The 115,343-nt window shown below is 36.9% G+C and carries 119 protein-coding genes, 2 pseudogenes and 4 other annotated features (1 of these 125 only partly in view); of the genes and pseudogenes, 97 read left to right on the forward strand and 24 right to left on the reverse strand.

Features of this window, described 5'->3' with window-relative positions:
- Both exsA and ACFVQC_RS02440 read left to right on the forward strand, forming a co-directional pair.
- Positions 1–677: pseudogene (gene exsA, locus ACFVQC_RS02435) on the forward strand (spore coat assembly protein ExsA); the annotation flags it as partial.
- A 181-nt stretch (positions 678–858) separates the two neighbouring features.
- Entirely contained in the window at positions 859–1,503 is a 645-nt protein-coding gene (locus ACFVQC_RS02440) for a YhcN/YlaJ family sporulation lipoprotein (protein WP_377897363.1), read from the forward strand.
- A gap of 32 nt (positions 1,504–1,535) precedes the next feature.
- Here the strand turns inward: ACFVQC_RS02440 and ACFVQC_RS02445 are convergent, their stop codons facing one another.
- Positions 1,536–1,970: a branched-chain amino acid ABC transporter substrate-binding protein gene (locus ACFVQC_RS02445; RefSeq protein ID WP_377897364.1), complete on the reverse strand. Its 435-nt coding sequence runs from the start codon at positions 1,968–1,970 to the stop codon at positions 1,536–1,538.
- 441 nt (positions 1,971–2,411) lie between these two features.
- On the opposite strand from ACFVQC_RS02445, the gene ACFVQC_RS02450 reads away from it, so the two are divergent.
- Positions 2,412–2,927 (forward strand): BofC C-terminal domain-containing protein, encoded by a 516-nt coding sequence (locus tag ACFVQC_RS02450; RefSeq protein ID WP_377897366.1) that lies wholly within the window; start codon positions 2,412–2,414, stop codon positions 2,925–2,927.
- Positions 2,928–2,940: 13 nt separating this feature from the next.
- Here the strand turns inward: ACFVQC_RS02450 and ACFVQC_RS02455 are convergent, their stop codons facing one another.
- Positions 2,941–3,885 carry an iron-hydroxamate ABC transporter substrate-binding protein gene (locus ACFVQC_RS02455; protein WP_377897369.1) on the reverse strand — a complete coding sequence of 315 codons (945 nt, stop codon included), beginning with the start codon at positions 3,883–3,885 and terminating at the stop codon, positions 2,941–2,943.
- 188 nt (positions 3,886–4,073) lie between these two features.
- Here ACFVQC_RS02455 and ruvA point away from each other — a divergent pair, with 188 nt between their 5' ends.
- The 6 genes from ruvA to yajC are packed head-to-tail and all read left to right on the forward strand — an operon-like array spanning position 4,074 to position 8,407.
- A complete protein-coding gene (gene ruvA, locus ACFVQC_RS02460; RefSeq protein ID WP_002122732.1) occupies positions 4,074–4,691 on the forward strand; it encodes a Holliday junction DNA helicase RuvA in 618 nt (205 codons plus the stop codon).
- 5 nt (positions 4,692–4,696) lie between these two features.
- Positions 4,697–5,698: a Holliday junction branch migration DNA helicase RuvB gene (gene ruvB, locus ACFVQC_RS02465; protein ID WP_000344470.1), complete on the forward strand. Its 1,002-nt coding sequence runs from the start codon at positions 4,697–4,699 to the stop codon at positions 5,696–5,698.
- Entirely contained in the window at positions 5,695–5,895 is a 201-nt protein-coding gene (locus ACFVQC_RS02470; protein ID WP_377889434.1) for a DUF2905 domain-containing protein, read from the forward strand. Before ruvB ends, ACFVQC_RS02470 begins: the two co-directional genes overlap by 4 nt.
- A gap of 19 nt (positions 5,896–5,914) precedes the next feature.
- Entirely contained in the window at positions 5,915–6,967 is a 1,053-nt protein-coding gene (queA, locus tag ACFVQC_RS02475; RefSeq protein WP_377889432.1) for a tRNA preQ1(34) S-adenosylmethionine ribosyltransferase-isomerase QueA, read from the forward strand.
- 12 nt (positions 6,968–6,979) lie between these two features.
- Positions 6,980–8,119, forward strand: coding sequence for a tRNA guanosine(34) transglycosylase Tgt (gene tgt, locus ACFVQC_RS02480; RefSeq protein WP_000125359.1), 1,140 nt, complete (start codon positions 6,980–6,982; stop codon positions 8,117–8,119).
- A 27-nt stretch (positions 8,120–8,146) separates the two neighbouring features.
- The gene (yajC, locus tag ACFVQC_RS02485) at positions 8,147–8,407 is read left to right on the forward strand and encodes a preprotein translocase subunit YajC (protein ID WP_087982119.1); all 261 of its coding nucleotides are present in this window, start codon (positions 8,147–8,149) and stop codon (positions 8,405–8,407) included.
- Positions 8,408–8,444: 37 nt separating this feature from the next.
- Here yajC and ACFVQC_RS02490 read toward each other — a convergent pair whose 3' ends face one another.
- A complete protein-coding gene (locus tag ACFVQC_RS02490; protein WP_377897371.1) occupies positions 8,445–8,828 on the reverse strand; it encodes a TIGR04086 family membrane protein in 384 nt (127 codons plus the stop codon).
- A 103-nt stretch (positions 8,829–8,931) separates the two neighbouring features.
- On the opposite strand from ACFVQC_RS02490, the gene ACFVQC_RS02495 reads away from it, so the two are divergent.
- Complete coding sequence (locus ACFVQC_RS02495) at positions 8,932–9,588, forward strand: DUF421 domain-containing protein (RefSeq protein ID WP_002145618.1); 657 nt, start codon at positions 8,932–8,934, stop codon at positions 9,586–9,588.
- 29 nt (positions 9,589–9,617) lie between these two features.
- Here ACFVQC_RS02495 and spoVB read toward each other — a convergent pair whose 3' ends face one another.
- Positions 9,618–11,177, reverse strand: coding sequence for a stage V sporulation protein B (gene spoVB, locus ACFVQC_RS02500; RefSeq protein WP_377889428.1), 1,560 nt, complete (start codon positions 11,175–11,177; stop codon positions 9,618–9,620).
- A 187-nt stretch (positions 11,178–11,364) separates the two neighbouring features.
- Between spoVB and ACFVQC_RS02505 the strand changes: the two genes are divergently transcribed.
- The 13 genes from ACFVQC_RS02505 to ACFVQC_RS02565 all read left to right on the forward strand — a co-directional run bounded on the left by ACFVQC_RS02505 (position 11,365) and on the right by ACFVQC_RS02565 (position 26,616).
- Positions 11,365–11,649 carry a post-transcriptional regulator gene (locus tag ACFVQC_RS02505; RefSeq protein WP_002015311.1) on the forward strand — a complete coding sequence of 95 codons (285 nt, stop codon included), beginning with the start codon at positions 11,365–11,367 and terminating at the stop codon, positions 11,647–11,649.
- Between the two features lie 281 nt (positions 11,650–11,930).
- Complete coding sequence (gene secDF / locus ACFVQC_RS02510) at positions 11,931–14,195, forward strand: protein translocase subunit SecDF (protein WP_377897372.1); 2,265 nt, start codon at positions 11,931–11,933, stop codon at positions 14,193–14,195.
- A 166-nt stretch (positions 14,196–14,361) separates the two neighbouring features.
- On the forward strand, positions 14,362–15,255 hold the full coding sequence (locus tag ACFVQC_RS02515) for a cation diffusion facilitator family transporter (protein WP_377889424.1): 894 nt from the start codon (positions 14,362–14,364) through the stop codon (positions 15,253–15,255).
- 101 nt (positions 15,256–15,356) lie between these two features.
- Entirely contained in the window at positions 15,357–17,678 is a 2,322-nt protein-coding gene (recJ, locus tag ACFVQC_RS02520; RefSeq protein WP_377897374.1) for a single-stranded-DNA-specific exonuclease RecJ, read from the forward strand.
- Between the two features lie 65 nt (positions 17,679–17,743).
- Positions 17,744–18,256, forward strand: coding sequence for an adenine phosphoribosyltransferase (locus ACFVQC_RS02525; protein ID WP_002015305.1), 513 nt, complete (start codon positions 17,744–17,746; stop codon positions 18,254–18,256).
- A 211-nt stretch (positions 18,257–18,467) separates the two neighbouring features.
- Positions 18,468–20,651 (forward strand): GTP diphosphokinase, encoded by a 2,184-nt coding sequence (gene relA, locus ACFVQC_RS02530; protein WP_377889421.1) that lies wholly within the window; start codon positions 18,468–18,470, stop codon positions 20,649–20,651.
- A 17-nt stretch (positions 20,652–20,668) separates the two neighbouring features.
- The gene (locus ACFVQC_RS02535; RefSeq protein ID WP_046197788.1) at positions 20,669–21,109 is read left to right on the forward strand and encodes a D-tyrosyl-tRNA(Tyr) deacylase; all 441 of its coding nucleotides are present in this window, start codon (positions 20,669–20,671) and stop codon (positions 21,107–21,109) included.
- Positions 21,110–21,223: 114 nt separating this feature from the next.
- On the forward strand, positions 21,224–21,556 hold the full coding sequence (locus tag ACFVQC_RS02540; RefSeq protein WP_377889417.1) for a YrdB family protein: 333 nt from the start codon (positions 21,224–21,226) through the stop codon (positions 21,554–21,556).
- 79 nt (positions 21,557–21,635) lie between these two features.
- Positions 21,636–21,827 carry a damage-inducible protein DinB gene (locus ACFVQC_RS02545; RefSeq protein WP_219920372.1) on the forward strand — a complete coding sequence of 64 codons (192 nt, stop codon included), beginning with the start codon at positions 21,636–21,638 and terminating at the stop codon, positions 21,825–21,827.
- Between the two features lie 84 nt (positions 21,828–21,911).
- Positions 21,912–22,088 (forward strand): hypothetical protein, encoded by a 177-nt coding sequence (locus ACFVQC_RS02550; protein ID WP_001242605.1) that lies wholly within the window; start codon positions 21,912–21,914, stop codon positions 22,086–22,088.
- A 54-nt stretch (positions 22,089–22,142) separates the two neighbouring features.
- Positions 22,143–22,373 (forward strand) — a binding site (T-box leader).
- A gap of 69 nt (positions 22,374–22,442) precedes the next feature.
- Positions 22,443–23,714 carry a histidine--tRNA ligase gene (gene hisS, locus ACFVQC_RS02555; protein WP_002145627.1) on the forward strand — a complete coding sequence of 424 codons (1,272 nt, stop codon included), beginning with the start codon at positions 22,443–22,445 and terminating at the stop codon, positions 23,712–23,714.
- A 12-nt stretch (positions 23,715–23,726) separates the two neighbouring features.
- Complete coding sequence (gene aspS / locus ACFVQC_RS02560; protein ID WP_377889414.1) at positions 23,727–25,502, forward strand: aspartate--tRNA ligase; 1,776 nt, start codon at positions 23,727–23,729, stop codon at positions 25,500–25,502.
- Positions 25,503–25,848: 346 nt separating this feature from the next.
- Entirely contained in the window at positions 25,849–26,616 is a 768-nt protein-coding gene (locus ACFVQC_RS02565) for a tRNA threonylcarbamoyladenosine dehydratase (protein WP_000903181.1), read from the forward strand.
- Positions 26,617–26,774: 158 nt separating this feature from the next.
- On the opposite strand, the gene ACFVQC_RS02570 is transcribed toward ACFVQC_RS02565, so the two are convergent.
- Together ACFVQC_RS02570 and ACFVQC_RS02575 are read right to left on the reverse strand one after the other, a co-directional pair.
- Positions 26,775–27,416: an RsfA family transcriptional regulator gene (locus ACFVQC_RS02570; RefSeq protein WP_016106217.1), complete on the reverse strand. Its 642-nt coding sequence runs from the start codon at positions 27,414–27,416 to the stop codon at positions 26,775–26,777.
- A gap of 37 nt (positions 27,417–27,453) precedes the next feature.
- A complete protein-coding gene (locus ACFVQC_RS02575) occupies positions 27,454–28,740 on the reverse strand; it encodes a replication-associated recombination protein A (protein WP_002111985.1) in 1,287 nt (428 codons plus the stop codon).
- A gap of 395 nt (positions 28,741–29,135) precedes the next feature.
- On the opposite strand from ACFVQC_RS02575, the gene cymR reads away from it, so the two are divergent.
- From cymR to ACFVQC_RS02610, 7 genes are all read left to right on the forward strand, one after another.
- Positions 29,136–29,552, forward strand: a complete 417-nt coding sequence (gene cymR / locus ACFVQC_RS02580; protein WP_000704117.1) for a cysteine metabolism transcriptional regulator CymR — start codon at positions 29,136–29,138, stop codon at positions 29,550–29,552.
- 35 nt (positions 29,553–29,587) lie between these two features.
- On the forward strand, positions 29,588–30,733 hold the full coding sequence (locus tag ACFVQC_RS02585; protein WP_377897376.1) for a cysteine desulfurase family protein: 1,146 nt from the start codon (positions 29,588–29,590) through the stop codon (positions 30,731–30,733).
- Between the two features lie 16 nt (positions 30,734–30,749).
- The gene (gene mnmA / locus ACFVQC_RS02590) at positions 30,750–31,865 is read left to right on the forward strand and encodes a tRNA 2-thiouridine(34) synthase MnmA (protein WP_002160392.1); all 1,116 of its coding nucleotides are present in this window, start codon (positions 30,750–30,752) and stop codon (positions 31,863–31,865) included.
- A 110-nt stretch (positions 31,866–31,975) separates the two neighbouring features.
- The gene (locus ACFVQC_RS02595; RefSeq protein WP_002160393.1) at positions 31,976–32,635 is read left to right on the forward strand and encodes a tetratricopeptide repeat protein; all 660 of its coding nucleotides are present in this window, start codon (positions 31,976–31,978) and stop codon (positions 32,633–32,635) included.
- Between the two features lie 107 nt (positions 32,636–32,742).
- A complete protein-coding gene (gene recD2 / locus ACFVQC_RS02600; protein WP_002111980.1) occupies positions 32,743–35,079 on the forward strand; it encodes an SF1B family DNA helicase RecD2 in 2,337 nt (778 codons plus the stop codon).
- A 127-nt stretch (positions 35,080–35,206) separates the two neighbouring features.
- Positions 35,207–35,395 carry a hypothetical protein gene (locus tag ACFVQC_RS02605; RefSeq protein ID WP_377889409.1) on the forward strand — a complete coding sequence of 63 codons (189 nt, stop codon included), beginning with the start codon at positions 35,207–35,209 and terminating at the stop codon, positions 35,393–35,395.
- Positions 35,396–35,413: 18 nt separating this feature from the next.
- Positions 35,414–35,542, forward strand: coding sequence for a YrzQ family protein (locus ACFVQC_RS02610; RefSeq protein WP_002015286.1), 129 nt, complete (start codon positions 35,414–35,416; stop codon positions 35,540–35,542).
- A gap of 36 nt (positions 35,543–35,578) precedes the next feature.
- Here ACFVQC_RS02610 and ACFVQC_RS02615 read toward each other — a convergent pair whose 3' ends face one another.
- Entirely contained in the window at positions 35,579–35,791 is a 213-nt protein-coding gene (locus tag ACFVQC_RS02615) for a hypothetical protein (protein WP_002015285.1), read from the reverse strand.
- A 176-nt stretch (positions 35,792–35,967) separates the two neighbouring features.
- Between ACFVQC_RS02615 and ACFVQC_RS02620 the strand changes: the two genes are divergently transcribed.
- Positions 35,968–37,035: an AI-2E family transporter gene (locus ACFVQC_RS02620; RefSeq protein ID WP_002138436.1), complete on the forward strand. Its 1,068-nt coding sequence runs from the start codon at positions 35,968–35,970 to the stop codon at positions 37,033–37,035.
- Between the two features lie 40 nt (positions 37,036–37,075).
- Here the strand turns inward: ACFVQC_RS02620 and ACFVQC_RS02625 are convergent, their stop codons facing one another.
- Positions 37,076–37,420, reverse strand: coding sequence for a PH domain-containing protein (locus ACFVQC_RS02625; RefSeq protein ID WP_377897377.1), 345 nt, complete (start codon positions 37,418–37,420; stop codon positions 37,076–37,078).
- Positions 37,421–37,657: 237 nt separating this feature from the next.
- Positions 37,658–37,876, forward strand: a binding site (T-box leader).
- Between the two features lie 41 nt (positions 37,877–37,917).
- Between ACFVQC_RS02625 and alaS the strand changes: the two genes are divergently transcribed.
- From alaS to ACFVQC_RS02685, 12 genes are all read left to right on the forward strand, one after another.
- A complete protein-coding gene (gene alaS, locus ACFVQC_RS02630; protein WP_002145639.1) occupies positions 37,918–40,560 on the forward strand; it encodes an alanine--tRNA ligase in 2,643 nt (880 codons plus the stop codon).
- Between the two features lie 78 nt (positions 40,561–40,638).
- The gene (locus tag ACFVQC_RS02635) at positions 40,639–40,905 is read left to right on the forward strand and encodes an IreB family regulatory phosphoprotein (RefSeq protein WP_377889404.1); all 267 of its coding nucleotides are present in this window, start codon (positions 40,639–40,641) and stop codon (positions 40,903–40,905) included.
- Positions 40,906–40,908: 3 nt separating this feature from the next.
- Positions 40,909–41,322 carry a Holliday junction resolvase RuvX gene (ruvX, locus tag ACFVQC_RS02640; protein WP_001221205.1) on the forward strand — a complete coding sequence of 138 codons (414 nt, stop codon included), beginning with the start codon at positions 40,909–40,911 and terminating at the stop codon, positions 41,320–41,322.
- 12 nt (positions 41,323–41,334) lie between these two features.
- The gene (locus ACFVQC_RS02645; RefSeq protein ID WP_002111975.1) at positions 41,335–41,613 is read left to right on the forward strand and encodes a DUF1292 domain-containing protein; all 279 of its coding nucleotides are present in this window, start codon (positions 41,335–41,337) and stop codon (positions 41,611–41,613) included.
- Between the two features lie 241 nt (positions 41,614–41,854).
- Entirely contained in the window at positions 41,855–42,925 is a 1,071-nt protein-coding gene (mltG, locus tag ACFVQC_RS02650) for an endolytic transglycosylase MltG (protein ID WP_377897379.1), read from the forward strand.
- 215 nt (positions 42,926–43,140) lie between these two features.
- Positions 43,141–43,782, forward strand: coding sequence for an O-methyltransferase (locus ACFVQC_RS02655; protein ID WP_002122686.1), 642 nt, complete (start codon positions 43,141–43,143; stop codon positions 43,780–43,782).
- A 7-nt stretch (positions 43,783–43,789) separates the two neighbouring features.
- Complete coding sequence (locus ACFVQC_RS02660; RefSeq protein ID WP_377889399.1) at positions 43,790–44,719, forward strand: peptidase U32 family protein; 930 nt, start codon at positions 43,790–43,792, stop codon at positions 44,717–44,719.
- 18 nt (positions 44,720–44,737) lie between these two features.
- Positions 44,738–46,018 carry a peptidase U32 family protein gene (locus tag ACFVQC_RS02665; RefSeq protein ID WP_264539204.1) on the forward strand — a complete coding sequence of 427 codons (1,281 nt, stop codon included), beginning with the start codon at positions 44,738–44,740 and terminating at the stop codon, positions 46,016–46,018.
- A 17-nt stretch (positions 46,019–46,035) separates the two neighbouring features.
- Positions 46,036–46,674: a uridine kinase gene (udk, locus tag ACFVQC_RS02670; protein ID WP_375369585.1), complete on the forward strand. Its 639-nt coding sequence runs from the start codon at positions 46,036–46,038 to the stop codon at positions 46,672–46,674.
- Positions 46,675–46,952: 278 nt separating this feature from the next.
- The gene (gene greA / locus ACFVQC_RS02675; protein WP_131232081.1) at positions 46,953–47,429 is read left to right on the forward strand and encodes a transcription elongation factor GreA; all 477 of its coding nucleotides are present in this window, start codon (positions 46,953–46,955) and stop codon (positions 47,427–47,429) included.
- Positions 47,430–47,520: 91 nt separating this feature from the next.
- Positions 47,521–49,272, forward strand: coding sequence for a peptidoglycan D,D-transpeptidase FtsI family protein (locus ACFVQC_RS02680; RefSeq protein ID WP_377897380.1), 1,752 nt, complete (start codon positions 47,521–47,523; stop codon positions 49,270–49,272).
- Between the two features lie 116 nt (positions 49,273–49,388).
- The gene (locus ACFVQC_RS02685) at positions 49,389–50,036 is read left to right on the forward strand and encodes a YrrS family protein (protein WP_377889394.1); all 648 of its coding nucleotides are present in this window, start codon (positions 49,389–49,391) and stop codon (positions 50,034–50,036) included.
- 34 nt (positions 50,037–50,070) lie between these two features.
- Here ACFVQC_RS02685 and ACFVQC_RS02690 read toward each other — a convergent pair whose 3' ends face one another.
- Entirely contained in the window at positions 50,071–50,286 is a 216-nt protein-coding gene (locus ACFVQC_RS02690; RefSeq protein WP_002145646.1) for a YrzA family protein, read from the reverse strand.
- Between the two features lie 136 nt (positions 50,287–50,422).
- On the opposite strand from ACFVQC_RS02690, the gene ACFVQC_RS02695 reads away from it, so the two are divergent.
- The 13 genes from ACFVQC_RS02695 (at position 50,423) to ACFVQC_RS02755 (ending at position 62,263) form a co-directional block, all read left to right on the forward strand.
- Positions 50,423–51,061, forward strand: coding sequence for a class I SAM-dependent methyltransferase (locus ACFVQC_RS02695; protein WP_002145647.1), 639 nt, complete (start codon positions 50,423–50,425; stop codon positions 51,059–51,061).
- A gap of 14 nt (positions 51,062–51,075) precedes the next feature.
- Positions 51,076–51,771, forward strand: coding sequence for a 5'-methylthioadenosine/S-adenosylhomocysteine nucleosidase (mtnN, locus tag ACFVQC_RS02700; protein WP_002088741.1), 696 nt, complete (start codon positions 51,076–51,078; stop codon positions 51,769–51,771).
- An 82-nt stretch (positions 51,772–51,853) separates the two neighbouring features.
- Positions 51,854–52,777 (forward strand): O-acetylserine dependent cystathionine beta-synthase, encoded by a 924-nt coding sequence (locus ACFVQC_RS02705; RefSeq protein WP_377889386.1) that lies wholly within the window; start codon positions 51,854–51,856, stop codon positions 52,775–52,777.
- A gap of 3 nt (positions 52,778–52,780) precedes the next feature.
- A complete protein-coding gene (locus ACFVQC_RS02710; protein ID WP_377889384.1) occupies positions 52,781–53,914 on the forward strand; it encodes a bifunctional cystathionine gamma-lyase/homocysteine desulfhydrase in 1,134 nt (377 codons plus the stop codon).
- Positions 53,915–54,174: 260 nt separating this feature from the next.
- Positions 54,175–56,778: a bifunctional acetaldehyde-CoA/alcohol dehydrogenase gene (gene adhE, locus ACFVQC_RS02715; protein WP_377889382.1), complete on the forward strand. Its 2,604-nt coding sequence runs from the start codon at positions 54,175–54,177 to the stop codon at positions 56,776–56,778.
- 126 nt (positions 56,779–56,904) lie between these two features.
- A complete protein-coding gene (locus tag ACFVQC_RS02720; RefSeq protein ID WP_002145652.1) occupies positions 56,905–57,141 on the forward strand; it encodes a YrhC family protein in 237 nt (78 codons plus the stop codon).
- A 147-nt stretch (positions 57,142–57,288) separates the two neighbouring features.
- Complete coding sequence (locus ACFVQC_RS02725; RefSeq protein ID WP_377897382.1) at positions 57,289–58,236, forward strand: ABC transporter substrate-binding protein; 948 nt, start codon at positions 57,289–57,291, stop codon at positions 58,234–58,236.
- Positions 58,237–58,241: 5 nt separating this feature from the next.
- Positions 58,242–59,270: a FecCD family ABC transporter permease gene (locus ACFVQC_RS02730; protein ID WP_377889379.1), complete on the forward strand. Its 1,029-nt coding sequence runs from the start codon at positions 58,242–58,244 to the stop codon at positions 59,268–59,270.
- Complete coding sequence (locus ACFVQC_RS02735; RefSeq protein ID WP_377889377.1) at positions 59,257–60,075, forward strand: ABC transporter ATP-binding protein; 819 nt, start codon at positions 59,257–59,259, stop codon at positions 60,073–60,075. Before ACFVQC_RS02730 ends, ACFVQC_RS02735 begins: the two co-directional genes overlap by 14 nt.
- A complete protein-coding gene (locus tag ACFVQC_RS02740; RefSeq protein WP_377897383.1) occupies positions 60,042–60,437 on the forward strand; it encodes an ankyrin repeat domain-containing protein in 396 nt (131 codons plus the stop codon). Before ACFVQC_RS02735 ends, ACFVQC_RS02740 begins: the two co-directional genes overlap by 34 nt.
- Positions 60,438–60,731: 294 nt before the next feature.
- Positions 60,732–61,259: a GNAT family N-acetyltransferase gene (locus ACFVQC_RS02745; protein WP_002015253.1), complete on the forward strand. Its 528-nt coding sequence runs from the start codon at positions 60,732–60,734 to the stop codon at positions 61,257–61,259.
- Between the two features lie 57 nt (positions 61,260–61,316).
- Complete coding sequence (locus ACFVQC_RS02750; RefSeq protein WP_002160411.1) at positions 61,317–61,775, forward strand: GNAT family N-acetyltransferase; 459 nt, start codon at positions 61,317–61,319, stop codon at positions 61,773–61,775.
- A gap of 110 nt (positions 61,776–61,885) precedes the next feature.
- Positions 61,886–62,263 (forward strand): hotdog family protein, encoded by a 378-nt coding sequence (locus ACFVQC_RS02755; RefSeq protein ID WP_002160412.1) that lies wholly within the window; start codon positions 61,886–61,888, stop codon positions 62,261–62,263.
- A 39-nt stretch (positions 62,264–62,302) separates the two neighbouring features.
- Here ACFVQC_RS02755 and ACFVQC_RS02760 read toward each other — a convergent pair whose 3' ends face one another.
- The gene (locus ACFVQC_RS02760) at positions 62,303–62,848 is read right to left on the reverse strand and encodes a helix-turn-helix domain-containing protein (RefSeq protein ID WP_088099534.1); all 546 of its coding nucleotides are present in this window, start codon (positions 62,846–62,848) and stop codon (positions 62,303–62,305) included.
- 156 nt (positions 62,849–63,004) lie between these two features.
- Here ACFVQC_RS02760 and ACFVQC_RS02765 point away from each other — a divergent pair, with 156 nt between their 5' ends.
- Positions 63,005–63,409 (forward strand): DoxX family protein, encoded by a 405-nt coding sequence (locus ACFVQC_RS02765; protein WP_377889372.1) that lies wholly within the window; start codon positions 63,005–63,007, stop codon positions 63,407–63,409.
- 21 nt (positions 63,410–63,430) lie between these two features.
- Positions 63,431–64,288 (forward strand): VOC family protein, encoded by an 858-nt coding sequence (locus ACFVQC_RS02770; protein ID WP_377889370.1) that lies wholly within the window; start codon positions 63,431–63,433, stop codon positions 64,286–64,288.
- A gap of 15 nt (positions 64,289–64,303) precedes the next feature.
- Here ACFVQC_RS02770 and ACFVQC_RS02775 read toward each other — a convergent pair whose 3' ends face one another.
- The 3 genes from ACFVQC_RS02775 to ACFVQC_RS02785 all read right to left on the reverse strand — a co-directional run bounded on the left by ACFVQC_RS02775 (position 64,304) and on the right by ACFVQC_RS02785 (position 69,844).
- Complete coding sequence (locus tag ACFVQC_RS02775) at positions 64,304–64,618, reverse strand: 4a-hydroxytetrahydrobiopterin dehydratase (protein ID WP_002167644.1); 315 nt, start codon at positions 64,616–64,618, stop codon at positions 64,304–64,306.
- Positions 64,599–66,353, reverse strand: a complete 1,755-nt coding sequence (locus ACFVQC_RS02780) for an aromatic amino acid hydroxylase (protein WP_377897385.1) — start codon at positions 66,351–66,353, stop codon at positions 64,599–64,601. The genes ACFVQC_RS02775 and ACFVQC_RS02780 overlap by 20 nt, the downstream gene beginning before the upstream one ends.
- Positions 66,354–66,515: 162 nt before the next feature.
- Positions 66,516–66,744 (reverse strand) — a binding site (T-box leader).
- 52 nt (positions 66,745–66,796) lie between these two features.
- Positions 66,797–67,026, reverse strand: a binding site (T-box leader).
- 70 nt (positions 67,027–67,096) lie between these two features.
- On the reverse strand, positions 67,097–69,844 hold the full coding sequence (locus ACFVQC_RS02785) for a S8 family peptidase (protein WP_377897387.1): 2,748 nt from the start codon (positions 69,842–69,844) through the stop codon (positions 67,097–67,099).
- Between the two features lie 228 nt (positions 69,845–70,072).
- Between ACFVQC_RS02785 and ACFVQC_RS02790 the strand changes: the two genes are divergently transcribed.
- Positions 70,073–71,311 carry a TolB family protein gene (locus tag ACFVQC_RS02790; protein ID WP_377897388.1) on the forward strand — a complete coding sequence of 413 codons (1,239 nt, stop codon included), beginning with the start codon at positions 70,073–70,075 and terminating at the stop codon, positions 71,309–71,311.
- 43 nt (positions 71,312–71,354) lie between these two features.
- On the opposite strand, the gene ACFVQC_RS02795 is transcribed toward ACFVQC_RS02790, so the two are convergent.
- From ACFVQC_RS02795 to ACFVQC_RS02805, 3 genes are all read right to left on the reverse strand, one after another.
- Positions 71,355–71,477: a DUF4023 domain-containing protein gene (locus ACFVQC_RS02795; RefSeq protein WP_000071861.1), complete on the reverse strand. Its 123-nt coding sequence runs from the start codon at positions 71,475–71,477 to the stop codon at positions 71,355–71,357.
- 223 nt (positions 71,478–71,700) lie between these two features.
- Entirely contained in the window at positions 71,701–72,819 is a 1,119-nt protein-coding gene (locus ACFVQC_RS02800; RefSeq protein ID WP_377897389.1) for an RNA-guided endonuclease TnpB family protein, read from the reverse strand.
- Positions 72,820–73,104: 285 nt separating this feature from the next.
- On the reverse strand, positions 73,105–73,443 hold the full coding sequence (locus ACFVQC_RS02805) for a phosphoglycerate mutase (RefSeq protein WP_377889363.1): 339 nt from the start codon (positions 73,441–73,443) through the stop codon (positions 73,105–73,107).
- A 167-nt stretch (positions 73,444–73,610) separates the two neighbouring features.
- Here ACFVQC_RS02805 and ACFVQC_RS02810 point away from each other — a divergent pair, with 167 nt between their 5' ends.
- The 3 genes and pseudogenes from ACFVQC_RS02810 to ACFVQC_RS02820 all read left to right on the forward strand — a co-directional run bounded on the left by ACFVQC_RS02810 (position 73,611) and on the right by ACFVQC_RS02820 (position 75,294).
- Complete coding sequence (locus tag ACFVQC_RS02810) at positions 73,611–74,186, forward strand: histidine phosphatase family protein (RefSeq protein WP_377889361.1); 576 nt, start codon at positions 73,611–73,613, stop codon at positions 74,184–74,186.
- An 8-nt stretch (positions 74,187–74,194) separates the two neighbouring features.
- Positions 74,195–74,529 (forward strand): annotated as a pseudogene (locus ACFVQC_RS02815) (delta-aminolevulinic acid dehydratase); the annotation flags it as partial.
- A 264-nt stretch (positions 74,530–74,793) separates the two neighbouring features.
- Positions 74,794–75,294: a DoxX family protein gene (locus ACFVQC_RS02820; protein WP_002145675.1), complete on the forward strand. Its 501-nt coding sequence runs from the start codon at positions 74,794–74,796 to the stop codon at positions 75,292–75,294.
- A 36-nt stretch (positions 75,295–75,330) separates the two neighbouring features.
- On the opposite strand, the gene ACFVQC_RS02825 is transcribed toward ACFVQC_RS02820, so the two are convergent.
- Together ACFVQC_RS02825 and ACFVQC_RS02830 are read right to left on the reverse strand one after the other, a co-directional pair.
- Positions 75,331–76,215 carry an alpha/beta fold hydrolase gene (locus ACFVQC_RS02825; RefSeq protein ID WP_377889359.1) on the reverse strand — a complete coding sequence of 295 codons (885 nt, stop codon included), beginning with the start codon at positions 76,213–76,215 and terminating at the stop codon, positions 75,331–75,333.
- Between the two features lie 15 nt (positions 76,216–76,230).
- Positions 76,231–77,070, reverse strand: a complete 840-nt coding sequence (locus tag ACFVQC_RS02830; protein WP_016096092.1) for a GNAT family N-acetyltransferase — start codon at positions 77,068–77,070, stop codon at positions 76,231–76,233.
- Positions 77,071–77,339: 269 nt separating this feature from the next.
- On the opposite strand from ACFVQC_RS02830, the gene ACFVQC_RS02835 reads away from it, so the two are divergent.
- Both ACFVQC_RS02835 and ACFVQC_RS02840 read left to right on the forward strand, forming a co-directional pair.
- Positions 77,340–78,725 carry an alkaline phosphatase gene (locus tag ACFVQC_RS02835; RefSeq protein ID WP_377897390.1) on the forward strand — a complete coding sequence of 462 codons (1,386 nt, stop codon included), beginning with the start codon at positions 77,340–77,342 and terminating at the stop codon, positions 78,723–78,725.
- 54 nt (positions 78,726–78,779) lie between these two features.
- The gene (locus ACFVQC_RS02840; RefSeq protein WP_016096093.1) at positions 78,780–79,244 is read left to right on the forward strand and encodes a hypothetical protein; all 465 of its coding nucleotides are present in this window, start codon (positions 78,780–78,782) and stop codon (positions 79,242–79,244) included.
- A 28-nt stretch (positions 79,245–79,272) separates the two neighbouring features.
- On the opposite strand, the gene ACFVQC_RS02845 is transcribed toward ACFVQC_RS02840, so the two are convergent.
- On the reverse strand, positions 79,273–79,923 hold the full coding sequence (locus tag ACFVQC_RS02845; RefSeq protein WP_002067312.1) for a GTP pyrophosphokinase: 651 nt from the start codon (positions 79,921–79,923) through the stop codon (positions 79,273–79,275).
- 304 nt (positions 79,924–80,227) lie between these two features.
- On the opposite strand from ACFVQC_RS02845, the gene ACFVQC_RS02850 reads away from it, so the two are divergent.
- A complete protein-coding gene (locus ACFVQC_RS02850) occupies positions 80,228–81,724 on the forward strand; it encodes a YcdB/YcdC domain-containing protein (RefSeq protein ID WP_377897392.1) in 1,497 nt (498 codons plus the stop codon).
- A gap of 54 nt (positions 81,725–81,778) precedes the next feature.
- Here the strand turns inward: ACFVQC_RS02850 and ACFVQC_RS02855 are convergent, their stop codons facing one another.
- Positions 81,779–82,009, reverse strand: coding sequence for a hypothetical protein (locus ACFVQC_RS02855; protein WP_002111926.1), 231 nt, complete (start codon positions 82,007–82,009; stop codon positions 81,779–81,781).
- Positions 82,010–82,267: 258 nt separating this feature from the next.
- Between ACFVQC_RS02855 and sigK the strand changes: the two genes are divergently transcribed.
- Both sigK and ACFVQC_RS02865 read left to right on the forward strand, forming a co-directional pair.
- Positions 82,268–82,981, forward strand: coding sequence for an RNA polymerase sporulation sigma factor SigK (gene sigK / locus ACFVQC_RS02860; RefSeq protein ID WP_000051382.1), 714 nt, complete (start codon positions 82,268–82,270; stop codon positions 82,979–82,981).
- Positions 82,982–83,272: 291 nt separating this feature from the next.
- Positions 83,273–84,061: a phosphatidylserine decarboxylase gene (locus ACFVQC_RS02865; protein WP_377897394.1), complete on the forward strand. Its 789-nt coding sequence runs from the start codon at positions 83,273–83,275 to the stop codon at positions 84,059–84,061.
- A gap of 152 nt (positions 84,062–84,213) precedes the next feature.
- Here ACFVQC_RS02865 and sda read toward each other — a convergent pair whose 3' ends face one another.
- On the reverse strand, positions 84,214–84,369 hold the full coding sequence (gene sda, locus ACFVQC_RS02870) for a sporulation histidine kinase inhibitor Sda (RefSeq protein ID WP_002015226.1): 156 nt from the start codon (positions 84,367–84,369) through the stop codon (positions 84,214–84,216).
- A 246-nt stretch (positions 84,370–84,615) separates the two neighbouring features.
- Between sda and ACFVQC_RS02875 the strand changes: the two genes are divergently transcribed.
- The 8 genes from ACFVQC_RS02875 to ACFVQC_RS02910 all read left to right on the forward strand — a co-directional run bounded on the left by ACFVQC_RS02875 (position 84,616) and on the right by ACFVQC_RS02910 (position 89,748).
- On the forward strand, positions 84,616–85,128 hold the full coding sequence (locus tag ACFVQC_RS02875; protein ID WP_002145684.1) for a YqeG family HAD IIIA-type phosphatase: 513 nt from the start codon (positions 84,616–84,618) through the stop codon (positions 85,126–85,128).
- A gap of 3 nt (positions 85,129–85,131) precedes the next feature.
- Complete coding sequence (gene yqeH / locus ACFVQC_RS02880; protein ID WP_377897396.1) at positions 85,132–86,238, forward strand: ribosome biogenesis GTPase YqeH; 1,107 nt, start codon at positions 85,132–85,134, stop codon at positions 86,236–86,238.
- 15 nt (positions 86,239–86,253) lie between these two features.
- Complete coding sequence (gene aroE / locus ACFVQC_RS02885; RefSeq protein WP_377897398.1) at positions 86,254–87,087, forward strand: shikimate dehydrogenase; 834 nt, start codon at positions 86,254–86,256, stop codon at positions 87,085–87,087.
- Between the two features lie 4 nt (positions 87,088–87,091).
- Complete coding sequence (gene yhbY / locus ACFVQC_RS02890; protein WP_002145686.1) at positions 87,092–87,385, forward strand: ribosome assembly RNA-binding protein YhbY; 294 nt, start codon at positions 87,092–87,094, stop codon at positions 87,383–87,385.
- Positions 87,386–87,520: 135 nt separating this feature from the next.
- Positions 87,521–88,090: a nicotinate-nucleotide adenylyltransferase gene (locus ACFVQC_RS02895; RefSeq protein WP_002145687.1), complete on the forward strand. Its 570-nt coding sequence runs from the start codon at positions 87,521–87,523 to the stop codon at positions 88,088–88,090.
- Positions 88,080–88,649, forward strand: coding sequence for a bis(5'-nucleosyl)-tetraphosphatase (symmetrical) YqeK (gene yqeK, locus ACFVQC_RS02900; protein ID WP_002145688.1), 570 nt, complete (start codon positions 88,080–88,082; stop codon positions 88,647–88,649). The genes ACFVQC_RS02895 and yqeK overlap by 11 nt, the downstream gene beginning before the upstream one ends.
- Positions 88,646–89,002 carry a ribosome silencing factor gene (gene rsfS / locus ACFVQC_RS02905; RefSeq protein ID WP_000653209.1) on the forward strand — a complete coding sequence of 119 codons (357 nt, stop codon included), beginning with the start codon at positions 88,646–88,648 and terminating at the stop codon, positions 89,000–89,002. Before yqeK ends, rsfS begins: the two co-directional genes overlap by 4 nt.
- Positions 88,999–89,748: a class I SAM-dependent DNA methyltransferase gene (locus ACFVQC_RS02910; protein WP_002111917.1), complete on the forward strand. Its 750-nt coding sequence runs from the start codon at positions 88,999–89,001 to the stop codon at positions 89,746–89,748. Before rsfS ends, ACFVQC_RS02910 begins: the two co-directional genes overlap by 4 nt.
- A gap of 172 nt (positions 89,749–89,920) precedes the next feature.
- On the opposite strand, the gene comER is transcribed toward ACFVQC_RS02910, so the two are convergent.
- The gene (gene comER, locus ACFVQC_RS02915) at positions 89,921–90,748 is read right to left on the reverse strand and encodes a late competence protein ComER (protein WP_002160436.1); all 828 of its coding nucleotides are present in this window, start codon (positions 90,746–90,748) and stop codon (positions 89,921–89,923) included.
- Positions 90,749–90,825: 77 nt separating this feature from the next.
- Between comER and ACFVQC_RS02920 the strand changes: the two genes are divergently transcribed.
- From ACFVQC_RS02920 to ACFVQC_RS02930, 3 genes are all read left to right on the forward strand, one after another.
- Complete coding sequence (locus ACFVQC_RS02920) at positions 90,826–91,425, forward strand: helix-hairpin-helix domain-containing protein (protein ID WP_377889345.1); 600 nt, start codon at positions 90,826–90,828, stop codon at positions 91,423–91,425.
- 63 nt (positions 91,426–91,488) lie between these two features.
- Positions 91,489–92,046, forward strand: coding sequence for a ComE operon protein 2 (locus ACFVQC_RS02925; RefSeq protein WP_002145691.1), 558 nt, complete (start codon positions 91,489–91,491; stop codon positions 92,044–92,046).
- A gap of 14 nt (positions 92,047–92,060) precedes the next feature.
- On the forward strand, positions 92,061–94,382 hold the full coding sequence (locus ACFVQC_RS02930) for a DNA internalization-related competence protein ComEC/Rec2 (RefSeq protein ID WP_377889343.1): 2,322 nt from the start codon (positions 92,061–92,063) through the stop codon (positions 94,380–94,382).
- A 31-nt stretch (positions 94,383–94,413) separates the two neighbouring features.
- Here ACFVQC_RS02930 and ACFVQC_RS02935 read toward each other — a convergent pair whose 3' ends face one another.
- The gene (locus ACFVQC_RS02935; protein ID WP_000997609.1) at positions 94,414–94,548 is read right to left on the reverse strand and encodes a YqzM family protein; all 135 of its coding nucleotides are present in this window, start codon (positions 94,546–94,548) and stop codon (positions 94,414–94,416) included.
- 348 nt (positions 94,549–94,896) lie between these two features.
- Between ACFVQC_RS02935 and holA the strand changes: the two genes are divergently transcribed.
- Complete coding sequence (gene holA, locus ACFVQC_RS02940; protein WP_002034073.1) at positions 94,897–95,907, forward strand: DNA polymerase III subunit delta; 1,011 nt, start codon at positions 94,897–94,899, stop codon at positions 95,905–95,907.
- Positions 95,908–95,991: 84 nt separating this feature from the next.
- On the opposite strand, the gene rpsT is transcribed toward holA, so the two are convergent.
- A complete protein-coding gene (gene rpsT, locus ACFVQC_RS02945; RefSeq protein WP_002088694.1) occupies positions 95,992–96,249 on the reverse strand; it encodes a 30S ribosomal protein S20 in 258 nt (85 codons plus the stop codon).
- A gap of 180 nt (positions 96,250–96,429) precedes the next feature.
- On the opposite strand from rpsT, the gene gpr reads away from it, so the two are divergent.
- From gpr to ACFVQC_RS03035, 18 genes are all read left to right on the forward strand, one after another.
- Positions 96,430–97,533, forward strand: coding sequence for a GPR endopeptidase (gpr, locus tag ACFVQC_RS02950; protein WP_377897399.1), 1,104 nt, complete (start codon positions 96,430–96,432; stop codon positions 97,531–97,533).
- Positions 97,533–97,895 carry a DUF3679 domain-containing protein gene (locus ACFVQC_RS02955; protein ID WP_061689604.1) on the forward strand — a complete coding sequence of 121 codons (363 nt, stop codon included), beginning with the start codon at positions 97,533–97,535 and terminating at the stop codon, positions 97,893–97,895. Before gpr ends, ACFVQC_RS02955 begins: the two co-directional genes overlap by 1 nt.
- Positions 97,896–98,103: 208 nt before the next feature.
- On the forward strand, positions 98,104–99,927 hold the full coding sequence (lepA, locus tag ACFVQC_RS02960) for an elongation factor 4 (protein WP_002067153.1): 1,824 nt from the start codon (positions 98,104–98,106) through the stop codon (positions 99,925–99,927).
- A 189-nt stretch (positions 99,928–100,116) separates the two neighbouring features.
- Positions 100,117–100,491: a winged helix-turn-helix transcriptional regulator gene (locus ACFVQC_RS02965; RefSeq protein ID WP_002015203.1), complete on the forward strand. Its 375-nt coding sequence runs from the start codon at positions 100,117–100,119 to the stop codon at positions 100,489–100,491.
- Positions 100,492–100,542: 51 nt separating this feature from the next.
- Entirely contained in the window at positions 100,543–101,682 is a 1,140-nt protein-coding gene (hemW, locus tag ACFVQC_RS02970) for a radical SAM family heme chaperone HemW (protein ID WP_377897401.1), read from the forward strand.
- A 133-nt stretch (positions 101,683–101,815) separates the two neighbouring features.
- The gene (hrcA, locus tag ACFVQC_RS02975) at positions 101,816–102,832 is read left to right on the forward strand and encodes a heat-inducible transcriptional repressor HrcA (RefSeq protein WP_002067157.1); all 1,017 of its coding nucleotides are present in this window, start codon (positions 101,816–101,818) and stop codon (positions 102,830–102,832) included.
- Positions 102,833–102,946: 114 nt separating this feature from the next.
- Complete coding sequence (grpE, locus tag ACFVQC_RS02980; RefSeq protein ID WP_002138384.1) at positions 102,947–103,513, forward strand: nucleotide exchange factor GrpE; 567 nt, start codon at positions 102,947–102,949, stop codon at positions 103,511–103,513.
- A 26-nt stretch (positions 103,514–103,539) separates the two neighbouring features.
- The gene (gene dnaK / locus ACFVQC_RS02985) at positions 103,540–105,375 is read left to right on the forward strand and encodes a chaperone protein DnaK (RefSeq protein ID WP_377897402.1); all 1,836 of its coding nucleotides are present in this window, start codon (positions 103,540–103,542) and stop codon (positions 105,373–105,375) included.
- A gap of 202 nt (positions 105,376–105,577) precedes the next feature.
- Positions 105,578–106,684, forward strand: a complete 1,107-nt coding sequence (dnaJ, locus tag ACFVQC_RS02990) for a chaperone protein DnaJ (protein ID WP_377897403.1) — start codon at positions 105,578–105,580, stop codon at positions 106,682–106,684.
- 28 nt (positions 106,685–106,712) lie between these two features.
- A complete protein-coding gene (gene prmA, locus ACFVQC_RS02995; RefSeq protein ID WP_002067162.1) occupies positions 106,713–107,651 on the forward strand; it encodes a 50S ribosomal protein L11 methyltransferase in 939 nt (312 codons plus the stop codon).
- Positions 107,652–107,796: 145 nt separating this feature from the next.
- Positions 107,797–108,546, forward strand: coding sequence for a 16S rRNA (uracil(1498)-N(3))-methyltransferase (locus ACFVQC_RS03000; RefSeq protein WP_002015195.1), 750 nt, complete (start codon positions 107,797–107,799; stop codon positions 108,544–108,546).
- A gap of 6 nt (positions 108,547–108,552) precedes the next feature.
- A complete protein-coding gene (mtaB, locus tag ACFVQC_RS03005) occupies positions 108,553–109,905 on the forward strand; it encodes a tRNA (N(6)-L-threonylcarbamoyladenosine(37)-C(2))-methylthiotransferase MtaB (protein ID WP_002067163.1) in 1,353 nt (450 codons plus the stop codon).
- Positions 109,906–110,407: 502 nt separating this feature from the next.
- On the forward strand, positions 110,408–110,581 hold the full coding sequence (gene rpsU, locus ACFVQC_RS03010; RefSeq protein ID WP_002088683.1) for a 30S ribosomal protein S21: 174 nt from the start codon (positions 110,408–110,410) through the stop codon (positions 110,579–110,581).
- Between the two features lie 15 nt (positions 110,582–110,596).
- Positions 110,597–111,040 carry a GatB/YqeY domain-containing protein gene (locus ACFVQC_RS03015; RefSeq protein WP_377889325.1) on the forward strand — a complete coding sequence of 148 codons (444 nt, stop codon included), beginning with the start codon at positions 110,597–110,599 and terminating at the stop codon, positions 111,038–111,040.
- Positions 111,041–111,147: 107 nt separating this feature from the next.
- On the forward strand, positions 111,148–111,441 hold the full coding sequence (gene yqfC / locus ACFVQC_RS03020; RefSeq protein WP_002088680.1) for a sporulation protein YqfC: 294 nt from the start codon (positions 111,148–111,150) through the stop codon (positions 111,439–111,441).
- 243 nt (positions 111,442–111,684) lie between these two features.
- Complete coding sequence (gene yqfD, locus ACFVQC_RS03025; protein WP_002111891.1) at positions 111,685–112,884, forward strand: sporulation protein YqfD; 1,200 nt, start codon at positions 111,685–111,687, stop codon at positions 112,882–112,884.
- A gap of 3 nt (positions 112,885–112,887) precedes the next feature.
- Positions 112,888–113,847 (forward strand): PhoH family protein, encoded by a 960-nt coding sequence (locus tag ACFVQC_RS03030; RefSeq protein ID WP_002015189.1) that lies wholly within the window; start codon positions 112,888–112,890, stop codon positions 113,845–113,847.
- A gap of 197 nt (positions 113,848–114,044) precedes the next feature.
- A protein-coding gene (locus ACFVQC_RS03035) for an HD family phosphohydrolase (protein ID WP_002145706.1) crosses the window boundary here: on the forward strand, positions 114,045–115,343 show its 5' portion. It continues 846 nt past the right edge of the window; only the first 1,299 of its 2,145 coding nucleotides appear in the window; its start codon is at positions 114,045–114,047; its stop codon lies beyond the right edge, outside the window.

Raw genomic sequence — 115,343 nt, forward strand, 5'->3', positions numbered from 1 at the left:
ACAATCAAATGCCGAACATGATGCCGATAATGGATAACAATCAAATGCCGAACATGATGCCGATAATGGATAACAACCAAATGCCGAACATGATGCCGATAACGGATAACAATCAAATGCCGAACATGATGCCGATAACGGATAACAATCAAATGCCGAACATGATGCCGATAATGGATAACAATCAAATGCCGAACATGATGCCGATAATGGATAACAACCAAATGCCGAACATGATGCCAATAATGGATAACAACCAAATGCCGAACATGATGCCAATAATGGATAACAACCAACCACCGAATATGATGCCATATCAAATGCCGTATCAACAGCCAATGATGCCGCCATATCCGCATTATCAGCAACAAAATCCATACAATCAAATGCCGTATCAACAAATGCCGCCACAATATACTTCTATGCCAAATCCAAATATGATGCCAATGGATAATAATATGCCACCACTCGTGCAAGGGGAAGAAGATTGTGGATGCGGAGGAGAGAGTAGGTTATATAGTCCGCAACCAGGTGGACCACAATACGCCAATCCTTTATATTATCAACCGACTCAGCCAGCATATGCACCGCAGCCAGGAACGATGTATTATCAGCCAGACCCACCAAATGTATTTGGAGAACCAGTTTCAGAAGAAGAGGACGAAGAGGAAGTTTAAAAAAAGGTGGGGTTATTCCCACCTTTTTTTGTATTCATGATAGTCAGGAATATGATGAATTTACATTAAGTGCTAGAAAATTCCTAGTGAAATATTAACAGTGTAAAAACCCTCTCTGTTACTCATCATAAGGGGGAGCTTTTCGAAAGAGAAGTTCATTCTAACAAGGGGGGTTTTTGTATTGAATACGAAAGTAAAAGTAATTGCTGCTTCTTTGTTAGTTACCAGTGCATTAGCTGCATGTGGTACACCGAAAGATAATAATGCGATGGATGGACGTAACTATAATTACGAGCGTACATCTTATAATGACACACACCGATATAATGATAATGTAACGCGTAACGATCGTTCTACAGATTATGTAACATATAGAAACGGTCGTAATGACGCAGGATCTAACTATTACCGTGATGTAAATTACAATGGACAAATTGCTAATCCGCACCCAACTCGTAATATTACAATGAACAATTCATACATTAACAATGATGGTAAAACTGCGGAGAAAATTACGAATCGTGTGAAACGTATGAATAACGTAGATCGAGTTTCTACAGTTGTATATGGAAACGATGTAGCGATTGCGGTAAAACCGCGTAATCCAGCGACGAATGAAACAGCGATGGCGAACGAAATTCGTCAAGCTGTTGTAAATGAAGTTGGAAATAGAAACGTATATGTTTCTGTAAGAAATGACATGTTTACTCGTGTCGATGCAATGAGTACACGTCTACGTAATGGTACAGTTACAAATGATTTCAATCGTGACATAACAAATATGTTCCGAGACATTCGTTACGGTCTGACTGGTACAGTACGATAACAAATCAAAGAGGAAGGGATAGCCCTTCCTCTTTATTCGTCTTTATCTGCTAAACGACGTTTTTTAATGAAATAACTAATGGAATAAGAAGCTAGAAAGCATACGAAGAGGACACTACCTGTAAGGATAGCTTCAAACAGCGGTCTCTCTGGACTGAAAATGATATAAATAATAGCCATAATAATTCCGATAACAAGGCAACGTAAGACGATTTTGTAATAAGGAGTTAACTTCATTTCTTTTTCGTTTTCTTCTACATCGATTGAAACGCTTAACTGTAAATAACTAAGTAAAATACTTGTAAGTATAAATAATAACCATAATGGAGATTTTGTAATTTGATCGATTCCTTCAGAAAATCCGATATAGCCTAAAATTCCAATTATACCAATGTATTGAAAAAGAAAGGCAATACGTATGTTTTTTAACGTTTGAAGAATGAGACGTTCATCCTTTATTTTTTTCACAATATCCATCTCCTGTTTATTATGATTTCGCTGTTATACTAATTGTAACATATATGTTACAATTATCAATTTATAATTTACATAAAATTATTTGGATGGAAGAGGAAATGAAATGTTTTTATAAACATGTTGCAGTTATACATTATTAATGTTATATTAGCAAAGCGATGAGCTAATTTACGTAAGTCGAGAGATATGCTTAAGTGCTAAACACGCGAATGTGGTCGCCTGGTCTTTCGCCGTAAACGCATCAAGACGCCTGCTTTGCAGGCGTCTTTCATTTTATATAAAAGTAACTGATAAATGCAGATGAGGATTAACCCTTATCTGCATTTTTTATTTTCCTTAGAAATTTAATGCTATTTTTTATATGGATAAAACCCCCATTTCCGGAAAAGCTACAAATGAAAGTATGATTTTGCCTAAAAGAGGTGAACGGAAATGAAGTGGATACTAATTGCAGTGCAAGCTTTCGTTATGATGTTTTGCTTAGCTTATGGATCCGATGTGAGGGCAGAAACAACAGAAAAACCCCCTGAAGTTACAATTTTATTAGAGCGTATGTATGTTGATGGAGAAGTAAGTGAAGAAATATTTACAGAAAAAGTAGCGGATTTAGAAAAGTTTTTGCAGCAATATAAAGAATGGCAACTTGTTGATCGTGATGATGTGCAAATTGTATTACAAAAGAAAGTTGATGATATTTCTCCCTTACTGAAAACGAGCGGTTATTTTGGTGTTTCAGAGGAAGGGATATTGCAAATTTTCAAAGGGGTACCGAAAAGTGATAACGCGATCCATTCCTTCTTTCAAATTGATATGAAAAAGCTTGAAAGTTATGAGCGTGCGGAATTGAAACGTGGTATTCGCATAAAATCAAAAGAAGGTTTTGTAAAGACAATCGAAAAAATGAAGCAGTACGCAGTGCAAAATAAGAAAAAAAGCAGCTCAGGGTGAGCTGCTTTTTTTCTTATTTATTCTTAGCTAAAATTTCTTTTGCGATTTCATCAATTAGCATATCTTTTCCGATTGGATTGAATGCTTTCGTATTGAAGGATTCATTCGATACTTCATATACGTGATTGTTTTTTACTGCTTTATTATCTTTCCAGACGGCACTGTTTTTATAGTCTTCGTACACTTTATCAGCTTCTCCGCCGAAGTTTACAATAAACATTTGATCAGGCTGGAATGCAACAAGACCTTCTAGTGATACTTGTGCCATCGTTTGTTTTAAATCTGTACCTTTTGTTGCTGGAAGCTTTAAATCGTTAAAGAGTATGTCACCATATCCGAAGCTACCGTATACACGGAAGTTTTGTGGTGTTACTGCAACGAACATAAAGTTCTCATCTTTTGTTTTTTCTTTAATTTTTTTAGATAAAGAGTCGGCTTTTTTATCGTAGTCTGCAATCCATTTGTCAGCTTTCTTCTCTTCATCAAATAGTTTACCTACTTCTTTAAACTTACCGCGCCAGTCTTCTAAATTTGTTTCTAGAACAACTGTCGGTGCTACTTTTTCTAGTTGATCGTAAATTTTCAATTGACGATTGTTTAAAATAATTAAATCTGGTTTTAGAGCAGTAACAGCTTCTAAATCAACTTTAGGTGCCCAGTACCAACCTACTGCTTTTACTTCGTCTAGCTTTTCTGTTAAATGATTTTGGATTTTATCTTTATATGTGTTTGCTGTACCAACAGGTTTATGACCAAGAATTAATAACTCTTCTGTTGATCCAGATAAGTCAACAATTCTCTTTGGATTTACTGGAATTGTAGCTTCCCCTTTAGCATGTTTTACAACTTTTGTTTTCGGTTGTTCTTTTGCTTTTGACTCTTCTTTTTGAGAAGAGCAGCCAACGATTGAAAGAACGACTAGCATGATAGTAAATAAAATAAATAATTTGCGTTTCATCCCTATGTAACCCCTTTAATTAATATTGATAATCATTATCGACTTCTGTATATTAAGGGGCTTTATACTTTCTGTCAATGGAAAATAACAGCAGTTTCAAATAGAGAACATTTGTTGGGGCAGTCTCGCTTTTCTATCATTAAATATGTTAAAATGGAATACATGATTTAAGAGGGAGAGATCGTATTTTGTTTGAATATGTTACAGGTTACGTGGAGTATGTTGGACCGGAATATGTCGTAATTGACCATAATGGAATTGGTTATCAAATTTTCACACCGAATCCGTATGTATTTCAAAGAAGTAAGCAAGAAATTCGTGTCTATACATATCATTATGTGAGAGAAGATATTATGGCACTTTACGGATTTAAAACACGTGAAGAGCGTTTATTATTTACAAAATTGTTAGGTGTATCGGGGATTGGACCAAAAGGTGCTCTTGCAATTCTAGCTTCTGGTCAAACAGGACAGGTCGTGCAAGCGATTGAACATGAAGATGAGAAGTTTTTAGTGAAATTCCCAGGTGTCGGAAAGAAAACAGCGCGCCAAATGATTTTAGATTTAAAAGGAAAACTAGCAGATGTCGTGCCAGATGCGTTTGTTGACCTGTTCTCGGATGTCGAAAGTTTTGATCAGAAGAAAGGTTCATCAACTGAGCTTGATGAGGCACTTGAAGCACTAAGAGCACTTGGTTACGCAGAGAGAGAAGTTTCTCGCGTTGTACCAGAGTTATTAAAAGAATCACTTACAACGGATCAGTATATCAAAAAGGCACTTAGTCTTTTACTAAATGGTAAGAGGTGAGTATAATGGACGAACGTCTCCTTTCAGGGGAATCTGGGTACGAAGATGCGGATTTAGAGTATTCATTACGGCCACAGACGCTCCGTCAGTATATTGGCCAAGATAAAGCGAAACATAATTTAGAAGTTTTTATTGAAGCGGCGAAAATGCGTGAAGAAACGTTAGATCACGTACTTTTATATGGACCACCTGGACTTGGTAAAACGACGCTTGCGAATATTATTGCCAATGAAATGGGTGTTAACATTCGAACAACGTCAGGTCCCGCAATTGAAAGACCAGGAGATTTAGCGGCTGTATTAACAGCACTTCAGCCTGGGGATGTATTATTTATTGATGAAATTCATCGTTTGCATAGATCTATTGAAGAAGTGTTATACCCAGCGATGGAAGACTTTTGCCTTGATATCGTTATTGGGAAAGGACCGTCAGCTCGTTCTGTACGTCTAGACTTACCTCCATTTACGCTAGTTGGGGCAACGACGCGTGCAGGTGCATTATCAGCACCACTTCGTGACCGTTTTGGTGTACTTTCACGATTAGAGTACTATACAGTAGATCAGCTTTCTGCGATTGTAGAACGTACAGCAGAAGTGTTTGAAGTTGAAATAGATTCGTTAGCTGCACTAGAAATTGCAAGACGTGCCCGTGGTACACCTCGTATTGCGAATCGTCTATTACGACGTGTACGTGACTTCGCACAAGTTCGTAGTGACGGAACGATTGCGATGGAAATTACACAAATGGCGTTAGAACTATTGCAAGTAGATAAATTAGGACTTGATCATATCGATCATAAATTACTGCTTGGTATTATTGAAAAGTTCCGCGGTGGTCCAGTTGGATTAGAAACTGTTTCAGCAACGATTGGGGAAGAATCGCATACGATTGAAGATGTGTATGAGCCGTATTTATTACAAATTGGCTTTTTACAAAGAACGCCAAGAGGCCGGATTGTAACACCGCTCGCATATGAGCATTTCGGAATGGAGATGCCAAAAGTATGACGGAGATGCCAAAGCTGCTTATTACAGTTGGTATTTTGCTCATTGTTGTTGGATTAGCTTGGAAGTTCATAGGAAGGCTTCCAGGCGATATTTTTGTGAAAAAAGGTAACGTTACCTTTTATTTTCCTATCAATACATGTATTGTGTTAAGTATTGCATTATCTTTTATTATGTATATAATAAATCGATTCAAATAAGAAATAGGTGGATACAGTTATGGATATTAATCTGTTTGATTTTCATTTACCAGAAGAACTTATTGCACAAGTCCCGCTAGAGGAGCGTGCAACATCAAGATTAATGGTGTTAGACCGTGAAACTGGCGATATTGAGCATAAACATTTTACGGACATTCTTTCTTATTTACATGAGGGGGATTGCTTAGTTTTAAATGAAACGAAAGTTATGCCTGCTCGCTTGCACGGTGTAAAAGAAGATACAGGCGCGCACATTGAAGTGCTTCTTTTGAAACAAGAGGAAGACGATAAGTGGGAAACGCTTGTTAAGCCAGCGAAACGTGTAAAAGAAGGGACTGTAATTTCTTTTGGCGAAGGGAAATTAAAAGCAACTTGCACAGGAACTGCAGATCAAGGTGGACGTCAGCTTGAATTTTCATATGACGGCATCTTCTATGAAATTTTAGATGAACTTGGGGAAATGCCACTTCCTCCATATATTAAAGAGACACTGGAAGATCGCGATCGCTATCAAACAGTATATGCGAAAGAAATCGGTTCAGCAGCAGCGCCGACGGCTGGACTTCACTTTACAGAAGAGTTACTCGAGAAATTGAAGCAAAAAGGCGTCGGGTTAGCGTTCATTACACTTCATGTAGGGCTTGGAACATTTAGACCAGTTTCTGCTGATACGATTGAAGAACACCATATGCACGCAGAATATTACCATATGTCTGAAGAGACAGCGGCACTATTAAACCGCGTGAAAGAGAATGGTGGACGTATTATTACGGTAGGTACGACATCAACTCGTACGTTAGAAACAATTGCGACAGATCATGAAGGCAAGCTTTGTGCTGCTTCTGGCTGGACAGATATTTTTATGTACCCAGGTTATGAATTTAAAGCAATTGATGGTTTAATTACAAACTTCCATTTGCCGAAATCAACATTGATTATGCTTGTAAGTGCATTTTCAAATAGAGATAATGTACTTCATGCTTATAATGAAGCAGTAAAAGAAAAATATCGTTTCTTTAGCTTTGGTGATGCGATGTTCGTTGCATCTCACGCCAAAATGAGAAACAAATAAAAGGAGTAAATTATGACAGCAATTCGTTATGAATTTATTAAAACTTGTAAACAAACGGGTGCGCGTTTAGGCCGAGTACATACGCCGCATGGTTCATTTGATACACCAACATTTATGCCAGTTGGTACACTTGCAACAGTTAAAACGATGTCACCAGAAGAATTAAAGGCAATGGATTCGGGCATTATTTTAAGTAATACGTATCATTTATGGCTACGTCCAGGCCACGAAATTATTCGTGAAGCAGGTGGCCTGCATAAGTTTATGAACTGGGATCGTGCAATCTTAACGGATTCAGGTGGATTCCAAGTATTTAGTTTAAGTGATTTCCGACGCATTGAAGAGGAAGGTGTTCATTTCCGCAATCACTTAAATGGAGATAAATTATTCTTATCTCCAGAAAAAGCGATGGAAATCCAAAATGCATTAGGTTCAGATATCATGATGGCATTTGATGAGTGTCCACCATTCCCTGCTACTTTTGAATACATGAAGAAGTCTGTAGAGCGTACGAGCCGCTGGGCAGAGCGTTGCCTAAAGGCGCATGAGCGTCCACAAGATCAAGGTTTATTCGGTATTGTACAGGGCGGAGAGTTTGAAGAACTTCGTCGTCAAAGTGCGAAAGATCTTGTTTCAATGGACTTCCCTGGCTATGCTATAGGCGGTCTATCTGTTGGTGAACCGAAGGATATTATGAATCGTGTTCTTGAGTTTACAACACCACTTCTTCCAGATAATAAACCACGTTACTTAATGGGAGTAGGTTCTCCTGACTCGTTAATTGATGGTGCAATTCGCGGTGTTGATATGTTTGACTGTGTACTTCCAACTCGTATCGCTCGAAATGGTACATGTATGACAAGTGAAGGCCGTCTAGTTGTAAAAAATGCGAAATTTGCTAGAGACTTCGGTCCGCTTGATCCAAACTGTGATTGTTACACATGTAAAAATTACTCTCGTGCGTACATCCGTCACTTAATGAAATGTGATGAAACGTTCGGAATTCGTTTAACGTCTTATCACAACCTTCATTTTCTGTTAAACTTAATGGAGCAGGTGAGACAAGCTATTCGTGAAGACCGTCTTGGCGATTTCCGCGAAGAGTTCTTTGAACAGTATGGCTTTAATAAACCGAATGCTAAAAACTTCTAATACATAATTTAAAAGGAGGAACACAAGATGAATCCAGGTATGATGAATATCGTTATGATTGTTGCGATGTTTGCGATTTTTTATTTCTTATTAATTCGCCCGCAGCAAAAGCGTCAAAAAGCAGTTGCTCAAATGCAAAATGAAATCAAAAAAGGTGATGCTATCGTAACAATCGGTGGCTTACACGGTACAATCGAATCAGTAGATGAAACTTCAATCGTTGTTAAATCTGGTGGTTCACACTTAACTTTCGATCGCAATGCGATTCGTGAAGTTGTGAAAAACTAATGAGGAAGGCCCTGCATGAAATGTGCAGGGCCTTTTTTTAGTTATTTTGCTTTGACATATTTACACCGAAAATACCACCGAGTGTACTCGCACCCATTAATGCTAATTGGTAGAGTAACTGTGAGTTCGATAAAGTTTGAGAGAAGCCTAAATAGTTAACGAGAAAGACGAGAAGAGCGAATGTAAGGCCTGTTGTGAAACCTACTAGCCAACCTTTTCCTTGTGCCTTTTTACCAGCAATAAATCCAGACATAAGCATAGATAGAAGGGCTATTATAAAAATAGTAATTACTAATGTCCCTTCATTAATATCCGTAAATTTTAATAAAAGAGCCATGATCATACTTGTAATAGATGCGAGGATTAATAGGGTAATAATACCGAAGCCGATTGCGCTCGATAATTTTTTTGTGCCATCCATTATGCATTCCCCCTTTTTAATACAAGCATATTTTCATTTTGTTTAAGTTAGACTAGTTTCTTTTTTGTAGGGGATCCTATAAGTAAAAAAAGGGGATGTAGAAATGGAATGGGTATCAATAATCGGACGAACAATGCTTTTGTATACAATCATTTTAATTATTTTTCGTCTTATGGGTAAACGTGAAATTGGAGAACTAAGTGTATTAGATTTAGTTGTATTCATTATGCTTGGTGAAATGGCTGTAGTGGCAATTGAAAATACAGATAAATCACTTTGGCATCAATTAGTTCCAATGACTTTTCTTATGTGTATACAAATCATTTTGTCGGTCATTTCTTTAAAGTTTCAGCGTTTTCGGCATTTAATAGAAGGGGAGCCTGCGATTCTTGTGAATGCAGGTAAAATTGATGAAAAAAAGATGCGGAAGCAGCGATATAACATAGATGATCTATTGATGCAACTACGTGAGCAAGGAATCGGAGATGTGCGTGATGTAGAATACGCTATTTTAGAACCATCTGGAAAGTTATCTGTCTTTCAAAAACAAAAAAGTAAAAAGAGCAAAAATGATACACCAATTTTTACACTCCCACTAATTATTGATGGAGAAATTCAATACAGTCATTTGCAAATGATCGAGCATACAGATGGGTGGCTCGTTGAGAAATTGAATAACTTAGGTTATAAAGATGTGAAACAGATTGTATATTGTAGTTTTCAAAATGGACAATTTTTTGTTGATTTGAAAGAAAAGTAGAGGCTTACCATTTTGAATGGCAAGCCCGCTTACTTCAAAAATGAAAGTTTCCGAATGATAGGGAGACGACTTAATTCTTCTTTTCGAATGAGTTTGAAAACGAAGAGGAGAACGATATAAACGATTGTTGTTAAAGTGATTTCCCATAATGTTTGTATGCCAAGTGAATGAGAAAAAACGATATACTTATGAAGATAAAAACCGAAGGTACCAGCAATCCCGATAGCAATTCCGCCGAAAATATAGTCTTTTGCATAAATGGTAAATGCAATTTTCTTTAAAACAGTGGCGTAGTGAAGGAATGTTACGGTTACTATATTTGCTGCGATGGCGAGGGCAACCCCCATCATTTGGAACTCTGGGCGTGAAGCGAGTGCAAAGATAACGATTAATTTTACGATAGCGCCAATAAATGTGTTCATCATAGCAGCGCGTGCTAAGTTTAAAGCTTGCAACACAGATGTAAGGGGACTTTGAAAATAATGAAATAAAAAGCAAGGTGCAAGAAGCTGGATAAATGCGGCCGCGTTGTCTGATCCGTACATGAGAGTTAAAACTGGAGAAGCAAATACATATAATATAACGACTGACCATCCGCCGGTTATTAAGGAAATTCGAAGTGCTTGTTGTAATCGGTGTTCTACTAATTTGTGTTGTCTCTTTGCCATTGCCTCGCTAATTGATGGGACGAGTGCTGTAGAAAGAGCATATGTAATAAAGGCTGGCAGTGATAGAAGCGGGAACGCATATCCGTTTAATATACCGTATTGCTGAGTTGCGACAGAAGCAGCAACGCCGGCGATCGCTAAGCTTTGCATAACGACGATAGGTTCAAAGAAATAAGAAACGGAACCAATTAAACGGCTTCCTGTAGTTGGTAAAGCAATGTCCATAAGGGAATAAAATGTATTTTTGCTCTCCTTTACAGTAGTGAAAAATCCAGAGCGTATAGATAAATGTTTTTCGCGTTGGAATAAAGTAAGTAAAAATAATAAAGATGCAACTTCACCAAGAACAGCTGATAGCATGGCACCGGCTGCAGCATATTCTACGCCGTAAGGTAAAAATAACTGAATGCATACAGCGATAATTGTAATGCGGACAACTTGTTCTATGACTTGAGCGTAAGCGCTCGGCTTCATGTTTTGTTTCCCTTGGAAATAACCACGTAAAACGGAAGAAACTGCAATAACAGGGACGACAGGTAAAATAGCCATTAATGGATAGTAAGTTCTTTCATCTGTTAATAATGTTTTTGCTAAAATAGGTGTGAGTAGCATAATCCCAATTGTTAAAATGATACTAATAATGGATGTAACGGCTAGCGAGACAGTTAATATTTTTTTAACTTTTTGTTTATCGTTCACTGCTTCCGCTTCTGCTACAAATTTTGCGATTGCAACAGGAAGACCAATTTGTGTTAATGTAATTGCTAAAATGAAGGTGGGGACAGCCATCATATAAAGGCCAACGCCTTCTTCGCCTAAAATACGTGCCATTACAATGCGGTTAATAAATCCAAGGATTTTTGTAATAAAGCCAGCTATCATTAAAATAAATGCACCTTTTAAAAAGCTTTGTCTCGTCATACTCTTCTCCTACCTTCTCAAAATCAATGGAATGATTTACAATAATTTATATGCACGTATGAGACAAGAATGACAAGCATTTAAGAGAGTGAAGTATGAATGGTACTCTTGAAAGAAGTTATTGCTGTCCATTAGAGCGGGATTAAAAGCGACTTTTCGTGCTGAAATAAGAAGGAGATGTTTATATATGTTGGATAAAGAGGCTTTGGTAGAATCATACCGCGGACAGTTACAAGTCGTTTTAGAAAGTAAAGTAGAAGAGTTTCAGTTGTTCGGTTACGACCGAGTGACAGATAATGATATTTGGAAGTTTCTCAAGGCGAAAAAGTGGAAAAAGATAGACAGTGATGTTAGGTTATATGAATTAGTAAATGATGTATTAAGAGTAAGTACTAATGAATATATGAATTATTTAACTGTTGAAGCATATCAAGCGCCACTTTGGTCGTTTGATGAATATGAAAATAAATAACCGACTGTAATTGGTTTGTTCTTCCTTTTGCAGTATAATGATAGGTATTGATAAAGAGGAATTAATTATGTCTAAGATTATATATAAAGGAGGTAGTGAAGAGGAAAAATAAATAATGAAAGTGTAGGTATTGTGAAAAGCTTACCGACACAGCTAGTGATGAACTAGCGAAAATACATGTATTTTATAGAAAGTAAGTCTACTAACTAGGCGTATGCACACATGCAAAAATGAATCGTAAGAGATTTATTGAAAGTGTTAGTAGCAGAAAGAGGGTACATATGGCAAAGCGTGGTACAAGAATTGCCGCCTTTTTCCTCATCGTTTTATTAATTGGTGGAGTAATTGGTGCGGCAGGAAAAGACATAGCAAAAGGAATTAGTCTAGGACTAGACCTTCGCGGTGGTTTTGAAATTCTGTATGAAGTAAAACCAGCCAAAAAAGGTGATAAAATCGATCGTGATGCACTTGTAAGTACAGTAGGTGCTCTTGAAAATCGTGTCAATGTTCTTGGTGTAAGTGAGCCGAACATTCAAATCGAAGGGGAAGATCGAATTCGTGTACAGCTTGCTGGTGTACAAGATCAGCAAAAAGCACGTGAAATGTTATCAACACAAGCGAAATTAACATTCCGTGATGTGGATGATAATCTTCTTATGGACGGAACGGATTTAAAAGGCGGCGGAGCGAAGCAAACATTTGATGAGCAAGGCCGTGCGAGCGTAGGTCTTACACTAAAAAGCGCTGAAAAATTCCGTGAAGTAACTGAAAAGATTTCAAAAATGCCACCACCAACGAATTTAATGGTAATTTGGCTTGATTTTGAAGAAGGAAAAGATTCGTATAAAGCAGAAGCTGCAAAACCGAATCCGAAGTTTTTATCAGCAGCAACAGTAAGCCAAGTATTTAACCAAGCTGAAGTATCTATCGTAGGTGGAAACTTTACAGTTGAAAGTGCGAAAGAACTCTCATCTTTATTAAATGCAGGTGCACTTCCTGTTGATTTAAAAGAAATGTATTCAACATCTGTTGGAGCGAAATTTGGTCAACAAGCATTAGAGCAAACGATTTTCGCTAGTGCAATTGGTATTGCTATGATCTTCTTATTCATGCTTGTATTCTACCGTCTACCAGGACTTGTAGCGGTTATTATGTTAGGTTTATACATTTTCGTTACACTGCTTGTCTTTAACTGGATGCATGCAGTTCTTACATTACCAGGTATTGCGGCATTAGTGCTCGGGGTTGGTATCGCAGTTGATGCGAATATCATTACGTACGAGAGATTGAAGGAAGAGCTTAAAATTGGTAAGTCGATGATGTCAGCATTCCGTGCTGGTAACCATCGCTCGTTAGCGACAATTTTAGATGCGAACGTTACAACAATTGCAGCAGCTGGTGTATTATTCGCTTACGGTAATAGCTCTGTAAAAGGATTCGCAACAAGTTTAATCGTAAGTATTTTAGTTGGTTTCATTACGAATGTATTCGGTACTCGTTTCTTACTAGGTTTACTTGTAAAGAGCCGTTACTTTGATAAGAAACTATCTTACTTTGGTGTTAAGGAAAAGGATATTATTCCATTAACAAAAGGTGTAGTACATCCACCGACGAGATTTGATCGTATTAACTTTGTAAATATTGGTCATAAATTTTTCTTATTCTCAATTGTAGTTGTAATTGCTGGGGCAATTATATTACCGATTTTCAAAATGAATCTTGGTATTGACTTTGCAAGTGGTACACGTATCGACTTGCAATCAAAACAAGCAACTACTGTTTCTAATGTTCATAAAGATTTGAAAGAATTGAACATCGATGTGAAGGAAGAAGATATTGTACCGACCGGAGATGACAATAAAGGTTTCGCAGTTCGTACATTAGGTGTTCTATCAAAAGATGAAATTGCGAAAACAAAAACATTCTTCCATGATAAATATGGTACGGAGCCAAACGTAAGTACAGTTTCGCCGACAATCGGTAAAGAGATTGCACGAAATGCATTTATCGCAGTATTAATTGCTTCTGCAGTAATCGTTTTATACGTAAGTATTCGTTTCCGTCTTACGTACGCAGTATCTGCAGTAATCGCATTATTACATGATGCGTTCGTTATGATGGTTGTGTTTAGTCTTTTCCAGATAGAGGTAGATTTAACATTTATCGCTGCGGTATTAACGATTATTGGTTACTCTATCAATGACTCAATCGTTACGTTTGATAGAAACCGTGAGTTATACAAACAGAAAAAACGAGTTCGCGACATAAAAGACCTAGAAGAAATCGTAAACTCAAGTATTCGTCAAACAATTGGTCGTTCAATTAATACAGTGTTAACAGTGTTATTCCCAGTAATCGCACTACTTATTTTTGGTAGTGAATCACTGCGTAACTTCTCACTTGCACTATTAATTGGATTAGTTGTAGGTACGTACTCTTCTATTTTCGTTGCTTCTCAAATTTGGTTAATGCTTGAAAACCGTCGTTTGAAAAGGGGAAAAAACAAGAAGAAGGTTGAGAAAGAAGTATCTGAACCGCAAGTATAAAAAGGTGATGTCTCTTTACGAGGCATCTCTTTTTTCGTTTGTGGATAGAATAAAGTAGCAAGTTTTATGAATAATGAATTGTAGAGGAGCTGGAAGGAAGTGGTGATTCTATCGTTGTTTTTTGTTAAAATAAAAGGATAGGTTAAGAAAAGAAGGGATTTTAATTATGGAAAAAGATGAACGTTTTAAACAGGCCGAGTTTGGTGCTATTGTCGGAATCGTTGGTAATATTATATTAGCGATTGTAAAAGCGGTAATTGGTTATATTGGAAACAGTAAGGCACTTTTAGCGGATGCGGTGCATTCTGGATCAGATGTAATTGGCTCGTTAGCTGTACTTTTTGGATTACGAGCGGCAAAGCAACCGCCTGATGAAGATCACCCATATGGTCATGGTAAAGCGGAATCGATTTCAGCGATTATTGTTGCGGTATTATTATTTATTGTTGGACTAGAGATAGCGATTTCGTCTATAAAAGCTTTTTCACAAGATTTAGAACCACCAAAAGGAATTACGATTTTTGCAGTTATTCTTTCGATTGTAGTGAAAGAAGGGATGTTTCAGTATAAATATCGATTAGGGAAGAGGATAAATAGTGATGCAATTATTGCAAATGCATATGAACATCGTTCGGATGTGTTTTCTTCAATTGCAGCTTTAATCGGCATTTGTGCAGCTATTATCGGCGGTAAGTTAGGCATAGATTGGCTTGTATATGCCGATCCAATTGCGGGATTATTTGTTTCAATTCTCGTTGCTAAGATGGCGTGGAGTATTGGAGCAGAAGCTATTCATGCAACGCTCGATCATGTTCTGCATGAAGAAGATGCTGTTCCGCTTAGGGAGGCAGTTTTTCAAGTGGAAGGTGTGAAGAAAATCGGCTCTTTATATGCAAGGGAACATGGCCACTATGTTATTGTTGATATTAAAGTATCTGTAGATCCATATATCACTGTAGAAGAAGGTCACCGCATCGGAAAACATGTAAAAGAAAAACTTATGAAACAAGATAACGTACAAAATGTTTTTGTACATATTAATCCGTATTCTCCAAATTAAACATAACGGATATTTAATTATATAGATATCGAATCGTAGTTTGCATTATATTGTCACCCCTTAATCTGTCTTGTATAATGGATAGGTTAAGGGGTGATTTCGTGTTACAACCGAAGACGCGTTGGAAAGAAAAAGAATATAATGAGGAACTAGTGAGTGAATTAGCAAATAAATTGCAACTATCACCTCTTGTGACTTCATTATTTCTCGGCAGAGGCTTAAATACAGAAGATAAGATTGTAGACTTTTTAAATACAGCAGATCAAGAATTTCATGATCCATTTTTACTTGAAGGAATGGATCGGGCTGTAGAACGTGTGAAAAAAGCCATTGAAAATGGAGAAAAAATATTAATATTTGGTGATTATGATGCGGACGGAGTAAGTAGTACGACTGTATTATATCTTGCTCTCAAAGAATTAGGTGCAGAAGTAGAGTTTTATATTCCAAATCGTTTTACTGAAGGCTATGGGCCAAATGAAGAAGCGTTTCGTTGGGCGCACAGTGCAGGGTTCTCACTAATTATTACTGTCGATACTGGTATCGCAGCGGTACATGAAGCGAAGGTAGCGAAGGAACTTGGGATAGATCTTATTATTACAGATCATCATGAGCCGCCACCAGAGTTACCAGAGGCACTTGCGATTATTCATCCGAAATTAGAAGGCGGTGTTTATCCGTTTCATTATTTAGCGGGTGTTGGTGTTGCATTTAAAGTTGCACATGCACTTTTGGGCCGTGTACCAGAGCATTTATTAGAAATTGCAGTAATCGGTACGGTAGCCGATTTAGTATCGCTTCACGGTGAAAATAGATTGTTAGTACAGCGTGGACTGAAGCATATGCGAATGACTCGAAATATCGGTTTAAAGGCGTTATTTAAAGTTGCTAACGTTTCGCAAAGCGAAATTACAGAAGAAAGCATCGGATTCTCACTCGCACCTCGTATTAATGCAGTTGGTCGTTTGGAAGATGCAACACCTGCTGTACACCTTTTATTATCAGAAGATCCAGAGGAAGCGAAAGAGCTAGCTGAAGAAATTGATGAGCTGAACACACTTCGAAAAGATATTGTAAAGCAAATTACAGAAGAAGCTATCGCTGAAGTCGAAAATAATTTCCCGCCAGAAGAAAATAAAGTATTAGTCCTTGCAAAAGAAGGTTGGAATCCAGGGGTAATTGGGATTGTCGCTTCTAAGTTAGTTGAACGTTTTTATCGTCCGACGATTGTATTAAGCATTGATCCTCATAAAGAAACAGCAAAGGGATCGGCTCGTAGTATTGCAGGATTTGATTTGTTTGCAAACCTTTCAGATTGCCGTGAATTGTTACCGCATTTCGGAGGTCATCCGATGGCGGCGGGAATGACGCTTAATATGAATGATGTGGATGAATTAAGACGCAGGTTAAATGAGCAAGCAGATGTAATTTTAACAGAAGAAGATTTTATTCCGATTACAGCAGTGGATGCATTTTGTAAAGTAGAGGATGTAACGCTTGCCGCGATTGAGGAGATGCAAAAGTTAGCGCCATTTGGCGTAGGAAATCCGAAACCGCGTATTGCGGTGAAAGATGCTGACTTAGAAAGTATCCGTGCAATTGGATCTGATGGATCTCATTTGAAAATGGCTCTTCGTGAGGGACAAGCAACACTGGATACAATTGGATTTGGATTTGGTGCTTATGCGAAAGAAATCTCTCCAGTTGCGAAGGTTTCTGTAGTAGGAGAAGCGTCCATTAATGAATGGAATAACTTTAAAAAGCCGCAATTAATGGTACAAGATATTGCTGTAGAGGCATGGCAATTATTTGACTGGCGTAGTATGCGTAATGTAGAAGCAAATTTAGCAGAACTTCCGAAAGAAAAAATAACCATGGTGTATTTTTCTGAAGAAGTATTGAATAAGTTTTCTTTAGAAGGCTATAAAGAACAGCTCGTGCATGCATCAGAGGTAACACATTTAGATGATCGATACATTGTGTTACTCGATTTGCCGAAAGGAACAGATGAATTGCGTGATTTATTTAAAGTAGGATTTCCATCTCGAATTTACACGCTATTTTATCAAGAAAACAATCATTTATTTAGTACAGTCCCAACGAGGGAACACTTTAAATGGTACTATTCTTTCTTGAACCAAAAAACACCATTTTCTTTAAAGCAATATGGGGAACAACTGTGTCGTCATAAAGGTTGGTCAAAAGATACAGTAAATTTCATGACACAGGTGTTTTTTGAGTTAGAATTTGTTACAATAAAAGACGGTGTCATTTTTATGGCAGACAAAAAACAAAAGCGTGATTTAATTGAATCGAACACATATCGTGAGAAAATGAACCACTTACAATTAGAGAAAGAATTGGTTTATAGCACATATCAGCAACTATATACATGGTTTGAAACGATTCGTAATCATAAATAAGTAGAACAGTTAGGGTAAAGGATTTGTATTTACAAACCTTTTATATCTGAGGAGGATTCAGAAATATGGATTTCAAGCAACATATCGCAATTGTACCAGACTATCCGAAAGAAGGTATTGTGTTTAAAGACATTACACCTTTAATGAACGACGGAAAAGCGTATAAAGCAGCAACAGATGCAATCGTTGAGTATGCAAATAAAAGAGACATTGATGTTGTAGTAGGACCAGAAGCGCGTGGTTTTATTATCGGTTGCCCAGTTTCTTATGCATTAGAAGTAGGTTTCGCACCAGTTCGTAAATTAGGGAAATTACCACGTGAAGTAATTACAGTTGACTACGGTAAAGAGTATGGAACGGATGTTTTAACAATCCATAAAGATGCAATTAAGCCAGGTCAACGTGTATTAATTACAGATGACCTATTAGCTACAGGTGGAACAATCGAAGCGACAATTAAACTAGTTGAAGAACTTGGTGGAGTTGTAGCAGGAATTGCATTCTTAGTAGAGCTTACTTACTTAGATGGTCGTAAAATGTTAGATGGTTACGATGTATTAGTATTAGAAAAATACTAATCATTATATAGGTGAAACTACGGTGATAAAAAAGTACCCGTGAATCTCTTGGAGAGGAGCGGGTACTTTTGTATAATTGCACAAAAAAACATGGTGAAATGTCAGTAAAATCTTTTCCTTTTCACAATTCACAATCATTGGGTTATAATGATAGAATATAAATTATTCTATTCAATAAAGATAAAGTCAATTTTCAATAAAAGGTGATTCGATGGCAAATGAGCAAGTACTAACAGCTGAACAGGTACTCGAGAAAGCAAGTCAATATTTAGCGGATGAAGATATTGAGCTAGTGGCACGTGCCTATGAATATGCGCGTGATGCACATAGCGAACAATATAGAAAATCGGGTGAACCATATATTATTCACCCAATTCAAGTTGCAGGTATTTTAGTTGATTTACACATGGATCCGGCTACAGTATCGGCAGGTTTCTTGCATGATGTAGTGGAAGATACAGAAATTACATTAGAAGATATTGAACGAGAATTTAATAAAGAAATCGCTATGCTTGTTGATGGTGTTACAAAGCTTGGAAAGATTAAATATAAATCCCATGAGCAGCAACAAGCAGAAAACCATCGCAAAATGTTTATCGCAATGGCTCAAGATATTCGAGTTATTTTAATTAAACTAGCTGATCGTCTTCATAACATGCGTACATTGAAACATTTGCCTCAAGAGAAGCAGCGTCGCATTGCGAATGAAACGTTAGAAATTTTTGCACCTTTAGCACATAGACTCGGAATTAGTACTATTAAATGGGAGTTAGAGGATACGTCACTTCGCTATTTAAACCCGCAGCAATATTATCGTATTGTAAATTTAATGAAGCGTAAACGTGCAGAGCGTGAAGAATATTTAGATGAAGTAATGACTGGTATTCGTGAGAAATTAAAAGAGGTTTCAATTCAACCTGAGATTTCTGGAAGACCAAAACATATTTACAGTATTTATCGTAAAATGGCATTGCAAAATAAACAGTTCAATGAAATTTACGATTTATTAGCTGTACGTGTCGTTGTAAATAGTATTAAAGATTGTTACGCGGTGCTTGGAATTATTCATACGTGCTGGAAGCCAATGCCAGGTCGTTTTAAAGATTATATTGCAATGCCGAAAGCAAATCTATATCAATCTCTTCATACAACTGTAATTGGACCGAAAGGTGATCCGCTAGAAGTGCAAATTCGTACGAAAGAAATGCACGAAATTGCAGAATTCGGTATCGCGGCACACTGGGCGTATAAAGAAGGGAAAACAGCAGAAACAACTGGTACATTAGAGAAGAAACTAACTTGGTTCCGTCAAATATTAGAATGGCAAAATGAAGCTTCTAATGCAGAAGAGTTTATGGAATCATTAAAAATTGATTTGTTCTCTGACATGGTATTCGTCTTCACACCGAAAGGCGATGTAATGGAATTACCACTTGGATCTGTTCCAATTGACTTTTCGTATCGTGTCCATTCAGAGATCGGGAATAAAACAATTGGTGCAAAAGTAAATGGGAAAATGGTGACCCTTGATTATAAATTAAAAACGGGTGACATCATTGAAATTTTAACATCGAAACATTCGTATGGCCCGAGTCAAGATTGGGTAAAACTTGCTCAAACATCTCATGCGAAAAATAAAATACGTCAATTCTTTAAGAAGCAACGTAGAGATGAAAATATTGAAAAAGGCCGTGAGCTTGTTGAAAAAGAAGTGCGTGGCTTAGAGTATGAGATGAAAGAAGTATTAGCGCTTGATAATTTAAAACGTGTTGCTGAGAAATTTAACTTTGCAAATGAAGAAGATATGTTTGCAGCAGTTGGATACAACGGAATTACAGCTGCACAAATTGTTACGCGACTAACGGACAAGTTCCGTAAACAACGTGAAGAAGAAGAAATCGTTGAAGTTAAAGAAGTTCGTAAACCGATGAAAATTCGAAAATGGGATTCTGGTGTAAAGGTAAGTGGTGCAGATAATTTGTTAATTCGTTTATCAAAATGCTGTAACCCAGTTCCGGGTGATGATATTGTTGGGTATATTACGAAAGGCCGAGGTGTATCGATTCACCGCCGTGATTGTGTAAATGTTCATACAGAAGAAGCGGTAGAGCGTTTACTAGAAGTAGATTGGGAAGGTAGCCCTGAAAAAGAAATTGAATACAATGTTGATATTGAAATTTCAGGCTATGATCGTCGTGGTTTATTGAATGAAGTATTACAAGCTGTTACAGAAACGAAGACGTATATCTCAGCTGTTTCTGGTAGAAGTGACCGTAATAAGATGGCGACGATTAATATGTCGATTTCTATTCGAAACTTACAACACTTGAAAAAAGTAGTGGAGCGCATTAAACGTGTTCCAGAAATTTATGCTGTACGACGCATGATGCATTAATAGGGAGTGTAGAAAAGATGAGAGTTGTTTTGCAACGATCAAAGGAAGCGTCTGTCACAGTAGATGGTGAGATTGTAGGACAAATTCCATTCGGTTTAACATTACTAGTTGGCATTACGCATGAAGATACAGAAAAAGATGCAACTTATATTGCAGAAAAAATTGCAAACCTACGTATTTTTGAAGATGAGAGCGGAAAGATGAACCACTCTGTACTTGATGTAGAAGGACAAGTTCTATCTATTTCGCAATTTACATTATACGGAGATTGCCGCAAGGGAAGACGGCCAAACTTTATGGATGCTGCGAAACCTGATTATGCAGAGCGTTTATACGATTTCTTTAATGAAGAAGTTCGTAAACAAGGACTGCACGTAGAGACAGGGAAGTTTGGAGCAATGATGGAAGTTTCTTTAATCAATGATGGTCCGGTGACCTTAATTGTAGAAAGTAAATAGTGTTGCCGGGGAAGAGAGGATTATATGATCCTCTCTTTTTTATACTTTGTTGTATGTTTTGTTCATTTATCATAGGATTAATTTGAAGGTAATAAAAGGAAAAGAAGGTGTAGCATGCTTCAAGAATTCAATATAGCTTTACGTTTTATGCTAGAGTTATGTGTTCTTGGGATTGTTGGGTACTGGGGATTTCGAGTAGGAACAATAACGGCTATAAAAATTACACTTGCGATTATTCTTCCGATTATTGTTGCTGTCATATGGGCGTTATTTGGAGCACCACATGCAGAATGGGAAGTACAAGGTATATTGCATGCACTGTTAGAAATTATCGTGTTTGGAATAGGTGTTGCAGCGTTGTATCATTTGAAGCATCCTATGCTGGCGAGCGGACTGGCTATTATTATTGTTGTAAATCGAATATTAATGTTTATTTGGAATCAATAGCTCGGGTCATTAAGTATATAGTATAATTTAAAAAATGGTAAAAGCATTTGAATGTATGTGTGGAAAGGGGAGAGAGTATATGAATTGGTCAATCTTTAAAGATTTGAAGTTTTCATTGCGATTGAGCTTAGCTATTCTTTTACATGCATTAGGAGTTACTTTCGCAGTGTTAAGTTACAGTACTTGGGTAGTATTTGTAATTGCAGCAATGGTTGTAACATTATTTATGATTCAAAGAGCGGATTACTTATATAAGAGTAGTATGGAATAACGTTATTTGTTTGTACGTATAACTAACTCATCAATATGGAACAATAAAAAGTAAAACATCCATATTGAATGTGAGGGATATAGTATGCGTATGAATGAAAAAGGGCATTCTGTTACAAATGGTGCAAATCAACTGTTTAACGTGAATTTTCATGATTTTATTTCAAAAGAGCAAAACAATACTTCAATGGAACTTGCTTCTGAGTTCGGAATTTCTCTTCAAGATGTAAAGCGTCTAAAGAAGCAGATTGAACGCTCTTAGAGCACTTGACAATCCTACTCAACAAACGTATAGTAATTTTATATTTACATATGAATATAACCGTTGATAGAGAAGAGTAAATGAGACACACATGTAAAGAGAAGAAATGTCTTAGGCTGAAAACATTTCTACATGATGACTGATTGAATGACACTCTGTAGGTTTCAACTTGAACAGCGTATATGCTTAGTAGAGATGAACGCATATTTAAGCGTTATTAAAAAAGTGGAAGCATACGTGCTTCAATTAGGGTGGCACCACGGGTATAATACTCTCGTCCCTACTGTTTAAACAGTAGAGACGGGAGTTTTTTTATTTTTATTAAGATTAAAACAATTTGAGGAGGAACTGAATATGTCTATTCAAATCCCACGCGGAACGCAAGATATCCTTCCGGGTAGCGTTGAGTTATGGCAGTATATCGAAGGGCAAGCGCGCGACATTTGCCGTCGTTACAATTATAAAGAAATTCGTACACCAATTTTTGAGCACACAGAGCTATTTTTACGTGGTGTTGGTGATACGACAGATATCGTACAAAAAGAAATGTACTCATTCCAAGACCGTGGAGAGCGTAGTTTAACATTACGTCCAGAAGGTACTGCACCTGTTGTACGTTCTTACGTTGAAAACAAAATGTTCGGTGATGCAACGCAACCAACAAAATTATACTATATCGGCCAAATGTTCCGTTATGAAAGACCACAAGCAGGTCGCTATCGTCAATTCGTACAATTCGGTATTGAAGCAATTGGTAGTAACGATCCAGCAATTGATGCAGAAGTAATTGCACTTGCTGTAGAGTTTTACCGCGGTATGGGCTTGAAAAATATTAAAGTTGTATTAAATAGCTTAGGTGATGCAGCGAGCCGTCAAGCACACCGTGATGCGTTAATTGCTCACTTTGAGCCGCGCATCGGAGAATTCTGTTCTGATTGTCAATCTCGCTTAGAAAAAAATCCTCTTCGTATTTTAGACTGTAAGAAGGACCGTAATCATGAATTAATGAGCACGGCACCATCTATTACAGAATACTTAAACGAAGATTCAGCAGTATACTACGATAAAGTACAAGAACTACTAACGATGATGGATGTTCCATTTGAGAAAGATCCGAATTTAGTACGTGGTTTAGACTACTACCAACACACTGTTTTTGAAATTATGAGTGAGGCAGAAGGTTTCGGTGCTATCACAACATTAAGTGGCGGTGGCCGTTATAACGGACTTGTACAAGAAATCGGTGGACCGGAAATGCCAGGTATCGGTTTTGCGATGAGTATTGAGCGTTTAATTATGGCGCTGAAGGCTGAAAATATTGAGTTACCAATTGAACATAGTATTGATTGTTACGTTGTAGCACTTGGTGAAAAAGCGAAAGACCAAGCTGCGAAAATTGCGTTTGATCTTCGTAAAGCTGGACTAGCAGTTGAAAAAGATTATTTAGATCGCAAAATGAAAGCACAATTTAAATCTGCAGATCGTTTAAATGCGAAATACGTAGCTGTATTAGGGGAAGATGAGCTAGATAAAGGCATCATTAACTTAAAAGATATGGCAACAGGCGGACAAGAAGAAGTAGCGTTAGATGTATTTGCTTCATATGTAGCAGAGAAATTAATATAGGGGGAACTTAAAGTGGCTGAAAGAACACATGCATGCGGAAAAGTAACAGTAGAAGCGGTTGGACAAACAGTTCAATTAAAAGGTTGGGTACAAAAACGCCGTGATTTAGGTGGATTAATCTTTATCGACTTACGTGACCGTACAGGCATCGTACAAGTTGTATTTAATCCAGAAACATCAAAAGAAGCGTTAGAAGTAGCAGAAACGATTCGTAGCGAATACGTATTACACGTAGAAGGTACAGTTGTTGAACGTGGTGAAGGCGCAATTAATGATAATATGGCAACTGGTCGTATTGAAGTACAAGCATCGAAAGTAAACGTATTAAACGCAGCGAAAACAACGCCAATCATTATTGCTGATGATACAGATGCATCAGAAGATGTGCGTTTAAAATATCGTTACTTAGACTTACGTCGTCCTGCAATGTTCAACACATTCAAAATGCGTCATGACGTAACGAAAACAATTCGTAACTTCTTAGATACAGAAGAGTTCTTAGAAGTTGAAACACCAATTTTAACGAAGAGCACGCCAGAAGGAGCTCGCGACTATTTAGTACCAAGCCGTGTGCATGATGGTGAATTTTATGCATTACCTCAATCTCCGCAGCTATTTAAACAGCTTCTTATGGTCGGTGGATTTGAGCGTTACTATCAAGTAGCACGTTGTTTCCGTGACGAAGATTTACGTGCGGACCGTCAACCGGAATTCACGCAAATTGATATCGAGGCATCATTCTTAACACAAGATGAAATTTTAGAAATGATGGAGCGTATGATGACGAAAGTCATGAAGGATGCAAAAGGTGTAGAAGTTAGTGCACCATTCCCTCGTATGAAATATGCTGATGCAATGGCTCGCTTTGGTTCTGATAAGCCGGATACACGCTTTGAAATGGAACTAAAAGACCTATCTGAATTTGCAGTAGGTTGTGGATTTAAAGTATTTACAAGTGCTGTAGAAAACGGCGGACAAGTAAAAGCGATTAACGCAAAAGGTGCAGCGAGCAAATACTCTCGTAAAGACATCGATGCATTAACTGAATTCGCAAAAGTATACGGTGCAAAAGGTCTAGCTTGGCTTAAAGTTGAAGAAGACGGCTTAAAAGGACCGATTGCGAAATTCTTCGGTGAAGAAGATGCAAACGTGTTAATGAGTACATTAGAAGCGGATGCTGGTGACTTATTACTATTCGTAGCAGATAAGAAGAGCGTTGTTGCAGATAGTTTAGGTGCACTTCGTTTACGTTTAGGTAAAGAACTTGAGCTAATTGACGAAAGTAAATTTAACTTCCTATGGGTAACTGATTGGCCACTTCTTGAGTACGATGAAGATGCAGATCGTTACTTCGCAGCTCATCATCCATTCACAATGCCATTCCGTGAAGATGTTGAACTATTAGAAACAGCACCAGAAAAAGCACGTGCACAAGCATATGACCTTGTATTAAACGGTTATGAGCTTGGTGGTGGATCACTTCGTATTTACGAGCGTGACGTACAAGAAAAAATGTTCAAAGCACTTGGATTCTCACAAGAAGAAGCACAAGAACAATTCGGATTCTTATTAGAAGCATTCGAATACGGTACACCACCACATGGCGGAATCGCATTAGGTTTAGACCGTCTTGTTATGTTACTTGCAGGTCGTACGAACCTTCGTGATACAATTGCATTCCCGAAAACAGCAAGCGCAAGCTGCTTATTAACAGAAGCTCCAAGCCCAGTTGCAGAAGCACAGCTTGAAGAACTGAACTTGAAGTTGAACGTGAAAGAAGAGAAGTAAGAATAGAGTCTAGATGGTTATACTATAGCCGTCTAGACTTTTTTTATAGAGGAAGTTTTAAAAGTCCGGTTTAGATAACCGTCGCATTTCATCGTTACGTATGCTAGTCCGGTGCTCGAGTAGTATCCCCTACACTGTGCTCCTCCTAGCATAAGTGCTGCTCGGTTCTCTGAATCCTCCTTTTTAAACGTATATTGAAGAGGTTGTTTAAAAAGTCCGGTTTACATTATGTTTTCCTTGTTTGAAATATGTATTTTTAGGAATTCTATAACTTTTTCTATACAAATAGTCGGAAAAACGCTAGAATACATGGTAGACCATTTTTGTAATAGGAGTGTAGAGCTGAATGTTACATCAATTTTCACGTAATGAATTAGCCTTCGGAAAAGAAGGCCTTGAAATATTAAAAAATAGTACAGTCGGTATTTTAGGAATTGGCGGCGTAGGGTCATTTTCGGCAGAAGCGCTAGCACGTTCTGGCGTAGGACGTCTTGTATTAGTTGATAAAGACGTTGTAGATATTACAAACGTAAACCGTCAAATTCACGCGTTAGTATCTACTGTAGGACGTTCAAAAGTAGAATTAATGAAAGAGCGTATTGCGGACATTAATCCGGAATGTGAAGTAATTGGACTAGAGATGTTTTATACAGATGAAACATATGAAGAGTTCTTTAAACACGGTTTAGATTTCGTAGTAGATGCATCTGATACGATTACGTTCAAAATTCATTTAATTAAACAATGTTTACGTCGTAAAATTAAAATTATCTCATGTATGGGTGCGGCAAATAAAATGGACCCAACTCGTTTCCGTATTGCGGACATTTCAAAAACACATACAGATCCAATTGCGAAAGTAATTCGTACGAAGCTTCGTAAAGATGGTATTAAAAAAGGTGTAAAAGTTGTCTTCTCTGACGAAAACCCAATCGTAATTCGTGAGGAAGTACGTAAAGAAATCGTACCAGACGAAAATGCAAAAATTCGTAAAGCGAAATTACCACCTTCTTCAAATGCATTCGTACCATCTGTGGCAGGCTTAATTATGGCAAGTCACGTTGTACGTGAACGTATTAAAAACGTAGAAGTGAAGCGTGTAGGGCAAGAATAAAAAGGAAGCATATATCCGCCTAGGGTATATGCTTTTTGTATGTTTTAAAGAAATATTGATGTCGAATTGTTAATATAATTTCATTTACTGTGGTGCTGTTTCACCAAGGGGAAAATAAACAGGGATGTCACTAAGTTGAAAAAGTGACATCCCTGTTTTTAGTTTTCTGCAGAATATATAATATCTAAATTTCCATTTTGGTCGGTTTTGAAAATCGGAGCAATTTGCTCTTCTTGTTCTTCGACCGAAACAAGTTTTCGAGCACGATCCATAATTCTAACAAGCATTGCATAATCTTCTTCGATTGCTTGTTGTTTTTTTGTGAGAACAGCTAATTTTGCTTCAAGTTCATTATTCGTTTTTTGCAGGGAAGTGAGCTGATCTTGTAATACGTCATTTTCAGTTTGTAACTTTGCGAGTGAAGGGTTATTGTGCTCCAAGTTTTGCAAAAATGAGATGACATTTTGCATTGTAAGATCTTGTTTATTTGGGGCAATATCTTCTGAAAACTCGGCATCGATTACGAGCTGCCGAGTTTGTGTGAACTGCTCTTTTTCTATTTTAGCTTCCGAACGCTTTAATTCTTTACGTTGTTTTTTTGCAATTTGCACCGCATCTTCATAATATGGTCTTACTTCAGCATTCCATCTAAAGCCACAAGCTGCTGAAGTTCGGTTTAATGTATCACCAACTTCATCGAATGCTTTTATTTGTGTACTTCCGCTGCGAATATGTCGTAAAACAGTTTCTGCTAAAAGGAGATCGTCTTCTTTTGTCCATGCATCTTGACGTGTTTTCATAAGCGAAGCCTCCGTAATGGTGACGTTTTCGCTTATATTACCCTTTATTCTTCATTTTATGCGAACTTTGTAATCTTTCATAAACAGTAGAAAGTGCTTGTTCAAATTTCCCTGTCGTTTTCGGTTTGTAATATTGCTTGTTTTTAATTTTATCAGGTAAGTATTGTTGTTGTACCCACCCGTTTGGATGATCGTGTGGATATAAGTATCCGATGCCTCTTCCTAACGATTCGGCTCCTTTATAATGACTATCTTTTAAATGACTTGGAATATCGCCTGTTTGGCCATTACGTAAATCGTGTAGTGCGGCATCGAGTGCTTTATAGGCCGAATTTGATTTCGGTGATAGACAAAGTTCAATAACAGCATTTGCAAGTGGTATGCGTGCCTCTGGGAAGCCGACCCGTTCAGCTGATTCAATCGCTGCAAGTGTACGTTGTCCAGCTTGTGGGCTAGCAAGTCCGATATCTTCATATGCCATAATAAGCAGACGTCTACCGATGCTTTGTAAGTCACCAGCTTCAATAAGACGTGCTAAATAATGAAGTGCGGCGTTCACATCACTTCCGCGTACTGATTTTTGAAAAGCAGATAAAACGTCATAGTGAGCATCGCCACCTTTGTCGTGAACGAAACTCTTTTTCTGTAAGCATTCTTCTGCGATTTCAAGTGTAATTTCCGCGGCTTTGTCGTCAGTTGTAAAGCTAGATAAAACAGCTAGTTCAAGTGCATTATAAGCTGAGCGCATATCTCCGCCTGACGCATTTGCAAAGTGATGTAATGCTTCATCCGTAACAGTTACATCATATTCCCCAAGCCCTTTTTCTTTATCTTCAAGCGCTCGTTTTAAGCCAATTAAAATATCATCTTCTGTTAATGCGTGTAATTCGAAGATTTGACAACGACTTCGAATAGCAGAATTGATAGCATGGAACGGATTGCTTGTCGTTGCACCAATTAAAGTAAGAAGTCCGCTTTCTAAATGGGGTAATAGAAAGTCTTGCTTTGCTTTATCTAGCCTATGAACTTCATCCAAAATTAAAACGAGGTGCCGATGCATCTTCGCTTCTTGTACGACAACTTCCATATCTTTTTTATTATGAGTAACAGCGTTTAAGAGGCGAAACGGGGTTCCAGTGCTTCCTGCAATTGCGCTAGCGATTGATGTTTTTCCTGTGCCTGGAGGACCATATAAAATCATTGATTGAAAATGATTTGCTTGGACCATTCGCCATAAAATCTTGCCTTCACCAACTAAATGCTGTTGTCCGATAATTTCTTGAATATTTGTAGGGCGCATTCGATGTGCGAGTGGTTGTTTCATTTGACCCTCTCCCTTAATGTATAATCTCATTCTATCGTATCATTTTTTTTTTATGAAATTTGAAATAGGATGCTGTTTTGTGGGAAAAATGAATATTAATATTTTCATTTTTCTTTCAATTGTAATAATTTCCGAGTTTTTCAATGTGATTTTATGTTATCATTTTGATACACAAGTTGAAATTTCTTATAATACTATATTATGCTATAATTTCATAGGATTTTAAATTGTGTTTTTTTATAAAGTGAAACTTTAATCAGTGGGGGTTTTGTTCATCCCCCACCTAACTTCTTTGCTCCAGCCGAATTTTGAGGTGGGAGTTTTACTGCCCGCAAATAGCGGGATAAATAAGATATAACCAATAGAAGTGAAAATTTGAAATGAGGTGCAAATAGATGAAGATTTCAACGAAAGGCCGCTACGGCTTAACAATTATGATCGACCTTGCAAAAAAGTTTGGTGAAGGCCCAATTTCATTAAAATCAATTGCGCAGGCACATGACCTATCTGAGCATTATTTAGAGCAATTAATTTCACCACTTCGTAACGCTCGTCTTGTAAAGAGTACGCGCGGGGCATATGGCGGATATGTATTATCTGATCAGCCAGTCAACATTACAGCTGGAGATGTAATCCGTGTACTAGAGGGTCCAATTAGTGTTGTAGAAATGATAGAAGAAGAAGAACCAGCACAACGCCAATTATGGATGCGTGTTCGTGATGCGGTGCAAGAAGTATTAGATAGTACAACTTTAGAAGATTTAGTACGTTATGAGGAAGAAAATCACGGGGGCTATATGTTTTACATTTAATTCCTTGTGAAACGATTTGGAAAGAAGGAGATTTAATGGAACGCATTTACTTAGATCATGCTGCGACATCTCCGACTCACCCAGAAGTGGTCGAAAAGATGATTCCATATATGACAGAAACATTTGGAAACCCGTCTAGTATTCACTTTTATGGGCGTCAAACGCGCCATGCGGTAGATGAGGCGAGACGTGTGTGTGCACGTAGCATTCACGCGAGTCCAAATGAAATTATATTCACGAGCGGTGGTACAGAAGCTGATAATTTAGCACTTATAGGTGTAGCGCGCGCGAATCGTCACAAAGGTAACCACATTATTACAACGCAAATTGAACATCATGCGATTTTACATACGTGTGAATTGTTAGAGCGTGAAGGATTTGAAGTGACGTATTTACCTGTTGATGAAACAGGGCGTGTTCAAGTTTCTGACATGCAAAAGGCACTAACAGAAGAGACGATTCTTGTATCTATTATGTTCGGGAATAATGAAGTAGGGACAATGCAACCAATTGCGGAAATAGGTAAGCTGTTAAAAGAACATCAAGCTTATTTCCACACAGATGCTGTACAAGCCTACGGTTTATTATCGATTGATGTGAAAGAATTTGGAATTGATTTATTATCAATTTCAGCTCACAAAATTAACGGACCAAAAGGTGTCGGGTTCCTATATGCTGGTGCAAATGTGAAGTTTGAACCGTTATTAATAGGCGGAGAGCAAGAAAGAAAACGCCGTGCTGGTACTGAAAATGTACCTAGTATTGCCGGACTTCAGCAAGCAATTTTGCTAGCTGAACAAACTCGTGAGCAAAAAAATGCCCAATATGAAGAGTTTAAAGATATAATGGTATCTGTCTTCAAAAATGAAGACATTACTTTCGAGGTAAACGGAAACTTGGAATATCGCTTACCACATGTGTTGAATGTAAGTTTTACAGGAATGAATATTGAACCATTTCTTGTAAACTTAGACTTAGCTGGCATTGCAGTATCAAGTGGTTCTGCTTGTACAGCTGGTTCGATTGATCCATCACATGTATTAGTGGCGATGTTCGGAAAAGACTCCGATCAAATACGTTCATCCGTACGCTTTAGTTTCGGTCTTGGAAATACGAAAGAGCAAATTGAAAAAGCGGCGTACGAAACAGTGAAAATCGTGAAGCGATTAACACAAAATTAGCATGGGAGGTGACATGATGAACAAACTACCTCACGAAACACGCGTTGTCATCGGGATGTCCGGTGGCGTCGATTCATCTGTAGCAGCTCTTTTATTAAAAGAGCAAGGTTATGATGTAATCGGAATTTTTATGAAAAACTGGGATGATACAGATGCAAATGGTGTCTGCACAGCAACAGAAGATTACAATGATGTAATTGAAGTGTGTAACCAAATCGGCATTCCGTATTATGCAGTAAACTTTGAAAAACAATACTGGGATAAAGTATTTACGTACTTTTTAGATGAGTACCGAGCTGGTCGTACACCAAACCCAGATGTAATGTGTAACAAAGAAATTAAATTTAAAGCATTTTTAGAGCATGCAATTGCACTTGGTGCTGATTATGTAGCAACAGGTCATTATGCACGCGTTGCTTATATGGACGGCGAATATAAAATGCTTCGCGGCGTTGATGACAATAAAGATCAAACATATTTCTTAAATCAATTAAGCCAAGAGCAACTATCAAAAACAATGTTCCCATTAGGTGAATTAAAGAAACCACAAATTCGCGAAATGGCGACAGAAGCTGGTTTAGCGACAGCGGCGAAGAAAGATAGTACTGGTATTTGCTTCATCGGTGAGCGTAACTTTAAAGATTTCTTAAGTAACTATTTACCGGCGCAACCAGGTGTGATGCAAACATTATCTGGTGAAGTGAAAGGGAAACATGATGGTTTAATGTACTATACAATTGGACAACGTCATGGCCTTGGTATTGGTGGTAATGGTGATCCATGGTTTGCTGTTGGGAAAAACTTGAAAGAAAACATTTTATATGTTGACCAAGGATTCCATAACGAACTTCTGTATGGTGATGAAGTTATTGCTACGAATGTAGGCTGGGTAAGTAATAAAGCGAAGGAAAAAGAATTTACGTGTACAGCGAAATTCCGTTATCGTCAAGCAGACAATAAAGTAACGGTTCAAATCGTTGATGAAAATACAGTTCGTATTCTTTGTGATGAGCCAATTCGTGCGATTACGCCAGGCCAAGCAGTTGTTTTCTATGATGGAGATGAGTGCTTAGGCGGCGCTACAATTGATGAAGTATATCACAGTGGTAAGAAATTAGATTATTTAGGATAACACGAGAAGCCTCTGCCGATTAGCGGTTAGAGGTTTCTTTTACATAAAGCGAATTTTTGTTCGCTTGGAAAATACATTCTTTGTTATAATTTGTTGTAGAGGTGAAGGATATGTCAAACAAACTTGAAACAGGTATTAAATATATGCAAGAAGGAAACTGGGAAGAAGCAGCTGAAAATTTCACAGAAGCAATCGAAGAAAATCCGAAAGATGCGCTTGGATACATTAACTTTGCGAATTTATTAGATGTATTAGGTGATAGTGAGCGAGCAATTTTATTTTATAAACGTGCAGTAGAATTAGATGGTAAATCTGCGGCTGCTTATTATGGATTAGGAAATGTATATTACGGTCAAGAGCAATTTGCAGAGGCAAAGGCTGTATTTGAACAAGCGATGCAAGCGGGATTACAATCAGCTGACGTAACATTTATGTTAGGTATCACACATGTACAACTTGGAAATGATCGTCTTGCACTTCCATTTTTACAAAGAGCAACTGAATTAGATGAAAATGATGTAGAAGCTGTTTTCCAATGCGGACTTTGCTTCGCGCGACTAGAACATATTCAAGAGGCAAAACCTTATTTTGAAAAGGTATTAGAAATGGATGAAGAGCATGCAGATGCGTATTATAATTTAGGTGTTGCGTACGTATTCGAAGAAAATAACGAGAAAGCTCTTACTTTATTTAAGAAAGCGACTGAAATTCAAGCAGACCACTTTTTAGCTGGTAATGGTATTCGTTTATTAGAGCAAGAGGCTGAATAAAGTGAAATTATAGTTTAATGCGCAGTTACCCCTCATCTAAAGATTGTGAAAGAGGTGGGGGATGTACTGCTCATTAAAGTGAAAAGAACTCGGAAAGGAGAGGAAATATGGGAAATCAACATGCAATGGATTTGTTTGAGGAAGAGAAAAAATTTATAAAAGCGCAAGTTCTTCATACCATTTTCCACAACGAAGAAAACCTCTATTCCGTTGTCAGTATGAAAGTCATTGAAACGAATGAAACATACGATGAAAAAAAAGTAATGATAAACGGTCATTTTCCCCGTATGCATGAAGATGAAGTGTTTACATTAACAGGTCATTTTAAAGACCACCCAAAGTATGGAAAACAATATTTAGTTGAAACGTTTAAAAAAGAACTGCCACAAACAAAAGCAGGTATGGTGCAATATTTAGCGAGCGATTTATTTAAAGGGATTGGAAAGCGTACAGCCGAAAAAATCGTGGACCATCTCGGTGAGCATGCGATTTCTAAAATTATGGATGATCCTGATGCGCTAAATGGTGTTGTAAACAAGCAAAAAGCGCAGGAAATATATGAGACGATTATTGAGCATCAAGGGCTCGAGAAAGTGATGAGTTTTTTAAATGGTTACGGTTTTGGAACAAAACTTTCTATTAAAATTTATCAGCAATATAAAGAGATGACATTAGAAGTGATTCGTAATAATCCGTATAAACTTATTGAAGAAGTGGACGGAATTGGATTTGGAAGAGCAGATGATATAGGGCGTGCAATCGGAATAACGGGCAATCACGACGACCGTGTACGTGCAGGGTGTTTTTATACGTTAGAGAATATTTCATTACAACTCGGTCACGTGTATATGGAAAAAGGTCAGCTTGTAAGAGAAACGATGTCACTTTTAAATAATCAAGAAGGCAGAGTGACTGAGGAAGATATTGTAGGCTGCGTTGAAATGATGCAAAGCGAAGGGAAAGTCATTATAGAAGAAGAGCGAGTGTATTTAGCTTCTTTATTCTATTCTGAGAAAGGCGTTGTAAAGTCAATTCGTCGTCTTATGAATCAAGAAGAAACCCCTGCATTCCCTGAAGCAGAAGTGTTAAAAACATTAGGAGAAATTGAAGAACAGCTAAAGGTGCAGTATGCGCCGCTTCAGCAAGAAGCAGTTCAAACTGCACTTCATAAGCCGATGATGCTATTAACAGGTGGACCAGGAACGGGGAAAACAACAGTTATTAAAGGGATTGTTGAAATGTATGCATCACTTCACGGAGTATCATTAAATCCGAATGAATATAGTGATGATAATCCATTTCCGATTTTATTAACGGCTCCAACTGGAAGAGCAGCGAAGCGAATGAGTGAATCGACGGGGCTTCCGGCGTGCACAATTCATCGTCTACTCGGTTGGACGCCAGAAGGGTCTTTCCAGCGTAATGAAACCGATCCAGTACAAGGAAAGTTACTCATTATTGATGAGTTTTCAATGGTTGACATTTGGCTTGCAAATCAGCTGTTTAAGTCGCTTCCGACAAATATTCAAGTTATCGTTGTAGGTGATGAAGATCAGTTGCCATCTGTAGGACCTGGACAAGTGCTAAAAGACTTATTGAATGCAGGTGCAGTTCCAACGGTCAAGCTTACAGAAATTTATCGTCAAGCGGAAGGGTCATCTGTTATTCAGCTTGCCCATGCGATAAAAGGTGGTGCGCTTCCGCCAGATTTAGCACAAAATAAAAAGGATCGTTCCTTTATTTCTTGTACAGGCGCTCAAATCGTTGAAGTTGTAAAAAAAGTATGTGAAAATGCCAAGACAAAAGGATTTAGCGCAAGAGATGTACAAGTGTTGGCACCTATGTACCGCGGACCAGCAGGTATTAATGTGTTAAATGAAGCTCTCCAAGAAGTGTTTAATCCGAAAAGGGAAAAAAGTAAAGAAATTGCATACGGTGATGTTGTATACCGCAGAGGAGATAAAGTACTGCAACTCGTCAATCAGCCAGAGAGCCAGGTGTTTAATGGTGATATCGGAGAAATCGTTTCGGTGTTTTATGCGAAAGAAAACGTTGAGCAACAAGATATGATTATCGTTTCATTTGACGGGATTGAAGTAACGTATACAAAGCCAGATTTAAATCAAATTACACATGCATATTGCTGCTCGATTCATAAATCACAAGGTAGTGAATTTCCGATTGTTATTATGCCGATTGTAAAAAGCTATAACCGTATGTTACGTCGTAATTTAATTTACACGGGTATTACAAGGAGTAAGAAATTCCTTATTATTTGCGGGGAGGAAGCAGCTTTTCAATCCGGTGTAAATCGCCTTGATGATGCAATGCGTCAAACGACTTTAGCTGGTCGATTGCAAGAATCACAAGGCGAAGTGCAAATGGTGACGGTTAATGGTGAAGAAATGGATGTGGAAAACATTTCACCGTATGATTTCATGTAACAAGGTGAAATTATATAGTGAAACTTTCAAACGTATAACGTTGAAAGGCTCTAGCAATGTATAAATGAATGCAGTTTGGACATAATGGCGAATAGAATCTGGGAGACTGTAAGGAGATGAAAGCCATATGTTCAGTTGTCCAAATTGCAAAGGGAAAGACATCGGAAAAATAGGTGTCAACCAATTTTATTGCTGGAGTTGTTATATCGAATTATCGGTTTCAAAGGGGAAAATCCATACACATCAAGTAGAGGAAGATGGTTCATTAAGCTCTCTTGATGATTTATTTGATGATAATGAAAGAACGATCGGATAACGAAAAGGGGGATTTACTTTGAATCTACGCAATTCATTAATCGCATTAGGTGTTGGAGCTGCAGCATATCAATATGCTCGCAAACAAGATGTATTCTCAAAACGCAATGTAAAAAAAGCACGTAAGATGATTAAGTCTTATTTATAAGGCGTAAAAAACTCCCTTCATGATAAGGGAGTTTTTTTATGCGCTTGTATGCAAATATAAAAGTCCGATTTCAGAGAAGAGATAAGATAAACCGTAACATCCAACGCCAAGCATTCCATAATGCCATAAGTGCTTCGCTCTTTCTTTTCGCGAGGAACGAATAAAGAAGCCTTTCCAAATACCAAACCCGATACAAATCCATTCAAGAAGCATAAAAAGTGCGGATAATGCAAGCATAAATAAGATCATTATGAGCCCTCCTGATTATATTTTGACATTTTGTATTTTCAGGGGTGGTTGTCCTTATTATGTTAAATATATGTACGTCTTTAAAAAACAGTATGGTCTGTATAAAAAGATTTTAAAACTTTTGCACATAACCTAACCTATTTATTTTCAAAATAAAGGTGGAGGAGGTTTTTCGTGTGAAGAATCTTAAAATCATTTGGATATATCGTTTAGGATTATTGTTACTCGTTTTTCTTTGTTTGCTCGTCTTTTTGAAAATTAAGCCACTATGGGCACCGATTATTTTTGTATTTAAAGTGGCGATCACACCGTTTCTTATTGCTTGTTTTATTGCTTATTTATTACACCCTTTAATTGAAAAAATCCATAAGGAAGGAATGCCACGCACACTTGCTATTTTGCTCATTTATATTCTTTTCTTTGGCGGAATTGGCTATGGGATTTATAAAGGAACGCCAGTTGTTATTAAACAGTTACAAGAAATTAATGAACAATTTCCGCAGTTTACAAAAATGTACGATTCTTGGATGGATGGAGTTACAGAACAAACAGCGAATTTCCCATCATTTATTCATGAAAAGGTAAAGCAAATTTTTGTTGGTGTAGAAATGAAGATACAAACGCTTTTAAATAAAGTTATGAGCACAGCACGTGGTGTACTGGATTCACTGCTCATTATTTTCTTAATTCCGTTCATTGTATTTTACATATTAAAAGATTACGGTGAGTTTTATCATATTTTTTGGAAACTAGTTCCGAGTAAGTGGCGTAGTACGGGTCAAATGCTTGCGAAAGAAATTGATAAGTCACTCGGAAGTTATATTCGAGGACAGTTATTTGTTTGCTTAGTATTAGGGGGAGTATCTGTTCTTTCTTTTTGGTTTATCGGTATGAAATATCCGTTATTACTCGGTATTATTATTGGGGTAACGGATATAATCCCTTACTTTGGTCCTATTTTAGGGGCGATTCCGACGTTGATGATTGCGGCAACGGTATCAACGAGTTTACTCATTAAGGCGGGGATTACGATTGCTATTTTGCAATTTTTGGAAAGTAACATTTTATCGCCTTACATCGTTGGTAAGTCGCTTCGTATGCATCCTGTGATCATTATGTTTGCGTTACTAGTAGGGGGAGAAGTTGCGGGGATTGTAGGATTACTAATATCGGTTCCTATTTTAGCGGTCATTCGGACAGTGGTCGTTCATGTGAGGCCTCTTTGGAAAAGAGAAGATATTTAATATGAAGCCCTCTATTTATGATAGAGGGCTAATAATATGGTTATTTAGGGAGTTGTTCTTTTATTTGCTGAACAATCCCGCTCACATCATTTGTTTGAATATGTTTTATTCTTTTCCATTCCGTATCATACATGAATACAATTTGATTATTGAAAAGGCGTTTTTGTTCTTTGAGATTAGAAATTTTTGCGAAAGAGTACTCTTCAAATATTGGTTTTTTGCTTAAATCTGGCCCGAAAAAGAAGAGCCTTTTATTTGTTAAGATTAGCAGGCCTGGTCTTGCGACGGAACGATATATAAATATATCTAATGAACACGCTGTGTAAAACAATATAGTTTCGTCCGTAGTTAACATGCTTTTAGCTTCGTTCAATAAGGTTGTCATTGTGATCGCTCCTTTATTATTAATAATTTAATTATAACAAAAAATGTAATATTCAGAAACTTGTATAAGGTGTTTTTTATGAGGAGATTCCTATTTGGTAATAAATGCATAATATATGAAAAGGCTGTTAAGAATGAATAGTAGAATAACTATGATTAATAGGCAATTGATACAATATAAATGATTATCTACATTGACAAACTTAAGAGAATTCTATTATATTTAGTCATATAATACATTAAATCAATGACGGAATAAGTATGTTACAGTCCATTTATAGAGAGAAGCTTCCAATGGCTGAAAGAAGCTTTAAATGAAGGGTAACAGAAAGCTAATCCTGAGAGCAGCTAATCACTGCCGTCTTGCCACGTTACGGCACCATGAGGTGATGAATTGATTGTTATAATAATCAATTCATAATTAGGGTGGTATCGCGAGTTAACTCTCGTCCCTTTTATTAGGGGCGGGAGTTTTTTATATTTAAGGAGGAAAATACAATGAAACAACTAACAGGCGCACAAATTCGTCAAATGTTTTTAGACTTTTTCCAAGAAAAAGGACATGCAGTAGAACCAAGTGCATCACTAGTTCCGCACGAGGATCCATCTCTTCTATGGATTAATAGTGGTGTAGCGACATTAAAGAAATATTTTGACGGACGTGTAATCCCGCAAAACCCACGTATTACAAATGCACAAAAATCAATTCGTACAAACGATATTGAAAACGTTGGGAAAACGGCTCGTCACCATACATTCTTTGAAATGTTAGGGAACTTCTCAATCGGTGATTACTTCAAAGAAGAAGCAATTACTTGGGCTTGGGAATTTCTAACGAGTGACAAGTGGATCGGATTCGATAAAGAATTACTATCTGTTACAATTCATCCGGAAGATGAAGAAGCATTCACAATTTGGAATGAGAAAATGGGTGTTCCAAAAGAGCGCATCATCCGTTTAGAAGAAAACTTCTGGGATATCGGTGAAGGACCAAGTGGACCGAATACAGAGATTTTCTATGACCGCGGTGAAGCTTACGGTAATGACTTTAGTGACCCAGAATTATATCCGGGCGGAGAAAACGAGCGTTACTTAGAAGTATGGAACCTTGTATTCTCTCAATTTAACCATAACCCAGACGGTTCATATACGCCGCTTCCTAAGAAAAACATCGATACAGGGATGGGTCTAGAGCGTATGACATCTATCGTTCAAGATGTACCTACGAATTTTGATACAGACCTATTCATGCCGATGATTGGGGCGACAGAATCAATTTCTGGCGAGAAGTATCGTAATGGTGACTTAGAAAAAGATATGGCATTTAAAGTAATTGCTGACCATATTCGCACAGTAACATTTGCGGTTGGTGATGGAGCACTTCCTTCTAACGAAGGCCGTGGTTATGTATTACGTCGTTTATTACGCCGCGCTGTTCGTTACTCGAAAAAATTAAATATCAACCGTCCATTCATGTTTGAATTAGTACCGGTTGTTGGAGAAGTAATGAAAGACTTCTATCCAGAAGTACTTGAAAAGAAAGATTTCATCGCAAAAGTTGTGAAGAATGAAGAAGAGCGTTTCCATGAAACACTTCATGATGGTGAATCAATTTTAGCTGAAGTAATTGCAAAAGCGAAAGAAGAAAAAATAACTGTTATTTCTGGCGTAGATGCTTTCCGTCTATACGACACGTACGGTTTCCCGATTGAATTAACAGAAGAATATGCAGAAGAAGCTGGTATGACAGTTGATCAAGCAGGCTTTGAGAATGAAATGGAGAAACAACGTGAGCGTGCACGTGCTGCTCGTCAAGACGTTGATTCTATGCAAGTTCAAGGCGGTGTACTTGGTGAAGTTAAAGTAGCGAGCGAATTCGTTGGTTACGGTACAGTTGCAACAGAAAGTAACGTTGTTGCACTTGTGAAAAATGGTGAGTACACAGATAGCCTACAAGCAGGTGAAGAAGGACAATTAATGCTTGATGTAACGCCATTCTACGCTGAGAGCGGTGGGCAAATTGCAGACCGTGGTTATCTTCTTGCTGACGGCGTGAAAGTTCTTGTAAAAGACGTACAAAAAGCACCAAATGGTCAAAACTTACACAAAGTTGTTGTTGAAGAAGGTACATTAACGAAAGAAGCGGCTGTAAAAGCTCTTATCGATACGAAAAACCGTAGTAGCGTTGTGAAAAACCATACAGCAACTCACTTACTGCACCAAGCATTAAAAGATGTACTTGGAACGCATGTTAACCAAGCGGGTTCTCTTGTAACATCTGAACGTTTACGTTTTGACTTCTCTCACTTCGGTCAAGTACAAGCTGACGAATTAGAAAAAATTGAGCGTATCGTAAACGAAAAAATTTGGCAAAGTATTGATGTTGCGATTTCTCAAAAAGCAATCGAAGAAGCGAAAGAAATGGGTGCAATGGCATTATTCGGTGAAAAATACGGTGATGTTGTACGCGTTGTACAAGTAGGCGATTACAGCTTAGAGCTTTGCGGTGGTTGTCACGTTGATAACACAGCTTCTATCGGTATTTTCAAAATCGTTGCTGAATCTGGTATCGGTGCAGGAACACGTCGTATTGAGGCGGTAACTGGTAAATCTGCATACGAATTAATGAACGATCAAGTAGGTTTATTAAAAGAAGCAGCAGGAAAAATGAAAACAAATCCGAAAGATATTTTAACAAGAGTTGATGGTTTATTTGCTGAAGTAAAACAACTTCAAAAAGAAAACGAATCTCTTGCTGCGAAATTAAGCAATATCGAAGCTGGAAACTTAACTGATTCAGTAATGACAGTTGATGGTGTGAACGTATTAGCGGCGAAAGTAAATGTTGCAGATATGAACAATTTACGTACAATGATGGATGACCTTAAAAATAAATTAGAGTCTGCAGTTGTTGTATTAGTGTCTGTAAATGACGATAAAGTAAATATTTTAGCTGGCGTAACGAAAGATTTAATTAGTCAAGGTTACCATGCGGGTAAACTTGTGAAAGAAGTAGCTTCTCGTTGTGGAGGCGGTGGTGGTGGCCGTCCTGACATGGCTCAAGCAGGTGGTAAAAACCCAGCGCAAGTTGAGGAAGCTTTAGCATTTGTACAAGAGTACGTTAAATCTGTTTCAAAATAAAGAGATAGTAGTGTACAATGGTAGGGAGAGGAGAAGTTCTTCTCCCTATACTTACTACTTACAAGTGAGGTGCTTGAAATGGACGGTTTTGATAAAACAATGAAGTTTAGCATTCAAGATGAAAAGCAGAGTGTCCATGTAAATGATGTACTTTTAACTGTGTATAATGCACTTCAAGAAAAAGGTTATAATCCGATTAACCAAATCGTCGGTTATTTATTAAGTGGAGATCCAGCATACATACCTCGCCATAAAGATGCACGAAGCGTCATTCGCAAGCTTGAACGTGATGAGTTAATTGAAGAACTTGTGAAGTCTTACTTGAAACATCATCGTGAGGAGTAGTTTATGCGGATATTAGGTTTAGATGTTGGTACTAAAACAGTCGGTGTTGCAATGAGCGATGAAATGGGCTGGACAGCACAAGGACTGGAAACAATCAGGATTAACGAAGAACGAGGCTACTTTGGTTTTGACCGTATTTCTGAGTTGGTAAAACAGTACAATGTGGACAAAATAGTAGTAGGTTTACCTAAAAATATGAATGGTACAATTGGCCCGCGTGGTGAAGCGTGCCAACAATTTGCAGAAAACCTGCGAAATCTGTTACAATTAGAAGTTGTAATGTGGGACGAGCGTTTGTCGACGATGGCAGCGGAACGTCTGCTCATTTCAGCTGATGTGAGCCGTAAGAAGCGAAAGCAAGTAATCGATAAGATGGCTGCAGTCGTAATCTTACAAGGATTTCTAGATAGTAAATAAGAGGTGACCAAAATGGAAGAAAATCAAATTACAATTGTAGACGAAAAAGGAAACGAACATTTATGTGAAATTATTTTCACTTTTGATGCTGAAAAATTCGGCAAAAAATCTTACGTAGTCTTCTCTCCAATCGGTGAAGTAGACGAAGATGGAGACCAAATCTTCGATGCAATGGCATACGAGCAAAGTGAAGAAGAGGGCGGAACATTACTTTCAATTGAATCTGAAGAAGAGTGGGAAATGGTACAAGAAATGTTTAACACTCTTGCTGATGAGCAAGACGAAGAGTAGTAATGTATAAAAAGGCGGACTGTGTACACAGTTCGCCTTTTTTGTATTCATATGCAAAATGACAGATTTTTTGTCGAAACTACTTAATTGTTTATAGTATAATAAGACGGGTTGTATGAAATGAGGCTTTAAATGAGTAGCTGTCACCAATTATTTAGAAATGGTTGGTTTTGCTTTATGTTTGTAGGGCATTGTATAGAGGAAGTGTATATGGTCTACAATTAAATAAGGAGGAAGAATTTTGGTAGAGAATCAAGTGAAGAAGAAGCGTAGACGCATCTTTTTATTTTCGATTATCGCACTGCTTTTAGTTTGTGGATCAGTCTATGCGTATATTTCATCTGCATTAGGACCAGTTGATAGTGGAAATAAAAAAGAGATTGAAGTAGAGATTCCAAAGGGGTCATCTACAAGTAAAATCGGTGAGATTTTAGAAGAAAAAGGTGCTGTGAACAGCGGTACAGTTTTTAGTTTTTATACGAAAGTTAAATCGAAAAGCTTACAAGCAGGTACATATTTATTAAATCCTTCGATGAATGCTAACGATGTCATTGAACAAATGTCATCTGGCAACGTACATCGTCCGGCTCTTTATAAAGTGACGATTAAAGAAGGAGCGCAAGTAACTGAAATTGCTGAAGTGATTGCGACAGAATTAAAGTGGAATAAAGATGATGTTGTACGTCAATTAAACGATAAAGCATTTATTCAAAAAATGCAGCAAAAGTATCCGAAGCTATTAACGGATAAAATTTTTGATAGTAATATTAAATACCCATTAGAAGGTTATTTATATCCTGCGACGTATTCGTTCTATAAGAAAGATACGACATTAGAAGAAATCGTAATTCCGATGCTTGAGAAAACGAATGCAATCATTATTCAAAATGAGGCGAAAATGAAAGCGAAGAACTGGGATGTTCATCAACTTCTCACGTTGTCTTCACTTATTGAAGAAGAGGCCACTGGCTTTACAGATCGCCAGAAAATCTCTAGTGTTTTCTATAATCGTTTAGCGAAAGGTATGCCGCTTCAAACGGATCCGACGGTACTATACGCGCTTGGAAAGCATAAACAACGTGTATTATACGAAGACTTGAAAGTAAACTCACCGTACAATACGTATGTTGTGAAAGGGTTGCCAGTTGGACCGATTGCAAACTCTGGTAAACATTCAGTGGAAGCAGCGTTAGATCCTGCGCAAACAGATTATTATTATTTCTTAGCTGCACCAAGTGGTGAAGTGTATTATGCGAAAACATTAGAAGAACATAATGCATTAAAGCAAAAATACATTACGAAAAAACAATGAAATCGGGAGGGGTAGCGAAAAAGGTCGCACATCCCTCTTTTTTGTGGTAAAATGTATCGGGTTAAAAACTGGCAGAAGAATCGTTTTTAATATCAAAACGGGACGTACAAGCTAAGGGTGAAACTGGCTTGTATTTTTATTGCATTCTATGTGTGAAAAGACAAAGATTGGCGCGTCATAGAGGCACTTCTCCATGTAAATAAGGAGGACCAATTATGGAGGATGCAGTTAACGAGTACCTATTATCATTTATTGATCCAAAAGATAAATTAATTCTTGAAATGGAAGAGTATGCAACTGAAAACCATGTGCCGATTATGGATCGACTTGGAATGGAGTTTATGCTGCAATTTTTACGTTTAATTGGACCGGAAAGTATTTTAGAACTTGGAACAGCAATCGGTTATTCTAGTATTCGTATGATGCAAGCTATTCCGAACTCTCGTATTGTGACAGTAGAGCGCAATCGTGAACGATATGAAAAGGCACTTGAATATATAGAATGTTCCCCAGTAACAGACCGTATTTCTGTTATTTACGGTGATGCTTTAGAAACGGGCGAACAAGTGAAAGAACATGGAACATTTGATGTTATTTTTATTGATGCAGCGAAAGGGCAGTATCGTCGCTTTTTTGACTTATACGAACCGTTATTAAATCCTGGTGGCGTTATTATTTCAGATAACGTTATGTACCATGGTCTTGTGACGACAAAAGAGAAAATTGAAAATAGACGTACGCGTGGTTTGATTCGTCGTATTAAGACGTACAATGAATGGCTTATGAACCATGAAGGATATGATACAACGATTTTCCCAATTGGCGATGGAGTGGCTGTAAGTAAAAAGAGAGGGTGACAAAAGTATGAAGAAACCTGAATTGTTAGTAACGCCTAGAGCGGTGGCAGATATTGAACCTCTTGTGAAAGCAGGGGCAGATGCAGTAATGGTTGGTGAACAAAAGTTTGGTTTACGTTTGGCAGGAGAGTTTTCACGTGAAGATGTGAAACAAGCTGTAAACATTGCACATGAAAATGGTGTGAAAGTATACGTTGCAATGAATGCGATGTTCCACAATGATAAAGTGGAAGAATTAACGGACTACGTTGCCTTTTTAAATGAGGTAAATGTAGATGCGATTGTTTTCGGAGATCCAGCGGTATTAATGGCTGTTCGTGAAGTTGCACCAAACATGCAACTTCACTGGAATACAGAAACGACAGCGACAAACTGGTTTACTTGTAACTATTGGGGGCAAAGAGGCGCGAAACGCGCTGTATTAGCTCGTGAGCTTAGCTTAGATGAAATTGCTGAATTAAAAGAAAATGCTGAAGTGGAACTTGAAGTACAAATTCACGGTATGACTTGTATGTTCCAATCGAAGCGTTCACTAGTAGGAAACTACTTTGAGTATCAAGGGCGTAATCTCGACATCGAAAAGAAAAAGTATGAAGAGAATATGTTCTTATACGACCCAGAACGTAATAACAAATATCCAATTTATGAAGATGAAAACGGTACTCACATTATGAGTCCAAATGATATTTGTTTCATCGATGAGTTAGAGGAACTAATCGATGCTGAAGTCGATAGCTTAAAAATTGATGGTGTCCTAAAAAGTTCTGAATACATTATTGAGGTAACGAAGAAATATCGTAAAGCGATTGATTTATGTGTAGAAGATCGTGATGCGTATTATGACGTGAAAGATGATTTATTGAAAGAGATAGAAGAAATGCAACCAGTAAATCGTCCGTTAGATACAGGATTCTTCTTTAAAGAAACGGTTTACTAAACGAGGAGGGTGTAGGAAATGGCTGTACAAGAAATTTCACGAGTGATCGATGGCAAACGCGTTATTGTGAAAAAACCTGAACTGTTAATCCCCGCGGGTAACTTAGAAAAATTAAAAGTAGCTATCCATTATGGGGCAGATGCTGTATATTTAGGTGGACAAGAATTTGGTCTTCGTTCTAATGCAGGTAACTTTACGCTGGAAGACATGGCAGAAGGCGTTGAATTTGCAAAGAAATATGGAGCAAAAATATACGTAACAACAAATATTTTTGCACATAATGAAAATATGGATGGGCTAGAGGAATATTTAAAAGGGATTGAAAAAGCTGGCGTAACGGGAATTATCGTTGCCGATCCGCTTATTATTGAGACATGTAAACGTGTAGCGCCTTCTGTTGAGGTGCATTTAAGTACACAACAATCACTATCCAACTGGAAAGCAGCACAGTATTGGAAAGAAGAAGGTTTACATCGTCTTGTATTAGCTCGTGAAGCAAGCTATGAAGAAATGAAAGAAATTAAAGAAAAAGTTGATATTGAAATTGAAGCATTCGTCCATGGTGCAATGTGTATCGCGTATTCAGGGAGATGTACATTAAGTAACCATATGACAGCGCGTGACTCTAACCGTGGTGGTTGTTGTCAATCTTGCCGCTGGGATTATGATTTAGTTCAAACGGTATCACAACATAAAGATGCAAAAGAGCTTCCTCTATTCCAAGAAGAAGATGCTCACTTTGCGATGAGCCCAAAAGATTTAAATTTAATCTTATCAATTCCGAAAATGATTGAAATTGGAATTGATAGCTTAAAAGTTGAAGGACGTATGAAATCTATCCATTACGTAGCGACTGTAGCAACTGTATATCGTAAAGTAATTGATGCGTATTGTGCGGATCCGGATAACTTTGAGTTTAAACAAGAATGGTTAGATGAGCTTGATAAATGTGCAAATCGTGATACAGCTCCTGCATTCTTTGAAGGGGTTCCAGGACATCAAGAGCAAATGTTTGGAAATCATAGTAAGAAAACAACGTATGATTTTGCTGGTTTAGTGTTAGATTATAATGAAGAAACGGGCATTGTAACGCTTGAGCAACGTAATCACTTCAAACCAGGACATGAAGTGGAGTTCTTTGGACCAGAAATAGAAAACTTTACGCAAACGGTGGAGAAAATTTGGGATGAGGATGGAAACGAATTAGATGCAGCGAGACATCCGTTGCAAATCGTGAAATTCAAAGTGGATCAACCAGTGTATGTGAATAATATGATGCGCAAAAACATACTTCAATAAGAAAGAGTGGTAGTCGAATGGGGACGAATAAGCCTGTTGTAATTGGAATCGCTGGTGGTTCAGGATCAGGAAAAACAAGTGTAACGAAAGCGATTTTTGACCATTTTAAAGGTCATTCCATTTTAATCTTGGAGCAAGATTATTATTACAAAGATCAAAGCCATTTACCAATGGAAGAACGTTTAAAAACGAATTACGATCATCCGTTAGCGTTTGATAATGATTTGTTAATTGAACATTTGCATCAGTTACTTGCATATGAGCAAGTGGAAAAGCCTATATATGACTATACATTGCATACGCGCTCAGAAAAAATTATTCCAGTTGAGCCGAAAGATGTAATCATTTTAGAAGGAATTCTTATTTTAGAAGACCCGCGTCTTTGTGAGTTAATGGATATTAAGTTGTTTGTTGATACAGATGCAGACCTTCGTATTTTACGCCGCATGCAGCGCGATATTGAAGAGCGCGGTCGTACAATGGATTCAGTTATTGACCAATACGTAAACGTTGTACGTCCAATGCATAATCAATTTATTGAGCCTTCTAAGAAATTCGCGGATATTATTATCCCTGAAGGTGGACAAAATCATGTTGCAATTGATATTATGGTGACAAAAATTGCAACAATTCTTGAACAAAAAGTAAATTTGTAATAGCATAGTAAAAGATATACGATAGGAAGGGATTTTTTCCCTTCTTATCGAATACAATGAAACATGAAACCTCACCTACCAATAGGTGAGGGCATATTTATATCAACTTTCCATACATACCTTCTTTATATAAGGAAGAATTGGAGAATAAGGGGTTGTATGTGACAACTCCACTAGTGCCACGTGTGCTAGAAACCTCCGCTATATATAAGCGGAGGAGTTTTCATATGGAACTCCTCTTTTTTTCGGGGGATTGGTATATAAAAGGAGTGGAAAACATGGCAACAGAAAAAACATACCCTATGACGCAAGAGGGTAAGCAAAAACTAGAGAACGAAGTTGAACAGTTAAAAACAGTAAGACGTAAAGAAGTTGTAGAGCGTATTAAGATCGCACGTAGCTTCGGAGATCTTTCTGAGAACTCTGAGTATGATGCAGCGAAAGATGAGCAAGCATTCGTAGAAGGACGCATTACACAACTTGAAAACATGATCCGTAATGCGGTTATCATTCAAGACAATGGTGAAGAGTCTACAGTTGTAACATTAGGTAAAACAGTAACATTTAAAGAGTTACCAGGTGGAGACGAAGAAGCGTACACAATTGTAGGTAGCGCAGAAGCCGATCCATTTGAAGGAAGAATTTCTAACGATTCTCCAATCGCAAAAAGCTTATTAGGTAAGCAAATTGGTGAGAAGGTAGCAATCCAAACACCGGGCGGAGAAATGCAAGTAGAGATTATCTCTGTAAAATAACGTAAAAATCACTCGTGTTAAAACGAGTGATTTTTTATTTGTATAAAAGGTGAAACACCTCGTCTAAACTACAATAGACGAGGTGTTTTTTATGAAAATGAAACGGAGAATTATAATTGTTTTAATTTGTTTTATGGGTGTGATTTTTTTATTACTTTGTCGTTTAATCCAAATACAGATTATAGATACGGAATCATTTACTGATCGAAATATCAATTTGATTGAAAAAAGTGTTACGCAACGAACCCAATCACTTACAGTAGATAATGGAAGAGGGCATTTTACAGATCGAAATGGTAAGGAAATTGGAGAAGAGAAATATCCAGTCTTAATTGTTTTTCCATTTTTACAAATAAAAAATGACATGTTAGAGAAAATTGCGCATATCATTGGTGTGTCGAGACAAGAGATAAGACTGCAAATGAAAAATAAGAATCAAGCATTTATATTAAGAAGGGGGAATATCCCATTTCAATTAACGCTCGAGCAAATGGAGAAGGTAAATCAATTAGATATTTTAGGTATTGTAGCAGCAGAAGTTCGACTGAAGCAAACGGGAGAGGCAAATCATTTAATTGGTGATGTGGGAGAGAATGAACAGGAATTTCAAAAGCGTTATGGAGAAATGAAAAAAACTTCGAAACAAACGCCAATTGGTATTTCGGGATTGCAACAATCATTTGATGAATTTTTACTGACTGATGGAGAAGCGAAAGTACTATATCAAGTGGATCGACAAGGAGAACCGATTTTCGGGAAACAGGCGAAATACACTTCACCAGGAAATCCATTTTATCCAGTTACTATTCAAACAACAATACATAAAACGTTGCAACGACGAGCAGAGAGGATTATAGATGAAAATGGAATAAAAAAAGGTGGGTTAGTATTACTAGACATAAAGAATAGTGAAGTTTTAGCAATGGTAAGTAAGCCTTCCTTACAGATGAATGATAAGAGGATATATAAAGCTACACTTGAAAATCAAATCTTAACTCCTCATTTTCCAGGGTCTGTTTTTAAAACAGTAGTTGCAGCAGCAGTAATTGATGAGAATTTGGTGCGGTTTAATCGTACATTTAACTGTAATACGGATTTATACGGTGAAAATCTTCCACAAGTTATGATGGGGTCATTAAACTTCAAGGAAAGCTTTGCTAGAAGCTGTAATCGAACGTTTGCCGCATTAGGTGATGAACTAATGCAAAAGGATAGGGGAGTGTTAGAAACGTATTTAGAGGCCTTAGGGGCAAGTAAGAAGGTAGGGTGGAAAGGTTCGGTATTTCATACACCGGAATTTGAGCAATTGCCAGAAGAAAAGGGTGCTATTATTTGGGGGAGCGAAGAAAATAAAGATAGTAGAAAAGCGATTGCTCAAACGATGGTCGGACAAAAAGATGTACGTGTGTCACCTCTAGCTATAGCGAATATGATGGCGACAATTGCTAGAGGTGGAGAGAAGATGGAAGTGAAAGCTGTGAAAAAAATAGTGTATAAAAATGGAACCGACTTTTTTACATTTGAAAATCATAAATTAAATGGGAAACAGCTTTCTTATGAAACGATGAAAAAATTACAACAGTTGTTAAGAAGCGTTGTAACGATGGAAAAAGGAACGGGAACCGCATTCCGTTCGTTGCCACTAACTATCGCTGGAAAATCTGGGACGGCACAAACAGGAAAAGGAGAGAAGGTAAATCGCTGGTTTGCAGGTTATTTTCCATATGAAAACCCAAGATATGCTTTAGTTGTAGTTGATATAGAAACAGATAACGTAAATGTAGTTACACCAGCTTTTGCAGAAATGGTAGAAGCAATTCATCAATTAGAAGTTGAAAAGTAATCTTGCAATTATTTATGAAATGTTTTCATTTCGTGAAAATATTATTGTAAATGTTCAACCTTTCTAGATTTAATGTTACAATAGCAAGTATGAAAAACTGCATGGAGGTTTGAAGAATGGCAGGAGGATCTAGATTCCAACAGAAACAACAAAAACGTCGTCAAAACGGTGTTTTAAATATTGCAATTGCAATTGTATTAATATTAGTAGCTATTGTATCATATCAATTGTTTGTTCCTGAAAGAAAAGAGCAAGCGTCTTCTAGTGATAAAAAAGTAACTCAGCAACCAACAAAAGAGAATAAAGCTGAGAAAGCTAAAGGTAAAGAAGAGACGAAGAAGAACGAGCAAGAGAAAGCAGAGGCTAAGAAGAAGGAAGAAGAGAAGCTAAAGGCCGAAGAAGAAAAGAAAAAAGCTGAAGAGGAAGCGAAAGCTACCGAGAAAAAACCAGCTGAAAAAACACAGCCAAAGGCAACAGATGCGTATACGAAATCCTCTTGGAAGCCAGTAGGTACGCAGCAAGGTGCAACACCTGCGATGACGTTTAAAAAAGGTTCAGCAGATTGGAATGAAATGAATCAAGCGATTTCCACTGCAATTGACGTTCCAGTAGAGCAATTAGTTATTCATAGAATCGGAAATAACGGTAAAAATAAAGCGTACGGTAATGTCCAAGATAAGCAATCAGGTAAAAAATATTATGTAAATATTGATTGGGTAGACAATGAGGGCTGGAAACCAGTACTTGTTCAAACTCTAAACTAAAAAAGAGAGGCTCTTATGAGCTTCTCTTTTTTAGTTAGCGTAATTTCTTTAATTTAAAATGAACAACCGCACTATAATAAGGTCTTTTGCTTTCAGGATCCATAACCATTTGATGCGAGATGTGATGTACTTCGAGCATAAGTGCTTTATTATTGTCAATTTGCTCACTAATTTTTCTTTCTAAAGAAGCTAAGTCTGCCGCTTCAAAAAACTCTACTTTATCTTCTAACATTTCAAAGGTAAATGACACGAAGACGACCCCTCTCCTATGTAATCACCTATAGTGTAACAAAGAAAAGGAGGAAATACTACGTACATTTCAATTGACATTTTTAGAAAGAGGGAATATCATACTGATAAAACCGATAAGAAAAAGGGGAATTTTTATGGGAACAGAATTTAATGGTTTATTTGATGAATGGGCTCATACGTACGACTCATTTGTACAAGGCGAAGATATACAATATAAAGAAGTTTTCGCCCATTATGAGGACATTTTAGAGGATGTAGTTAACAAGTCATTTGGCAACGTATTAGAATTCGGTGTTGGTACTGGCAATTTAACAAATAAATTATTACTTGCCGGCCATACAGTTTACGGTATAGAACCGTCACGCGAAATGCGTACTATTGCAAAAGAGAAATTACCAAAAGAGTTTTCAATTACAGAGGGTGATTTTCTTTCATTTGAAGTCCCAAATTCAATCGATACTATTGTGAGCACTTACGCATTTCATCATTTAATAGATGAAGAAAAAGACGTAGCAATTGCGAAGTATAGTCAATTGCTAAACAAAGGTGGTAAAATAGTGTTTGCTGATACGATATTTGCAGATCAAGATGCATATGATAAAACTGTCGAAGTAGCAAAACAAAGAGGTTTTCATCAGTTAGCAAACGATTTGCAAACAGAATACTATACACGTATTCCGATCATGCAATCTATTTTTGAAAACAATGGCTTCCACGTAACGTTTACGAGATTAAATCATTTCGTTTGGGTAATGGAGGCAACTAAGCAATAGAAAGAGGGATTAGATTGAGAATTGCTGTAATTGGAGCAATGGAAGAAGAAGTACGTATTTTACGTGACAAACTAGAACAAGCAGAAACAGAAACTGTTGCAGGTTGTGAATTTACGAAAGGGCTATTGGCAGGGCATGAAGTAATCTTGCTAAAGTCTGGTATTGGTAAAGTAAATGCAGCGATGTCAACGACAATTTTATTAGAAAGATATAAACCTGAAAAAGTAATCAACACTGGTTCAGCTGGTGGATTCCATCATTCTTTAAATGTTGGAGATGTGGTTATTTCAACAGAAGTTCGTCACCATGACGTAGATGTAACAGCATTTAACTACGAATATGGTCAAGTGCCAGGAATGCCACCTGGATTTAAAGCTGATGAGGCATTAGTTGCATTAGCTGAGAAATGTATGCAGGCAGAAGAAAATATTCAAGTTGTAAAAGGTATGATTGCAACAGGCGATTCATTTATGAGTGATCCGAACCGTGTTGCAGCAATTCGTGATAAATTTGAAGATCTTTATGCAGTAGAAATGGAAGCAGCAGCTGTTGCACAAGTATGCCACCAATATGAAGTTCCGTTTGTTATTATTCGTGCACTTTCTGATATTGCTGGTAAAGAATCAAATGTTTCATTTGATCAATTTTTAGATCAAGCAGCTCTTCATTCTACAAACTTTATCGTAAAAGTACTAGAAGAGTTAAAGTAATGTAACAAAAAGGCAACTGTCTCATATAAAGAAAATACATACAGTTGCCTTTTCTTTATTGGCAAATAAGGGGGAGAACACGATGAATGTATATCGTGGCGTTCATGAATTGATTGGTCATACACCAATTATAGAAATTACTCGTTTTTCACTTCCAGAAGGAGTCCGTTTATTTGCAAAGCTTGAATTTTACAACCCAGGCGGAAGCGTTAAGGATCGTTTAGGAAGAGAATTAATCGAAGATGCGTTAGAAAAAGGGCTTGTTACCCAGGGCGGAACAATTATTGAACCGACGGCTGGAAATACTGGCATTGGACTGGCACTTGCAGCGTTACAACATGATTTACGCGTCATCGTTTGTGTACCAGAGAAATTTAGTATTGAAAAGCAAGAATTAATGAAAGCGCTAGGTGCAAAGGTCGTGCATACACCGACTGAGCAAGGAATGACCGGCGCAATTGCAAAAGCGAAAGAGTTAGTAAATGAAATACCGAATTCATACTCTCCAAGTCAGTTTGCGAATGAAGCAAACCCTCGCGCTTATTTTAAAACGCTAGGACCTGAACTTTGGTCGGCACTGAATGGAGAGATTAACATATTTGTTGCAGGGGCAGGAACTGGCGGTACGTTTATGGGAACTGCATCTTATTTGAAAGAGAAAAATATTGATATTAAAACGGTTATTGTAGAACCAGAAGGCTCTATTTTAAATGGTGGTAAAGCTGGTTCACATGAAACAGAAGGTATTGGTCTTGAATTCATTCCACCATTTTTGAAAACATCTTATTTTGATGAAATTCATACGATTTCTGATCGACATGCATTTTTACGAGTGAAAGAATTAGCGCAAAAAGAAGGACTTCTCGTTGGAAGCTCTTCAGGAGCAGCATTTCATGCGAGCTTACTTGAGGCAGAGAAAGCAACACCAGGTACAAATATTGTAACGATTTTTCCTGATAGTAGTGAGCGCTATTTAAGCAAAGACATATACAAAGGATGGGAATAAAAAATGAGAGCAAAGACAAAGTTAATTCATGGTATTCGCATAGGAGAACCGTCAACTGGATCTGTAAACGTGCCGATATATCAAACGAGTACGTACAAACAAGAAGCAGTTGGTAAGCACCAAGGATATGAATATTCTAGAACTGGTAATCCAACTCGTTCAGCTTTAGAAGAAATGATTGCAGTGTTAGAAAATGGCCATGCAGGATTTGCATTTGGTTCAGGGATGGCAGCTATTACAGCAACTATTATGCTATTCTCAAAAGGAGATCACGTCATTTTAACAGATGATGTTTATGGCGGGACGTATCGTATTATCACGAAAGTATTAAATCGTTTCGGTATTGAGCATACTTTTGTAGACACAACAAACTTGGAGGAAGTTGTAGAAGCAATTCGTCCAAATACGAAAGCGATTTATGTGGAAACACCAACGAATCCATTACTGAAAATTACTGATATTAAGAAAATATCCACTCTTGCTAAAGAAAACGATTTATTAACAATTATTGATAACACATTCATGACGCCATATTGGCAGTCGCCAATTTCTTTAGGAGCAGACATTGTACTTCATAGTGCAACGAAATATTTAGGTGGGCATAGTGATGTAGTTGCAGGCCTAGTAGTTGTAAATAGCCCGCAACTAGCAGAAGACCTTCATTTCGTACAAAACTCAACAGGAGGTATTCTTGGACCACAAGATAGCTTCTTACTACTTCGCGGTTTAAAAACATTAGGAATTCGTATGGAAGAGCATGAAATAAATTCACGCGCAATTGCTGAGTTTTTAAATAACCATCCAAAAGTAAATAAAGTATATTATCCAGGTCTTGAATCACATCAAAATCACGAATTAGCAACAGAACAAGCAAACGGGTTTGGTGCTATCATCTCATTTGATGTAGATAGTGAGGAAACGTTAAATAAAGTACTTGAGAAACTGCAATATTTTACACTTGCTGAAAGCTTAGGAGCAGTAGAAAGTTTAATTTCTATCCCATCTCAAATGACACATGCATCCATCCCAGCAGATCGCCGCAAAGAATTAGGAATTACAGATACATTAATTCGCATCTCTGTTGGTATTGAAGATGGTGAAGATTTAATTGAAGATTTAGCACAAGCGCTAGCATAATAAAAATGCACTGCTCTATATGAGCAGTGCATTTTTATTATATTAATTTGTGAAATGTTTCACAAATTAGACATACACAAACGAAATGATTTCATGTATATTGAATTCATGAAATATTATTCACGAATGAACTTGTGAAACGTTTCACAAACGATAGGATTCATGTAGGAAGGTAACTCTATTTTTTTACGCTAATCGGGACTTTTTATGACCTATAGGGACTTATAAAGTCCAAGATAGCAGAATAGGAGGAAATTTACATGGTAGTCAAAGAGAAAGTTGTAAATGAAATGCAAGAGGTAAAAGAGATGATTGATACGTTAGTAGATAACGGTCAAAAAGCTTTACAAGCATTAGAAGGTTTTACACAAGAGCAAATTGACAACATTGTTCATGAAATGGCGCTTGCAGGTGTTGATCAACATATGCCACTTGCGAAGTTGGCTGTTGAAGAAACGGGTCGTGGTGTATATGAAGATAAATGCATTAAAAATATTTTTGCCACTGAATATATTTGGCATAGTATAAAGAAAGACAAGACGGTAGGAATTATTCATGAAGATCCTCATGAAGAAGTAATAGAAATTGCGGAACCGGTTGGTGTAGTAGCTGGAGTAACGCCAGTAACCAACCCAACGTCGACAACGATGTTTAAAGCATTAATCGCGATAAAAACGAGAAATCCAATTATTTTCGCTTTCCATCCTTCTGCACAAAAATGTTCTATTGCAGCAGCGAAAACAGTATACGATGCTGCAGTGAAGGCTGGTGCACCAAAGCACTGCATTCAATGGATTGACAGACCTTCTGTTGAAGCAACGAAACAATTAATGAATCATGAAGGTGTTGCGCTCGTTCTAGCAACTGGAGGAGCTGGTATGGTGAAATCGGCGTATTCTACTGGCAAACCAGCGTTAGGTGTAGGTCCAGGTAATGTACCCTGTTATATAGAGAAATCGGCACATGTAAAACGTGCTGTTAATGATTTGATTTTATCGAAAACATTTGATAACGGTATGATTTGTGCGTCAGAACAAGCTATCATTGTAGATAAGGAAATTTATAATGATGTTAAAACAGAAATGATTGCAAATAATTGTTATTTTGTAACAGAAGAAGAGAGAAAAAACTTAGAAAAGCTTGTTATTAATGAAAATACATGTGCAGTAAATAGTGATATTGTTGGGAAATCAGCACAGTACATTGCCGAATTAGTAGGGATTACTGTACCTGAAGATACAAAAATGCTTGTAGCTGAAATTAAAGGGATTGGATCGGCGTATCCACTATCTCGTGAAAAACTGAGTCCAGTATTAGCTTGTGTAAAAGCAAATTCATTAGAAGAAGGATTTACATATTGCGAAGAAATGCTAGACCTTGGCGGTTTAGGGCATTCAGCAGTCATCCATTCTACAAATAAAGAATTACAAAAACAATTTGGAATGCGTATGAAAGCTTGCCGTCTCATTGTAAATGCGCCTTCATCACAAGGGGGAATTGGTGATATATATAACGGATTTATTCCATCCCTTACGCTTGGATGTGGTTCCTACGGAAAAAACTCAGTTTCCCAAAATGTAACAGCTACTCATTTACTAAATATAAAAAGGTTGGCAAATAGAAAAAAGAATATGCAGTGGTTCAAATTACCACCAAAAATTTATTTTGAAAAACATGCTACAGCATATTTAGCGAACATGCCTAATATTTCACGTGCATTTATTGTAACGGATCCAGGAATGGTTGAGCATGGATATGTAGATACGGTCACGCACTATTTACGTAAACATGCAAATGATGTGAAAGTCGAGGTTTTCTTCGAGGTCGAGCCAGATCCATCAGATGAAACTGTTTTTAAAGGTGCGGAAATGATGAGAAGCTTTAAGCCAGATGTAATCATCGCACTTGGTGGCGGTTCAGCTATGGATGCAGCAAAAGGGATGTGGCTTTTCTATGAGCACCCAGAAACGACATTCTATGGAATTAAACAGAAGTTTTTAGATATAAGAAAACGTACATGTAAGTATCCGAACTTGGGAAATAAAGCGCAATTTGTTGCCATTCCAACAACATCAGGGACGGGATCAGAAGTGACGCCATTTGCGGTTATTACAGATAAGAAAAATAATATAAAATATCCGCTTGCGGATTATGAATTAACACCAGATGTAGCAATTGTTGATCCACAATTTGTAATGACAGTACCACCTCATGTAACAGCAGATACCGGCATGGACGTATTAACGCATGCAATTGAGGCATATGTGTCTGTTATGGCAAATGACTATACGGACGGTTTAGCGTTAAAAGCAATTGATCTCGTATTTAAATATTTACCGAGAGCATATAAAGATGGAAATGATGAAGAGGCGCGAGAAAAAATGCATAACGCTTCTGCGATTGCAGGGATGGCATTTGCTAATGCTTTCCTTGGTATTAATCACAGTTTAGCACATAAACTTGGACCAGAATTCCATATTCCACATGGACGTGCAAATGCAATTCTTATGCCACATGTAGTTCGCTATAACGCTATTAAGCCAAGGAAACACGCATTGTTCCCAAAATATGAGCATTTTGTGGCAGATGAACGCTATGCACATATTGCGAGGATGCTCGGGCTTCCAGCGAGTTCAACAGAAGAGGGTGTGGAATCACTTATCAAATCAATTATTGCGCTTGGAAAAAAATTGAATATTAATATGAGTATCGCAGGACAAGGAGTCGCTAAAGAACAATTTGAGGCGGTTGTTGGAATATTAGCAGAAAGAGCGTTTGAAGATCAGTGTACAACAGCTAATCCAAAATTGCCGCTCATTTCAGAGCTAAAAGAAGTCTATATGGAAGCGTATAAAGGCGTATAATAGATAAAAAAGAGCTGCATTTAAGCGGCTCTTTTTTACTTTGGAAAACATCTCCCAGTTTGGTTCTATTTACTTGTCTTTAAGCTTAATAGAATGTGATAAAGTGAGGATGGGAGTGATAAAGAGATGAAAGAATTACAAGAAAAAATAGCAGATTATACCCGTTTCGGACAAGTGCTTCTCGCAGTAAGTACATTTTTGATGGTTGGTTTATTAATTCCGAATGGAGCAAAAGAGACGGTACAAACTTTTGTTATGATGGGGAGTGTCATTGTATTTTTATGTTTTTCTTTTTTCTTCTTTAAGCGTGTGAAAGCGATGCGTGATCAACTAGAGGAGAGCGAATATGAAGAAAATTGTTAAATAGGACGCTACGAAAAGAAGAAATCTTTTTGTAGCGTTTTTTCATTTTTGTAGAAAATGTATGCGTTTCATATTGACAATGATAATCCTTATCAATTAAAGTAGAATAGTAGTTAATGATTATCATTATCATCTAGGAGTGAAAGTATGAAAAAATCCATTACGCTGTTCACAGCGATCTTATCTATTTTTTTCTTATTAATAGGTTGCAGTGCAAAAGAAAACGAAAAAGCATCCGCAACAAAAACAGACAAAGGAACAGACAAAATCGAAATTACCGACTTCTCAGACAGAAAGGTAACATTTGATAAAGTTCCTGAAAGTTTTGCGACGCTAAGTATGGGGGATATGAATATTATCCATGCTTTAGGAGGGAAAATCGTCGGGCGTCCAGATGCAAAAATTCCCCTTCCAGAAGATTTGCAAAAAACACAAGTAATTGGAAATGCACATCAGCCAAACTTTGAACAAATTGCTAGTTTAAAGCCAGACGTACTTATTGCTAATAATGGGTTCCAAAAAAGTATTCCAACGGTTGAAGGGCAAGGAACAAAAGTAATCATTTCTTCAGCAAACTCTGTAAAAGATATTCAAAAGAGTATTGAAATGTATGGAACAGTAATGAAGAAAGAAGATAAAGCAAAAGAGCTTAACCAAAAAATTAATGATCAAATGAAGAAATATGAGAAAAAGAGTGATATTAAAGCGTTGCTAGTTTATGGAGCGCCAGGCACTTATTTAGCGGCATTACCAACATCTCTATCAGGGGATATTTTAGAAAAAACAGGCGGGAAAAATATCGCAGCTGGTTTTCCAGAAATGAAAGAATATCCGCAATATGCACAGCTAAGTGTAGAACGTATTATTGAAGCAAATCCAGATGTGATTTATTTAATTACACATGGAGATCCCAATAGTGTGAAAAAAGCATTTGAAGGCGAAATGATGAAAAATGAAGCATGGAAAAATTTAGATGCAGTAAAACAAAATCGTGTAGTTATTTTGCCACCAGATTTATTTGGATCAAATCCTGGGACAAAAGTTACAGAAGCGATGGAATTCATGTATAAAAGTATACAAGATGTAAGGAAATGATAAGTATGGAGAGTAGTGAAATAGTAAGAGAAAAGGAACATCCTTTTGCGAGAAAAAGATGGATAATAGCAGTTACTTTAGTCGTATTAACATTTCTAAGCCTTTTTTACGGTCTTTTCGCAGGAAGTTTATCTTTTTCTTTACGAGACATTCTAACAGGGATACAAGATGAAAGTTCGACAGTTCATCGAATTGTATGGGATCTTCGCATACCGAGAGTGCTCGTTGGGTTTATAGTAGGAACGTGTTTAGCTACATCTGGAGCATTACTGCAAGGGGTTATGAGAAACCCTCTTGCAGACCCTGGAATTATTGGGGTTTCATCTGGAGCGGGTCTTGTAGCAATTGTAATTATGATTCTATTTCCTCAGCACATGGCTTTTTTACCGCTAGGAGCGTTTTTAGGAGCTTTCATAACAGCGATGGTCATTTATGCTTTATCATGGCAAAAAGGGGCACCGCCTTCAAGAATCGTCTTAGTAGGTGTGTCAATCAATGCATTAATTGGTGCAGCAACGTCAGCATTAATGTTATTACATAGTGACAAAGTACAATCCGTGTTACCGTGGTTAGCTGGCGGTATTGGTGGTGTGAGCTGGGCACATTTAAATATGATTATTTACTATGCAATATTCGCTATTATATTAGCTTTCTTCGGTATTAAACACATTCGAGTATTAATGCTTGGGGATGAAATGGCGAAATTATTAGGGCATAACGTGGAAAGAAGTCGGTTTTATTTAATAGTAGTAAGTACAATGTTAGCTGGAATTGCGGTTAGTGTTGCTGGTCTAATTGGATTTGTAGGTCTTGTCGTACCGCATATGTTACGTTTATTAGTTGGAAATGACTATAAATATTTACTGCCATTATCATGCCTTGGCGGAGGGATATTACTTGTTTTCGCGGATGCGATAGCTCGAAGTTGGTTCGATCCAATCGAATTGCCTGTTGGTATTTTATTGTCCTTCTTAGGTGGTCCGTTCTTCTTATATTTAATTCATAGAGGAGGAAAACAACGTGATTTCCGTTAACAAAGTGTTTTACGCACATTCTGAAAGATTTCAAATGCAAAATATGAATGTACATATTAAAGCTGGAGAAATCGTTAGTTTAATCGGTCCGAATGGATCCGGGAAATCTACTTTGCTGCGTTTAATAGCACGGCTACTTAAACAAAGCGAAGGAAATATCATTTTAGATGGGACAAATATTCATACGATGAAGAGTGCGGATGTAGCGAAGCAATTAGCGATGTTACCACAAATGCATGATCATCAATTAGATTTAACAGTGAAAGAACTAATACAGTTCGGAAGAGGTCCCCATAAATCATGGAGTAGTCGCTCAAATAAAGAAGATGAAGAAATTGTTGATTGGGCATTGTCTGTTACAAATCTTGAAGGGTATGAATATCGTCTTTTACAGTCTTTGTCAGGAGGAGAAAGACAACGTGCTTGGATTGCGATGACGCTAGCACAACGTACAAATGTCTTATTATTAGATGAACCAACAACCTTTTTGGATATTGTTCACCAGTTGGAAGTAATGGAACTTGTGAAACGATTAAACGAGGAGTTTGGTATGACAATTATAATGGTCTTACATGACATTAACCAAGCGGCTCAATATAGTGATCGTTTACTCGTATTAAAGCGAGGAAAGATTCAGTATGACGGTGTACCAGAAGAAGTATTATGTCAACAAATGTTTCAACATGTATTTGGCATAGAAGTAGATATTTTTCAAGGAAGCGACAAGCCATTTTTTACACCGAAACGAATTTCTAAAAAAGGAGCAGAGCGATGCAAACAGAAGAGCGTATTACCACTGAATTAGTAAGAGAATTTGTTATGGCAGCTCACGGAGATTTAGAAAAAGTACAGGAACTATTGGCGAAATCGCCAAGCTTACTTCACGCTTCTTATAATTGGGGCGGCTCAGATTGGGAAAGTGCCTTAGGAGCAGCGGCCCATGTAGGACGTAAAGATATTGCACTTTATTTACTGGAAAAGGGAGCTCGGATGGATATTTTTGCAGCGGCTATGCTTGGTGAACTTGAAGTCGTACAAGCCATTTTAGTAGCACAACCAGAAGCATTACGTGCATCTGGTCCACATGGCATCTCTCTTCTTCAACATGCACGAATGGGTGGAGAAAAAGCTCAGCGTGTATTTGAGTACTTAACAGTGCTTTCTTAATGACCGCAAAGTTCTTATGTGCGGTAAACTTTCCACTCAAAAGATTGGAAGGTTTACCGCCCGTTAGAACGGGATAAGTATCTAGTATATTTGAAAATCCTACACCCCCTCAATTGTAGTTTTCTTTATACTAGTAATGATATGGATGCAGTAGACACTCTTTTGTCTACTGCTTTTTTTTGATATAATACGCTTTTATAAGATTGAATTTTCTTTCTTTTTTACAAATTTCTTGATATGAATTATTCAACGCTTAAATAGTTTGAAATATATAGTTATGTAATGATGTTCAAAATGATGGGAGTGAATAAAAGAGTGTTCCATACAGATCGCTTACAATTTCGCAAATATACAATGGATGATTTACCGTTTTATGCTTCTTTATGGGGGGATGAGAAGGTAATGCGCTATATTGGAAATGGAACGTTAAAAACATTTATGCAATGTAAAAAAAGTTTGGAGGAGAGGGTACTTCCAAATTATAAAAATGGTCTCGGTTTATTTGTAATGATTGAAAAGGAAACAGGGATACGAATTGGTCATGCAGGACTTGTCAAGCAGAAGGTAGATGGAAAAGAGGAAATTGAGATTGGCTATTGGCTACTTCCTAAGTATTGGGGGAAAGGGTATGCGAAAGAGGCTGCGGCAGCATTTCGAGACTATGGTTTTCAAGCATTACAAATGAATAAATTAATTTCACTTATTAATCCGAACCACCCAGCTTCAATATTTGTTGCTAGAAAAACAGGGCTTAGTTATGAGAAAACAACTTCATTTCATGAGATGGATGTTCTCGTTTATTCCATTAAGCGGGTTGGATGAAAAAAGGTGAATTGCGTCTTTTGGAGAATGGTATATAAAAAATAAAGGGGGGATTACATGTATATTTACCATAATGGACTTATTATTCGTGAGGGAACGAACGGTGTACCAGCATATGCAATTAAAACTTTATTCGAAGATGCCGGTTGGAGTAATGATAATATCCCTTCTTGGCAAATTGAAAAATTTACGATAGCATTTGAAAATTCCACATGGGCTTTCACAATTTGGGATGAAGAAGAAATGGTCGCGATGGTTAGAGTGATTTCTGATCAAATTATGGTTGCTAACATAGTAAATTTAGTTGTGAAGTGTGAGTATAGGGGAAAAGGGTTAGGTAAGAAACTTGTAGCTCTTTGTTTACAAAAGCTTCCGCATGGCGATTGGTTTGCGCATACATCCGCTAGTAATTTTGATTTTTATAGAAGTTGTGGTTTTGAAGTAAGAGAGTTATCAAGAAATGGAACATGTGCGTATTATGGGTATCAAGTGGCAAAAAAGGATGGGCATCGATAAAATTATAAGGTAGTGAAGAAAAAGATCGCTATTTTAATAATATAAACTGAACTGAGACTTATTTTGTGATAAAATAAAAGAAAATTCAGTTTATTAAACGGAGGATAAAAATGAATGTAAAAGTTGGGGATGTATTTAAATACGAAAGAAGGTTTACTGAGGAAGAAGTTTTTGAATTTGCAAATATTACAGGCGATAAAGGTAGACATCATATGGAATATGATGAGAATGGACGATTAATGGTTCATGGTCTATTGACTGCTAGCATTGGTACGAAAGTAGGAGAAGAGTTACATTACATAGCGAGGGAATTAGTAAGTGAGTTCATTAGACCAGTTTTTACAGGTGATACGATTACTTGTGAATTAACATTAACAAATATTGAGCAAATGGAAGGATATAAAAAAGTTTCAATTGAGTCAGTTTATCGCAATCAACATGAAAAGACCGTACTAGTTGGGACAAGTTATGGAATTATAAGGGAATAAAAAAGAAGCCTGTTACGAAACAGGCTTCTTTTTTATCAATTAGTAAACTCGTTTTCGATTTTCCGCATGACTAGAGATAAGTAATAATGCAGATTCTTCACCTATATTACGAACAATATGGGGAACGCATGCATTCCAGGAGAAAGAATCACCTTCTTCTACAATTGCAATATCTTCACCATGTTGAACTTCCAGTTTTCCGCGTAATACAAGATGACACTCTTCGCCTTCATGAGCATTTGGCGAGTTTTCTTTCGGGAATCCGGCAGAAATTTCTACAAGATTTAGGCGAAGGCCACCTTGCTCCGCAACATGCTCAATTCTTTGTTCATCTTTTCCATACACACTGTATTTACGCTCTTCTTTTTTTATAATTTTCAAACGATCTTTTTGTTCTAACAATAAATATGGAAGGGGAACATTTAAAAAATTAGCAATCATTTCTAAAGTTGAGATAGATGGTGATGTTTTATTGTTTTCAACCTGACTCATAAAGCCTTTAGAAAGACCTGTTCCTTCACAAATTTGGGCAATCGTAATTCCTCTACGTTGACGAATTTCACGAATCGCAGAACCGATATTCATAAAATCATGCTCCTTTTTGTAAACAACTATTTGTATCATAGCAAAAAAAAAATATTTTTTCTCATGAAAAATGAATTGACGAATAAAAATAATTAGTGTATGTTTTGTAATGTAAATAAAAGTTTTGTATAAGAAAACTATAAAGGAGAGAAAGAAATGAATCAACATATTGGCAACTTAATTATTCGTATCGTGTTAGGGGTAACGTTCTTTATGCACGGTTTAACAAAATTCCAATCAGGAATTGACAATATTGCAGGGTGGTTTACAAGCATTGGTTTACCAGGAGGACTTGCATACGGTGTAGCAACATTTGAATTAGTTGGAGGTCTATTGTTAATTCTAGGTTTAGGTGTAAGATATATTGGCTTATTATTTGCACTTGTTATGGTTGGAGCGATTGTGAAAGTAAAATGGTCAGCTGGCTTGTTAGGAGACGGGAAAAATCCTGGGTTTGAGTTAGAACTTGCATTATTAGCGATGGGTGCATACTTATTTGTTGCGAAAGCTGATGGTTTTGTAGATAATTTCTTAAAAGAGAAAATGTTCAAGAAGAATTAATTAAAATGGGGGTATAACAAAATGGGCTTTCCACTTCATCCCGAAACAACACTTGAGGTTGTTCATTTATATGTATCAAATTTAAAGAAATCGCTAGAGTTTTATACAGAAGTATTGCGTATGAAGGTACTGGAAGAAAAAAGTACAATCGTTACGTTTGGTAATGAGGAAAATGAGCCACTTCTCATAATAGAAGAAAAGGAAGATGCTCTTCCGAAGCAAAGAGGTCGAACTGGTTTATATCACTATGCAATTTTATTACCAAACAGACAAGACTTAGCAAATATTCTTCGTCATTTTGTTGAGAGAGTACACCCATTACATGGTGGGGCTGACCATTTCTTTAGTGAAGCTCTTTATTTAGCTGATCCAGATGGAAACGGGATTGAAATTTATCATGATCGCCAAAAAGAAGTTTGGCATGATGAAAATGGAGAGCTACCATTTGTTAGTAACCCGTTAGACGGCGAAGGATTATTACAGCAAGGAAGTACATGGAATGGATTCCCGGCTGGTACTGTGATGGGGCATATTCATTTACATGTAGCTGACTTAGAAGAAGCGAAACGTTTCTATGTTGATGGTCTTGGTTTTGATGTAACAATTCCAGCTCGTAATGGAGCATTGTTCGTATCAGCAGGTGGTTATCATCATCATATCGGTTTAAATACATGGCAAGGTGAGGATATACCACCACAAATGCCAAATTCCGTCGGCTTGAAATATTTCACCATTGTACTAGCAGATGAAAAACAAAAAGAGCAAGTATGTGAAAGCTTAAAATATATTGGCGTGGTTGCTACGTATAAAGATGGAATATTACAGGCCAAGGATCCGTTTGGACATTGTATACATTTTAAAGTAAAAGGAGAAGCCTAAAAAAGGCTTCTCTTTTTACTTTCTTATAATAGCTTTTTCATTTTGTAAAAATAGTTCATCAAATTGCTTTGCAAGGTCAAAATCTAGTTTCGTTAAACCTTTTGCATTCCATGATGACAAAGTAATAATGACTGCTTTATACTGGATAAGGATAAATGGGTGGTGATTATGTTCTTCTGATAGTTTGGCGGCTTCAGAGACAAATTCGACTCCTTTTAAGTAGTCGGAAAACATATATTTTCTTTCAATCCATTTTTCATCTTTCACGGTCCATTTATCCAGCTTTGTTAATTCCTCTTGTACTTCTTCATTAGTTAATCGTAGCATCATTTTTCACATCCTTTACCTGCAGTAACGCAAGACCATTGTTAATAAGACGTGTTACAGATTCTTCAGTTGTGAAAGTAGAAAGTTGTTGTAATAATGCTGCTGATGCTTCGTGACCTTTGTTATGTTCTAAAAGCAATTCTAAAATTTCAAGACGAAGCAACCATTCTTTCGGATGAAATTTATTTAATACTTCTTGAATAGCTATTAATTGATCAGTATGAGTATCGTGTAAAATACTATCGTTACGTATATCTCGAACTGTTTGATACATACGTTCAAGCTCATTCAGTACAAGTGGATCAGGAGTTTCTTGTACTTCTTCATTCATCGGGAAAAATGCAGCCGCATCTGCCGCTCCTGGGAATACAGAAGTGATTTGTGAGCCGACAGCCATATCAAATGCTCCCCATGAAGGATCAAATAATAAGCGATTTTTATGAGTAACTGCACAATTTATAAAGGAGATAAGAGCAATTTTTTTATCATTTCTTACAATGTCTGTTACTGTTCCTTTTACATGAATGCCGCTTGCAAAAGTAAACTCTGCGCTATTTCCAATTGTAATGCCTAATGATTGTAATTGTTCTTCTGTACAATTTTCTAATGCAATATCACCATCTAGTAATCCGATTGGTGTCCCGAATCCATCGCTGTGCACAGATGTAGAATGATTTGCTAGTTGTTTATTATGAATTGCTAATGCAGTTGGTGAGCTTGTTCGTGTGTAAATAACTTCACCAGTATCATTTTTAATTGTCTCTGTAAATGTACCCGTAATTTGTAATCCACTACTTAGCTCAGTTGTAGCATGATTTTCGGAGCGGATTGCTTTTTCTAATCCTTCTGTGCCACCTGTTTTAAATGCCATCGTTGTAGAGAACTGCTCAAGTGCCTCAGTCAACTCTTCAAATGATTCACAAACAAATAGCTGTGGCTGCATTTTTGTTACGTCATAAGTTGTCCCGGTGCAAGCTTCAATTGAGAATGGAACTTTCTTTACAGCATCTGTTAAACAATGCTTACTTTCACCGACAGAGGAAAGGAGACCAGCACCGTAAATTTTGGGGTCATCTATATTACCGATTAGGCCGTATTCCACTGTCCACCAGAATAGACGTGAAATTTGTTCTGCCTCTGATAAACCAGAAACTAAGTTTTGTTTTTCGATTACCGCATTTTCAGCAGCTGCAACTTCATCAGGAGTAGAAGTCGGGCTTTCTTTTACAATCGTTAATGTACGAACAGCTTCAAAAGCCTCATGTTCTTCTTTTGTTGAGAAAGCTTTCGCTCCAATTTGTCCAAAGCGCTTCACATATTTTGCATATGTAGAATCAAGTAAAATCGGTGCGTGTCCTGCTGCTTCATGAACGATATCAGGAGCCGGTGTATACTCGATATTTTCTACTTTACGAATATCTGTTGCGATTGGTAGTAATCCGTGCCCCTGAAAATCGAAGAATGCTACGCCGGGAATAAGTCCGTCAATCGTTACAGCTCCCCAGCCGCTTGGTGCTAAGCATTCATTCATTTCTTCTACTTTTGGAATTGCATCTATATTAATACCAGATGATTGTAGTCCGTTAACATAGGATGGATGAGCAACATCTTTTAAAAAGCTATGGTTTTGTCTCATAATGTAACGCCAAACAGCGTGATTCACCGGTGTGTATTGATCATAATGCTGTGTAGATACGAATGGTTTTAAATGTGATGGAATTTCTGTTTTCTTTGTCATTTAGACATCCTCCTTTTTCTCTATAAAAATGAATACCTGTTTCGTATAGATTGCACCACCTCCTTTTAAAATTGTAAGCGCTTATAAAATTTTATCATAAGATTCGGAATTATTTAATATTTGTTTGTGTGATAAATAGAAAAAGCCCCTATCGGAAAATCCGATAGGGGCGAAAAAATCGCGGTACCACCCTATTTGTAAGTGGAAAATATACTTACATCTCAAATACTGATAACGGAAAAAATCCGTCTTTTCCTTCATGCATAAAAGCACTACGAAAAAGAAGCTCCAGAATTGTAATTCGCACTTATATATGTGCTGATTCACACTCACCATCAGCTCTCTGTAACAGGGATATAAGATACTACTGCGATTCTTTCAACGCGTAATATATGAATTTATTTAAAAGGGAAAGGCGCAAAAAAGCCCCTATCGGAAAATCCGATAGGGACGATAAAAATCGCGGTACCACCCTATTTGTAAACAGAAAAATTGTTTACCACTCACTTTAAGATAACGGAAAGATCCGTCTTTCTCTTCATGCATAAAAAGCATTACGGGAAAGAAGCTCCAGAATTGTAATTCACGCTTGTATATGTACTGATTCACACCAACCATCAGTTCTCTGAGACAGGGATATAAGTCGCTACTAGTATTCCTTCAAAGCCGATATATAATTCGTTCAACTAAACTATGTTTTGTATTATAAAACTATATTTAAAAGCTTGTCAACAATAATTTTATTATTTCACTTCTAAATCAACGTTTAAATTAGTTGTATTTCCAGCTGCATCAGTTGCTACAATGTGGATTGTATTTTTCCCTTGTTGTAATTGATTACGATCGAAATAAATTTCAAAGTTTTTTTCCCAAGGGTTCAGGAATGCATTTTCCCATACGCCATTTCCATTAATTTCATACTGTATCGTTACGGGATGTCCTGGAGCAACCCAACCAGATTCTGTCATCCAATCTAATAGTATATCGTTTACTTTCCCTCTAATGACAAGATTTTCTTGATCAATTTCGTATGTTAACTGAGGCGCAGTACGGTCAATAAACACAGCTCCTGTTTGTTTCGTTTCTCCTCCAGAATTAGAAGCAACAGCTTCGATTTGGTATAAGCCATCAGGTAGAGGGGATCCATCAGTTTTTGTACCATTCCATTTGAAAGATTTATAACCAGGTGTTTCGTTTTTACCTTGATACACCATACCTTGATATGTTACTCGGTCTTTCGTAATTAAATTAGCATGAAACGTTACATCCTCAACTGGTGTAACTAAATAGTAATTGATAAGGTTGTCATCTAGTATTCGGTCATTATTTGGACTGAAAGTAGAATTAACAATTTCAAGGCCATCAATACGTTTGTATTCTTTCGGATCAATGCTAAATGTAAATGGAATACGCATTTCTTCAGTCTTCCCTTGCTCTTTTACATATAGATTTCCTGTATATACACCTTGTGGTAAGGAGCTATCTACAGTAATTGTAAAAGGCTTTTCGATGTTACTATTAGGTTTTACGCTAACAGAAGAAGAGAAAGAAGTTTGAACTTTCGTTTTTGTATCTAATAGTTCAATACGAGTTGAAAAGTTTTTCTTTTTGCTAGAAAGATTTTGCAATGTAATATTTTGTGTTAATTTTACTTTTCCGCTATTCGGTTTAATTAGACCGAAACTTACATTGTTTGGTGTAACTAATGCATCCGCTTTTACTGCTTTTGGAATATTAATTAAACCGGATCCTTGTGCCATCACAGGATATGTATTTTCATTTACGTCTTTTAATGTTTTTGCTGTATTGGCAAGAGATGATTTTAATTGTTCTGTCGTCCAATCAGGATGCATTTGACGTAATAGAGCAACTGCCCCCGTTACTTGCGGTGCAGCCATACTTGTCCCATTGTGAGATTCATAGCCACCTCTTGGTACTGTACTTGTAATTTGCACGCCAGGTGCAACAACATCAGGCTTTATAAGCCAACTTCCTTGCGATGGTCCCCTTGAACTAAAGTTCCCAATAAGTTCTGTTTGGTTTGGTTGTCCAATTTTTATATTTTTCTTGCGCTTTGTAATTAAATTTTTCAACTCTTCACCATTCGTATTGGATAGTTGCATAACTGGAAGAGCTACTTCTTCACGTCCAAAATATTCAGGCATAATATTAATTTCTTTTTCGTTAGAAATTAGTAGCACGCCGAGAGCGCCAGCTTGTTTTGCTTGTTCTGCTTTTACTAACGTGCTCGAAGTTCCTTGCAAGACAAGAGCGAACTTACCTTTGACATCTTGTTTAGCGTAATCACTTGGATTACCGTATCCAACATATACAAGTTGGGCATCGTTTCCTACTTGGAAATCCGATTTTGATAAAGGTAATCCTTGGTAAGATTTATTGGAACCAGCTACTTGGAATGTTGGAAACGGAATAGAAACTGTAGATGCTCCAACAGAGATGACACTACTTGCATTACCAGGAGCGTCAACAGACCAAGGTTTTGGTCCATCATTTCCATTTGAGACGACCGCAGTAACACCAAGTTTTGCTGCGCGTTCTAACGTCATTGTTACAGGTTGATTAGGTACATTCAAATCTTGACCAAGAGATAGATTTAAAACATCGGCACCATCTTGAATAGCGTGCTCAATACCTTGAATAATATCATCGGTCGTACCAGTACCACCATCATTCATGACACGGTAAGCGAGTATAGAAGCATTCGGAGCGATCCCCTTTATTTTTCCGTTACCAGCAATAATTCCAGCAACATGGGTACCGTGGACGTTTCCATCCATCGGATCATTATCTTCATCGACTGTATCATAGCCACCGATATAATTTGCTTGTAAATCAGGGTGGGTATAGTCTACACCTGAATCGATAATAGCGACTTTCATTCCTTTTCCATCAAGGGGTTTGCCAGTTGGATCTTTTAAATTCCAAGCTTCAGGTGCACCAACTGTAGGGCCCCCAACGTTTGGTGTTGCTTGATCTGCTGGGTTTTTTGATGTTTCATGTAACTTATATGTTAAGTTCGGATAAATTGCTTTTACTTCAGGTAAAGAAGCTAAAGCAGCAATTTGATCTCCTGGGATAGAAATAGAAAATCCAGAAAATAATGTACTATATGTTTCTTTTATCGTTGCCTTCGGTGCTTTTTCTTTAATTTTCTTTGTTGTATCCTCTTGTGCCTTTTTTAGTTGCGCATGGTATGATTGCACATTGCTATTTTTTAAATCTGGAGCATGCTGAATGTTACTTTGTGAAGCGAGTGGAGCATGTTGCAATTCTACAATGACTGAAATTTCTTTTGATGTTTTTGTTTCAACATTTTGCGCGATTTTATTTTCTCCCCATTGCTCAATATTCGCTTTTAACTGTGGACTAAATTGCTTCTCTTTTTGCAGTGACTCAGCATGGGCGCTTAAAGCTCCAAAACTCGAAAAGACGAGCGCCATACTTAATAGTGTAGATGTAGTTTTTTTCATTGAAATTCCCCCTAATAAAAAGCGCCAATATTCCGAAAAATTATCTTACATTTTTGTCGTTAAATATAAAAATGAATGTTGGATAAACTATAATTTCGACATAATTCATACCAATCCTCTTTGAATTGAAAATTTCTCGGGAAATTTTCGGGGACTATGTCGAATGGATATTTTTCACATATTGTAGGTGGAAAGTGAGGAATGCTATGAGGGAAATGGGGGTGCTATATGAAAAGGTTTATAGTAAGTGGAATCGTGATTCTGTGCCTTTTTTTCTGTTTAACTTCTATTACTAGCGCAGAAAATAATGGAGTGAAAGTTGCTTTTATTCGTAATCATAATCTATGGGTTAAAATCGGTGAGAAAGAAAAACAAATTACAAAAGGAGAGTACATAACAGGGCCGAAATGGTCACATAATGGAGAATGGCTTGCATATGCAAAAGGAAAGAAGCGAAATCATTTGGAACTGTATCGGCTGAAAGATGGAAAGAAAGTTACACCATCTCAATCAGAAGCATCGAATTATCAATGGTCACCAACAGAGAATATAATTGCCTTTGTATTTGCACGTACATTAAATATATTTGATGCTGAAAAAAAGAAAGCAGATTTTGAAAATGTAGCCAATGGTGTAGGTGACTATGCATGGTATCCTGATGGTAAGAAGTTTCTTGTATCATCAGAAGCGTACTTGCTTCCAATAGGATGGACAGGTGCTCAGTTATATGAAATACAAAAGGATGCAAATATGAATCCTCATAAGATGAAACATTTATATGCACTACCGAATGAGCATGATGACTTTTTAGCATTAGTTGGAAGTGGATTTAAGTGGTCGCCAGATCAAAAATGGATTTCGTTTTTGGCAGTACCAACAGCTTCTTTGTCAGCGGATAGTAATACACTTTGCTTAATTCGATCAGACGGCAATCGTTTTGAAACAGTAGATCAAATGTTATTAAACACACAATGGTTCAAATGGGCGCCATCAAAAAATACATTAGCCTATATTGAAGGCAGCGGGAGAGTTGCTTTAGAGAATAAGCATTTAAAAATAAAAGAATTGCCGGCTCTCCAGCAAAATACATTTACTCCAAAAGGCTATGTTGATTGGGATTTCACATGGAAGAACGATAATGTAATTATCGTTTCAAGGGCAAAGGAAGCAGAGCTATCGGTCCCTCTAGAAAAAAGACCACTACCATCTTTATATGCAGTAAATAGTATAAACGATGAACAAAATCAAATTACAAAGCCATCAAATAGCCAAGGCGATTATAACCCTATTTTTATTAAGAAGAGCAACCAATTAATGTGGCTCCGTTCAAATCGTAAGAAAGCTGATGTATGGCTTGCTCATAGCGATGGGAAATATGAAAAGAAGTGGATTGAAAATATAGATGTGCCAGAGTGGTATTATGAGAAATGGAATTGGGAAGATGTCGTTTCGGTTAAAGACGAGTAAAAAAACCTGCCTAAAATATAATTTTTAGGCAGGTTTTTCAATGTTATTTATGTGTTTTATTTGGCTTTTTTTTCGCGGGGTTCCCGTTTCCTTGGCGCTTTCTATTTTGTTCATCTTTTGCTTGTTTTTCATGTAATGTATCTAAAAAATCATTTGAGTTACTCATTTTTATATCTCTCCTTTTTTCATTGCGTCCTAGTTACTATAACCATTTAGGAGGAAAATCATGAGATAAAAGTTAAGCGCTTAGTTTTCTTCGGTAGTATAAGTAAAATAGTCCATACTTGAGACTCCCACGACTAAAGTCGCAAGCCCGAATCCTTACGGATTTACGGGTGGGATTCTTGAATGACTAAGCGTTCGCAATCCATTTCTGCTTTGAACAGCCTTCAAGATAAGGGCATCTCATTGCCCCTCCTAAACCAGACCATAAAGGTGCTTAGGCTACCATCAATCACAGTTGCGCAGCGAATATTCATCGCTCCAACGATATCACGATGTGTCTTAAACCCACATGGACACTTATATTTTCTATCTTGAGCCTTATTCTTTTTAGCACATTTCGGACAACTTTGACTTGTATAAGCTGGATTCACATATTCAATCTGAATACCAGCTATCGTTGCTTTATAGGCAATAAATTGTGCCAAACGATAGAATGACCAAGTGTGTAGATTTTTTTCGTTTTTACGGCTTGTTCTTGCCGTCTGTCTTATATTCGTTAGTTGTTCTAATCGAATGACAGAAATACGATTTGCAATCGCAAAATTAATAATTGCACGACTTATTTTGTGATCTTTATCTTGCATCCATCTTTGCTCTTTATCATCCATTCGCCGAATGGCTTTCACCTTTTTGTCTTTTCCTAACTTCTTACGAACACTACGAAACTTACGCTTCTTATATTTATTGTGCCTACCACTCCCAAAGAAACGAACCTTATCATCATCTGTGATTGCTACCGCGGGGACCTTGAGACCTAAGTCTACGCCTAAAATTTTCGTTCCTGTCCTTTTATTGATAGGAAGTGTGACAGATATTTGGGCTATCCATTTATTCGATTTCTTTGTGATGCGAAGTGTACCTAATTTATGTTTTAACAGATTCAGATTACGATTGTTTTTATCACTTAATAAAGCCCGGATTTTTACACGAGTCGACTTTCCATTTACCTTAAATGGGATTGAAATATAAGTAGGTTCAAATGAATAATTTTGATTGTTCCATACACAAACAGGTCTCTTTAGAATTGGGATGATTTTATAATGGCTTTTCTTTACTTTTGTAGCAAACAAACTTTTCGCATCTTTAATCGCTTGATTTTTCACTGCACTTGGGATATTTGCTTCAATATTTTTTGTGCTTTTTTTCGTACTTTTCTTTGCTTCCACCATTTCCGATACAAGTGTATTTATAACTTTTATATATTCTTGACTGCTTTGTTCCAATAAACAGATTTGTCCTTTTGTTGGAATCAATTTCACTTTCACTGTTAGGGTCTGTGACATACGTTTCATCCCCTTGTTTTTTTGATTTTCAACATCGTGTTCATCTGATACATTTCTAGCAATCATAACAAAATCAGAACGTGTTTATAAACTTTACAACTGCATGAAACGAGGAGATCTTCCTCTCAAACACTTTGAAATATTCTTCTATCATCATTTATTCTAGTTATATCATTTATTTTCGAAAGATTCCAATAAAACTCCGAAGAAACCACCTATACTTTGGATACTTAAAGTACCACGAACCTTGCGATTTTTAGTGGTACTCCGTATCCAACCTCACTTTCATCCCATGCCTAAAGGCGATGGGCTTTCTTGTTCGGGAAAAGCTGTAATGAATAATATAAGTAAAACTTGTAACTCTACATTTTCTTTTAAAATAGTTGCGACAGAATATGGTAAGTAAGGTGATGTATCGCTCGTTCCTAAACCTAACCATTTGTTTAAGAGGTTAATGATACAAAATATGAAAACACCAGACCAGCTTGCGATAATTGCTTTTTGCTTAATTTTTGTTTCACGCTCATCATCTGTAATCCAAGGATTAGCAGTTTTATCACTATTAAGAAAGCCATTTATGTATCCCCATATGATCATGCCGATAAAGAGGATAATCCATTTCATATTTGTAATCCTCCTCTTCTTGTAAAAAGTATTTTATATATAATCGTAATGTTTTCCAAATATTGATGGCAAATACTTTTTACATCCTGCTTTTTAAAATAGCAGGAGTAAAGAAAAAAATAGGGAAGAAATATGTGAGACTATTTCCTAGTGAGAGGAAGAGGAGAATGAAACTTGTCTTTGTTCGGCATGGTGAAGGTGAGCATACGAAAGATGTACCATTAAGTTTACAAGCGGTGAATCCGCAATTGACGGGCGTGGGAAAGAAGCAGGCTAAATTGCTTCAGTGCGATATACCATTACAAGAAAAGGATATATTAATCGCTAGTCCTACACGTCGAACTTTACAAACTGCAACAATATGGGGTGCGGAAGTTGCTTGTCAAAAAATTGTTCACCCATATATATCCCCGCGTATTTTTCCTTATCGGGAATCCGCCAAAACATTGCCGTGCGATCAATTGTTAGATCGAAAGATAATAAAAAAATTATTTCCGCATTTTTTGTTAGAAGAAAGTACAAATGAATTGTTATGGAATGAGGGAGTCAATATCATCTCGGAGATGGAATTTCAACAAATAGTAGATGAATTTCTGCACTGGTGCTATCAGTTAAAAACAGAAAAAATTTGTATCGTTTCACATGATGGAACAATTACAGCGTATAGGCAATATTTACATAAAGTCGCTTTAACTAGAGCTGATTTTTTGAAAGAAACGGGTATATATGAAATGGACTTATAGGAGTAGGATTTGTAATGGAAGAGTTAGGAGAAGATGTGTATGACTTAAATGAGCAGAGAGTATACTTTAACGTAGCGAAAATTAAGTAATATGCAAAATTGCATATTACACATATTTTAAATGGTTGGTGTAAGTTTGGGGAGTTGAAACTAGTAGAATTCATTTTACATAATGATGCAAAATCGCATGTTAGATAGATAGATTATGTAGATGGAAATGTAGCACTTATATTTACAATACGCTTATTTTACGGGTTTATTAACCATAAAAAACGTTAGAAGAGGCTTTTCAAGAAGCAAGAGTAATCGATGAGGAGACGCATACATTTCGATTATATAAATAGCATGAAACACATTTGTTCTATATTCGAATAAATGTGTTTCACATTTAACTCACAGTTTTTTTACATTTTATTCAATGAAAATGATTATCACCTGTGGTATGATATGTTCAAGTTTTTACAGGTAATAAAAGTTACTATATAAACGTTAGTTTTTAATGTTTAATATGTATGTCACAAATTATTCATAATTAACGTTTGAAAAATAAGTTACTAATGTTATTATATTATCTGTAACTGACTTAATTACACCTTTAGGAGGAAGATATGGTTATTCAATTTTTAAGAGAAAACAAAGCAGTTTCTTTTGTATTAGCAGTAATTCGAGTATATCTTGGTTACACATGGTTAATGGCTGGAATCGGTAAACTACAAGGAAAAGGATTCGATGCAACGGGTTATTTACAAGGTGCAATTGAAAAATCTAAAGGAGCACAACCGGCTGTTCAATCTTGGTGGGCATCATTTTTACAAGAATTTGCAATTCCAAATGTAGATCTGTTTAATACACTTGTAACATGGGGAGAAATTTTAGTTGGAATTGGTTTAATTGTAGGCTGTTTAACAAAAACAGCGGTCTTTTTTGGTCTTTTAATGAACTTTTCTTATATGTTTAGTGGGTCAATTGGTGTGAACCCTGAGATGGTTATCTTATCTATGTTCGTTCTTGTTTCCGGTATGAATGCTGGGAAATTTGGAATGGATGGTTTCGTTATCCCGAAAGTATTGGGATCAAAAACTCAAAATCGTCAAAAGCAAGCTGCTTAATATATGAAAACGGGTATCTCAAAATGAGATACCCGTTTATTTTTCAGCATTTATAGGATTTTTCTCGAAGAAATCTTTTACATACCCTACAAATTCTTGTGGCTCTTGACGAAATGGAGCATGATAACCTTTTTCAATAATATGGAAAGTGCTATTTTTTAAGAATTGATGATAAGTTTCTCCCTCTTTCCAAGAAACGCTACTATCATTTTTTCCCCATATAATTAAAGTTGGTTGTTTTATTTCATTTGCATTGATTTGAAGACGTCTAGGCCACAACTTCATTTTATTATAATGTTCCTCATCATTGCGCTTGAATTTAACTTTGCTCTCATCATAATCTGCAATAGAAGAAATGGCACTTAAATCAGTCGACAACGTTGGTTTTGGTGAACCTTGTTTATTAACGAACGTATGAGGGCCGCCTGTAGCATCAGTTAAAATAAGGTGGGTAACCGCTTCAGGGTATAAATATGTTAAATTAAGAGAAATTTCTCCGCCCATCGAATGTCCCAGTATTGCGAATGAGTCATACCCTAGTTTTTTCATTAACTTATAATACAAATTTGCATGAGTTGGGAAAGAATAATAAAAATCCATCGGCTTAGAGGAACGTCCGAACCCTAAAACATCAACAGAAATAATTGTATGATCTTTTGCTAAATCTGAGTAAATCTTTTGAAAACCATCGGATGATCCTCCAAATCCATGGATCATAAGTAAAGGTGGTTTTTCATCACCAATCTTTTTAAAGTAAATCGTTTGACCATCTATCTCTACCATTTTTTCCTCGGTAGCTAGTTTCGCTGTAATTGTATTTTTAACTTGTTTTACTTGTTCTACTGGCTTTTCTGCTGCACTACATCCTACTAATAGTGTAAGAGTAAGACAACCTACCATAAAATAGCTAAATCGCTTCAATTAGGTGTCTCCTTTCTAACATAACGCTGCATCTATCATAGCAAATAGCATATTACGATTTCCAGGAAGTTGATTACCATTCTTTATCATAAGAGGTGAAAGGAGCGTTTCCTGGAAATTTGCTGTTTGAAGAAATTGGCGGAAAATGAATTGTGAATGCGGAACATCAATGCGTATTGTCCCATTCCACGATTTACAAATCATTTCTAATAACTGAATAGAGTCTTTTTCTTTTTTTGAAATAAGTGGAGTGATACATAGTACATCTCCTTTTTGTATGCATAAAGCAAAAGCATCTATTTGATTATCCCGTTCTATTTTAAAGGAGTAAGTTGCTCTCGATAGTAGTGATGAATAAAGCTTAGAACGATATGCACCAGTCGTAGTTTCATCAAGAGAAATTAGAGATTGAACATCCGTCTGCTGAATTTGTTTTATGGGAACAAAATTTGTATTTTTGTAAGTCGCTTGTTTTTCGAAACGATGAATGGTTGTTATTGATTGAAATCCATAAGATTCATATAAGGATTCACCAGCTTTTGTTGCAATGAGCGTAATAGGGAGCGATGGATGAGTTACTTTTAAGCTATTGTTTAACAAAATACGGCCAATTCCTTTTCTTTGAAAATCAGGATGCACGATTAACATACCGATAGAAGAAAATCCAGGGGCAAATGAAAAGACGCCGCCCGCTGCAATAAGTTTATTCTCATGTACATAGCCAAAAATTGTGCCAATGGAAAGGTACATATGGAATTGCTCTTTCATAAAAATCTCATGCTGTAACCACCCGACTGATTTGCAAAGAGAGAGTAAATCTGGAATGGAAGATTCGTCTAGTTTTACTGTTTTCATAAAGTTCACCATATTTCTATTTAAATTAGAAAAAATAAGAATAATATTACGAAATGTAAAATAATAGGTTCGTATTAAAAGAAATCCAACATGTTTATATTTTTCTTTGTAAAGGGGAGTATGCTTGATATGAAAAGACAAACTTATACAAATTATAACTGAAATTTACATAAGTTAACAAAAAATTTACATATAACTCATTTTCTCTTAACAGTCTTCTATTAAATTTGATAGTGGGAAATGAATAACCTAATTAGGGGGACAAGACAGTGAAAAAGTTTGTAAAAAAAGCATGGCCATTTGCAGTTGTGGCGTCGTTAGCAGTTACTTCGGTAGCAACATGGAATTTTACGCGTTCTAGTGAGGTTAATGCGGATGAGAACGGAAACAATGCAAAAATTAAAAATGTCATTGTATTAATTGGGGATGGTATGGGGCCTTCATATATGACAGCTCATCGTTATATGAAAGATAATCCAAAAACATTTGAGATGGAATCTACAGAATTTGATAAGCATCTTGTAGGAACACAAAAAACATATCCAGAAGATGAACATGAAAATATTACAGACTCTGCATCGGCAGCTACTGCGATGTCAGCAGGTATAAAAACATATAATGCAGCTATTGCAGTAGATAATGATAAAGCTGAAGTGAAAACAGTATTGGAGCAAGCGAAAGAAAAAGGGAAGTCAACGGGACTCGTTGCAACTTCTGAAATTACGCATGCAACACCAGCTGCATTCGGTGCACATGATATTAGTCGTAAAAATATGGATGCAATTGCAAATGATTACTTTGATGAGAAAATTAAAGATAAGCATAAAATAGATGTTATGCTTGGCGGTGGCGTAAATAACTTTGTTAGAAAAGACCGAAATCTTACAGAAGAATTTAAGAAGTCTGGTTATAGTTATGTAACAGATCGTAATCAATTATTAAATGATAAAAGCGATCAAGTTCTTGGTTTATTTGCACCAGGTGGTTTAGATAAAATGATTGATCGTACTGACAAAACACCTTCATTAGAAGAGATGACAAATGCAGCGATTGAGCGCTTGAACAAAAATAAAAATGGTTTCTTCTTAATGGTCGAAGGTAGTCAAATTGATTGGGCTGGACATGATAATGATATTGTCGGTGCAATGAGTGAAATGGAAGACTTCGAAAAAGCGTTTAAAGCAGCAATTGAGTTTGCGAAAAAAGATAAGAACACATTAGTTGTTGCAACTGCAGACCATGCTACTGGCGGATTATCTTTAGGTGCGAATGGTGAGTATAATTTTAAAGTAGATCCGATTAAAGCTGCGAAACGTACGCCAGACTTTATGGCAAATGAGATTGTAAAAGGTGCAAATGTAGAAGAAACATTGAAAAAGTATATTGATCTACAATTAACACCAGAAGAAATTAAAGCTGTAAATGATATAGCTCCATCAAAAGATGTAACAAAGATTGATAATGCAATTGAAGATATCTTCAATAAGCGTTCGGTTACAGGTTGGACAACGGGTGGACATACAGGTGAAGATGTGAACGTATATGCATTCGGACCAGGTAAATACGTATTCTCTGGCGTTCAAGAGAATACAAATATAGCTAAACGTGTCTTTGACATTGTTGGCGGCGGCGACCCGAATAAAGGAAGACGCTAATTATAAATGAAAGTGAGGCGAAATGCCTCACTTTTCTTTTTAGGAGATGGAAAGATGAGATTTTTTTTAGGGAAATTAAGATTCCTTCTAGTATTTGTATTATTGCTAGTTGGGTGTCAATCTCAAGAGAATAATATAGAACAAAAATCTGCTGAAAAAACTGAGGAAAAGGTACATATAACGAAAGAAGAAGAGAAATCCATTCAAGATGTTATTGAGGCATTTGTACGGACGACGAATGAAAAAAATCTTGCTGAACATATGGAGTTATTTTCAAAGAAGATGCCTAGTGCTGAAGACTTAAAAACACAAAAGGAAGCGGCATTTCAGAAGGGAAATAAGAAAATAGAATTAGAACATATGAATATGAAAGCTCGTAAAGGTGGGCTTGTTATTGTTGAAACGGCGGAAAAAGAAGTAGATGGAGGGGTTACTCTTCAGAAGAAAATGCAGTACGCACTTGGAAAAGAAGAAGAAGGGTGGAAGATTGAAGAGGTTCGTACGATAGAGAAGAAATAAAAAAAGGTTCTCATAGGAGAGAACCTTTTTATAGTGGTAATAAAATTTGATTTGAACATGCTTCAATGTCATCAATATCTTGACGGATTGTTGCCATCTTATTATCGAGGTCTTCAGCTTTCATAGCAGCGTCATGTAGTTCATCTTTCAAATAGTCAGGTATATTTCCTTCATATTTGTAGTAAAGTTTATGTTCTAAACTTGCCCAAAAGTCCATGGCAAGTGTACGTAATTGAATTTCTGCAAAGACATCTTTCGTACCAGAATTTAGTGACAATGGATATTTTATTATCATATGCAAACTTTTATAGCCATTTCCTTTTGGATTAGCAATATAATCTTTTACTTCTACAATTTCCATGTCTCCACGATTTTCAATAACTTTTTTTAAATGATAAATATCTTCTACAAAGCAACATGTAATACGGATGCCAATAATATCTTGTAATTGTGTTTGAGCATTTTCAACTGTTGGTGATAAGTTTTTACGCTCAAGCTTTCTAATGATACTTTCGGGTTGTTTAAGTCTTGTTTTTATATGTTCAAACGGGTTGTAGTCTTCTAAAAATTGAGCTTCCCGGTTCATAATTTCAAATTTAGTTTTTAACTCTTCTAAAGCGAATGTATAAGGTAATACAAAAGCTTTCCAGTAGTTAACGGTTGATTGATTATATTCCATTTATATACACACCTTTTCTTATTTACAAGTGAAGTTGTTACTATACTAAACACCAAATCATGTAGGCGCAAGCAGCAAATGATGAGATCATAAAGCGATATTTAGTTTTCATCTTTTCAACCCCTTTCAAATGAAATTATATATGAATAAACGTCATGGTTAGTAATTTCATTATGTACAATTCTTATAGTAATAGATTCATGTGAAATTCGTATGAACTAATTGTTGCAGCTTTTTGTCTTTTTGCTAATGACTTTTGGTTTTGTTTGTTATAATTACCTTAAATTGTAATAAGGGAGAGGGTATGATGAATCCAAAAGATAAAGAAAGAAAAGAGCAAGTGGCTCATATTATTGAAATTCCAGATGAATATAGGCTTGTTGTAGATGATCAAGAAGGAGTGGATGATCCTCATCATTTATTATGGTGGGGGCATAAAGAGGATGAGGAGAAACAGATACAAATTTCATTAAATAGGCATACAGGTAATCTATTTGAATTCAGGATAGATGATGAAAATTATTTTTCGAGTGATAAAGAAGTGATAGAGGAAAATAAGGCAAGAGAGATTGCAAATGTATTTATAAAAAAATATGTGGAAGAAAGATTAGAATTTTATACATATGTGTCAATTAAGGATGACTGGCGTGGTTGGAAAGAAATAAATTATATGCAGGAAGTGAATGGATATCCATTGCCGGATACAGGATGTGTTGTGCGAGTTCATCCTTCAGGTAATGTTGTGAATTTCCGTTATAACGGAGGGAAAAGTATACAGGAAAAACCGTTATGGCCAATTGAAATTGTTGATGAGAGCACAGTTTTAGATAACCTCAAGGCTAGACAAGATATAAGACTTGTATTTGCTGATTTAACATACTCCTCATGTGAATATGAAAGTGGAGAAGAAGTAAAAGGGTACCATCTTGTGTATGAGCCAGAACCTAGTCATGCGTTTATTGATGCAAGTACAGGTAAAGATTTGTTTGGCCGAGATCATTATAAATTGCCTCCAACTGTAGCTGTTGAAAAACCGAAAAAAGGTAGCAGGCAAGATGATATATTCGATTTATTTGACTGGGATAAAGAAAGTTTTACAAAAGTAGCTGAGACGGAAAATGAAGATGGAATAAGGATGAAATTTGTTCCGAAAGAGGAATTACAAAAACAGAAAGAAGAAAAGAATCCATATTTAATGAATGAATTCTTTAAAAAGCATTTACCGATGTTAAAATATAATAATTTAGTTGGCATTACGATTGATAAATCAACCAATGAATTAATTGGTTTTATAAAACTGACAGACGATAAAGAAGTAAAACAAATACTGTCTAGAGAGGAATGTTTACAAAAAGTACTTCAATTTCTAGAACGAGTTATTCCAGATATCACACAATATCTTCGTCTTTGGGAAGAACGTGAAGAAGCAGAAGATGGGATTGAAAGATTTACCTTTTCCGTATATGTGAATGGTATTCCAGCAGAGTATAACCAATTTAGGGTTAATATCAATACAGAAAATGGTGCTGTGATGCACTATTCAGGAGAATCTAGCAACATTATAAAAGAATTACTTACATATGAAACAACACCGAAAGTAACAAAAGAAAAAGCGTTAGAAATATACAAAGAGGCCATCCGAGTTAAATTAGAATGGTATATAGATAATGATGCAGAGGAAACGGTATATCAATTACTGTATAAACAAACGACGGATGAAAATCATAAAGAACCCTTCGAGTGTAGTCGAGGAATTCGTTATATTGATGCCCACACTGGGGAAAAGATTTGGAGTAAATAAGTCTTTAAATAGGGAAAAAGGTCTTCGAGAGAAGACCTTTTTTAGAAAGAATAATTATTCTTCGCATGTATCAATTTTGTATAACCACTTCTGTACACTAGCTGGTGGTCCTTCTGTTCTCCACTTTGTTGTACACATTCCGCAAGAACAGTGAACTTTCCCTTTTGCAAAAATACCGACAATTTCAGGAGTATATCCCCATGCGTGTTTTGCAATATTCATCTTTCGGCGCATTGTACGCTGACGTTGGTGTCTTGTATAAGCACGTGTTCTTTCAAATTTCATATTTGTAATCCCTCCTTGTAGTACAAGCAGCTTGCAAGAGCGTACAAGGAGTTCATCTCTTACAAGGTACTCGGGTACAAGAAGGTAATAAAATGTTTCACATTTTACCCTCCTATCTTTTGTTTAAGTATACGTAACGAAGCTTTGTGCGACAAATATCATGCTTAAAAACATGTTGGAATGATATCGTACAGGCACAAACAACCTCATGCCCACATACACATAGTAAAGACCACTATTTTGGCGGAGGTGAAAGGTTTGAGTCTATTCGCCGCAATTGGATATATGGTTCGAGAAGTGTTTGTATTTGTTTCTTATGTGAAGAACAATGCGTTCCCGCAGCCGTTATCATCAGATGATGAGAGAAAGTACTTAGAGTTAATGGAGCAAGGTGATGCTCAAGCGAGAAATCTTTTAATTGAACATAATTTACGGCTTGTAGCTCATATTGTTAAGAAATTCGAAAACACCGGTGAAGATGCAGAAGATTTAATTTCAATTGGTACCATTGGGCTTATTAAAGCGATTGAAAGCTATTCAGCAGGGAAAGGAACTAAGCTTGCAACATATGCAGCGCGCTGTATCGAAAATGAAATTTTGATGCATTTACGTGTGCTGAAGAAAACGAAAAAAGACGTTTCACTTCATGATCCAATCGGGCAAGATAAAGAGGGTAATGAAATATCGCTTATTGATATATTAAAATCAGAATCTGAAGATGTAATTGATATGATTCAGCTTAGTATGGAGTTAGAAAAAATTAAAGAGTATATCGATATTTTAGATGAACGAGAGAAAGAAGTAATTGTGAAGCGTTTTGGACTTGGGCTTGATAAAGAGAAAACACAGAGGGAGATTGCGAAGGCACTCGGTATTTCAAGAAGCTACGTATCGCGAATTGAAAAGCGTGCTTTAATGAAAATGTTCCACGAATTTGTGCGGGCTGAGAAAGAGAAAAAAGCAAAAGAATAATGTATATTGTAGGCAGCTACACTTTAAAAGTGGCTGCTTTTCTTTCGGGAAAACGGAAAGAAAACGAGCTGCTCTCAGAAGAAATACATGTTCACTGTTGAAAATGGCGGGTTCTATCTGTAATATTAGAAGGTGCTAAACAATTTAAGAATAAAAATTATACTTAGTTTTTCTTCGTGTATAACGAGACGGCTCCATTCTATATGTGGGAATAAGAACCAATTTTACATATGATATAGAGAGAAAAGAAGGGGAAACTAAAGTTATAGGCTGATTAGGAGGTTTCGTAATTTGCGACGGACATTATATCGACTTATGATCGAACTTACAAATGGTCGTTTTACTTCTTATATATTACGTAAATTTGCACAATCTCGTTTGAGCTCTATCATTATTCCATCGTATGCGAAAGTTTTTCAAATTAATCAAGATGAGATGGAAAAGGGTTTGAAGGAATATCGAACATTGCATGATTTATTTACACGTAGGCTAAAAGAAGAAAAGCGTAGTATTGATACTGATGCATCGAGTATCGTTAGTCCTGTTGATGGTGTTTTTGCTGATCAAGGTCCTATTGAGGATACAAAAACATTCGATATAAAAGGAAAGCGTTATTCAATTGTGGATATGCTAGGTAATGAAGAGCGTGCAAAGCGATATGCAGGTGGTACATATATGGTAATTTATTTGAGTCCAAGTCATTATCATCGTATTCATAGTCCGCTCTCTGGCTCTGTGACTGAAAGATTTGTACTCGGCAGAAAATCATATCCGGTAAATGCAGCGGGTATGGAGTATGGGAAAGAACCATTGTCAAAAAATTATCGCTCTGTTACAGAAGTAAATAGTGAAGGCGAACATATGGCGCTTGTAAAAGTAGGTGCTATGTTTGTTAATAGTATCGAGCTCCTTCATGAAAGAAGTACTGTTCAAAAAGGTGAAGAGATGGCATACTTTACATTTGGCTCAACAGTTGTTTTATTATTTGAAAAAGATATGATTGAAGCAGTGCAGGAATTGACAAGTGGGCAAGAGCTGCGTCTTGGTGAAAAAATTGCAACCCGAGTATCTCATAAGTAAAGAAAAGATTTTATAATATACTTATGAAGCTCTAATTAAGAAATGTGGACAAAGATGCTTGATGAAGAAATCCCCTAGATGGGAGTACTTGTTTATTCGAGAGCCATCGCAGGATGGCTCTTTTTACAGGTCAATCAGCAATCTATATGTACTCAAGAAGATTTGACGAGCTTGTCCTCTAACGAGCGTCTAATAATTTCTTGTTTTATAAGTAAAATGAAGTCGGGATTTAATTTTAGTTCTTTTGCTTTATAATAAGACTCAGTGAGTAAATCAGTAGATAGCTGTTCCATATGTTTTGTTTTCAAGGTGAGTCACCTCCTAATAATATAAGGATTGATTCGTTGTTGCATTTAATGTACCAAAAAAATATGACAGTCACAAACAAGAGGTTATCCACATACCTCAGTGGATAAAATGTGTATAGATTGTTAGTAAATTCCGAATTGACTGAAAAATTAGTGTGGAAAGTGTGTACAAGTTTATCCACAGGTTATTTATCGAAAAATGCTGTCGAAAAATTTTATGAAAAATCCTCAAAGAGGTGAAAGAAATTGAAGTTATTTTTACCAAATGAATATGTGAAAAATGTATATCATGTTCAACCAGAAGATTTGAAAAAACGTGGAATTAAGGGAGTTATTACTGATTTAGATAACACTTTAATTGAATGGGATCGTCCAAACGCAACACCACAGCTTGAAGAGTGGTTTTTGAAAATGAAAGAAAATGATATTCAAGTAACGGTCGTTTCAAATAATAACGAGCAACGCGTTAAAGACTTCGCTGACCCATTAGGTATTCCGTTTATTCATAGTGCGCGCAAACCGTTTGTTCGCGCATTTAAGCGTGCGATACACGAGATGCACCTGCAGCCAGACGAAGTTGTAGTAATTGGAGATCAGTTACTAACGGATGTGCTCGGCGGGAATCGTGTGGGACTTCATACAATTTTAGTTGTACCGGTAGCGCAAACGGACGGATTGGTGACACGCTTTAATCGAAAAATTGAACGAAGAATTATGAGAAACATGAAGAAAAAAGGCTTAATTAATTGGGAGGAATAAAGTTTGACTGAAATAATTAAATGTATTGGTTGCGGTGTAGAAATTCAAACAGAAAATAAAAATGAAATAGGATACGCTCCTGCATCATCTTTAGAGAAGGAACAAGTAATTTGTCAACGTTGTTTTCGTTTGAAACATTATAACGAAATTCAAGATGTATCTTTAACAGACGATGATTTCCTTCGTATTTTGAACGGAATTGGACAATCGGAAGCATTAGTGGTCAAAATCGTAGACATTTTCGATTTCAATGGTAGCTGGTTACCGGGCTTACATCGTTTTGTAGGGAATAATAAAGTATTACTTGTTGGGAATAAAGCTGACTTAATTCCAAAGTCAGTTAAGCATGATAAAGTAAAACATTGGATGCGCTACAGTGCAAAGCAACTTGGTTTAAAACCAGAAGATGTCTTTTTAATTAGTGCAGCTAAAGGACAAGGAATCGCTGAACTTGCTGATGCAATTGAGCATTACCGTGAAGGTAAAGATGTTTATGTTGTTGGATGTACGAATGTTGGTAAATCAACATTTATTAATCGTATGATTAAAGAATTTAGTGATGAGACTGAGAATGTAATTACAACATCACATTTCCCAGGAACAACACTTGATTTAATTGATATTCCATTAGATGAAACATCCTCTTTATACGATACACCAGGTATTATTAATCATCATCAAATGGCGCATTATGTTGGGAAACAAAGCTTAAAGCTTATTACACCGACTACAGAAGTTAAGCCAATGGTATTCCAATTAAATGAAGAACAAACATTATTCTTTGGTGGATTAGCACGATTTGATTATGTAAGTGGAGGCCGTCGTGCATTTACTTGTCATTTCTCAAACCGTTTAACAATCCATCGTACAAAGCTTGAAAAGGCTAATGAATTGTACGAAAGACACGCTGGAGAATTATTGAATCCACCGACACCAGAAGAATTAGAAAATATGCCTGAGTTTGTGAAATATGAATTTAATATTCGTGAGCCAAAAACGGATGTTGTATTCTCTGGATTGGGCTGGGTTACTGTAAATGAATCAGGAGCGAAAATTGTTGCTCATGTACCAAAGGGAGTAAGTGTTTCATTACGTAAATCTTTAATTTAATATGGAGAGGGATTTATGAAACAATTATATGGTGTAATCGGAAATCCAATTGGACATTCATTATCACCCGTTATGCATAACGATGCATTTGAACACTTGAATATGGATGCCCATTACCATGCGTTTCTTGTAGAAGAAGAAGCGCTAGGGGAAGCAGTAAAAGGTTTGAAAGCATTAGGTATTTCAGGATTTAATGTAACGACTCCACATAAAGTTGCAATTATGGAGTACTTGGATGAGGTTGCCCCGTTAGCAAGGCAAATCGGTGCGGTAAATACAGTAGTTCATCGAGATGGAAAATTGATTGGGTATAATACAGATGGAATTGGTTTTGTTCGTGCCCTGCAGTCAATTAGTGAAGATCCACTTCAAGAGAAACGTATTTTATTAATCGGTGCAGGTGGTGCTAGTCGAGCTATTTACTTCTCACTTGCAGATGTAGGTGTGAAAGAAATTGATATTGCTAATCGTACGAGAGATAAGGCGGAAAATCTTATCGCTGGGAGCATGGCAAATGTTAATTCACATGCTCTATCGTTAGAATGTGCAGCAGAAAATCAAGGGGAATATGATATTATCATCCAAACAACAACGATAGGTATGCATCCACATGTTGCGTATACGCCGCTGGAAATTCGTTCATTGAAACAAGGAACGATTGTTTCTGATATTATTTATAATCCATTTGAGACGAAAATTTTAGGCGATGCGAAAGAACAAGGTGCAATAATTCAAAATGGAATCGATATGTTCGTTTATCAAGGTGCACTTGCATTTGAAATGTGGACAGGGTGTGTGCCGAATATTGATAGAATGAAACAATTAGTAATGAGAGAGCTTGGAGGCTAATTATATGTTAACAGGAAAACAAAAAAGATTTTTACGTGCAAAGGCACATCATTTAACACCGATTTTTCAAGTTGGAAAAGGTGGCGTGAATGAAAATATGGTGAAACAAATTGGAGAAGCATTAGAAGTTCGTGAACTATTTAAAGTGAGCGTATTACAAAACTGTGAATTTGATCGTAGTGAAGTTGCAGAAGAGCTTGCACAAGGTGCACGAGCTGAAATCGTTCAAGTAATCGGAAGCACAATTGTTTTATACAAAGAATCAAGAGAAAATAAGCAGATTAGGCTTCCTCGATAAAAGATATACGTGAGTTATTTCGTAGTGGACGCTTGATATGTAGAAAGCGAAACCAATTGAACTTTTATTAACAGTGGGCTCTCTTCGAATATGTATGGGGAGAGTTGCTGTATGTAAAAGGAAGGAGCGTTTCTTTTGAGAAAAATTGGCATTATTGGTGGCACGTTTGATCCGCCTCATAATGGGCATTTGTTAATTGCAAATGAAGTGTATCATGCTTTAGGGTTGGAAGAGGTATGGTTTTTGCCGAATCAAATTCCACCGCACAAGCAAGGACGTAACATTACGAGTGTGAAAAGTCGATTAAACATGCTGCAAATAGCGACTGAGGAAGAAGCATACTTTTCAATTTGTTTAGAAGAGCTAGACAGAGAAGGCCCATCGTATACATACGACACTATGGTACAATTAACGGAGAAGTATCTGGATGTGCAGTTTCACTTTATTATTGGCGGAGACATGGTTGAGTACTTGCCGAAGTGGTATAACATTGAAAAGTTACTTAAGCTTGTGACTTTCGTTGGAGTTGCAAGACCAGGTTATACATTACATACGCCTTATGATATCGTAAAAGTGGAAATTCCGGAGTTTGCAGTTTCTTCTTCTCTGTTACGGGAGAGATATATGACGAAGAAAACGTGCAAATATTTACTCCCTGAAAAAGTACAGGTATATATCGAGAGGAATGGGTTGTATGATTCGTGAGGAAGCACTTAGTATTGTCAAACAACAAATGCATGAAAAACGTTATATACACACGATTGGTGTAATGGAAACAGCGATTGAACTTGCCCGGTTATATGGTGTAGATGAGAAAAAGGCAGAGACGGCTGCTATATTTCACGATTATGCAAAATGTAGAGCGATTCCAGAAATGGAAGAGATTATTAAGAGAGAAGCTTTGCCGAAGGATCTACTGCACTATAACAAAGAGTTATGGCATGCACCTGTTGGGGCATACTTAGTAGAAAAAGAAGTAGGCATTACTGATCTTGAAATTCTACAAGCTATTACATATCATACAAGTGGTCATGAAAAAATGACAATGTTAGATAAAGTTATTTATGTAGCAGATTACATTGAACCAGGACGTAAGTTTCCTGGTGTGGAAGAAGCGAGGAAACTCGCATATAAAGATATAAATCAAGCTTTACTGTTTGCTTTAAAGCGAACAATTCAATTTTTAATGGAAAAAGATCAAACGATTTATCCATTAACATTCCAAACATATAATGCAGTTATCAAGGAGGAAATTAATAAATGAAAGATAAAGAGTTATTAGTATTAGCGGCAAAAGCAGCTGATGATAAGAGAGCAGAAGATATGGTTGTACTAAATATGCAAGGTATTTCACCGATTGCAGACTATTTTATTATTTGTCACGGAAATTCAGATAAGCAAGTACAAGCAATTGCACGTGAAATTAAAGCGAAGGCACATGAGTTCGAAATTAACGTACAACGTATGGAAGGCTTTGATGAAGCGCGTTGGGTTTTAGTAGACCTTGGTGATGTGGTTGCTCATGTATTCCATAAAGATGAGCGTAATCACTATAATTTAGAGCGTCTATGGGGCGATGTGCCGCGTGAAGATATTGCAGATGAGCTAGATCAATGAAATACGAACAATTTGCTTTGCTGTATGACGAACTGATGAATGATGTCCCTTATGATAAATGGGTGGAATTCACAGAGGAAAGTTTGCAACAGGCATCTATGAAAGAGGCAAAAATTCTTGACGTAGCATGTGGAACTGGTAACGTAACACTTCCGCTTGTACGAAAAGGTTATGATTTAATTGGTGTAGATCTTTCGGAAGAAATGTTAACTGTCGCACAGCAAAAATTGGGGGGAGAAGGTTATTTTATTCCTTTTTACCAACAAGACATGAGAGAGCTCGATGTTCCTGGTGAATTTGATTGTGTGACAATCTTTTGTGACTCATTAAATTACGTATTGCAAGAAGATGGGGTGCAAGAAACATTTAGAAGAGTTTTCCACCATTTACGTCAGGATGGCTTGTTTTTATTCGATGTACACTCTTTATATAAAATACATCACGTATTTCAAAATGAAACATATACAGTGAACGGCGAAGAAATATCACTTATTTGGAACTGCTTCCCAGGAGAAGAATCAGATAGTGTGGAACATGATTTGACATTCTTTGTACAAGATTCAGAAGAAGATGTGTACCATCGTTTTGACGAATGTCACGTGCAGCGTGCATATTCGGTTGAAGTGTTAACAAAATGGCTTGAAGAAGCTGGATTTACAGTACTTCGCGTCACAGGTGACTTTGAACGAATCGAAGTGACAGAACAAACAGAGCGCATCTTTTTTATGGCGAAGAAGAATGGATAAAAGAAAAGCAACCGATAAGGTTGCTTTTGTTTTATAGAAAAGATGTAGTTTTAGTTCTAGAAAAATAAAAAGATGATATGTGTAAAGTGTAAAAATGCTAGTTTTAGTGAAAATGTAGCATGAAAAAGATAAGTATTAATAAAAAGGGTTTAGGATTACGATGGCGTATTTATTATGTGTGTTTATTGAATTGCTGCTCAACGCATTTTAAATCTTCATCAAATTTCTCATGTGTCCGTTCGATTAATTTATGAAACATATCCCCAACGTGCTCTTCTAAAATACGAATACCTTCTCCTGTAACACCGCCTTTAACGCATACCTTTTCTTGTAAAGTAGGTAATGTGAAAATTTCTTTTTCAAGTAATTTCCCCATTCCAATGACCATTTCACTTACTAAAGTAGTGGCTTCTTCATGTGTAATATTTGTTTTATCTACAGCAGCGTTAATGAAACATTGTAATAAATAACTAAAAAAAGCAGGGCCGCAGCTTGCTATATCAGATGAAACGCGCGTTATATCTTCTTCTATAACAAGGGGAGTAGAAATGTTTTTGAATAGACGAAATAGTTTTTGTTGCCATTCTTCAGAGCAGTTATTTCCAAATGTAAATAGTGATGCGCCGGACAAGGCGCGGTTTGTGATGCTTGGAATGATACGAGCGACGTGGCAAGGTATAAGTGTTTCTAATTGTGATGGAGATATGGGGCTTGTGATAGAAACTAAGCAATCTTCGTCTGAAAAATGGTCAGCGTATTTTTTTAGAATAGGGTATATATCTATCGGTTTTACGCAAATGAAAATAAGCTGGGATTGTTCGATTACCTCTTGGATTGTTTTGGCTATATGAACAGAAGGGTATTTTTCTTTTATATGATATGCTTTGGCAGGCGTCCGATTAATAATAGTAAGGCACGAAGGTTTGACAGCACGGGTTTCTAAAAATGCATCGATTAGTATATTCCCCATGTTCCCGGTCCCTATAATTCCTATGTTCAATGTTTCATCCCTCCTTCGTAACAGCTTTCTCCTAAACAATATGAATGATGTTATAAATTTATGATTAGAGGTGTAAAATGATGTGGGATTTTCCGAAAAAATGGTTGGGATTAATGGTTATTATTGGCACTTTGATTTTTCTTTTTTTCTGGAAAACGAATCAGCAAACGGAGCAATCGCTCATTACAACGGAAGTTCAAGCGAAAGATGTGGAGAAAAAAAGTAAACCGAAAGTATTGGATGCAAAGGAACAGAAAAAAATAATTATAATTGATGTGAAAGGGGCGGTTGTAAGAGAAGGTGTGTATGAAATGAAAGAGGGGGACCGAGCGAAGGATGCCGTTGAAAAGGCGGGTGGTTTTTTACTAGAAGCAGATGTGAAGAAGGTGAATTTAGCGCAAATTGTACAAGACCAAATGATCCTTTATGTACCGAATAAAAATGAGCAAGTACAAGAGGTGGCCACTTTTTCAAAGGGCGAGGCAAAGATTCAAATAAACGCAGCTTCTAAAGAGCAACTTGAAAAAATTACAGGCATTGGTTCTCGGAAGGCAGAAAGTATTTTGAAATACCGAGAAGAACACGGTCCGTTTCAGAAAATAGAAGATTTATTAGAAATTGATGGGATTGGGGCGAAGTCTTTAGAGAAAATAAAAGATCAAATTATTATTCCGTAAAAGATTGACGAAGTTTTTCTTTTTTCGCTACACTACAAGTAGACAAAAAAGAAGGTGAAAAATATGGAACGAATTTCATGGGATCAATATTTTATGACGCAAAGCCATCTACTATCTTTACGTAGTACATGTACAAGGCTTGCAGTAGGAGCGACAATCGTTCGTGATAAACGAATTATTGCTGGTGGATATAACGGTTCAATTAAAGGTGGTGTACATTGTATAGACGATGGTTGCTATGTCATTGATAATCATTGCGTTCGTACAATTCATGCGGAAATGAATGCTTTATTGCAATGTGCGAAGTTTGGTGCAAAAACAGAGGAAGCGGAAATTTATGTCACACATTTTCCTTGTTTGCAGTGCTGTAAGGCGATTATTCAAAGTGGTGTTACAGCAGTTTATTATGCACAGGATTATAAAAATCATCCGTATGCCATAGAGTTATTTGAACAAGCGAGTGTAACAGTAAAGCACGTTCCGCTAGAATATGATATTACATCGCTAGAGGAACAAGAGCGTCATTTGCAGCTAAAGGAACTATTTGCATCCTTAGAAAAAGATAATTTATCAATGGAAGAATTACAGCGTGTATTCACTAAAGCGAAAATGATGCTATAAGGAGTGAGTATGAGTTGAATGGACAATGGGGCTATGTTGCAATCTCGTTTATAATTGGGATTGCAATTACCTTTTCCACATCGCATTTGTTGACCGCTTGTTGTTTCGTTTGTTATGTTTTATTTTGTTTATATCGTACTTCGCGTAAAACCTTCATTTTTTGTATAATAGCGTGTTTTAGTGGCGCTATGTACACCGCATATGTTCAGAGTCTAAATAAGTCGCTAGGGGAGCCCTACGAAGTTACACGGGGGGTCGTGCAAAATACACCTCTAATTAATGGAGATCGTCTCTCTTTTCAAATTGAGGATCAGAATAAAAACTTAGTGCAGTTAAATTATAAAATACAATCTGCTTCGGAAAAGAAGCAGTTGCAACAATTACATGCAGGTATATCGTGTACATTTAAAGGGGAGGTGAAAGAACCGCAAACTGCCCGGAATTTTCATGTTTTTGATTATCGTAATTATTTATATCAGCAAAAAATACATTTTATATTTGATGTGACATACATTTCTGAATGTCAAAAAACATCATTGTCACTCGTGCAATGGATTTTCCTTCTCAGGCAACAAACAATCTCGAAAGTTACAGAAATGTTCCCGGAACAATCAGGTGCATTTATGAACGCATTATTATTTGGAGATCGACAACAAATGACGTTTGAAGTAGAAGAGCAATATCAACAATTTGGTCTTATACATTTGTTAGCAATTTCAGGATCACATATCGTATTATTAATGGTTATAATGTATTTTGTTTTGCTAAGAAGTGGTGTGACGAAAGAGACAGCAACAGTATGCCTTATAGTTTGCATTCCTCTGTATATGATTATAGCGGGGGCGTCGCCATCTGTTGTGAGGGCTTCTATAACAGGAGTTTTATTGTTGGTAGCTTTCATGTGCTCGGTTCGCTTATCTAGTCTAGACGCCTTAAGTATGACAGCTATATGTATGCTTATATACGATCCGTATCTTATTTTCAACATTGGATTTCAATTCTCATTTGTAGGTAGTTTTTCTTTACTACTATCTGCGCCGATATTATTAGGGCGTAGTAATGGAGTAGTTCGAAATTCTATTTACATTTCTATAATTTCACAGCTCGCTAGTACCCCCATCTTGTTATATCATTTTGGTTATTTTTCTCCTTATAGCATTTTCCTCAATCTTATATATGTTCCTTTTCTATCCATTATTGTATTGCCGTGTAGCATTATTATTCTTATATGTATGCCGGTTATTCCATTGTTCGCAAAAGGAATTGCATATGTACTTTCATTATGTTTAACCATTTCTAATGACTTTCTAAGTTACTGTGAAAGTTTCCCTTTCATCCGACTTACTTTTGGTCAAACTCCTTTATTTCTTGTGGCTATATATTGTTTTAGTATCGTTAGTATATTTGTGATTTGGGAAAGAGTAATAACGAAAAAAAATTTGTGTATAGTTGTGGGTGTGTTTCTTTTTATTAGTACTTGTCATTATGTATATCCATATTTTCACGAAAGTGGGAGTGTTACATTTCTTGATGTTGGACAGGGAGATGCAATATTAATTCGTCTTCCGTACGATAAAGAGGTTTATCTTATTGATACAGGAGGATCTCTTCCTGTCAAGAAGGAAGCGTGGCAACAGAAAAAGCATGAATTTTCTGTTGGGCATGATATTCTTGTTCCTTTTTTACAAAAAGAAGGTATAAAAACGATTGATAAATTAATTGTAACGCATGGAGATGCGGATCATATAGGTGCTGCGCTGGATTTGCTGTCATCTATTATTGTAAAAGAAGTTGTATTTGGGAGAAAGGAACAAGATGCTGTATTGGAAAAAGTGGTGAAGAAAAAGGCGTTAGAAAAGAGCATGAAGATAAGTGTAGTAGGAGAAGGGGAAGGTTGGAGGGTAAATGAAGCGGAATTTTTCATATTAGCTCCAAAGGGGAATGAAAAGGGAGAAAATGACTCTTCGATTGTACTATGGGCCAGACTAGGGGGACTAACATGGCTATTTACGGGTGATTTAGAAGAAGAAGGAGAAAAGTTTATAGTATCGACATATCCTGATTTGCGGGCTAATATTTTAAAAGTTGCTCACCATGGGAGTAAAACATCGTCTACAGATCCTTTTTTAAGCCTTGTACAGCCTAGTGTAGCGATTATTTCTGTGGGAGAGCGTAATAGGTATGGGCACCCGCATAAGGAAGTTATAGAGCGTTTTAAGAAGATGGGTATTGATATATGGCGTACGGATAAGCAAGGTGCTATTTCCTATGTTTTTAATGGAGAAAAAGGAACCTTTCAAAGTAAAATCACATATGATGGAACACATAGAAGATGAAAAAAAGAAGACTGCCGTTAAGCAGCAGCCTTTAAGAACCGATGAATTTAATAACAGTTGCAATAATGAAAAGTGTTGCGAAAAAACCAAATGAGACGATAAATCCTACCCCTGAATCAATAGCGTCATTGCGTTTACTTTGAACGTTTTGTTCAAAATCATTCATTTAGAATCCCTCCCCAACATTCCATTTTAGTATAAAATATTGTCAGAAAAAAATCTACAATTTCCATATGAAGCGAAATAGAGTATTTGTACACTTTTTCTAGTTAGTTAAGTAGCATGAATTTTTCATTTCCAATCATGTTAACAGTTGGCACTTATACTAAGATTATTATTGTAAATAATAAAGGGAAGGTGATTACCGCACACCAATAAGAAATCCGGGGCTTATTGCGTGGCGTTTTATATAAATAAAGGGGCGGATTATAAAGCCCGTCCCTTTGTACTTGTAAAACAAAAGCTAGGGCATTAGTATAAATATATATTGCCAAGTTAGGGAGTAGGAAAAAATATGAGTGATATACATAAGAAGATTAAAAAGAAACAGTTCGCTCCGTTGTATGTACTGTATGGAACGGAAGCCTATTTTATAAATGAAACGATAAAGCTTATTACAACGGAAGCGCTTGAAGAGGAAGATCGAGAGTTTAATGTTGTGACATACGATTTGGAAGAAGCGTATTTAGAAGATGTAGTTGAGGATGCGCATACGCTTCCTTTTTTTGGGGAGCGTAAAGTTATATTAATAAAATCACCATTATTTTTAACGGCACAAAAAGAAAAATTAGAACAAAATATAAAAATTTTAGAAGAATATATTGGGGAGCCATCTCCTTTTTCTATTCTTGTTTTTGTTGCGCCTTATGAAAAATTAGACGAACGAAAAAAAATTACAAAACTATTAAAGAAAACAGCGGATGTAATAGAAGCAAATGCGATGCAAGTGCAGGATGTTCAGAAGTGGATTGTTTCTCGTGCGGATGAGGTGCATGTGCATATTGATAATGCAGCTGTTAGTTTGTTGTTAGAGCTTGTGGGAAGTAATGTAACAATGTTGGCGAAGGAAATGGACAAGTTAACGTTATATGTCGGTATGGGCGGAGAAATTACGCCAAAACTTGTCACGGAACTTGTGCCGAAATCTGTTGAGCAAAATGTTTTTGCTTTAACAGAAAAAGTGGTAAAAAAAGATATCGCTGGTGCGATGCAAATTTTAGACGGATTATTTACACAGCAGGAAGAACCAATTAAACTGCTCGCGTTATTAGTAAGTCAGTTCCGCTTGCTCCATCAAGTGAAAGAGTTGCAACAGCGTGGTTACGGACAAAATCAAATTGCTTCCCATATTGGTGTGCACCCGTACCGGGTAAAGTTGGCGATGAATCAAACGAAGTTTTTCTCTTTTGAAGAATTAAAAAAAGTTATTATAGAATTAGCGGAAGCTGATTATAGTATGAAGACTGGAAAGATGGATAAGAAACTTGTGCTTGAGTTTTTCTTAATGCGGTTAAATCATATGTAGTAACACAAAAAAGTTCACGTACTTAGTACGTGAACTTTTTTGTGTATATAAAAAACGATCCGAATGGATCGTTTTTTAAACGCCTTACGCGTTTACTTGTTTCGCTAAGCGAGATTTTTGACGAGCTGCAGCGTTTTGGTGGATAAGACCTTTACGAGCTGCTTTGTCAAGTTTTTTAGAAGCAGTTTTGAAAGCTTCTTTAGCATTTTCAAGATCGTTATTAGTAACTAAAGTTTCTACAGTTTTAACAGCAGTACGCATGTCAGACTTGATAGAAGCGTTATGTGAACGACGCTCTTCGCTAAGTTTAGCGCGTTTGATAGCAGATTTGATGTTTGCCATACTTTTCACCTCCCTGGTGCAATCGAATGACTCGATTCTTACATAGAACAAGTGATATTTTATCAAACGGTGAAGAGAATTGCAATAGTATATCAATGAAATTTCACGTAAAGGAAAGAATGACCTAATATAACTTGGGGAAATCTAACGATATTTACTATGAATTACGGAGGAGATACGATGAAAGAACTATTAGATTTAAGTAAATATAGTGTTAGAACTGACCTTGCTGTAGAGGCGCACCAAATGCTGCAAGAGCGCCAAGAAGAACAAAAAGGGATACAGGGAGTTATTGTAAAAGAGAGGGAAGAAGAGGGAGTTACAATTACAAAAGTAACTATTGATGAAATTGCATCTGAGTCGATGGGGAAAAAACCTGGAAGTTATTTAACTCTTGAGGTGCAAGGTATACGACAACAAGATACGGAACTTCAGCAAAAGGTAGAGCGTATTTTTGCAAAAGAATTTTCTTATTTCTTAGAAGAGGTTGGAGTTTCAAAAGAAGCGAGTTGTTTAATCGTAGGTCTTGGGAATTGGAATGTAACGCCGGATGCACTCGGACCGATAGTTGTAGAGAACGTATTGGTGACGAGACATTTGTTTAAATTGCAGCCTGAAAGTGTGGAAGAAGGGTTTAGACCTGTTAGTGCCATTCGTCCAGGGGTAATGGGAATTACAGGGATTGAAACGAGCGATGTCATTTACGGAATTATTGAGAAAACAAAACCAGACTTTGTCATCGCAATTGATGCATTAGCTGCGCGTTCTATTGAACGAGTAAATAGTACGATACAAATTTCTGATACAGGAATTCATCCAGGATCTGGTGTTGGGAATAAGCGTAAGGAACTAAGTAAAGAAACATTAGGTATTCCTGTTATCGCAATTGGTGTGCCAACTGTGGTAGATGCTGTTTCGATTACGAGTGATACAATTGATTTTATTTTGAAACATTTTGGCCGAGAACTGAAAGAAGGAAACAAACCGTCACGCTCTTTATTGCCAGCAGGTTTTACATTTGGAGAAAAGAAAAAATTAACAGAAGAAGATATGCCAGATGAAAAGAGTCGAAATATGTTTTTAGGAGCTATTGGTACGTTAGAAGAAGAGGAAAAGAGAAAGTTAATTTATGAAGTGTTATCTCCTCTTGGTCATAATTTAATGGTAACTCCAAAAGAAGTAGATGCGTTTATTGAGGATATGGCAAATGTAATAGCCAGCGGTTTAAATGCAGCGCTGCATCATCAGATTGATCAGGATAATACAGGGGCATATACACATTGATGGAAAGAGGCAGAAATAGCTTGAGTCAATTTACGCTGTTATGTATATGCGGTACAGTCTTATGTTTGCTTATGATGATAGCTGGAGTGGGACTCGCTAATCATGGTCTAAAAAGTATGAAGGGATATCGTCAGCTGTCATATGAACAAATTGCTCATATGACAGGAACAGAAGGCGCTGGGGCTGAACCCGGAATTTCGGGAGAGACGTTTTCGGCTATTGAAAAACAAAAACAGTTAGAAAGCTTAAGAAGTTTTAATGTTGTAGAAGGTATCGGTATGGCGATAGCAAGTGTTGCTCGTGATATGACAAAGTTTGGAACGGATATAGTTGTTGGGGCAATAAAAGGAATTTTTAGTTAAGGGTAGCGGGAAGGATGGTTGTCTTATGTTTGTAAGAGAGCTGTCTTTTAATTTGAAAAAGGTTTGTCTCTTATGGTTTGTTCGCATAAGATATAGATAGAGTGATTTGTATTGTAAGCAGCACGAGTTTTCATTGAATCTTTGCTGCTCTATTGATATAATCAGTGCTAGTGTATATTGGCGAGACTATTAGGAGTTGAGAACATAGATGAATAAAGAAGAAAGAGCAAAAAGACAGTCCAAAATTCGTAACTTCTCCATCATTGCTCACATTGACCACGGGAAATCAACGTTGGCAGACCGTATTTTGGAGAAAACAAACGCGTTGGCACAGCGCGAAATGAAGGCGCAATTGCTTGACTCTATGGAGTTGGAGCGTGAGCGTGGTATTACAATTAAATTAAATGCAGTACAACTAACGTATAAAGCGAAAGACGGTGAAGAGTATATTCTTCACTTAATCGATACTCCAGGACACGTCGACTTTACGTACGAAGTATCTCGTAGTTTAGCGGCTTGTGAAGGTGCAATTCTTGTTGTGGATGCAGCGCAAGGAATTGAGGCGCAAACATTAGCGAACGTATATTTAGCGCTTGATAATAATTTAGAAATCTTACCAGTTATTAATAAAATCGACTTACCAAGTGCAGACCCAGAACGCGTACGTCAAGAGGTAGAAGATGTAATTGGTTTAGATGCATCGGAAGCTGTACTTGCTTCAGCGAAAGCTGGCATTGGTATTGAAGATATTTTAGAACAAATCGTTGAAAAGGTACCAGCTCCAACAGGTGATTCAGAAGAGCCGTTACAATGTATGATTTTCGATTCTTTATATGATCCGTACCGTGGTGTAATTGCATATATCCGTGTTGTAAATGGAACGGTAAAAGTTGGCGATAAAGTACGTATGATGGCAACTGGAAAAGAATTTGAAGTAACAGAAGTAGGTGTGTTTACACCAAAAACAACGCAACGTGACGAGTTAACAGTAGGTGATGTAGGTTTCTTAGCAGCATCTATTAAAAACGTAGGCGATACACGTGTTGGTGATACGATTACACATGCGAAACGTCAGGCTGTAGAGCCGTTAAAAGGGTATCGTAAATTAAATCCAATGGTATTCTGTGGTTTATATCCAATCGATTCTGCACGTTATAACGACTTACGTGATGCGTTAGAAAAACTAGAATTGAATGATTCTGCTCTTGAATTTGAGCCTGAAACATCTCAAGCTTTAGGTTTTGGCTTCCGTTGTGGTTTCTTAGGGCTGCTTCACATGGAGATTATTCAAGAACGTATTGAACGTGAATTCAAGATTGACTTAATTACAACAGCGCCAAGCGTTATTTATAAAGTGTATTTAACAAACGGTGAAGATTTTATTGTTGATAATCCATCTAATATGCCAGATCCACAGACTATCGATCGTGTAGAAGAGCCGTTTGTGAAGGCTGCAATTATGGTTCCGAATGACTATGTTGGAGCTGTAATGGAAATTTGCCAAGGGAAACGTGGAACGTTTATTGATATGCAATATTTAGATGAAACACGTGTTACATTGACATATGAAATCCCGTTATCAGAAATCGTATATGATTTCTTCGATCAATTGAAATCAAATACGAAAGGATATGCATCATTTGACTACGAGTTAATTGGTTATAAACCATCTAAACTTGTGAAAATGGATATTCTTTTAAATAATGAACAAGTGGATGCTTTATCATTTATTGTACATCGTGATTCAGCGTATGACCGTGGTAAAGTAATTGTAGAGAAATTAAAGAAATTAATTCCAAGACAACAGTTTGAAGTGCCAATTCAGGCGACTATCGGAAATAAAGTTGTATCTCGTTCTACAATTAAGGCGATGCGTAAAAACGTACTTGCAAAATGTTACGGTGGTGACATTTCTCGTAAGCGTAAACTTCTTGATAAGCAAAAAGAAGGTAAAAAACGTATGAAGTCTGTTGGTTCTGTAGAAGTGCCGCAAGAAGCATTCATGGCTGTACTGAAAATGGATGATAACTAATGGAGTGAACTATAATTAGTGGAGATTTTTCTATTCTTCGCTAATTATTAGCCCGCACCAATCGTGATAAAAGTAGAAGCCGTTCGTTCGGCTTCTTTTTTATATGCTACTTTTTAGACATCTTAGCATCTCTCATTTACAATAGTGAGAGAGCTTTTTAGTGATTGATATAGAGTTAGGAGACTATTAATGTCCGAAAATATTCGAAAAGATATTCGAGAGAAAATACAAAAAGGTAATTTTAATTGCGAAAAGGAACTGACGCTTTCTATAATTAGTGGGAAGTGGAAAGTTGTGATATTGTGGCACTTAGGTGTGGAAGGTCCGCATCGTTTTAGTGAATTGCAACGTCTGTTCCCGAGCATTTCTCATAAAGTGTTGTCAAATCAATTGAAAGAGTTAATGGAGGACGGGATTGTTGATCGAACGGTATACCCGGAAATTCCTCCGCGTGTTGAGTACTATATGACGGAATTAGGTATGTCGCTTTTACCGATCGTTGAAATGATGTATGATTGGGGAAAAATGCGAATGGAACAAATCCGTAATACAGTAGAGAAGTAAAGAATCCTCCGGAGTGCGGAGGTTTTCTTTTTAGAAAGGTAGGAGTTATATTTGGTACAAGCTGCATATATTCATATTCCATTTTGTCAGCATATTTGTCACTATTGTGATTTTAATAAAGTATTTATTGAACGCCAACCGGTTGATCAATACTTACAATATTTAGAGAAAGAAATAATAAATACGGTTCAAAAAGTACCGTTTGAAAGTATGAAAACGATTTTTGTTGGCGGAGGAACTCCGACGGCATTAAATATGGAACAGACAAAAAAACTACTCGACATCATTAACCGTCGTTTGCGTCCATTTGCGCCGAATTGTGAATTAACATTTGAAGCGAATCCAGGTGATTTACCGAAAGAGAAATTGAACCTATTGCTAGAAGGTGGAGTAAACCGAATTAGTTTTGGTGTGCAAACGTTTCGTGATGAGCTACTTGAGAAGATTGGACGCAGGCATACGAGAGAAGATGCATTCCTAGCAATTCGAGAAGCGCAGGAAGTCGGTTTTACAAATATTAATGTAGATTTAATTTATGCTCTGCCAGGACAGACGATAGAAGATGTAAAGGAAACATTAGACGTTGCCTTTACGCTTGGTGTACAACATTTCTCGGCATATTCCTTAATTGTGGAACCGAAAACCGTATTTTATAACTTAATGAATAAAGGGAAATTAAGACTTCCAGGTGAAGACCATGAAGCGAAAATGTACGAAATGGTAATGGATGAAATGGAGAAACATGGTTATAACCAGTATGAGATTAGTAACTTCTCAAAAGGTAATAATGAAAGTAGACACAATCTCACATACTGGAATAATGAAGAGTATTATGGATTTGGAGCTGGAGCGCATAGCTATGTGAACGGGGAACGAATTCAAAATGTAGGTCCGCTCAAGCAATATTTCACTAAAATTGATGAGACAGGATTTCCATATTTAGATGTTCATCCAGTGACAGAGAAAGAAAAAATGGAAGAAGAGTTGTTCTTAGGACTTCGAAAAACAAAAGGTGTTTCTAAGTTAGAATTCCAAAAGAAATTTAATGTGGAGATGGATCATGTTTTTGCAAAGCAGTTACAAAGTAATCAAGAACAAGGATTACTTGAAAACAGAGATGGACATGTTTGTTTAACGAGGAAAGGGAAACTATTAGGGAATGAAGTATTCCAGTCATTTTTGATTGATTAATTAAATGTGCCATAAGCGTGAAAAAGTTTCGTTATTTCGTGACGTTTCCGTTGACAATTGAATGTCAATTTTGGTAAGTTATTAATAGATTTAGCACTCGAAGACAAAGAGTGCTAACAGAGGTGATGATGAGATGCTTACGGAACGTCAGCTCTTAATTTTACAAACAATTGTTGATGACTTTATTGGATCAGCGCAACCAGTTGGTTCGAGGACGTTGGCTAAGAAAGATGAAATTACGTTTAGTTCAGCTACTATTCGAAATGAAATGGCTGATTTAGAAGAACTAGGATTTATTGAAAAAACGCATAGTTCTTCTGGGCGTGTTCCTTCTGAAAAAGGGTATCGTTTTTATGTAGACCATCTTTTAGCGCCGCAAAACTTACCGACCGATGAAATTGTACAAATTAAAGATTTATTTGCTGAAAGAATTTTTGAAGCAGAAAAAATTGCACAACAATCAGCTCAAATTTTATCAGAGCTTACGAATTATACGGCCATTGTTCTTGGTCCGAAATTGAGCACAAATAAACTTAAAAATGTACAAATTGTACCGCTTGATCGTCAAACAGCAGTCGCTATTATTGTAACAGATACAGGGCATGTGCAAAGTAAAACGATTACCGTTCCGGAATCTGTTGATTTATCAGATTTAGAAAAAATGGTTAATATTTTAAATGAAAAGCTATCTGGTATACCTATGGCAGAACTTCATAATAAAATCTTTAAAGAGATTGTTACAGTCTTGCGTGGGTATGTTCATAATTACGATAGTGCAATAAAAATGTTAGATGGTACATTTCAAGTTCCTTTATCGGAAAAGATATACTTTGGAGGGAAAGCAAATATGCTTTCGCAACCAGAGTTCCATGACATTCAAAAAGTAAGATCCTTGCTGACGATGATTGATAACGAAGCTGAGTTTTATGATATTTTGCGTCATAAACAAGTTGGTATTCAAGTGAAAATTGGTAGGGAAAATTCTTCAATAGCTATGGAAGATTGTAGTTTAATTTCTGCAACATATTCGATTGGAGAAGAGCAACTAGGAACAATTGCGATTTTAGGTCCGACGAGAATGCAATACTCTCGTGTAATTAGTTTGTTGCAGTTATTTACAAGACAATTTACAGACGGACTTAAAAAGTAAATGAGAGTAATACATTCGCTCAAGTGATGGAAATTTCATTGCTGTGTGTAATATATAATGCTTAGGTAATCGTGCAAAGCGTGATACCTAATACCTTTTAAGGAGGTGAAAATTGTGGAAGAGCGTAACGAACAAGTGGTAGAAGAAGTGAAAGAAGCGCAAGTTGAAGAAGCTGTCACGCCAGAAAACAGTGAAGAAGCTGTAGAAGAAAAAAGTGAGGCTGCTCTTTTACAAGAAAAAGTAGATGAGTTACAAGCGAAACTAACGGAAACGGAAGGTCGCACATTACGTCTACAAGCTGATTTTGAAAATCATAAGCGCCGTGTCCAAATGGATAAACAGGCTGCTGAAAAATATAGAGCACAAAGTTTAGTTTCAGATATTTTGCCAGCTCTTGATAATTTTGAAAGAGCGATGCAAGTGGAAACAACTGATGAGCAAACGAAATCCTTGTTACAAGGTATGGAAATGGTGCATCGTCAATTGCTAGAAGCGCTGACTAAAGAAGGTGTTGAAGCGATTGAATCTGTTGGTAAACAGTTTGATCCTAATGAGCACCAAGCTATTATGCAAGTCGAAGACAGTGAATTTGAATCAAACGCGGTTGTGGAGGAATTCCAAAAAGGTTATAAACTAAAAGACCGTGTGATTCGCCCATCAATGGTAAAAGTAAATCAATAATTTACATAAAAGTAGGAGGAATCGCCATGAGTAAAATTATCGGTATTGACTTAGGTACAACAAACTCTTGTGTAGCTGTTATGGAAGGTGGAGAACCAAAGGTTATCCCAAATCCAGAAGGAAACCGTACAACACCTTCTGTTGTAGCTTTCAAAAATGAAGAGCGTCAAGTTGGGGAAGTTGCGAAGCGTCAAGCAATTACAAACCCAAATACAATCATGTCTGTTAAACGTCACATGGGTACAGACTACAAAGTAGAAGTTGAAGGTAAAGATTTTACACCTCAAGAAATTTCTGCAATCATTTTACAAAACTTAAAAGCTTCTGCTGAAGCATACTTAGGTGAAACAGTAACGAAAGCTGTTATTACAGTACCTGCATACTTCAACGATGCAGAGCGTCAAGCAACGAAAGATGCTGGTCGTATCGCTGGTTTAGAAGTTGAGCGTATCATTAACGAACCAACAGCCGCAGCACTTGCTTACGGTTTAGAAAAACAAGATGAAGAGCAAAAAATCTTAGTATATGACTTAGGTGGCGGTACATTTGATGTATCTATCCTTGAGTTAGCAGACGGCACATTCGAAGTTATTTCAACTGCTGGTGACAACCGTCTTGGTGGAGATGACTTTGACCAAGTTATCATCGATCATTTAGTAGCTGAATTCAAAAAAGAAAATAGCATTGATTTAAGCCAAGATAAAATGGCACTTCAACGTCTGAAAGATGCAGCTGAAAAAGCGAAGAAAGATCTTTCTGGTGTAACACAAACACAAATTTCATTACCATTCATTAGTGCTGGAGCTGCTGGCCCATTACACTTAGAATTAACGTTAACAAGAGCTAAATTCGAAGAAATTTCAGCTGGTCTTGTTGAAAGAACATTAGAGCCAACTCGTCGTGCATTAAAAGACGCTGGTTTTGCTCCAAGCGAATTAGATAAAGTTATCCTTGTTGGTGGATCTACTCGTATCCCAGCTGTACAAGAAGCAATTAAACGTGAAACTGGTAAAGAGCCATACAAAGGTGTAAACCCAGATGAAGTTGTAGCATTAGGTGCTGCAGTTCAAGGTGGCGTACTTACTGGTGATGTAGAGGGCGTTCTATTATTAGACGTAACTCCACTTTCTTTAGGTATTGAAACTATGGGCGGTGTGTTCACGAAACTAATCGAGCGTAACACTACAATTCCGACAAGTAAGTCACAAGTATTCTCAACAGCTGCTGATAACCAACCAGCGGTAGACATTCACGTACTACAAGGTGAGCGTCCAATGTCAGCTGACAACAAAACGTTAGGTCGTTTCCAATTAACAGACCTTCCGCCAGCACCACGTGGAATTCCACAAATCGAAGTAACATTCGATATTGATGCGAACGGTATCGTTAACGTACGTGCAAAAGACTTAGGAACAAGCAAAGAGCAAACTATTACAATCCAATCTTCTTCAGGTCTTTCTGATGAAGAAGTAGATCGTATGGTACAAGAAGCTGAATCAAATGCTGATGCTGACCAAAAACGTAAGGAAGAAGTTGAACTTCGTAACGAAGCTGACCAACTTGTATTCCAAACAGACAAAGTTGTAAAAGATTTAGAAGGTAAAGTAGATGCAGCTGAAGTAGCGAAAGCAACGGAAGCGAAAGAAGCATTACAAGCGGCAATCGAGAAAAACGAACTTGAAGAAATCCGTGTGAAAAAAGATGCTCTTCAAGAAATCGTACAACAATTAACTGTTAAATTATACGAGCAAGCTCAAGCGGCTGCAGGGCAAGCAGAAGGTGCACAAGGAGCACAAGACGCTGGCGCGAAAAAAGATAATATAGTAGACGCTGAGTTTGAAGAAGTAAAAGAAGACAAGTAATACAGTGAAATAAAATAAGTAAGATGACAAAAAGTCAAAGTCAAGCGTGCCTTGGCTTTGGCTTTTTTCACGAATAAGAAGAAATGTGTGAGGATCTTAAGTTTTTTATTTTGCATACTGTAAGTGAGGAAACTTTGTTGCAAAGCACTTTCTTTCGGTGTTAAAATTACGTTTATGTGAAAGATTCGGGGGTTGCAAATTTATGAATAAACGAGACTATTATGAGGTCCTTGGACTTAGCCAGGGCGCTTCAAAAGATGAAATTAAAAAAGCGTATCGTCGTTTGGCTAAAAAGTACCATCCAGACGTAAGTAAAGAAGAAAATGCAATTGAAAAGTTTAAAGAAGTACAAGAAGCATACGAAGTATTAAGTGACGATCAAAAACGCGCGCAGTATGATCAATTTGGTCACGCGGGTCCGAATCAAGGTTTCGGTGGCGGAGGAGACTTCGGCGGTGGCTTCGGTTTCGAAGATATCTTTAGTTCATTCTTTGGCGGTGGCGGCGGAAGACGTCGTGATCCAAATGCTCCACGTCAAGGTGCTGATTTACAATATCAAGTTACTTTAGAGTTTGAAGAAGCTATTTTTGGTAAAGAATTAAACGTTGAGATTCCAGTGGAGGATCCATGTGATACTTGTAAGGGTAGTGGAGCAAAACCAGGGACTTCAAAAGAAACATGTAAACATTGTTCAGGATCAGGGCAAGTAAGTGTAGAACAAAATACACCATTTGGGCGTATTGTAAACCGTCAAGCTTGTGGAAATTGTTCAGGAACAGGTCAAATGATTAAAGAGAAATGTACGACATGCCATGGTTCTGGTAAAGTTCGTAAACGTAAAAAAATCAATGTTAAAATTCCAGCGGGTATCGATAATGGTCAACAAATTCGTGTATCTGGAAAAGGTGAAGCAGGCATAAATGGCGGACCGGCAGGTGACTTATATGTTGTTGTTCATGTGAGAAATCATGAATTCTTTGAACGCGAAGGGGATCACATTATTTGCGAAATGCCAATAACATTTGCGCAAATGGCACTTGGTGCGGAAGTAGAAGTTCCTACCGTTCATGGCAAAGTGAAGCTGAAAATTCCAGCAGGAACACAAACAGGAACAGAATTCCGCTTAAAAGGAAAAGGTGCTCCGAACGTACGTGGATATGGTCAAGGAGATCAATATGTAGTCGTTCGTGTTGTTGTGCCGACGAAATTAACTTCACATCAAAAAGATTTATTGCGTGAATTTGCAGGGCAAGAAGAGCAGGATGATAGCTTATTCAGAAAGCTTAAACGTGCTTTCAAAGGGGAATAATGGAAATAAAAAATGGAGTTGGTAAATTGTGAAATGGTCAGAAATTAGTATTCATACAACAGAAGAAGCAGTAGAAGCTGTCTCTCATATTTTGCATGAAGCAGGCGCTAGCGGGGTTGCGATTGAGGACCCAGCGGAGTTGACGAAAGAGCGCAAGCAACAATACGGTGAGATTTATGCACTTAACCCAGATGAATATCCAAGTGAGGGTGTTTTGGTAAAAGCATATTTCCCACAAACGGATTCTTTACACGAAACGGTTGCAGGTGTAAAATCATCTATTGATGCACTACCATCTTTCGACATCGAAATTGGTAAAGGAACTATTACAATTAATGAAGTCGATGAGGAAGATTGGGCTACTGCTTGGAAGAAGTATTATCATCCAGTTCAAATTTCTGATACATTCACAATTGTGCCGACGTGGGAAGAGTATACACCGTCTTCTCCAGATGAAAAAATTATTGAATTAGATCCAGGTATGGCGTTTGGTACAGGGACACATCCAACAACGACGATGTGTATTCGTGCGTTAGAAAAAACGGTTCAGCCAGGTGATACTGTGATTGATGTGGGGACAGGTTCGGGGGTACTTAGTATTGCTGCGGCAAAATTAGGTGCGGCTTCTGTTCAAGCGTATGATTTAGACCCAGTTGCAGTTGAAAGTGCAGAAATGAATGTGCGCTTAAATAAAACAGATGACATTGTCAATGTTGGACAGAATAGTCTATTAGAAGGTATTGAAGGTCCAGTTGATTTAATCGTAGCAAATTTACTAGCGGAAATTATTCTACTATTCCCTGAAGATGCAGCGAGAGTTGTGAAGCCAGGTGGATTATTTATTACATCTGGTATTATTGGGGCGAAAGAAAAAGTAATTTCTGAAGCGTTAGAAACAGCTGGATTTTCAATTGAAGAAGTACTTCGAATGGAAGATTGGGTAGCAATTATTGCACGAAATGCGTAATATAGATTTTAGTCTATAAAGAACAGGGGAGTCTCTCACCGTATAAGGTGAGGGACTTGCCGTTTGTTATATGAAAATGATAACGTTTCGTTCTTTTCGTAAGTGTTGACTTACGAAAGGAACGAAACTCTACTAAGGTGATTATATGCAACGTTATTTTGTAGAAGAGAAATATGTAAATGAGACAAGTATTCGCATAATGGGTGATGATGTCCATCACATCGCAAGAGTGATGCGTATGTCAGCTGGTGACCACATTTATTGCTGTGTAAATGGTAAAACAGCAGAGTGTTCAATTGCTGAAATTACCAGTGAATTTGTGGATACCACTATTGTAGAATGGGTAGAGGCGTCAAGCGAACTTCCTGTGTTCGTGACGATTGCAAGTGGACTGCCGAAAGGAGACAAGCTAGAGTTAATTTTTCAAAAAGGAACTGAGCTTGGGGCAGCTGCATTTTTACCATTTCAAGCATCTCGATCTATTGTAAAGTGGGATGCGAAAAAAGCAGATAAAAAAGTTGAGCGTTTGAAAAAAATTGTAAAAGAAGCTGCGGAACAATCGCATAGAAGTGAAATTCCAGAAGTACACGTTCCCTCATCATTTAAACAACTGCTGTCGATGAGTAGCGAGTATGATGTTTGTCTTGTTGCGTATGAAGAAGAAGCGAAACAAGGTGAGAAATCTAATTTTGCGAAAGCTTTAGCGACGATTAAACCAGGCCAAAAGCTGCTGATTGTATTTGGACCAGAAGGCGGTTTAGCGGAGGAAGAGATAACCGCACTTCGTGAACATAAATTTGTACCATGTAGTTTAGGACCAAGAATTTTAAGAACAGAAACGGCTCCGCTTTATGCGTTAAGTGCCGCTTCTTATCATTTTGAATTGATGGGGTGATAATCAATGGCAACTGTTGCGTTCCACACGTTAGGTTGTAAAGTAAACCACTATGAAACAGAAGCGATTTGGCAATTGTTTAAACAAGGTGGTTATGAAAGAACTGAATATGAAAAAAAATCTGATGTATACGTTATTAACACATGTACAGTAACGAATACTGGAGATAAAAAAAGCCGTCAAGTAATTAGACGTGCTGTACGTCAAAATCCAGATGCGGTAATTTGTGTAACTGGATGTTATGCACAAACATCTCCAGCGGAAATTATGGCGATTCCAGGTGTAGATATTGTTGTTGGTACGCAAGATCGTGAGAAGATGTTAGGATACATCGAAGAATTCCGTAAAGAGCGTCAACCAATTAATGCTGTCCGCAATATTATGAAAACACGTGTATATGAAGAGCTCGATGTACCATATTTCACGGACCGTACACGTGCATCTTTAAAAATACAAGAAGGTTGTAATAACTTCTGTACATTTTGCATCATTCCTTGGGCGCGTGGTTTAATGCGTTCTCGTGATGGAAAAGAAGTTATTAAACAAGCGCAGCAATTAGTAGATGCGGGCTATAAAGAAATCGTATTAACAGGTATTCATACAGGTGGATACGGTGAAGATATAAAAGAGTATAACTTAGCTGGATTACTGCGCGATATGGAAGCGGAAGTAGGCGGATTGAAACGCCTTCGTATTTCTTCTATTGAGGCGAGTCAAATTTCTGATGAAGTAATTGAAGTGTTAGATAAATCAGAAGTAGTTGTACGTCACTTGCATATTCCATTACAGTCAGGATCTAATACTGTATTGAAACGTATGCGCCGTAAGTATACGATGGAATTTTTCCAAGAGCGTTTAGATCGTTTGAAAGAAGCGTTACCAGGTCTTGCGATTACATCAGACGTAATTGTTGGATTCCCAGGCGAAACAGAAGAGGAATTCATGGAAACGTACAATTTCATTAAAGAGAATCGTTTCTCTGAATTACACGTTTTCCCTTATTCGAAACGTACAGGTACTCCAGCAGCACGTATGGAAGATCAAGTTCCTGAAGACGTGAAGAACGATCGTGTTCACCGTCTAATTGAGCTATCAAATCAATTAGCGAAAGAGTATGCTTCTAAATTTGAAGGTGAAGTACTTGAAATCATTCCGGAAGAGACATTTAAAGATGGTGACCGTGAAGGTTTATATGTAGGTTATACAGATAACTACTTAAAAATTGTGTTTGAAGGATCTGAAGAATTGATTGGTAAGCTAGTAAAAGTGAAAATTACAAAAGCTGGTTATCCATATAACGAAGCGCAGTTTGTTCGTGTTCTTGAAGATGATGTAAAAAAAGAATCAGCAAGCGCATAATAAAGTGAAACTTTAATCAGTGGGGGGTTTTGTTCATCCCCCACTGATTATTAGCCCTCACCAATTGGGCGTTTACGGGCAGCCCGACTCCCACCTAACCTCTTTGCTCCAGCCGAATTTTGAGGTGGGAGTTTTACTGCCCACAAATAGCGGGATAAAAAGCATGCAAACGACAAGGGTTTGCATGCTTTTTCATTCATGGAGAAGTTAAGTATTGGAAGAAGATGCAGTGGGTTGTTTGTTAAATGATTGATTTTTGAGCGTATCTTTGTATAAAAAAGATCCAGTGATAAAAAAATATTTATTTCTAGAGGAAGAGATAACGGCTATCAACATAGTTTTTGAAAAAGGAAGAGCATCAATTCTTCTTTTATTCTGTCACAAATAGTTGACCTGAAGTGATAAAATGTATTATAATCGTAAAAGACATGCTGAAGAAGTGTTTCTTTTTGCATGCTGAACTTAGTATGTAAGTGTGATGTTTCGGAGGGAGGGAAAGAGAATGTCAAAAACAGTCGTTCGTAAAAACGAGTCTTTGGAGGATGCACTTCGCCGTTTTAAAAAGTCGGTTTCTAAAACTGGTACACTTGCTGAAGCAAGAAAGCGCGAGTTTTATGAAAAGCCAAGTGTAAAACGTAAGAAGAAGTCTGAAGCGGCAAGAAAGCGTAAGTTCTAAGAGAGGGTGTAAGTTATGAGTCTTCTCGGTCGTTTAAACGATGATATGAAACAAGCGATGAAGAATAAACAAAAAGAAAAATTAACCGTTATTCGTATGGTTAAGGCTGCTTTACAAAATGAAGGTATTAAACTGCAACATACTCTTACTGAAGAAGAGGAATTAACAGTTTTAGCTCGTGAAGTAAAACAGTATAAGGACTCCCTCCTTGAATTTAAAAAAGCTGGTCGTGAAGACCTTGTTGATAAACTGCAAAGTGAAATTCAGATTTTAAACGCATATTTGCCGGAGCAATTAACAGAAGAAGAACTAGCGGGTATAATTAAGCAAGTTATTTCTGAAGTTGGTGCTACATCTAAAGCAGATATGGGTAAAGTGATGACTGCTGTTATGCCGAAAGTAAAAGGTAAAACAGACGGATCACTTGTGAATAAGCTGGTTATACAGCTATTAGCATAAAAAAGCGTCTCATTTCGTATGAGACGTTTTTTTATGCTTTTTTCAGTTTGGACGTGATATTACAAGCTCTTTTTTCATACATATGGGATGAGAGGGGGTCTTTTGAGATGAAGAAATTAGAACAAATGAAGAATTGGTTAACGAAGCAAATAGACCTGCCAGTGGATGTGTTAATGGATCTACCTCGGATCACGCTTGTTGGGCAAGTACATATCTATATAGAAAATCATCGAGGATTATTAGTGTTTTCAGATAAAGAGGTAAGATTGCTATTGAAACATGGTCAATTATTAATTAAAGGTCAATCCTTTGTTATTAAAACAATCCTTCCAGAAGAACTGTTGCTTGAAGGGATTATTGAACAAGTGACGTTTTTAGAAAATGAAAAGAAAGAGGAGTGAAGAGAAACTTCCGTTTGTGAAGTTTTTCTTCGTTACCTTGTATTAACAGGTGATAACGTTCTGGCCTCAATATTCGGTTCGTACAAAGAGGATAGGTGGGAATTGAGTTCCGCGTAAAAAAACTGGCTCGTGAAGGTTAATAATTAGTGAGGGTCAAGGAATCTGCTAATTTAGTACGAGCTAGTTTGATAATCGAATTGAAAAGTAGTGTATCTACTTTTAGAAAGGTAGTGGAGATAGTCGATGAAAAATAAATGGTTTATAAAATGGCTTGGGTATGTAAAGGTGCGAATTGAAGGTAGAGGAGCGGAACGCTTTGTTAACGAGTGTGTGCGGAGGAAATTACTCGTTTGGGATGTAAAGAAGATAGCTGATGAAACGTTGGTTTTTTGTATGTTATTACGAGATGTGAAAAAGATAAAACCAATTTATAGAAAAAATGAATGTAAATTATATTTTATTGGACGTTACGGTTTTCCGTTTTGGAATAAGCGTTTAATTAAAAATAGTGGATTTTTAATTGGGTTTTTAATATTTTTTTTCGGAATGATCGCATTGTCAAATATGGTGTGGAAAATTGAAATTACAGGAGCAAAACCTGAAACGGAATATATCTTGATGAAAGAATTGGACAAAATGGGTATAAAAAAAGGGAAATTACAGTTCCAAATGCCGAGTGTAGAAGATGTTCAACGTCATTTGACAGACAATATTAATGCGATTACTTGGGCGGGATTAGAAATAAGAGGGACAACATATCATTTTAAGATTGTTGAAAAAAATGAACCGAAAAAAGAAAGTGAACAACAGCCACAAAACTTAGTGGCGAAAAAAGAAGGGATTATTACAAAAACATTTGTGGAAGTTGGGAAGCCTGTTGTCATGAAAAATGACCATGTAGAAAAGGGGCAACTTCTCGTCTCGGGGATGTATGGTAATGAGGAGAATCCGACAATTGTTTCGGCTAAAGGGATTGTATATGGAGAAACGTGGTACAAATCTGAGGTGGATGTTCCGTTAAAGACGCAATTTCAAGTGTATACTGGTAATTCGTATAATGAATATTTTCTTAAATTTGGGAGTGCTAAAATAAAAATATGGGGATTTCAACAGGATAAGTATAAACGCTCTCGTACTGAAAGTGTAAAACATGATGTGAAATTATTTGGATTTACATTACCAGTTGCATACGAGAAAGATATTGTACGAGAAGAGGAAGAAGCGAACCGAGAATATACCGAAAAACAAGCAATGAAAGTAGCGAAAGAGATGGCAGAAAAAGAACTGAAGAAAAAATTGGATGAACATGCTATGATTGTAAGTGATAACATTTTGAGTAAAGAGGTTGAGGCGGATCACCTAAAGGTCACATTACATTATACAGTGATTGAAAATATTGCAGAGCCACAACCAATATCTGAATTCGATATTCAAGGAGACTGAGTAATGGCAGAACAATTAGTAGAAATGAACCAACAATTGGAAAACCCTAACGAAGCAATCGCTCTTTTTGGGGTAAATGATGCTCATTTAAAAGTAATTGAACGAGAACTTAGTGTATCGATTGTGACTAGAGGAGAATCTGTTCGTGTATCTGGGGCAGATGAAACTGTGGTGCTCGTAGAAAAAATCTTACAACAGTTACTTGTTGTTATCCGTAAAGGTGTATCAATTTCGGAAAGAGATGTTGCGTATGCGATTCAGCTTGGGCAACAAGGGAAAATTGCTCAATTCGAAGAGTTATATGAAGAGGAAATTTTTAAAACGGCAAAAGGTAAATCCATTCGTGTAAAAACGATGGGGCAAAGACGATATATTCATGCAATGAAAAAGAATGATATTGTATTTGGGATAGGGCCTGCTGGGACAGGAAAAACATACTTAGCCGTAGTAATGGCTGTGAGAGCTTTAAAGCAAGGGTATGTAAAGAAAATTATTTTAACAAGACCTGCTGTAGAAGCTGGAGAGAGCTTAGGGTTTTTACCAGGTGATTTGAAAGAAAAAGTAGATCCGTATTTACGTCCGCTATATGATGCGTTACATGATATTCTTGGACAAGAATATACACAACGTATGATGGAACGTGGTGTAATTGAAATTGCACCTCTTGCTTATATGAGAGGGCGTACACTTGATGATTCATTTGTTATATTAGATGAGGCGCAAAATACAACTGGTGTTCAAATAAAAATGTTTTTAACACGATTAGGTTTTAGTTCGAAAATGGTTATTACGGGAGATCCCTCACAGGTAGACTTGCCAAAAGGGGTAAAGTCAGGTCTTTCTATTGCTGCTAATATTTTATCTGGTGTATCAGGTCTTTCGTTCATTACGTTGGAACAAACGGACGTTGTGAGACACCCGTTAGTGCAACGCATTATTGAGGCATATGATAAAATGGAATGATCCTATTTGTCAGGATCATTTCTTTTTGTATGATAAGGTTGGCGAATGACATATTTTTTACTATCATTAAAGACGAGGGAAATAAACTATAGGTGATGGTCTATAAAAATATGGTCCGAAAAAGCATCGTTGGCTGGAAGAAATGAAAGCTATAAATAGTTTCACTTTATTTTTGGAGAGGAGAAGGTATTGAAATCATGTCAAAATCTCAAGAAATTTCTAAGTGGTTTCGTAATTTACAACATTCGAAAAAACTAAGTTGGATTTCTTACGTTTTATTAGGAGCAGTACTGTTTTTTGCACTTATGAATAATGTGAAACCAGAGCAATTAGATGTTAAAGAGCTCGATATTGCTAAAAAAACAATTCACTCTCCTATTAAAATTGAAGATAAAGCCGCAACAGCGAAAAAGAAAAAAGAAGCCGCTCAAAAGGTTGAGGATAAATATACATATAAAAGCGAATATAAGCAAAATAAAGTGGATATTGTAAATTCCGTCTTTGATGCGGTAAGTGAAGTAGAGGCAGAGGCTAAGTCGACTGGCCCAGACGAGTATAGAAAAATTTCTGATGTGGACAAATTGGACAAGTTAAAGAAGAAATTACCAACAGATTTAGCGAAAAGCTTAACAGATTCAATATTGTTGAAATTTATTAATGCTGATTCAAGTCAATTGTCATTGTCGAAGGATGCGGCTGTAACAGCGGTTAATAAAATTATGAGTGAACACATTAAGATGGATCAAGAAGAAGTTGCAAGAGAACGATTTGTTACTGAAATGAGTAGCGTAGGTATAAGCAGTGATTTAAAAGTTGCGGTGAATGCACTAGGGAAGTATGCGATTGCAGCGAACTATTTTTATGATTCAGCTGCGACGAAAGATAGTCAAAAAATAGCGGAAGATTCAGTTGCATCAGTTTTTATCCTTCAAGGGCAAGTTCTTGTGAAAGAAGGCGATACGATTTCACGAGAAGCATATGAGCAGTTGAAGTTAGCTGGATTGTTAGAGAAGGGCAATACCTTCCAACCTTATGTTGGTCTGGCTGTACTTATTTGTGTGTTATTGTACTTTATGCATAAGCAGTTTGAAGTGTTTTTACAGCGAAAAAGAGAAGATAGGCCGTATGTTTTAGCGTATATCACAATTTTGTCTATCACGATTGTTTTAATGAAAATCATTAGTTTGTTTCAAAAGCTTGAATATGCAGGAATCGCGTATGTTGTTCCGGTTGCGATGGGAACAATACTTGTAAAATTAATGATTGGTGATCGATTTGTATTTTTAACGAGTATGATCTTTTCTGTATGCGGAAGTATTATGTTTAATGAAGGTGTAACGAGTACACTGAATTATAGTGTGGGGATTTATGTTTTATTAAGTTCATTATCAGTTAGTATTTTCTTGAGAGAAAAAAATCGTCGTACGATGATTTTACAAGCTGGTATACTCGTTTCTGTATTAAATGTAGTCGTATTAGCGGCGTTGTTATTATTG

The sequence above is a fragment of the Bacillus sp. NPDC057893 genome (genome assembly GCF_042796455.1).
GTDB lineage: Bacteria > Bacillota > Bacilli > Bacillales > Bacillaceae_G > Bacillus_A.

Coding starts and splice junctions, on each gene's coding strand:
- ACFVQC_RS02450 (WP_377897366.1), top strand. CDS start 2,412: ATGAAGTGGATACTAATTGCAGTGCAAGCTTTCGTTATGATGTTTTGC.
- ACFVQC_RS02455 (WP_377897369.1), bottom strand. CDS start 3,885: ATGAAACGCAAATTATTTATTTTATTTACTATCATGCTAGTCGTTCTT.
- ruvB (WP_000344470.1), top strand. CDS start 4,697: ATGGACGAACGTCTCCTTTCAGGGGAATCTGGGTACGAAGATGCGGAT.
- ACFVQC_RS02470 (WP_377889434.1), top strand. CDS start 5,695: ATGACGGAGATGCCAAAGCTGCTTATTACAGTTGGTATTTTGCTCATT.
- queA (WP_377889432.1), top strand. CDS start 5,915: ATGGATATTAATCTGTTTGATTTTCATTTACCAGAAGAACTTATTGCA.
- tgt (WP_000125359.1), top strand. CDS start 6,980: ATGACAGCAATTCGTTATGAATTTATTAAAACTTGTAAACAAACGGGT.
- yajC (WP_087982119.1), top strand. CDS start 8,147: ATGAATCCAGGTATGATGAATATCGTTATGATTGTTGCGATGTTTGCG.
- ACFVQC_RS02490 (WP_377897371.1), bottom strand. CDS start 8,828: ATGGATGGCACAAAAAAATTATCGAGCGCAATCGGCTTCGGTATTATT.
- ACFVQC_RS02495 (WP_002145618.1), top strand. CDS start 8,932: ATGGAATGGGTATCAATAATCGGACGAACAATGCTTTTGTATACAATC.
- spoVB (WP_377889428.1), bottom strand. CDS start 11,177: ATGACGAGACAAAGCTTTTTAAAAGGTGCATTTATTTTAATGATAGCT.
- ACFVQC_RS02505 (WP_002015311.1), top strand. CDS start 11,365: ATGTTGGATAAAGAGGCTTTGGTAGAATCATACCGCGGACAGTTACAA.
- secDF (WP_377897372.1), top strand. CDS start 11,931: ATGGCAAAGCGTGGTACAAGAATTGCCGCCTTTTTCCTCATCGTTTTA.
- ACFVQC_RS02515 (WP_377889424.1), top strand. CDS start 14,362: ATGGAAAAAGATGAACGTTTTAAACAGGCCGAGTTTGGTGCTATTGTC.
- ACFVQC_RS02525 (WP_002015305.1), top strand. CDS start 17,744: ATGGATTTCAAGCAACATATCGCAATTGTACCAGACTATCCGAAAGAA.
- relA (WP_377889421.1), top strand. CDS start 18,468: ATGGCAAATGAGCAAGTACTAACAGCTGAACAGGTACTCGAGAAAGCA.
- ACFVQC_RS02535 (WP_046197788.1), top strand. CDS start 20,669: ATGAGAGTTGTTTTGCAACGATCAAAGGAAGCGTCTGTCACAGTAGAT.
- ACFVQC_RS02540 (WP_377889417.1), top strand. CDS start 21,224: ATGCTTCAAGAATTCAATATAGCTTTACGTTTTATGCTAGAGTTATGT.
- ACFVQC_RS02545 (WP_219920372.1), top strand. CDS start 21,636: ATGAATTGGTCAATCTTTAAAGATTTGAAGTTTTCATTGCGATTGAGC.
- ACFVQC_RS02550 (WP_001242605.1), top strand. CDS start 21,912: ATGCGTATGAATGAAAAAGGGCATTCTGTTACAAATGGTGCAAATCAA.
- hisS (WP_002145627.1), top strand. CDS start 22,443: ATGTCTATTCAAATCCCACGCGGAACGCAAGATATCCTTCCGGGTAGC.
- ACFVQC_RS02565 (WP_000903181.1), top strand. CDS start 25,849: ATGTTACATCAATTTTCACGTAATGAATTAGCCTTCGGAAAAGAAGGC.
- ACFVQC_RS02570 (WP_016106217.1), bottom strand. CDS start 27,416: ATGAAAACACGTCAAGATGCATGGACAAAAGAAGACGATCTCCTTTTA.
- ACFVQC_RS02575 (WP_002111985.1), bottom strand. CDS start 28,740: ATGAAACAACCACTCGCACATCGAATGCGCCCTACAAATATTCAAGAA.
- cymR (WP_000704117.1), top strand. CDS start 29,136: ATGAAGATTTCAACGAAAGGCCGCTACGGCTTAACAATTATGATCGAC.
- ACFVQC_RS02585 (WP_377897376.1), top strand. CDS start 29,588: ATGGAACGCATTTACTTAGATCATGCTGCGACATCTCCGACTCACCCA.
- mnmA (WP_002160392.1), top strand. CDS start 30,750: ATGAACAAACTACCTCACGAAACACGCGTTGTCATCGGGATGTCCGGT.
- ACFVQC_RS02595 (WP_002160393.1), top strand. CDS start 31,976: ATGTCAAACAAACTTGAAACAGGTATTAAATATATGCAAGAAGGAAAC.
- recD2 (WP_002111980.1), top strand. CDS start 32,743: ATGGGAAATCAACATGCAATGGATTTGTTTGAGGAAGAGAAAAAATTT.
- ACFVQC_RS02605 (WP_377889409.1), top strand. CDS start 35,207: ATGTTCAGTTGTCCAAATTGCAAAGGGAAAGACATCGGAAAAATAGGT.
- ACFVQC_RS02615 (WP_002015285.1), bottom strand. CDS start 35,791: ATGATCTTATTTATGCTTGCATTATCCGCACTTTTTATGCTTCTTGAA.
- ACFVQC_RS02625 (WP_377897377.1), bottom strand. CDS start 37,420: ATGACAACCTTATTGAACGAAGCTAAAAGCATGTTAACTACGGACGAA.
- alaS (WP_002145639.1), top strand. CDS start 37,918: ATGAAACAACTAACAGGCGCACAAATTCGTCAAATGTTTTTAGACTTT.
- ACFVQC_RS02635 (WP_377889404.1), top strand. CDS start 40,639: ATGGACGGTTTTGATAAAACAATGAAGTTTAGCATTCAAGATGAAAAG.
- ruvX (WP_001221205.1), top strand. CDS start 40,909: ATGCGGATATTAGGTTTAGATGTTGGTACTAAAACAGTCGGTGTTGCA.
- ACFVQC_RS02645 (WP_002111975.1), top strand. CDS start 41,335: ATGGAAGAAAATCAAATTACAATTGTAGACGAAAAAGGAAACGAACAT.
- ACFVQC_RS02655 (WP_002122686.1), top strand. CDS start 43,141: ATGGAGGATGCAGTTAACGAGTACCTATTATCATTTATTGATCCAAAA.
- ACFVQC_RS02660 (WP_377889399.1), top strand. CDS start 43,790: ATGAAGAAACCTGAATTGTTAGTAACGCCTAGAGCGGTGGCAGATATT.
- ACFVQC_RS02665 (WP_264539204.1), top strand. CDS start 44,738: ATGGCTGTACAAGAAATTTCACGAGTGATCGATGGCAAACGCGTTATT.
- udk (WP_375369585.1), top strand. CDS start 46,036: ATGGGGACGAATAAGCCTGTTGTAATTGGAATCGCTGGTGGTTCAGGA.
- greA (WP_131232081.1), top strand. CDS start 46,953: ATGGCAACAGAAAAAACATACCCTATGACGCAAGAGGGTAAGCAAAAA.
- ACFVQC_RS02680 (WP_377897380.1), top strand. CDS start 47,521: ATGAAAATGAAACGGAGAATTATAATTGTTTTAATTTGTTTTATGGGT.
- ACFVQC_RS02685 (WP_377889394.1), top strand. CDS start 49,389: ATGGCAGGAGGATCTAGATTCCAACAGAAACAACAAAAACGTCGTCAA.
- ACFVQC_RS02695 (WP_002145647.1), top strand. CDS start 50,423: ATGGGAACAGAATTTAATGGTTTATTTGATGAATGGGCTCATACGTAC.
- ACFVQC_RS02705 (WP_377889386.1), top strand. CDS start 51,854: ATGAATGTATATCGTGGCGTTCATGAATTGATTGGTCATACACCAATT.
- ACFVQC_RS02710 (WP_377889384.1), top strand. CDS start 52,781: ATGAGAGCAAAGACAAAGTTAATTCATGGTATTCGCATAGGAGAACCG.
- adhE (WP_377889382.1), top strand. CDS start 54,175: ATGGTAGTCAAAGAGAAAGTTGTAAATGAAATGCAAGAGGTAAAAGAG.
- ACFVQC_RS02720 (WP_002145652.1), top strand. CDS start 56,905: ATGAAAGAATTACAAGAAAAAATAGCAGATTATACCCGTTTCGGACAA.
- ACFVQC_RS02725 (WP_377897382.1), top strand. CDS start 57,289: ATGAAAAAATCCATTACGCTGTTCACAGCGATCTTATCTATTTTTTTC.
- ACFVQC_RS02730 (WP_377889379.1), top strand. CDS start 58,242: ATGGAGAGTAGTGAAATAGTAAGAGAAAAGGAACATCCTTTTGCGAGA.
- ACFVQC_RS02740 (WP_377897383.1), top strand. CDS start 60,042: ATGCAAACAGAAGAGCGTATTACCACTGAATTAGTAAGAGAATTTGTT.
- ACFVQC_RS02745 (WP_002015253.1), top strand. CDS start 60,732: ATGATGGGAGTGAATAAAAGAGTGTTCCATACAGATCGCTTACAATTT.
- ACFVQC_RS02750 (WP_002160411.1), top strand. CDS start 61,317: ATGTATATTTACCATAATGGACTTATTATTCGTGAGGGAACGAACGGT.
- ACFVQC_RS02755 (WP_002160412.1), top strand. CDS start 61,886: ATGAATGTAAAAGTTGGGGATGTATTTAAATACGAAAGAAGGTTTACT.
- ACFVQC_RS02760 (WP_088099534.1), bottom strand. CDS start 62,848: ATGAATATCGGTTCTGCGATTCGTGAAATTCGTCAACGTAGAGGAATT.
- ACFVQC_RS02765 (WP_377889372.1), top strand. CDS start 63,005: ATGAATCAACATATTGGCAACTTAATTATTCGTATCGTGTTAGGGGTA.
- ACFVQC_RS02770 (WP_377889370.1), top strand. CDS start 63,431: ATGGGCTTTCCACTTCATCCCGAAACAACACTTGAGGTTGTTCATTTA.
- ACFVQC_RS02775 (WP_002167644.1), bottom strand. CDS start 64,618: ATGATGCTACGATTAACTAATGAAGAAGTACAAGAGGAATTAACAAAG.
- ACFVQC_RS02780 (WP_377897385.1), bottom strand. CDS start 66,353: ATGACAAAGAAAACAGAAATTCCATCACATTTAAAACCATTCGTATCT.
- ACFVQC_RS02785 (WP_377897387.1), bottom strand. CDS start 69,844: ATGAAAAAAACTACATCTACACTATTAAGTATGGCGCTCGTCTTTTCG.
- ACFVQC_RS02790 (WP_377897388.1), top strand. CDS start 70,073: ATGAAAAGGTTTATAGTAAGTGGAATCGTGATTCTGTGCCTTTTTTTC.
- ACFVQC_RS02795 (WP_000071861.1), bottom strand. CDS start 71,477: ATGAGTAACTCAAATGATTTTTTAGATACATTACATGAAAAACAAGCA.
- ACFVQC_RS02800 (WP_377897389.1), bottom strand. CDS start 72,819: ATGTCACAGACCCTAACAGTGAAAGTGAAATTGATTCCAACAAAAGGA.
- ACFVQC_RS02805 (WP_377889363.1), bottom strand. CDS start 73,443: ATGAAATGGATTATCCTCTTTATCGGCATGATCATATGGGGATACATA.
- ACFVQC_RS02810 (WP_377889361.1), top strand. CDS start 73,611: ATGAAACTTGTCTTTGTTCGGCATGGTGAAGGTGAGCATACGAAAGAT.
- ACFVQC_RS02820 (WP_002145675.1), top strand. CDS start 74,794: ATGGTTATTCAATTTTTAAGAGAAAACAAAGCAGTTTCTTTTGTATTA.
- ACFVQC_RS02830 (WP_016096092.1), bottom strand. CDS start 77,070: ATGAAAACAGTAAAACTAGACGAATCTTCCATTCCAGATTTACTCTCT.
- ACFVQC_RS02840 (WP_016096093.1), top strand. CDS start 78,780: ATGAGATTTTTTTTAGGGAAATTAAGATTCCTTCTAGTATTTGTATTA.
- ACFVQC_RS02845 (WP_002067312.1), bottom strand. CDS start 79,923: ATGGAATATAATCAATCAACCGTTAACTACTGGAAAGCTTTTGTATTA.
- ACFVQC_RS02850 (WP_377897392.1), top strand. CDS start 80,228: ATGATGAATCCAAAAGATAAAGAAAGAAAAGAGCAAGTGGCTCATATT.
- ACFVQC_RS02855 (WP_002111926.1), bottom strand. CDS start 82,009: ATGAAATTTGAAAGAACACGTGCTTATACAAGACACCAACGTCAGCGT.
- aroE (WP_377897398.1), top strand. CDS start 86,254: ATGAAACAATTATATGGTGTAATCGGAAATCCAATTGGACATTCATTA.
- yhbY (WP_002145686.1), top strand. CDS start 87,092: ATGTTAACAGGAAAACAAAAAAGATTTTTACGTGCAAAGGCACATCAT.
- yqeK (WP_002145688.1), top strand. CDS start 88,080: ATGATTCGTGAGGAAGCACTTAGTATTGTCAAACAACAAATGCATGAA.
- rsfS (WP_000653209.1), top strand. CDS start 88,646: ATGAAAGATAAAGAGTTATTAGTATTAGCGGCAAAAGCAGCTGATGAT.
- ACFVQC_RS02910 (WP_002111917.1), top strand. CDS start 88,999: ATGAAATACGAACAATTTGCTTTGCTGTATGACGAACTGATGAATGAT.
- ACFVQC_RS02920 (WP_377889345.1), top strand. CDS start 90,826: ATGATGTGGGATTTTCCGAAAAAATGGTTGGGATTAATGGTTATTATT.
- ACFVQC_RS02925 (WP_002145691.1), top strand. CDS start 91,489: ATGGAACGAATTTCATGGGATCAATATTTTATGACGCAAAGCCATCTA.
- ACFVQC_RS02935 (WP_000997609.1), bottom strand. CDS start 94,548: ATGAATGATTTTGAACAAAACGTTCAAAGTAAACGCAATGACGCTATT.
- holA (WP_002034073.1), top strand. CDS start 94,897: ATGAGTGATATACATAAGAAGATTAAAAAGAAACAGTTCGCTCCGTTG.
- rpsT (WP_002088694.1), bottom strand. CDS start 96,249: ATGGCAAACATCAAATCTGCTATCAAACGCGCTAAACTTAGCGAAGAG.
- gpr (WP_377897399.1), top strand. CDS start 96,430: ATGAAAGAACTATTAGATTTAAGTAAATATAGTGTTAGAACTGACCTT.
- ACFVQC_RS02955 (WP_061689604.1), top strand. CDS start 97,533: ATGGAAAGAGGCAGAAATAGCTTGAGTCAATTTACGCTGTTATGTATA.
- lepA (WP_002067153.1), top strand. CDS start 98,104: ATGAATAAAGAAGAAAGAGCAAAAAGACAGTCCAAAATTCGTAACTTC.
- ACFVQC_RS02965 (WP_002015203.1), top strand. CDS start 100,117: ATGTCCGAAAATATTCGAAAAGATATTCGAGAGAAAATACAAAAAGGT.
- hrcA (WP_002067157.1), top strand. CDS start 101,816: ATGCTTACGGAACGTCAGCTCTTAATTTTACAAACAATTGTTGATGAC.
- dnaK (WP_377897402.1), top strand. CDS start 103,540: ATGAGTAAAATTATCGGTATTGACTTAGGTACAACAAACTCTTGTGTA.
- dnaJ (WP_377897403.1), top strand. CDS start 105,578: ATGAATAAACGAGACTATTATGAGGTCCTTGGACTTAGCCAGGGCGCT.
- ACFVQC_RS03000 (WP_002015195.1), top strand. CDS start 107,797: ATGCAACGTTATTTTGTAGAAGAGAAATATGTAAATGAGACAAGTATT.
- mtaB (WP_002067163.1), top strand. CDS start 108,553: ATGGCAACTGTTGCGTTCCACACGTTAGGTTGTAAAGTAAACCACTAT.
- rpsU (WP_002088683.1), top strand. CDS start 110,408: ATGTCAAAAACAGTCGTTCGTAAAAACGAGTCTTTGGAGGATGCACTT.
- ACFVQC_RS03015 (WP_377889325.1), top strand. CDS start 110,597: ATGAGTCTTCTCGGTCGTTTAAACGATGATATGAAACAAGCGATGAAG.
- yqfC (WP_002088680.1), top strand. CDS start 111,148: ATGAAGAAATTAGAACAAATGAAGAATTGGTTAACGAAGCAAATAGAC.
- yqfD (WP_002111891.1), top strand. CDS start 111,685: ATGAAAAATAAATGGTTTATAAAATGGCTTGGGTATGTAAAGGTGCGA.
- ACFVQC_RS03030 (WP_002015189.1), top strand. CDS start 112,888: ATGGCAGAACAATTAGTAGAAATGAACCAACAATTGGAAAACCCTAAC.